Here is an 88,538-nt window from a genome sequence, read left to right as displayed (position 1 = left end):
CCACTCCCGCCCCGCCCCAGCCCGGCCCACTCCCAGCACCCCGCCTCGGGCACCCCGCCCATCCCGCCTCCCGCGCTCTCGCCCACTCCCGCCTCCCGCGCTCTCGCCCACTCCCGCCCCGGCCCAGCACCCCGCCCGCCCACTCCGAGCACCCTCGCCCACTCCCGCCCCGGGCCCCGCGCCGCCCGGCCCTTGTACTCCGTCTACTCCGTGCACCCCGTGTACTCCTCGCGCGGAGCACGCCGCTCCATTCGCCGAGTCGTGGATCTCACGTCGGGAAAGCGACCACGGAGAACCCGAATCCGCCGCTCGGCAGCGGCGCCCACCTCCGATGCGACCAGCCGGCCCGCCCGTGCCGGGGGACCGGCTGCGCGCGGAATCCCCGCGCGCTTCGTTCGCCGAGTCGTGGATTTCGGCGCAGGATAGCGGTTGCCGAGAACCCGGATCCACGACTCGACCGCGGCGCCCACCCGCCGGCGCGACCAGCGGCCCGCCCGTGCCGGACGACCCGGCTGCGCGTGCAATACCCCCGCTTCGTTCGCCCGAGTCGTGGATTTCGGGGCGGGAAGGCGGTTGCCGAGATCCCGGATCCACGACTCGGCCGCGGCGCCCACCCGCCGGCGCGACCAGTCGTCCCCCCCGTGCAGGGCGACCCGGCTGCGCGCGGAATCCCCGCGCGCTTCGTTCGCCGAGTCGTGGATTCCGGGGCAGGATAGCGGTTGCCGAGAACCCGGATCCACGACTCGACCGCGGCGCCCACCCGCCGGCGCGACCAGTCATCCCGCCCGTGCAGGGCGACCCGGCTGCGCGCGGAATCCCCGCGCGCTTCGTTCGCCGAGTCGTGGATTCCGGGGCAGGATAGCGGTTGCCGAGAACCCGGATCCACGACTGAGTGGCGGCTCAGTCTCTTGGCGTCCCGCCGGTTGGTACGCCGGCGGGCGGGCTGCCGGGGGTCGGGAGTCAGGGGGCTAGGGCGAGAGGTAGCAGGGTGGTGGGGAGGAGTATTCGTGGCCGCGTGCGACCGGGACTCGCTGTTAGTCGATGGTGGCGCCGAGGGGGTCGCCGGTGGTGGCGACGAGTCGCGGTGTGCCGAGTGACGGGTAGTACCCCGGGATCGGGCTGGCTGTGAGCTGATGCCGCGCTCGGCTCGGTCGCGTGTGGGGAGTACTGCCTGTCGGTCGGTACGCCGTCTGGCCGCCGGGTGGTTGAGCAAGGTCGGCCGCCAGCCGCTGCAGGTAACCCGCTGGCCTGGTTGTTGCAGGTCCACCACCCCAAGCCCGGCGACCACGGTCGGCATCTGCGTCCGCCCCACCAGCCCTGCACTCCACCGCTGTCACCTGCTCCAGCCAGCTAGCCGGCCAGTCCGGCCCGCTCGCTGGCACCTACCTCGCACCCACCAGTCCCGGCGCTCATCAACTGCACCAGACCGGCGCGCAGCCCGCGCGACCACGGTCGCAGGTGGTGGAGGGCGACCTCGATGATGGCGGAGGGGGGCGCCCGTGATGGCGACGAGTCGCGGTGTGCCGAGTGACAGGTAGTACCCCGCGATCAGCCTGGTTGTGAGTTGTTGCCGCGCTCGGGTCGGTAGCGGGGCCGGAGTACTGCCTGTCGGTCGGTACGCCGTTGGGCCGTTGGGGTGGGTGAGTGGCGTTGGGGCAGCCGCTGTCAGGTGGTTAGGGCGAGGGTTAGGAGGGTGGTGGGGAGGGCTAGTTCGATGGTGGCGCCGAGGGTGTCGCCGGTTATGCCGCCGAAGGTTTTTTGGGATTTGTGGGTGGCGGCCAGGGCGACCGCGGTGGCTAGTAGGACGGCTGCGGCGGCGGCTGGTACTGCGGGGAGGTGGTTGCTGGTGGCGGTCAGCCAGAAGAGGAGGGGGGCTAGGAGGGTGGCGGCGAGGGTTAGGAGGGCGGCGGTGGTGGGGCGGACGGTGGAGGCGACCATCGCGCCTAGGCCGTCGGGGCGGGCTGAGGGGATGGTGGTTCGGCAGGACCAGGGGAGGGTGAGGCGGCTGGCGACGGCTCCGACGAGGAGGGACTGCCAGCCGTAGCCGGATTGGATGCACGCGGTGAGGGCGGCTATGTCGATCAGCAGTACGGCGGCGATCGCGGTGACGCCGAACGGGCCGATGTCGCTCTGCTTCATGATCCGCAGCATCGTCTCGCGATCCCGCCGGCTTCCGAGGCCGTCCGCGGTATCGGCCAACCCGTCCAGATGCAACGCGCCTGACAAACCCACCAGCACCACAACGCCGAGCACCGCTGCCAGCAGCGGCGCATCCGGGCGCAATGCCTCAACCCCGGCGACCACCGCGCCTGCGATTCCGCCCAGCAGCACTCCGACCGCAGGCGCCAACACCATCGCCTGTCCAGCAACCACTCGATCGACCTTGCCAGGCGCCCTCACCGGCAATACCGACAGGGTCCCCACGGCCAACCTCACCGCGTCGCTCACTGCACACCCCCGCAGCAGTTGCCGGCAGGGTTCATCCGGCCGAAGACCAGCGGACCGCCACCACTCACCAGAGGGCGCGGCCGGGCCTGGGGCGCGGAGTGGCGCCGCGCGATGACTGCGGTGGCGGGGGCGACGGTGACGGCGTCACGCTTACCCGGCCCGCGTCCCGGCGTGGCGACGGAGGTGGCTTCACGCTTACCCGGCCCGCGTCCCGGCGTGGCGACGGAGGCGGTGGTGGTGGTGGCTTCATGCTTACCCGGCCCGCGTCGCGGCGTGGCGACGGAGGCGGTGGTGGCAGTCGCGGGGACCTTGTCGGTATTGCCGGTGAGGGCGCCGGCGAAGGTCGATCGAGTGGTGACTGCGGTGCTCACTGCGGGGGCGGAGGCGGTGGTGACTGCGGTGGTGACTGCGGTGGCTGGGTGGTGAGTTGTGTGGCTGCGCGTCCCGGTCATAGCGGGATTGTTCTGCCGGCGAGGGTCCAGAGGACGGTGGTGGAGTGGTGGGCGATGGTGGTGTTGAGGCGGCCCATCAGGTCGCGGAAGAGGCGGGTGCCTGGGTCTGCGGGGACTACGCCGGCGCCTATGTCGTTGCTTACGGCAACCACGGTGCGGGACGTCGAGGACCAGGCTGCGGCGAGGTCTGCGATCTGGGCCTCGACTTCAGCCGCGCGGGTGAGGTCCGACCAGACCTCGTAGGCGTCCATCGTGCGGGAGAGCCAGAGAGTCAGGCAGTCGATCAGCAGCGGCGGTCCGGAAGACGAAAGCAGGGGGACGAGGTCGATGGTCTCCGCCAGACCCCAGCCGGCGGGACGACGCGCGCGGTGCAGCGCGATCCGCGAGGCCCACTCCGGATCGTCGGACCCGTCGCCGCCCGTCGCGACGTACAAGGTGTCCGCATTGTCGGCGAGGAGGCGTTCGGCCTCGGTGGACTTGCCGGAGCGGGCACCGCCGAGGATCAGCGTCCGCTGTGACGAGGTGGGCGCCGTCCAGGACAGCTGCTCCCCGTCTGGCGTCAGTACGTCGTACCGGAGCCCTCGCGCAGTCCGCGTGGTCGTGACCTCGTAGCCGGCGACGGTGATCCCGTCAGCGCCGAGCCGCAGTACGCCGTCCACCACAGCCCCGTCGGGCCCGGTCACCAGTTCAGCCATGGGTACCTCTCTCGAAGGTCACCGGTACGTCGAATGCGGCCTTGCGCGCAGTACGCCGGAACGCCACCAGGATCGGCCGTCCCAGCACCAGCACCAGTACTGCGCACAGGATCCCGCGCGGGATGTCCCACCCGAGCGACGTGGCCGCCACGAACAGGAGGTACCGGTGCAGGTTCTCCGCCAGCGAGTCGCCCGGGATGAACGAGAAGTTGCTGCCGAAGGTCGCGTACGGCCAGAACCACAGGTTCATCACGAGCCCGTAGAGCACCCCGGCGAAGAGGGAGTAGGCGGCAAGCAGCAGGATCTCCAGCCGTCCGCCCACGCGCGGCAGTAGCCCGGCAAGGCAGCCCACCCAGGCGCACGCGAACATCTGGAACGGCATCCACGGCCCGACCCCGCCACTGACGAGTGCACCGGCCAGCAGCGACACCGCGCCCAGCACGAACCCGAACCCGGCCCCGAACGCGCGCCCCGCCAGGATCAGCAGGAAGAACCCGGGCTCGAGTCCCGCAGTACCAGGGCCAAGTGCGCGCAGCGCGGCGCCGACAGCGGCGAGCATGCCGAGCAGCGAGATCACCTTGGCGTCGATCCCGGACTCGGCCAGCTCGGCCAGTACTACGGCGACCAGGAGCGGCAGGAGGAGAACGAACAGCCAGGGGGCGTCGGTGGTGTGCCCGATGGCCGATTCGCCCACCTGCGAGGTCGCCCAGAGTAGGGGCCAGCCGAAGGCCAGCAGCCCGACTACAGACGACAGCAGCAACGTCGCAGTACTGCGCGGCCTCAGCTGAACGAGCCGCGGAGTGCTGCGCGGCTTGAGCCTCATGAGGCCTGCTCCAGGGCGTTGGCGACTTCCCCGACGGTCAGGAAGGGCAGCGGCGCGAGGATCTTGGCTACCTGCGGCGCGAAGGCAGGGGAGCCCGCGATGACGGTCGCTGTCTCGCCGTCACTCACCAACTCGCCCTCGGCCAGCACCAACACCCGGGAGGCGACCTCGGCGACCATCTCCACGTCGTGGGTCGACAGCACGACCGCATGCCCGGCCGCGGCCAACTCTCGCAGGATCGCCACCAGCCGACGCTTCGCGCCGTAGTCCAGACCACGCGTGGGCTCGTCCAGCAGCAGCAGCGGAGGTGCGCCGCACAGTACGACGGCCAGCGCCAGGCAGAGCCGCTGTCCCTCGGACAAGTCGCGTGGGTGCATCTGTACGTCGATGCCAGGCGCCAGCCGATCCAGCAGCGCTCGGCAGCTCCCTGCAGGCACCCGGAAGTCGCTGTCGGCCCCGGCGCACTCGTCCGCCACAGTGGCGGCGTACAGCAGGTCGGCAGGCTCCTGCGGTACCAGTCCGACGGCCTTGACCAACTGGGACGGCTTGGTACGCCGGGGGTCGGCGCCGGCGGCCGTGGCACGACCAGAGCGCGGCTGGACGAGTCCGACGAGCGCATTGAGCAAGGTGGACTTGCCTGCGCCGTTCCGGCCCATCAGGGCGACCACCTCGCCGGCCCTGATGCTGACCGAGACACCACGCAGCGCCGGGACGTTGCCATAAGCAACCACTAGGTCCTCGCAGTGCGCCAGCTCGGGGCCTTCCACGGCAACCAGCCGTCGCGGGGCATGGTCGGTCAGCCGGCTCCGCAGGGCGACCGCGGCGCGTCGGGCGTCCCGGACGGACAGCGGTAGCGGTGACCACCCGGCAAGCCGCCCGAGCTCGACCACGGGAGGAGCTACCGGCGCAGTGACCATCAGGTCGACCGGGAGCCCGGTGGAGACGGCCGCGGAGCCACCGGGTACCTCGATCACTCGGTCGGCGTACTGGATGACTCGCTCGAGCCGGTGCTCGGCCATCACCACAGTGACGCCGAGATCGTGCACCAGCCGCTGGAGCGCAGCAAGGACCTCTTCGGCAGCCTGGGGATCCAGTGCCGAGGTCGGCTCGTCCAGGACCAGTACTGCAGGGTGCGACGTGAGCGCCGAACCGATGGCGGTCCGCTGCCGCTGGCCGCCCGACAGGGAGGTCAGAGCACGATCCCGTACGTCGGCCAGGCCGAGCAGGTCGAGCGTCTCCTCGACCCGGCGGCGCATCACGTCCGGTGCGATCCCGAGGGACTCCATGCTGTAGGCGAGTTCCTCCTCGACCGTGTCGGTGACGAAACCGGCCATCGGGTCCTGCCCGACGATGCCGACCACGTCCGCCAGGTCGCGGGGACGGTAGTCGCGGGTATCGCGGCCGTTCACCAGCACCCGGCCGGCCAGCGTGCCACCGGTGAAGTGCGGAACGAGGCCGTTGATGGATCGCAGCAGGGTGGACTTGCCGGACCCGGTCCGGCCGATCACCAGCGCCAGCTCACCCTCAGGAACGGTGAAGCTGACTTCCCGCAGCGCGGGCTCGGAAGCACCGTCATACGTGACTGTCACCCGGTCGAACTCGATCATGCGGGCACCAGCTCACGTCGTCGGGTCAGTGGTGGTGCGACGACGGCAGGGGCCAGCCCGACCAGCAGACCGAGCACCGGCCCAAGCGGGACCGGCGGAACCACCATAGGCCCGGCCAGCACGAGGCCCTCCACTCCACGGGCGGCGGCGAGAACCATTGTCCCGGCGGCGACGGCACCCGACAGGGTGACGAGCCACTCGGGCAGAGCCCACGGATCCGGCCGGTACTGCGTCCGCGCGACCCGCTGGTGTCCCAGAGCCATCGCGCCGACCGCCAGCAAGAGACCGACCGCCAGGGCACCTGCGGCGACAGGGAAGGCCATGGCATCAGTCAGCAGCGAGTACACCCCAAGAGCAATGCCAAGCAGGCCCAGGAGCACAGAGGCGCCGGTGATCCGCCGCTGGCTGCGGGGCACCTGGGCGGTTCTGCCGTAGCCTCTGGAGTCCATCGCGGCGGCCAGCTCGACGGACCTGTCGAGAGCACCTTCGAGGACGGGCATCGCGGTCGTGCGGAACGACCCGCGCGTGCGTCCGCGCAGCCGCCGGGCCCCACGGATCCGCCGGGCATCGGTGACCAGTTGCGGGGCGAAGGTCAACGCGACCACGCACGCGACCCCCATCTCGTAGAGAGCCCCGGGCAACGACTTGAGCAACCTCCGCGGGCTGGCCAGCGCATTGGCCGCGCCGATGCAGCACAGCATCACCGCGAGCTGGAGCCCGTCGTACAGGGCAGTCAGGAGGGCTTCGGCGGTCACCTCGCCGCCGAGCTTCACTCCGGTGGCCCACGCGGGCAGCGGGATCAGCGGCAGGGTGAAGAGGATCGTGTTGCCTTGCGACCTGGTCGACAGGAGAGCCTGCAGGACCACCCGGACCGCGATGACGACCAGGCCGAGCTTGAGGAAGGCGACGTAGCTGTTGGCCCAGGGGGCGTCACTGCGGCGCGCGGCGACCACGAAGCCGGCTATCACCAGGATCAGGATCAGCAGTACCGGGTTGCGCGTCCTGCTGGCGGCCACTGCGAGACCCAGCGCCCATAACCACCAGGCCCCCGGGTGGAGTGCCCGGGGGAGCGTGAGGTGGTCGGCGGCGCGCACTAGGCGCGCTGACCCGCGCGTCGGCGGCTGAGAGCGAACCCGCCGCCGGCAAGGAGCAGTACGACCACAGCGGCGATGATGATGCCGGTCCAGGGCGCTCCACCGTCGTCACTCTGCTCTGTGGATGCCTGCGCCGGCGCCGCGGACGGAGTGGTCGCCGCACCGACGGCCGCACCGATCTCCAGCTGCACCGGCTCGTCAGTGGCGGGCACCTTGATGTTCTTGACCGGGTCGCCACAGCCTGTGGCCGGGTAGCCACCGATGCCGCAGGTGAGGCCCTTCTCGATCCGGACCTGCTTCACCGCGGACAGGATCTTCGCGCCGGTCGCCTTCACATCGGTGACCACACAGGTCCCGCTGGCCGGGGGAGAGGCCTCGCCTGTGCTGGAGTCCGCCGCAGTACCCGGGTCGATCACCAGGGCGACCCGCTTCTTGCCGGACTCGGCAGGCGTCTTGCCGCAGACAGCCTCGAAGTCACCCGCCGCACGAGGCACCCGCGGCTTCGCGCCACCCACGGCGTACCGCCAGCCCTCGACACTGCCGTCCGCCGGGACCACCGCGTCGGAACCCTTCTGGGCGAAGGCCCACTGACCGTTCGTCCACTGGTAGTAGCCCCAGAATCGGTAGCCGTCCTCGGCGCTCGCGGTGGTCGTGACGGTACCGGCGAGCAGCAGCCCGGCCAGCAGGCTGAGAACCACCCGTGCGGTCCTGTGTGCAGTCATCTCGTGTCCTCGATCGGGCCGGACCCGGTGGAGGAGGGCTGTCCGCGCGCAGGCGGGAGCCGGGCTCCACCCGCGGACCTCGGCGGGTAGGTGAGCCTGTCTGCCTGAGGCGCAGTGGTCCGGCTCGCCGCGGCGGTACGCGGCCTACGGTTGCGGGTCAGCGCCGGCTTCGGACCGGCTTCCCTGTGCCACAGGAGTTGGTTCTCGCCGCAGCTTACCGCCGAGCATCCGGACACAGTTGAGCCCGTACTGCGAACGTGCGGCAGGCCACAGTCGCAGTACGGGCTCTCAGCGGTGCAGGGCCGGTGCTTACTCCGGCGCGGCGAGGCTCATCGGGCCGTAGACCTCGCGGCCGTCCTCGAGCAGGAAGACCTGGCCGACGCCCTTCTCGGACAGCTCGCGCCAGATCTCGCCCAGCCAGCTCTCCGCGTCACCCTGGGCGGAGAACTCCGCGCCGGTCAGCTCACCCGGGTCGGCCGGCTCGCCCGCGGCGGTCTCGAACCGCCAGGTCCAGCTCACGAGCCTGGCCGGGTCTGCGGCGAGTTGCGCGCGGTCATCGCCGCGTCGCGCACCACGATCGTGCCGAGCGCCTCGTCGATCTGCTTCAGCAGTCCGTCCTCGAGCTTCACGCCCGCGGCCTTCACGTTCTCGGTGACCTGCTCGGGCCGGGAGGCGCCGGTGATCGCCGAGGAGACGTTCGGGTTCTGCAGCACCCAGGCGATCGCCAGCTGGGACAGGCTCAGCCCGACCTCGTCCGCGATCGGCTTCAGCTCCTGCACCCGGCTCAGCACGTCGTCGGTGAGGAAGCGCTTCACCATGTCCGCGCCGCCCTTGTCGTCGGTGGCCCGCGACCCGGCCGGCGGCTGCTCGCCCGGCTTGTATTTGCCCGTCAGCACGCCCTGCGCGATCGGCGAGAAGACCACCTGCCCGATCCCGAGCTCCTCCGACGCCGGCACCACCTCGGCCTCGATCACCCGCCAGAGCATGCTGTACTGCGGCTGGTTGGAGACCAGCGGGATCCGGAGCTCCCGGGCCAGCCGGTGGCCCTCCTGCAGCTGCTCGGCCGTCCACTCCGAGGTCCCGATGTAGAGCGCCTTTCCGGCCCGGACGACGTCGGCGAAGGCCTCCATCGTCTCCTCCAGCGGCGTCTCCGTGTCGAACCGGTGCGCCTGGTAGACGTCCACGTAGTCGGTCTTCAGCCGCCTCAGCGACCCGTTGATCGACTCGTGGATGTGCTTGCGCGACAGCCCGACGTCGTTGGGGCCACCCGGCCCGGTCGGCCAGTACACCTTGGTGAGGATCTCCAGCGACTCCCGCCGCACGCCCTCGAGCGCCTCACCCAGCACCGTCTCCGCCTTGGTGTTGGCGTAGACGTCCGCGGTGTCGAACGTGGTGATCCCGGCCTCCAGGGCCGCCTTCACACAGGCCTTCGCCTGCTCGTTCTCCACCTGCGAGCCATGGGTGAGCCAGTTCCCGTAGGAGATCTCGCTGACCTTCAATCCACTGTTGCCGAGATACCGAAAGTCCATGACCCCGACCCTACTTCCCCGGCCCCGCCCACACCCGCCCGCCCGCGTCGCCCGCCTTCCGCGGTACTGCGGAACGCCGGGCGCCGGTGAGCCGGAGGTGCGGGAAACTTCGGGTGGGTGTCGATCCGGGGCGTGCGTGTTCGTGTTGGTGGTGAGAAGCGGCCCGCGGTGTGGGCCGGACGATTACTGACCAGGGAGTGGCGAGATGAAGCAGTATCTGTTGGCAGTGCAGTTGGTCGAGGGCGCCGAGGTGCCGGAAGGTCCGGGCGAGGACGGCGACGTGGACGCCTTGAACCGCGAGATGGTGGCGAAGGGTGTCTGGGTGTTCGGTGGCGGGCTGGAGCCGCGGTCGACGGCCTCGGTGGTGCGGGCCGACGGCGGCGAGGTGCTCATCACCGACGGGCCGTTCGCGGAGAGCAAGGAGTACATGGCCGGGTTCTGGGTGATCAAGGCGCCCGACCTGGACGCCGCGCTCGAGTGGGCGACCAAGGCCACCAAGGCCTGCCGCCAGCCGGTCGAGGTCACCCCCTTCGACGACGAGGCGGACTGACCGACGCCTGCTGACCGCGACAGCCGTCAGGGGTTGCGGGCGATGAGTTCGACGAGCTTCGCGTGGGTGGCGGGATCGGCGGCCGCGAGCAGACCCGGGCCGGTGTGCAGGGGTTGCCCGCGGAGGTCGGTGACGACGCAGCCGGCCGCGAGACAGAGGGCGATGCCGGCGGTGAAGTGGACGCTGTCGCGCAACTGGCCGTTGGTCAGATACGCCGCGCGCCGCCCGGCCGCCACCCACGCGAGCGACAGCGACGTCGACGAGACCCGCGGCGCGTAGGTGTCCCGGAACTCCGGGTCGAGCAGGAGCTTCGCCGGCATGTACTCCGCGTCCGGCGGCGCATCGACGTCGAGGTCCACGATCCGTGAACCGGCCGAAGGCTCGAGCGGCGCGTCGGAACCACCACGCCGTACTGCGGCTGTGGTCCCGTCGGTCCAGAACACCTCGTCAGCGAGTGGATCGGCCACCGCGGCCACGAGGCGCTGACCAGTCGCCCGGAGCGCGACATTCGTGCAGAACAGCGGAGTCCGCGCCGCGAAGTTGAGTGTCCCGCACAGCGGATCCACCAGCCAGGTCCGGTTCTGCCCGTCATCAGAGCCACCCTCGGCGCCGTACTCCTCACCCACCACGGCATCGTCCGGCCGGGCCCGCCGGATCAGGTCCACGATCGCTCGCTCCGCCTCGAGATCGGCATCGGTCGCGAAGTCAGTCGCCGACTTGTCATACCGCCCCACCGGCCTCCCGTACTTCCCCCGAACCACCACAGCCCCGGCCAGCGCCGCCTCAACCGCTACCTCGACATCCACCCCACCATCCAACAGCACGCCGGCCTCAGGTGACGTGGAAGCTGGCCTACGAGCGTGGTGCTAGCAGTCCTCGGGAAGGTGCCAGCGGTAGGGGGCGGTGATCTGCCCGACGGTGGAGGGCCCCCATGATCCGGGCAGGTAAGGCTCGATTGGAGGCTGGTGCTCCAGCAACGGAGCGGAGATCTCCCACAGCCGCTCTACCCCGGCGGCCGTGGTGAAGAGCGACTGGTCCCCCTGCATGGCGTTGAGGATCAGGCGCTCGTACGCCTCGAGCGCATTGGCGGCGCCAGCGGAGTCGGCGTACCGGAAGGTCATCTCGGCCTCGCCCAACAGCATCTCAGGACCGGGCTGTTTGGCCAGGAAGCGCGTCGAGATCGAGCCCGGATCGGCGAAGTCGATGACGATCTCGTTCCGTCGAGCTGATGGAGTCGAGCAACCGTCTACCGAGAACATGCGCAAGACCGGCTCCCGGAAGCCGATGGTCACCACCTGCCGACCGGCCTCCATGCCTTGCCGGTGCGCAAGAAGAAGGGGACGCCGGCCCACCGCCAGTTCTCGACGTTCGCTCGCAGTGCCACGAAGGTCTCGGTCTGGGAATCGGGTGCGACGCCCGGCTCGGTCCGGTACCCGTCGTACTGCCCCCGCAGTACGTGCTTGGGGTCGAGGGGCAGCAAGGAGTCGAACACCTTCTGCTTCCCGTCCCGCAGAGCGGTGGCCGAGAGGCTGGTCGGAGGCTCCATGGCGACGAAGCCGAGAACCTGGAGAAGGTGGGTGACGACCATGTCGCGGAAGGCGCCGGTGCCCTCGTAGAAGTCGGCCCGCCCTTCGATGGTCAGCGTCTCGGGTACGTCGATCTGCACGTACTCGATGTGTTCGCGGTTCCAGACCGGCTCGTACAGGCCGTTGGCGAAGCGGAACGCCAGGATGTTGTCGACCGACTCCTTGCCGAGGAAGTGGTCGATGCGGAAGATCCGGGACTCGTCGAACACCCGGTGGACCGTGTCGTTCAGGGCCTTGGCCGAAGCCAGGTCGGTGCCGAACGGCTTTTCGATGATCACGCGAGCGCCCTCGGCCAGGCCGGAGGCGGCCAGCATTTCGATGGTCGATCCGAAGCCTGTCGGCGGGATGGCCAAGTGAAAGAGGCGCTGCGGGTGAGCGCCGATCTCCTTCTCGGCAGCCTGCACGGCCGCAACCAGCGGCGAGGGGTCGTTGTGGTCGGCGGTGGCGAAGGACAATGCGTCCTCGAACGCACGCCAGGTCTCGCCCGTCGGCTTGGTGGAGCCGAACTCTTCGACGGCAGCGTGGGCGAGTTGCTTGAAGCCGGCATCCGAGAGGCCCCTGGAGCGAGCCGTACCCACGATGCGATAGCGCTGGGGAAGCAGGCCGGCCGTGGCCAGGTGGAACAGCCCTGGAAGCAGCTTCCTCTTGGCAAGGTCGCCGGTGGCGCCGAAGAGCACAATCACGTGGTCGCCCGGGCGGCTTGCGGTCCCGGTGGTAACCGAGGACGACGTGGCGGGGCTCGTCGCGGCCGCTTCCAGCTGTTCGGTCATTGGCCGCCTCCCCTTGCCGTGCCTTGCGCGTCTGGTGAGAAGGCGATGGTCGCTCCCGTCGCCCGGGGGACAGTGGCGCCGCGGAGCAGAGACAGTGGCCGGGCTATGGCTTCCAGCGATCTACGCTCGGCGGGGATTCCGAGCAGGAGTTCGACGACTCCGCCCAGCATCATCACCCCGGCGCCGATGAGATAGCCCAGGAACAGCGATACAGGAGGCTCAGGTCTACGCATGCTCGCGATCCGTCCGTCGTGAGGGTGGTCCACCTCTACACAGCGTCGCCCCACGCCCACCCACCGGCATCACCGCCAGCGCCCTTCGTCTCGTGCCACTGGCTGCACCCTGGGACTACCCGCTACCCGGAACCGCAGCCCAACCGGCCGGCCCCTCGACCACTTGCCAAGGGCAACAAAAGGCGGATAGGTCGGTGCCGTACCCGCTGGCTGGCAGGGCAGATGGCCGCTGGCTGGGATGACCCACGCCCGCCGGGGCGCAACTCTGATAGGGGACGGCTCGCCAGGCGCCGCAGCGCCAGACGGGAACCGCCCCCGGAGAGGACCCTTCATGAATGCTGTCGTCGTCATTGTCGTGATCGTCGTCTTGGCGGTGATCGGCCTGTCGCTGTCGGCTCGCATCGTCAAGCAGTACGAACAGGGCGTGCTGTTCCGACTAGGACGTGTCGTCGGTGTGCGAGAGCCGGGCTTGAGGTTCATCATCCCGTTCGTCGACATGCTCCGCAGGGTCAACCTGCGCATCATCACGATGCCCATCCAATCGCAGGGCATCATCACCCGCGACAACGTCAGCGTGGACGTCTCCGCCGTCGCCTACTATCGAGTGGTCGACGCCGTCAAGTCGGTAGTAGACATCGAGGACGTCGCGGTGGCCATCAACCAGATCGCGCAGACCACCCTGCGCAAAGTGGTCGGCCAGCACACCCTCGACGAGACGCTGTCCGAGACGGACCGCATCAACGTCAGCATCCGCGAGTTCCTCGACGTCCAGACCGCCGAATGGGGCGTCGTCGTCACTCTGGTCGAGCTCAAGGACATCCAGTTGCCCGAGAGCATGAAGCGGGCCATGGCCCGGCAGGCCGAAGCCGAGCGGGAGAAGCGCGCGAAGATCATCGCGGCCGAAGGCGAGTCACTCGCCGCCGACGCCCTCGGCGCCGCCTCCGACATCATGATGGCCCACCCCTTGGCTCTGCAGTTACGCAACCTGCAGAGCTTGGTCGAGATCGGGGTCGACAAGAACACCACAGTGGTCTTCCCCGCACCGCTGATGAGCACCATCGGGGAAGTGGGAGCCTTCCTCGCCCGGGAGACCGCCTCGTCCACCGCGGCGCCCCCGACGACACCGGCGCCCAACCCGGCCGGCAACGGAACCCCTGTAAACGCCGCCCGACGATGACACAACGACCACCCTCGCCGTTGCCCGGCCCGGAGCCGGTCCGACCGCTGAGTACTACGTCTGCTTGGGGGTCACGGTGACGAGTTGGGCTTGCATGCCGTCGAGGATCGCCTCGAGGCCGAAGTCGAAGCTGCTGTCGGGCGCGGCCCCGTAGCCGGCGCCGGCTGTCTCGAGGCGGGCGCGGAGCCGGGGGAACTGTGCCGCGACCTCCTTCGCCTCCGTCATCCCGGCGTCCATGAGCTTCTCGCTGTCGCCGCCGTCGCGGCTGAGCTCCCTCCTGAGCGATGCCGCGGCCGCCGGACCGATGGCGTTGCCGAGGACGAAGGTGAAGACCGCGGCCGCCGCCTGGTCGGCCTGGGCGGCGGTGAACCCGGCGGTCTCGTAGATGGCCAGGTTGTGGTCGTCGTGGCGAGCCTTGCGAGGGCCGAACATCAGGTACGCGCCGAAGGCCTGCACCAGCCAGGTGTGGCGCGCGAGCATCGCCCGCAGGTCGGTGGCCATCGTCGTCGCGGCCGAACGCCAGTCGCTCGTCGTCAGGTCGGGCAGGCTGATCTCGTCCCACACCCGGTCGCCGGCCAGCCCGATCAGGTTGCTCTTGCTGCCCACGTGCCAGTAGACGGCGGTGGCCGCCGAGCCGAGCCGCTTCCCGAGCGCCCGCATGTTCAGGCCCTCGAGCCCTTCGTCGTCGAGCAGGCCGACGGCAGCGTCGACGATCTGGTCGCGGGTCAGCGTGTCACGCGGCATACGCCCACGGTAGAGCAACCGGCCCGAACTTGCACACAGTTCAAGATCCCACTTGCACGTAGTTCAGGTTCGGCCGCCGCCGAGTGCGCCGGCTCGCGGCCAGCCGGCGCGCGACGTACTACGCGGGCTTCTCGCCGCGGGCGACCATCGGCTTGGGGAGCCGCCAGCGGCGCATCTGCATGGTGCGGCGGACCGCGTAGAAGCCGATGCCCTTGGTGGACTCGTTCGGGAACTTCTTCGCGATCGCGCGCTTGAGACCGGCCGAGAGCAGGAACCAGTCGGCCGCGATCCCCAGGATCATCACCAGGAACAGGATGTTCACCAGGCCGGGCAGCCAGCGGAAGGTGGCCGAGAAGACGACGCCGAGCAGCGAGATCACCAGCAGCACCGGCAGGGCGAACTCCATCACCGACCAGCGGGCGTCGACGTAGTCGCGGGCAAAACGGCGGACCGGGCCCTTGTCGGCGGCCGGCAGGTAGCGGTCGTCGCCGGTCTTCATCGCCTCCTGCATCTTGGCGCGCTCGATCCGGACCTTCTCGCGCCGGTACGCGGAGGCCTCCTTGCGGTTGCGCGGCTTCTTCAGGGCGGACTTGCGGGCCGCCTCGGCCTCCCGGCGGGTCGGGGTCGGACGTCCCTTGCCGCCCGGCTTCGGCTGGGGGGCCGTGGTCGCGGTTTGCTGCGGTGTCTCAGACTTGGTACGACGGAACACGGGGACTGAACCTCATTCGGGAAACTTGCTGCGCTGGTCACCGGGAACGCCAGGGATCGCGGCGCCTCCGGACTCGGGGTGGTCCCCGGACCATTGCACCACTTTATCGGGGCCGGTCCTGATGGTGTGGTGACCCGTAGGGACATAGGGTGGTTGACACGCACGCCGGGTCCACTCTCCGGCTCAGAAGGGGTACGGATATCGATGAGCATCTTCAAGAGGATGTCGACGATCTTCAAGGCCAAGGCCAACACGGCGCTCGACAAGGCAGAAGATCCTCGCGAAACCCTTGACTACTCGTATCAGAAGCAGCTCGAACTGCTGCAGAAGGTGCGGCGTGGTGTGGCCGACGTTGCCACCAGCCGGAAGCGGGTGGAGCTGCAGGCCTCGCAGCTGCAGTCCCAGTCGCAGAAGCTGCAGGACCAGGCCCAGAAGGCGCTCTCGATGGGCCGTGAGGACCTCGCTCGCGAGGCCCTGACCCGCAGGTCCGGGCTGCAGGGTCAGATCGACGACCTGACTGCCCAGCACGCCCAGCTGCAGGGCGAGGAGGAGAAGCTCACCCTCGCGTCGCAGCGGCTGCAGGCGAAGGTGGAGTCCTTCCGTACCCGCAAGGAGACGATCAAGGCGACCTACACGGCCGCCGAGGCGCAGACCCGGATCAACGAGGCCTTCTCCGGCATCTCCGAGGAGATGAGCGACGTCGGCCTGGCGGTCCAGCGTGCCGAGGACAAGACCCAGCAGATGCAGGCCCGGGCCGGCGCGATCGACGAGCTGCTAGCCTCCGGCGCGCTCGACGACGCCACCGGTACGAGCAAGGACAGCATCACCCTCGAGCTCGAGCGGATGTCGTCGAACTCCGACGTCGAGGACGAGCTGGCCGCGATGAAGGCACAGCTGGCCCCGGCCGAGGCGCCGAAGCAGCTGTCCCAGGACGCGCCCGGTGCGGCCCAGCCCCAGCAACCAGCCCAGCAGCCCGTGCAGCAGCCGGCTCGACCGCAGGACGGAGATGCGTGATGATCGTCCGGATCATGGGTGAAGGCCAGTACCGGCTGCCCGACGAGAAGCTCGACCAGCTGAACTCGATCGACTCCGACCTCGAGAAGGCCGTCTCGGCCGGCGACGACGGGGCTTTCGGTCCGGCGTTCGCCGCGCTGCTGGAGTTCGTCCGCGGCGGCGAGCGGGTCCCCGACGACGAGCTGCACGACTCCGACGCGATCCTGCCGCCGGGTGACAGCACCCTCGCCGAGATGCGTGAGCTGATCAGTGGCGACGGGCTGATCGCCGGCTGATCGCACTCCGTGATCATTTCAAGACCCCCGAGTCCGAACGGACCCGGGGGTCTTGGCGTTCTCAGGCCCGGTCGATTGCGCGCCGGTAAACAGTGGGATTCGCTACTGTCCTAACGCTTCCAGGCGTAGTACTCTCTGGGTCATTGCCGTTGTGGGGGCGGCATTACATCGAGGTCTGTGACGGGGTGTGGGGTTGTCGCAGATATCGATTCGCCTGTGGGGGGTGACTTTCTGTGACAGATTTTGTCGTGTCCGAAGGTTTGGCCGATTCGGCTGATCGAAGGCCGGTAGCGGTAGGGGACCGTCGCCGGCCGTTGTGGGTGGTGCCGGACGAAGTTCCGGCGATTGTGCCGCGCTCCGCCCGGTTCACCGAGGCGCGCTGGGTCGCGAAGTACCGGTGGGCCGCGCTGAGTGGCGATCTGATCGCCGCGCTGGTGGGTGTCTCGCTGGCCCTGGTGGCCCGGTTCGGGGCCCAGATCAACGTGGGGTACTTCGTGCTGGGGGCGGTGCTGCCGGTCGCCTGGCTGGCCTGTGTGGCCCTGGAGCGCGGGTATGAGACGCGCTACTTCGGCACCGGGCCGGAGGAGTTCCGGTCCATCCTGCGAGCCGCGGTCGCCTTGACCGCTCTCATCGCGGTCACGTCGTACGCGACCAAGAGCAACGTGGCTCGTGGTTTCGTCGTGCTCGCCGTGCCGATGACGTGTCTCGCGGCGCTGCTCGTCCGCTGGCTGCTGCATCGCAGCCTGGCCAGCCGGCGATTCGTCGGCCGCTGTATGCGCCGGGTGCTGATCGTGGGGCGCAACGAGCAGGTGACCACCTTGATGCGGCACCTGCAGGAGCGGCCGGCGGACGGCTACACCGTCGTCGCGACCTGCCTGCCGCGCGGAAGTGTGGGGGAGGAGCCCGACGCGGGCTCCGACAAGCTGGGGCGGACCGAGGTGGACATCCTCGCCGCGGTCGACATGTACGCCGTCGACGTGGTCGCGGTGGCCGCCGACCCGGAGCTCGGGGGGCAGTCCCTGCGGAGGCTCTCCTGGGCCCTCGAGCAGCGCGGCATCGACCTGGTCGTGTCGCCCGGCATCGTCGAGGTCGCCGGGCCGCGGATCTCGATCCGGCCGGTCGCGGGACTCTCGCTGCTGCACCTCGAGCGGCCGTCGGTCAGTGGTGGACCGCACCTGCTGAAGAACATCTTCGACCGGGTGGTCGGCTTCTTCCTGCTGCTGCTCGCCGCGCCGATCCTGCTCGTCGCCGCGGTACTGGTGAAAGTCACCAGCCGTGGGCCGGTGCTGTTCCGGCAGACCCGCGTGGGGCGGGCCGGTGACGAGTTCTCGATGCTGAAGTTCCGCAGCATGGTGGTGGACGCCGAGGAACGCAAGGCGGAACTGCACGAGCTGAGCGACGGCAACGACGTGCTCTTCAAGCTGCGCGACGATCCGCGGGTCACCCGGGTCGGCCGGTACCTGCGGCGCTTCTCGGTGGACGAGTTGCCGCAACTGGTGAACGTGCTGCGCGGTGAGATGTCGCTGGTCGGGCCTCGGCCGCCGCTCGCGACCGAGGTCGCGACGTACGCCATCGACGACGCCCGCCGGATGCTCGTCAAACCCGGCCTGACCGGCCTGTGGCAGGTGAGTGGCCGAAGCGACCTGACCTGGGAGGAGTCAGTCCGCCTCGACCTGCGCTACGTGGACAACTGGTCCATCGCGCTCGACCTGCTCATCTTGTGGAAGACCGCCCGGGCCGTGTTCGGCCGCGACGGCGCTTACTGATTCCACTTTCTGTTTCCACAGCCCGGCGGGGGGTCGCCCGGCTGTGCGCAAGTCGCACCACATCTCCGAGCACCACCACATACGAGCATCAAAGACAGATGTGTGTTCCCGAGGGGGGAATCCATGCCGAATCTCACTGTCGGCGGCGTTACCGATAAGGAAATGCAGGCCCGTTCCGAGGCCGCGAGCCTGGTCATCCTGGCTGCGGCCGGGGACCAGGCGGCCTGGAGCAAACTGGTCGACCACTATGCCCGGCTCGTCTGGGCCGTCACCCGGAGCTTCCGGCTCACCGACAGCGACGCGTCCGACGTCTCGCAGATGGTGTGGTTGCGGCTGCTGGAGCACATCGACCGGGTCGACCCGGTCCGGGTCGGCGCCTGGCTGGTCGTCACCACGCGGCGCGAATGCCTGCGGGTGCTGGCTTTCCGCAAGCGGGTGCTGCTCACCTACGAGTCGGACGCCTTCGAGGTCGTCGCCGGCGACCAGCCGGAGCTGGACGCGGAACTGCTGGCCGACGAGCGGGCGGTCGACGTACGGCGTGCGCTGGAAAGCCTGCCGGATCGCTGGCAGCAGCTGCTCGGCATGCTGATGGCGGACCCACCCGCCCCGTACGCCGAGATCTCCGAGAAGCTGGACATCCCGATCGGCAGCATCGGCCCGATCCGCGGCCGTTGCCTGGACAAACTCAGAGTGCTGCTCGCCTCTTGATCCCCCCGGGGCGCCCGGCCGCCGGCTCCTCCCGAGCCGACGGCCGGGTTGCTCTGCGTGCCGACCGCCGAGAGTGGCGGGGACGGCGGGTGGATCAGAGCAGCCTCAGGGCAGTCTCAGAGCAGGATCCAGGCTGTGCGGACCGGGCGCTGGGCGCCACCCGGCCAGCGGAGCAGGAAGCTCACCAGCCGGGGCGCCAGCGGCCCGTCCACGTCCGTTCCCCGCGCTTCGACCAGCACGGGACCGGCGGGGGAGACCCTGAGCTCCACCGTCAGATGCGCCTGCCCGCGGACCGCGACGTCGAGCGAGTGACCGTGCCCGGCGAACCGCAGCCGCCGTACCTCGTCGCCGCTGCTGCCCGGGCTGTCCACCAGGCTGTCGAACACCAGGTCCAGTACGTCGAGGTCCCGCTCGTGCCGCCCGAACGCGGCGTAGCCGACGGAGCGCAGCAGCTCGAGCTGCTCGCTTGCCACCTGCTCCGGGGGGCCCGCCATGGTCCTCAGCGCTGCCCTTGGACCTTGATCACGCTGTCGCGGTCCTGGTCGTACGGCGCGCCCTGCCAGGCGGACCAGTTCACCCGGGTGCCCTGACCGTGCACGACGAAGTTCCACGGACCGCCGTAGGTGTTGCTGTAGAAGCGGTTGCTCTGGTCGAACGTGATCGCGTCCTGGATCGTCTTCTCCTTGTACGGCGACCAGGCGGGGAAGGTGCCCCAGTTGGAGAACAGCCCGTTGTAGCCGCAGCCGCTGCGCGAGGCGCAGGACTTGCCGATCTTGTCCGGGTCGAGCGAGAAGACGTTGTCGTGCACGCGCACGTTCTGGGTCTTCCACCGGCAGTCGCCGATGTACGGCTGCTTGCTGATGGTGGTCGCGTTGCAGGTCTTCACGGTGACCGTCTTCGGGTTCACCAGGGTGCCCGAGCCGGTACTGGTGTTGGCCGGCGAGCCGGCGAACCGGTCCGCGTTCTCCCACAGGATCACGCCGGCCCAGTTGTCGGTGAACAGGTTCCCGGTGATCTCGAACGTCTCGTTGAACTCGGACGCCACCCGCTTGTCGCTGCCAGACTCCGAGATGTACACGGCCGAGGTCGGGAAGCCGCCGTTCCCCGGGCCCTTGCCGAGTCCGTTGCGGGCGAAGGTGTTGGCGCGGATGCTCGCGTTGTAGCTGGTCTCGTAGACGATGGCCTCCGAGGTGTTCTCGGAGAAGTAGTTGCCCTCGATCGCGAACCCGGCGTTGTTGGTGTCGGCCCAGATCCCGGCGCTGTTGTTGTTGTGCACCCAGTTGCTCCGGAACACCGCGCCGGTCGTCTCCCAGAACTTCCCGCCGCCGGTACAGCCACAGCCCGGCTTCAGGGTCTCCCAGTCGTCCTTGTTGTTGCCGGCGATCTCGTTGTTCTCGATCACGATGCTGGTGACCTTGTTCGGGCTGTAGGCGTTGAAGCCGTACTGGCCGTTGTCCTCCAGGCAGTTGCCGCGGATGAGGTTGCGGCTGCCGACCATCACGCCGGCGCCGGCGTTCTCGCGGATCGTGTTGCCCTCGACCTTCCAGCCGGTGGCGGCGTTGTGGTTGACCACGCCCTCGTCGCTGTTCGTCTTCGGGGCGCCGAAGTTCTGGATGGTCAGGTTCTTCACGGTCACGTTCGCCACGTAGCCGGTGAAGGCGTAGCGGTTGTTCTTCTGGCCGTCGAGGATCGCGCCGGGCGCGCCCAGGTAGACGTTGCCCTCCTTCGGGATCACCTGCGCGAACGGGCCGACGCCGAGCTTGTGCGTGCCCGCGACCAGCCAGAAGGTGGTGCCGGCCGGACTGGCCTCGGTGATCTCGTTCAGGTTCTGCGTCGTGGCGACGGTGACCGCTCCAGCCGGTGCGGTGCTCGGGCCGGACAGCGCGGCCTTGTTGCCGCAGATCTTGGCGGGCGGTGCGGTCGGGGCGGTGACGGGTTGCGCCGATCCCGTCCCGGTCGGGCCGGTCTGCGCCGTGTCCTTCGTCGGATCACCGTCGCCGGCGACGTACGTGTACCCGCCCACCAGCAGGCCGGCGACCAGGACCAGTCCCGCGGTGATCAGGACGCCTCGGCGCCGGTACCACGCGGGGCCCGGGCCGGTCGGCCGGGACGAATCGCGTTGTTCCATGACACTTCCTTCGGGGGGCGAGCGGCTCGCTGGCTAGTGGTGAATCGACACCGACTGGCGGATGGCGAACCGGTAGATGTCGAGCAGTTGCTCGATGTTGCGATGGGGGTCGTGCTGTTCCTCGTACGTCGCCCGGGCGTGGCGGCCGTACTCCTCGTACCTTTCGGGTGACGTGTCGACGTCGAGCAGCAGCTTCCCCAGCGCGTCCGGCTGCCCTGGTTCGAAGAGTGCGCCGTCGACACCGTCGCTGATCAGGTCGGGGAACGATCCGTGGCCGGAGGCGAGCAGCGGTACGCCGACCGCCATCGCCTCGACCACCACGAGCCCGAAGGTCTCCTCCCACTCCGACGGGAGGAGCACCGCCCGGGACCGGCCGATCAGCTCGAAGCACTGCTCCTTGGTGAGATGCCCGGCGAGCTCGACAGACGGGCGGTCCGCGGCCCAGGCCGTCACCTCGTCCAGGAGCGGACCGCCACCGGCGATGACGAGCCGGAGGGCGTCGTCACCGGCCAGCGCGCGGTACGCGTCCCAGCTCTTCATCAGCAGCGGCGCACCCTTGGGCGCGTCCAGCCGGCCGATGTAGGCCACCTGCCGTTGCCGCCGTCCGCCGACCGGTCCGTCGTACGGGACCAGGTTGTGCTTGACGAAGGTCCTTTCCGGCTCGAACCCCATCGCGCCCAGCAGTTGGCGCTGCGAGTCGGAGATGAAGATGTACGCCGAGACGAGGTCGCGCCAGCTCCGGCGATGTGTGCGTGCGGCCAGCACGGTCGGGCCGGTGGCGAGCACCGAGCCGCGGTAGCACCGATGGACCAGCGCGGACGTCGGGTTGCCGCCGGCACAGTCGTGGCAGACCTCGCCGTCGCGGAAGAAGTCACCGCTGGCGCAGAGCAGCTTGTAGTTGTGCAGGGTCGCGACGACGGGGACACCCGCGTCGCGGCACGCGTAGAGCACGGACGGGCTGAGCAGCGGGAAGGTGTTGTGGACGTGCACGACGTCGGGCCGGTACTCCGCCAGGGTCTGCGCCAGATCCCGTTTGGTGGCGGGGTTCCAGATCACCCGGGCGGGCAACGTCGCCTTCTGCCAGGCCGACCAGCGCTCGATCTCGTCGCTGAGCCGTCCGAAGGTCTCGACCTCGTGGCCGAGGGCGGCCAGGGCGGCACCCTCCTGCTCGACCACGCGGTTCTCGCCGCTCGGTGCGGTGGATCGGTAGGTGTTGTGCACCAGCAGGATCTTCATCGCACTCCTTCACGGGAGGTACCCGAGTACACCAGGCACGCGGCCAGCGTGAGCTCGAGCAGGTACGGCGACGCGTCGCTGAGGCCGCTCTCGGTGAAGGAGGCGACCACGCAGTAGGCGACGAGGAAGAGCGCCAGGGCCCGGCGCGGACCCTGCGGCTGGAACCACGCGGCGGTCAGGAGGAACAGCAGCATCGTCACGTTGATGGCGATGCCGACCAGACCGATGTCGTAGTACGTGCCCAGCCAGTTGCTGTCGATCGGCAGGCCGTTGAAGGACTTGTTGGACAGCCCGAAGCCGAACAGCGTCTCCCAGGTCGAGCGCGGTGCGGCCAGGATCGACTCCCAGACCATGCGGCGGCCGGTCAGCGCGGCCAGGTCCTCCGTGTCCTGGCCACGGGCGAGCCAGGTGGTCACCACAGACCCCACCGTCAGCGCTCCGACGGTGAAGAAGGCGAGACCGATCGCGAACGACTTGCGCACCCGCGCCCGCGACATGAACAGGCTCAGCCCGCCGACCACGACGCCGGCCAGGAGAGCGACCAGCGCGGTACGAGTGTGGGTCAGCAGCAGGACCGGCACGGCCAGCAGGACACTGATCAGCGCCAGGTTGCGCCGGAGCAGTCCGGACAGCCACAGCATCGTGGTCAGACCGGTGGCCACCGCCGCGTAGTGACCGACCTGGGTCGGCGGGATCGGCCAGAGGATACCTCCGAGCCGGTCATCGGTGAGTGCCACTCCCGGTGCGACCAGCAGGCCGACCAGAACCGAGCCGAGCACGATCCACAGGAACATCAGGTGCGTTCGCAGCAGCAACAGGTCGCGGCGGGTCCACCACGGAGTGAGCAACCACAGCACCGCGACGAACAGGATCAGCCGGACCGCGCGGTAGAGCGCGCCGAACAGGAACTCGGCGCCGATACTCGCCACCAGTGACTCCGACGCCAGCAGCCCCAGCAGGAAGATCCAGACGCTCGGCCGGATCCGCGCGGGCCGGTTCACGGTGAGCGCCAGCAGCAGGGCGGCCGGCAGGGACGCCTGGGCGATCAGTTTGCCCACCATGCCCGGGATCGGCAGCAGGTGCGGCGAGCCGGGGAAGAACGTCAGCACGTTCAGCACCAGCAGGCCCCAGACCGCCTGGACCCGGCGGCGGCGCCGGCGTTCCGGTCTGACGACCCGCCGCCCGCCCGCGTCGCCGGCGAGCCGCGCGCCGATCGTGGCGAGGGCGCTCATCGGCCGAACATCTCGATGTCCCCGGTCCTGGTCGACCCGGCCTCGGCCTCCGCGACGCCGACCCCCTCGTCGGTGTGGTCGGCGCGCAGTACCACGGTGGTGTCGATCTGGAGGCCGGCCAGCCGCAGCATCTCACCGGTGGCGTGGATCTTCGTCGCCGTCGAGCGGCCGGACGTCACCACGACAGCGGCCCGGGAGGCCCAGGTACCGAGGTGGTCGGCGCCGAGCGCCGGGGTCAGAGTGGCAAGCGTGAGCACCAGGTCTGCGACATCCCAGGCCGCGTCGAGCGCGATGTCCCCGGTGTCCAGCGGGCGGTTGTTGTCGCCCAGCCGCAGGTAGCAGCCCTCGGTGGGGCCGCTGTCGCGCTCCGGCAGAAAGACGTCGAGGCGGGTGCCCGCCTCGCTGAACCGCGACTCGTGCGTGCCGACGGTCTTGACGCCGAGCAGGTCCGCGAGCTGTCCGGTTCCGGACAGGTCGGCCACCAGGACGTGCCTGCCCTCCTGGGCCACCGAAAGGGCCAGGGAGGCAACGGCCAGGGCACAGGCCGGGACGTCGTCGACACTGACCACGGCCAGCGCCGGGGTCGGGACCTTGCCCCAGTAGATCCGCTGGTCGAGGTGCTGCACCATCAGCCGGACCTCGGGGTGCTGCTGCTGGGACTTGCGCAGGTAGCTCGGGAACGGCCACCAGCGCAGCCGCGGCGGCCGGCCCACGCTGAGCCGGACCCGGGACCCCAGCGACTGGGCGATGTCCTGCCGCTTCCACAGCTTGTCGGACAGCAGCGCCCGGACGACCACGAAGCCGAGCCCGATGAAGAGCCCGCCGATCAACCCGGTGCCGGCGCTGATCACCAGCGTCCGCTTGGCCGAGGTCGGCACCGGAGCGGCCTCGTCGAGCATCCGGCTGCTGTTCATCCGGGAGGCCGCGACCTCCTGGTCGATGATCTGCTGCTGGATGTACGTCAGCCGGTCCCTGGCGATGTTGAGCTTGGACATCTCAGGGCTGTTGGGGTCCTTCGGATCCTTCAGATTCTCGCCGGCGACCCGGGCGGCCGCTTCGGCCTCGGCGACCAAGGTGGTGGCTACGACCTGGTCACGGCGCAGCGGGACCTCCTGCTGCGCGACCTGCTCCCTGCGGAAGGTCAGGTAGGTCTGCGCCAGTACGGTGGCCAGCCGGGTCGCCTCGTCGCTGGTCTCGGCCCCCACCGAGATCTCGAGCACTCGGTCGGTCAGGGCGGTGACGGTGTAGGCCTTGAGCAGGTCGTCCGGCGTCTCGGGCAGCTTGAGCCGGTCGATCACCCGCTGCGCGACGGTGTGCGTGGTCACCAGGCTCACGTCCGTGGCCATCGCGCGAGCCGGGTCGTCGCCGTCGCGGTGGGTCAGCAGGATCCGCGCCGACGAGACGCTGGCCGCGGGCAGCAGGGTGGGCATCGCCAGTCCGGCGGCCAGGCCGACGATCGCGAGCACGATCCAGACCCGCGCATGCCGGCGGATCGCGTCCCGCAGGAACCGAAAGGTGACCAGGCTGTCCGGCGGGAAGGCGGTCGTCCGCTCATCGGCGAACAGGTCGTCGTCATCGTCCCAGACCGGGTCGGCGCGGAAGGGCTCGGAGGACGGCTGGTTGCTCATCTGTTCGTCCTCCTCGCCGTACCGGTGAGGATGGTGGGCAGCCGGGAACCGGAGCGGCGGGTGGATTGCGAGACCCGGCCGATGGTCCGGTCGGACGGATCCGGATCGGTCACCACCAGACCGTCGATAGTGCGGTCGTCGGCCGCGGCCGCGACGGCCAGCCGGGCGAGCTCCTCGGCTGTCACCGACCCGGCGGACAGGGCGACGATCGTGCTGGTGGTGCGGGCGGCACCGGTCAGGTGCGGCGTGTCCCGGTCGACCACCACCAGGTGGATGCCGAGGGCAACCTTGCCGGCGGGTTCGTGGTGGCTGTCCACCACGATCGAGGTGGAGATGCCGATCGAGTTCGCGAAGGCCGCGAGCTGCGGGCCGAGCGTGCGCGACTTGTCGTCCTCGGCGAACGAGATGACGGTCAGCGAGACCGGCGAGCCGCCCTTCACGTCCAGGCCGAGGTGGTGCAGCGTCTTGCGCAGGCTCCACGCCTCGACGGCTGTCGGTGAGTAGTGCTCCAGCAGGTACGCCCAGTCCGACACGTCCTGGGCCCGGTACGAGGAGACCGACGCGAGCACGGGCATCCCGACCGCGTCCGAGATCTCGTCTCGCAGTCGCAGCCGGCGATCGCCGCGCACCCTGGCCAGCACGCCGATCGAGCCGGCGACGGCCCCCAGCAATGCCCCCAGCAGGCCGAAGATCCCCAGATGGACCGCCATGTTGCCGCCTCTTGCGGTCGTAGCTTCCTCCAGCACGCGAGCCCCCGTTTTCTTCCCCAGGTCGCCGGGGAGCTTCTGGTCCGTGGTGACGAAGACCAGATAGACCTCGGCGACGGCGTTGGCCAACCGCGTCGCCTGTGCAGCCGAGGTTCCCCGTGCGTCGATCTTGATGACGTCCTGCGTCACAGCGGCGACCTTCACCCGGTCACGGACCACCTTGGTGGCCAGCGGCGGGGTGAGGTTCTGGCCGGCGCTCTTGAGCACCGGCTCGCTGTCGGCGATGAACACCTGCGTCTCGATGGCCTGCGTGCCGGCCGCCTTCTCCGCGTCGGTCGCGGGCGGCGGTGGCAGTACCACCAGGGACGTCGCGGTGTGCAGTGGTGGCTCCACCAGGGCGTAGACGATCCCGCCGAGCAGACCCACCGCGGCCGCCAGTGCGACCCAGCGGCGGTGCCGCCGGATCGCTCGCCAGGACTTCTTGACGTCCAGCTCCTGTGTGCTCACAGGCCCCTCCAGTCGAACGCCGTCGGTTGGTTCCTGTAATAGAGGGCGCTGAACGGAGGCTGATACAGCAAAAGGCCGGTCAGTGACGGAATCGGAACTTGCTGATCAGCGGAGTCCCCGCTTCGGCGTGCCCGGAACCGACCAGAGTTGTGCTCGCGATCTTGTGCCCGAAGCGCGGCGAGTACCAGCCGAGGATCGGGTTGGTTTCCCCGTGGTGGGTGCTCCAGACCAGACCCGCCGGCAGCTCCACGGTCGCAGTACCGGTCGGCCACTGGAGTCGGCCGACGGAGCCGTCCAGTTCGATGCTCACCTCCGGCCCGAGATGCCAAGCCAGCCGTACAGGCGCCGCCGCATCGATCCGGTCCTCGACCCGCAGTACTCCGTTGTCCAGGGTGACCGCTCGCTGATGCGTGACGGGCGGCTCGGCAGCCTGGTACCCGTCGTGCGCGGCGCTCCAGGTGGCGACGTCGCCGTCGGCCGAGAAGTGCTCGGTTCGACCGGTCGCGCCGCGGAGCCAGAGGAACGCCCCGCCCTGCACGGATTGCTCGGCCCCCGCGACCTCGAGGGTGTTGTGGCCGATCGTCGAGCGAAAGTAGTTCCGCCAGTCCTCTTCGCCGTGGTAGCAGTACGTCCCGGGGTCGGCCAGGACGTCCACCCCGCCGACCCGGACCTCGAGCGAGAGCGCGTCGGAGTGGGCGTGCGCCGCGATGGACAGGAAGCCGTGCGGCCCCACGTCCCCGCGGCACCAGATCTCCGGGCCCTCGTCGCGGCTGTGCAGGATCGTGACGCCCGCGTCCGTCAAATGCTCGGGCCGCTTGTCCGGCCGATCGGCCTGAACACGCTGCTTCACCAGGGATCCAGCCAGTACTGCGGCCGTCGTGACGGGCGTCTGCGGCCACCAGGAGGCACGCCCCACCAGGGCTGCACCCAGGGAGAGGAAGGCCGACCAGTTGGTCAGATCGGGTGGATCGAGCACCAGCACCTGGCCCTCGTCGTCGTCACCCTGACGCGGTGGGCGCAGGGTCTCGTCGACGATCGCCGCGGCCACGTCGACCGTCCGCGTCAGCAGGGACCAGGTCCGGTCCGACAGTGGATGACCCGACGCGTCGGCCTCGACAGCGGCGTACAGGCCGAGCTCGGAGACGAAGCGGTGGTAGTCGGTGGCCAGCTCGCGGTTGACCCCGGACGGGAACGTGTTCGCGTCCAGCTCGCGTTCCAGCAGGGTTGCCGCGTCCCGCCGCCAGCGGCCGCTCTCGGCGTACCAGGGGAAGGCGCAGGCGGCCGCGAGTTGTCCCGCGGCCTCGGCGATCACGTGGTTGTTCGCCGACGACCCGCGGCTGCGGAAGGCGGCCAGATAGCGCTGGTGCCAGTGGATCTGCCGGACCGCGAGCTCGTTGTGCTCGAACAGGTCGCCGACCTCGGGCCAGTCGTCCAGCAGGCGCCGGATCCAGGTCCAGCTGATCAGCCGGGTGCCGACCTCGATCCCGCTGGTCCAGTGGATCCCGGACAGGAACGGGTTCGTCCGCCACCAGTCGTTCAGCTGCTCCGCCACGCGGTCGGCGTAGGCGTCGTCGTGGGTCAGGAACCAGGCCGCGGCGAGCTGGGTCAGGTGGTGGTGCCGGGACAACTCCCAGACCTGCTTGACGTTCCCGACGAGTTCCTCGGAGCGATGGTTCAGCCGGAACGCGTACTGCGCGGGGTCGGACCGCCGCCCGGTGACCGGGTCGCGGAACCAGTCCGGCGACCGCAGATCGGTGCGATCGACGCCGAGCACCTCGAGTTCGCCGGCCATGATCGCGTCCGCTGTGGCGAGCACCGCCTTGCAGGCTTCCTCCGGTACGGCGGTCACCGTGGCGGGCGGCAGCGTCGAGGCGAAGGGCCTCTCGTACCGCCCGGGCGGGTGCCCGTTGACGTCCTCGCCGGGTCGCACCTGTTGGTACGCCCAGGTCGTCCGGCGCGCGTGGTCCCGGGTACGCCAGACCAGCTCGGTGGGCGACATCCTCCGCAGGCGGCGGACGTACCAACCCACTGACTGGCGGCTCACACTGGCTCCGGACGGCCGCTGGCCAGGCTCCGATCCACGGCGATGGTGGCACGTGTGGTGGCGATCAGCGAGTCGAAGGAGATCGGCATCGGCCCACCCGAGCGCACCGCGGCCACGAAGCGCTCGAGCTCGTGCCGCTGGCCCTTGTCCGTGCCACCGCGAGCCTTGCGGGTGGCCGGGCGCCGGCCGGTCCACAGTGACGCCTTCTGGAAGTTGTCGAACCGGGCGTTCCGGCCGCCGCCGGTGATGTCGATCGTCTCCTTCGGGAACCGCGCGTTGCCGCCGCTGACGTAGCTGATGGTGCCGGTCGACCCGTTCTCGTACCGCAGGTTCACCGTCACGTCCCCGGCGTCCGGGCCGGGCATCGCGTAGACCTCGGTCGGCAGGCTGTCCAGCCACCACGACAGCGTGTCGATGAAGTGGCCGCCCTCGCCGGCGAACCGGGTGCCCTCGCGGTCCTGGTCGAGATACCAGCTGCTGGAGTCCAGCCGGCCGGCGTTCACCAGGTAGCGCAGCGACGAGCCGCCGCCGGGATCGCCGTACCGCGACCGCAGGTCGGTGAGCAGCGGGGCGAACCGGCGGTTGAAGCCGACCATCAGCCGGTCGTTGCCGGTGGCATCGACCACGGCGACGATCCGGTCCACGTCGGCCGCGGTCAGCGCGAGCGGCTTCTCGACGAAGACCGCCTTGCCCTGTTCGAGTGCGCGACACGTCAGGTCGGCGTGGCTGCTGTGCCTGGTGACCACGAACACCGCGTCGAGCGAGTCGTCGGTCAGAACCGCGTCCGCGTCGGTGGAGATGTTCTCGAAGCCGAATCGCCGCTGGGCGTTGGCCGCGGAAAGCGACTTGTTCGTGGCGACATGGGCCAGGGCGGCGTCCTCGTTCTTCGCCAGGTGCGGCAGCAGCATCGAGGACGCGTAGTTGCCCGCGCCGACGAACCCGAGCCGCACCTTGCCCGCGGTACCGGTGGTCGTCCGTTCCGGCCGCACCGGCTGCTGGGCAGGTTGCGGTATGGCCTGGGGGAGCGGCCCGGAGTCCGGGTATTCGAAGAGGAAGCCGACGCCGGGCAGCGCGCCCGTGCTCAGCTGCTGGTAGACCTCGGTCGCGTCCGCGATCGGGAAGATCCTTGCGACCAGAGACGACACGTCGATCTGCTCGCGGGCGATCAGGTCGATGAAGCACTCCAGGTTCCGGCGCTCGGTCCACCGGACGTACCCGGCCGGGTAGTCGATGCCCTCGAGCTCGTACCGGTCGTCGTACCGGCCGGGTCCGTACGACCGGGAGAACCGGACGTCCAGTTCCTTGTCGTAGTAGGCGTTCCACGGCAGGTCGAGCTTGGTCTTGCCGATGTCGACGATGCGCGCCCGGTCGCGAGCCAGCCGTGCCGCCGTCTCGACCGGTCCGTTGGAGTTGCCCCCGGCGGCCAGCAGGACGTGATCGGCGCCGAGCCCGTTGCTCGCGCCGAGCAGGGCCCGCTCCAGTGTCGCGATCCCCGCCTCGTCGGCGGAGGAGCAGGCGATCGCCCCGGCCTTCTCCGCCATCCGGCAGCGGTCGTCGACCGTGTCGATGCCGAACACCCGCACTCCGGCCGCGACCAGCAGCCGTACCACGAGCTGGCCGACCAGACCGAGCCCGATCACCACGGCCGTGTCGCCGAGCTGGACCTCCGACTGCCGGACGCCGTGCATCGCGATCGCGCCGACCGTCGAGAAGGCGGCCTGTTCGGCCGGCACTCCGTCGGGCACCGGCACGCACAGGTTGACCGGGATCCAGTTGTACTCCGCGTGCAGGGCGAACTCGTTGCCCGCGGCAGCCACCAGCTGGCCGACGCTGAACTCCTCGGCGCCCTTGCCGACCTCGACGACGACACCGCACAGCGAGTAGCCCAGCGGCGTGTACGAGTCGAGCTTGTTCATCACCTTCTTGTAGGTGTTCACCGCGCCCTGCTGGACGACGGAGTCCAGCACCTTCTTCACCTGGTCCGGACGGGCCCGCGCCTTGCCGACCATCGACAACCGCGCCTCGCCGACCTTCATCAGCTCGGTACCGGTGGAGATCAGCGAGTATAGGGACCGGACCAGCACGCCACCGGGCGCGCAGGAGGGCGGTGGCACGTCGAGAACCGCGAGCTCACCGGACTTGTAGTTCTGCGCTACCTGCTTCATGGTCGTCTCTCGCTCGGGTAGGAGTGTCATGTGCTGGCAGTCCTTTTTGTAGCTATCGCACGTTTCTTCATGTGCTGACGCCTTGTTCCTTCAGATGCCTGCACCAGGTCTCCAAGGTCAGCAGCTGCCAGATCTGCTTGGAGTAGTCCTGGCGGCCGGCCCGTTCGTCCTCGACGAGGCGGGCGACGGCCTGTCGCTGGAGGAAGCCGCTGCCGACCAGCTCGCCGTTCAGCAGCACGTCGTCGACGAGCTCGCGCAGGTCGTTGCGGACCCAGGCGCGCAGCGGCGCGCTGAACGACGCCTTCGGCCGGTAGATGATCTCCTTCGGCAACCAGGCCTCGGCCGCCCGCTTCAGCGCGAGCTTGCCCTGCCGCCCCTGGATCTTGTCCTTGCCCGGGATCGAGAACGCCGCGCGGAACACCTCCGGGTCCACGAACGGGGTCCGCACCTCGGTGGACGCCGCCATGCTGGACCGGTCGGTGTACGCCAGGTTCAGGCCGGGCAGGAACATCCGCGAGTCCGCCAGGCACATACGGCTCACGTGGTCGTCGAGCGTGGTGTCGTGGTACAGGTCGCTGTGCTCGGCGAGCAGCTTGCCGACGTACGGCTCGAGGTCCGGGTTCAGCAGCCCGGCCAGCTCGTCGGCGTCGTACATCGTGTAGCTGCGCCGGAACGCGGCCTCCTCGGGGAGGTCCGCGAAGGTGAGGAACCGCTTCGCCCAGCGCGCGTACCGCAGCCCGCGGCCGTTCGCCGTGACGGGCAGTCGCCGGACCGCGGGACCGATCATGCCGTTGCGTACTACGCCGGGCAGTTGCTGGTAGCGGGCGCCCATCACACAGGCGAGGTGCTTGCGGTAGCCGCCGAAGAGTTCGTCGGCGCCCATCCCGGACAACAGCACCTTGACCCCGGCGTCGCGGGCCGCGTCGCACATCAGCAGCGTGTTGATCGCGGCCGGGTCGCCGATCGGCTCGTCCAGGATGTCGACGATCCGGGGGAGCAGCTCGACCACGTCCGGCGCGATCTCGATCTCGTGCAGGTCGACCCCGAACTGCGCCGCCACCTTGCGGGCGTAGATCGCGTCGTCGGGCATCGCCTCGAGTTTCTGGTCCTGCGCCCGGAAGGTGATCGTGTACGCGTCGATGTTCGGATCGCTGCGCTTCGCCAGCACGGTGACCAGGCTGGAGTCGAGGCCGCCACTGAGGAAGGTCGACACCGGTACGTCGGCCACGAGGTGCGCGGCGACCGACTCCTCGATCACCTGGCGCAGGTCGGCCGGCGGCCCGGCGGCTGCCTCGGCCGCGACGTCCGCCACCCGCCAGTACGTCTCGTGCCGGCTGGTGCCGTCGGGGCGGAACTCGGCCCACGAGCCGGCCGGGAGCTTCTCCACACCCTCGATCGCACACCGCTGCTCGGGCAGCCAGTAGTACAGCATCGATGCGATCAGCGCGCCGGGATCGGTCCGTAGCTCCGGGCCGATCGCCGAGACGAGGGCCTTCAGCTCGGACGCGAAGATGACTCCGCCGTGCCGGCGGAGGAAGTAGAGCGGCTTGATGCCGAGTGGGTCGCGGGCGAGGTACAGGCTGCCGCTCTGCTCATCCAGTATCGCGAAGGCGTACATGCCCCGGAACCGGGGCAGCGCCGCCGGACCCCAGCGCCGCCAGGCCTCCAGCACCACCTCGGTGTCCGAGCTGGTGACGAAGGTTGAGCCGGACGCGGCCAGTTCGGCCCGCAGCTCCTTGTAGTTGTAGAGCTCGCCGTTGTAGCTGATCGTCAGGCCCTGCTTCGACAGCGGCTGGTCGGCCGCGCCGGACAGGTCGATGATCGAGAGCCGGCGATGCGCGAGGTAGGCGTTGATGCGGCCGTCCTCGACGATGTGGACCCCGGTCGCGTCCGGGCCGCGGTGCGCGATCCGCTCGCTCATCGTCTCGGTCAGGACGAGCCCGTCGTGCTGCTGGTAGCAGCCGGCGATTCCGCACACGTCAGGACCCCGCAGCCCGGGCAGAGACGTCGCCGACCTCGATGTCGCGACCGGTCAGCCGGTCGTAGACCGCCAGGTAGGCCTTCTGCTGGTGCTCCCAGGCGAGCACCTGCTCGACCCGTTCGCGCCCGAACTTGGCCATCCGGCGGCGGCGGACCTCGTCGTCCAGCAGTTCGACGATCGCGTGACCGTACTTCTCCACGTCGTTCGGCTCGACGTACACGGCGGCGTCGTCGGCGGAGACCCGGGTCTCGACCAGGTCGAAGGCGACCACCGGGAGCTCGTAGGCCATGTACTCCATCGTCTTGTTCATCGTGGACACGTCGTTCAGCGGATTCTTCGGGTCCGGTGACAGGCCCAGGTCGGCGGTGGACATCACCCGCTGGACGGTCTCGTCCGGCACCCGCCCGGTGAACTCGACGTGGTCGGCCAGGCCGAGCTCGTCGCGCAGCGCCACCACCTCGTCGAAGGAGTCACCGCTGCCCATCAGGGTGAACGCCACGTCCTTGCGGCCGAGCTTGTTGACCACCTCGTTCGCGGCCCGGACGACGATGTCGACGCCGTCCTGCGGGCCCATCACGCCGATGTAGGAGACCAGGTACCGGTGGCCGCGCAGGCAGGACTCGTCGGCCTGGCCGCGCCGCAGCTTGTCGGGGTCCGGACCGGTCCGGACGACGGTGACGTCGTCGGTCGCCTTGCCACTGCGGGTGATCGCGATCTTGCGGTACGAGTCGTTCGTCGAGATGACGTGGTCCGCCTTGCGGTGCGTCATCCGCTCCAGGAACCGCAGGCCCTTGTACGGCAGGCCCGCCGCGTCCGGGAAGCGCGACTGGTAGAGCTCGGGGCACAGGTCGTGGTGGTCGAAGACGAACCTGGTGCCGTCGATCCGGCGCAGCAGCATCGCGATCGGCCAGAAGATGTCCGGCGGGTTGCACGCCTGCATCACCTGGAACTTCCCCGCGCGCCGGGCCCGCAGTACGAGCCGGAGCGTCTGCAGGAAGGAGTAGACGTACTCCGCGATGTAGCCGAACTTGCTGCCACCCGGCGAGTAGCCGCGGTACTGGTGCGCGACGACACCGTCGATCACCTGGTACGCCGGGTCGCCCGGCCCCTTCGGGCAGACCACCGTCACGTTGTACCCGGCCCCGACCAGCGCCTGGCACTCCAGCCAGACGCGGCGGTCGAACGGGATGTGCAGGTTCTGGATGATGATCAGTACGCGTGGCCTCTTCACCAGCCGACTCCCTCGTACCCGGCCAGCGCCTCGACCTGTGCGCCGAGCCGGCCGCTGAGGTCGATGGTCCGGGCCGGCGGGTGGCTGAGCAGCGCCTCGACCGCCTCGGCGTCCGTGGTGGACACCAGAGCCAGGTCGGCACCGCGCAGCGCCTCGACCGGGTCGCCGGTCAGCACCCGTTGCAGGTGCGGCAGCTTCGACTCGACGTGCCGCTTGTTCGCGCCGACCAGCCGGCTCGGGTTCACGATCGAGTCGTAGATCCGCAGGTTGTAGCCCTTACCGATCAACCGCTCGGCGAGCTCCACGCTCGGGCTCTCGCGCAGGTCGTCGGTCGCGGTCTTGAAGCTCAGCCCGAGCAGGGCGACCTCGCGCCCGGGGCTGGCCAGGACGCGGTCGACGACGTCGCGCACGATCAGCTCGTTGGTGGCCAGCGTGCCGGCCAGCAGCGGGAGATCGGTGTCGTTCGTCCGGGCCAGGTGCAGCACCGAGCGAAGGTCCTTCGGCAGGCACGAACCGCCGAACGCGAACCCCGGCCGCAGGTAGTACGGCGAGATGTTCAGGCTGGTGTCCTGGCAGAAGATCTCCATCACCTGGCGCGAGTCGACGCCGTAGAAGCGGAAGATCCGGCCCATCTCGTTGGCGAACGACACCTTCGTCGCGTGGAACGCGTTGCAGGCGTACTTGAGCGCTTCGGCGGTGCGCACGTCGACCACCTGGACCGGCGTCGGCAGGAAGCCGAACAGCTCGGTCAGCGCGTCGCCCACCCGGGCGTCGGCGGTGCCGACGACGACGAACGGCGGCGCGAAGAAGTCCGCCAGGCCGGAGCCCTCGCGGAGGAACTCCGGGCACATGGCGGTGCCGAAGGTGAAGCCGCCGGTCGACAGCTCGCCGGCCAGGGCGGGACCGACGACGTCGTCGACGGTACCGGGAGGCACGGTGCTGCGGATGACGATGCTGTGGAAGCCGGAGTCCGGCGGCGCGACGTCCTTCGCGGCCGCGGCGATGTCCTGCACCGCCCGGCGGATGTAGGTGAGATCGGTACTGCCGCTGGCGGTCGACGGCGTCCCCACGCAGATCAGGGAGACGTCCGCCCCTTCCAAGGCCAGGCGTGGATCCGTGGTCGCGTGCAACCTGCCCGCGGCGACCCCGCTCGCCATCAACTCGTCGAGACCGGGCTCGACGACCGGGCTGCGACCCTCGGTGATCGGATCGACCTTCGCGGTGTCGACGTCCACTCCCCAGACGTCGTGGCCGTTGGCGGCGAGGCAGGCGGCGGTCACCGACCCCACGTAACCCAAGCCGAATACGGCAACCTTCATAACGCCCCCAATGTGTGCGGTCAGGCAGTGCTGAAGAGAGCAGCGGCATACCGGGCCTGATACAGAAACTTTTCGATGTATCAGACGCCCCTGTCGCGGATCTCTTCTAGTCGGAAGCCGGAAGTGGTCCGGCCAGTGGGAGTGCGGCGAGGAGATGTCGATGAGAGTTCTGGTCACCGGGGATCGCGGTTACATCGGCGCGGTGCTCGTTCCGTTCCTGCGCGACGCGGGCCACCAGGTCGACGGCCTCGATCTCGGGCTGTACGAGGGCTGCGACCTGCTCGGCGGTCCGGACCCGATCGGCAGCCGCCCGCCGGTGGACATGCGCGACGTCCGGCCGGAGCACGTGGAGGGCTACGACGCCGTGGTCTGCCTGGCCGCGCTGTCGAACGACCCGCTCGGCCACCTGAACCGCGACACCACGTTCTCAGTGAACCTGGACGGGACGCTGCGGGTCGCCGAGGCCGCCAAGGCCGCCGGCATCGAGCGCTTCCTGTTCGCCTCCTCCTGCAGCCTGTACGGCGCGGCCGGGTCCGAGGCGGTCGGCGAGGACGCCGACATGTTCCCCGTCACCCCGTACGGCGAGACGAAGGCGCTGGCGGAGAAGGAGCTGTCCAAGCTCGCCGACGACAACTTCAGCCCGACCTACCTGCGCAACGCCACCGCGTACGGCGCGTCCAGCCGGCTGCGGCTCGACATCGTGGTGAACAACCTGACCGCGATCGCGATGACGAGCGGCCAGATCCGGATGGAGAGCGACGGGTCGCCGTGGCGGCCGCTGGTCCACATCGAGGACATCAGCCGCGCCTTCCTGACCGCGCTCGAGGCACCCCGCGAGGTGATCCACGACGAGGCGTTCAACGTCGGCCGGCCCGAAGACGTCGTCCAGGTGCGCGACATCGCCGAGATGGTCGGCGAGGCGGTGCCCGGCTCGACCGTGTCGTTCGCCGACGGCGCCGGACCGGACCTGCGCAACTACAAGGTCGACTTCTCCAAGCTCGGTGACACCTTCCCCGAGCTGAAGCTGCAGTGGACGGTTCGCGCCGGGGTCGAGGAGCTCGCCGCGGCGTACCGGCTGCACGGGCTGACCCTCGAGGACTTCAACTCCGCGCAGTTCGTCCGGCTGCGCAGGATCAACCAGCTGCTGAAGCTCGGACTGGTCGACGACCAGCTCCGCAGAACCACCGACGACCAGTTCCCGGCACCCGGGTCACCTGTTTTCGAGGAGATGCACTGATGGGGGAATCTCTCGGCTGCCGCCTGTGCGGCGAGCCCTTGACGCGTACGTTCGTGGACATCGGCATGTCGCCGCCGTGCGAGAGCTACCTGCGCGCCGACCAGCTCGAGGACGGGGAGACGTTCTACCCGTTGCACGTGCGGATCTGTGACAACTGCCTGCTCGTCCAGCTGCCGGCCTACGTCGCGGCCGACGACGTGTTCAGCGACTACCTGTACTTCTCGTCGTACTCGACCAGCTGGGTGGAGCACGCCCGCCGGTTCGTCGTCGACATGCAGGAGCGGCTCGGCCTCGGCGCCGACAGCCTGGTGACCGAGGCGGCCAGCAACGACGGCTACCTGCTCCAGCACGCGGTGGCGCTCGGTATCCCGGTGCTCGGCATCGAGCCGGCCGCGAACATCGCCAAGGTGGCCAACGAGAAGGGCATCCGGACCGAGAGCTACTTCCTCGGCGAGGAGACCGGACAGGACGCCGCGGCCCGGCACGGCAAGGCCGACCTGGTGGTGGGCAACAACGTCTTCGCGCACGTGCCGGACATCGTCGACTTCGCGAAGGGCCTGCGGGCGCTGGTGAAGGACGACGGTCTGGTGTCGCTGGAGTTCCCGCACCTGCTCCGCCTGATCGAGGGCCGGCAGTACGACACGATCTACCACGAGCACTACTCGTACCTGACCTTGAAGACCGCCTCGGCGGCGCTGGAGAAGGCCGGCCTGAAGGTGGTCGACGTCCAGGAGCTGGTCAGCCACGGCGGTTCGCTGCGGGTCATGTCGACACCGGTGGAGACGGCGGGGGAGCCGTCCGACCTGGTGCTCAAGGTGCTGAAGAACGAGGAGGACGCCGGGCTGCACACGGTCGAGGGCCACGCGGGCTTCGCCAAGGACGTGTTCGCGATCAAGGCCGACCTGGTCGAGTTCCTGGTCGGTGCCGCCCGCGAGGGCAAGTCGGTGGCCGGCTACGGCGCACCCGGTAAGGGGAACACGCTGCTGAACCACTGCGGGATCCGCGAGGACCTGCTGGCGTTCACCGTCGACCGCAGCCCGCACAAGCACGGCATGTACCTGCCTGGGACGCACATCCCGATCCATCCGCCGGAGCGGCTCGCCGAGGTCCGCCCTGACTACATCGTGATCCTGCCGTGGAACCTGCGGGAGGAGATCGTGCACCAACTCGGCTATGCACGGGAGTGGGGCGCCAAGTTCGTCGTCCCGATCCCGCGCCTCGAAGTGATCTGACCAGCCGGCGTTGACCGGCGAACGACCAGGGAGGGGTTCCATGAAGGTCGTTATCTTCTGCGGGGGGCTCGGACTGCGGATGCGCAGCGGAGTCGATTCCGCACCCAAACCGATGATGACGATCGGCGACCGGCCGGTCCTGTGGCACGTGATGCGGTACTACGCGCACTTCGGCCACACCGAGTTCATCCTCTGTCTGGGGTTCGGCGGAGCCGCGGTGAAGGAGTACTTCCTGCGGTACGAGGAGACCCACTCGAACGACTTCGTGATGACCAAGGGCGGGCAGCAGATCGAGCTGCTCGACTCCGACATCAGCGAGTGGAAGATCACCTTCGTCGACACCGGCATCGACACCAGCATCGGCGAACGGCTTCGCCGGGTCCGCCCGTACCTGGAGGACGACGACGTCTTCCTGGCCAACTACGGCGACGTGCTGACCGATGCCCCGATGGACAAGATCGTCGACCAGGTGCTGGCCAGCGACGTCACCGCGAGCCTGCTCGCCGTCCCGCCGCAGGCGTCGTTCCACATCGTCGAGTTCGGCAACGACGCCCGGATCAACGGGCTGCGCTCGGTCACCGAGCTGCCGCTGTGGATCAACGGCGGGTACTTCGTGCTGCGCAAGGAGGTCTTCGACGTCCTGCATCCGGGCGAGGACCTGGTCGGCGACGCGTTCCCGCGGCTGGCCGCGATGAACAAGCTGCAGGCCATCCCGCACCACGGCTTCTGGGCACCGATGGACACGCTCAAGGAGCGCAGCCAGCTCGAGGAGCTGTACCGGTCCGGCACGAAGCCGTGGGCGGTGTGGACCCGCGAGGCGAGTAACCACCAGGGCAACGGCTTCCACATGAGCGCCCAGAACGGCAACGGGCACAGCGCCAACGGGCACAGCGCGTCCGTGCCTGCGGCGCCGCCCGCTGCGGACAACGGCGTCGAGCTGCCGGCGCCGGCGGTGGTGGCGATCTGATGCTGCCGTTCCAGCTCGGCCTCAGCGGCCGCCAGAGTCACCTGGTCGCACTGGGCGCGCATCCGGACGACATCGAGATCGGCTGCGGGGGCACGCTGCTCCAGCTCGCCGAGACGGTGCCGGACCTGACCGCCGAGTTCGTGATCGCCACCGGTAGTCCGCTCCGGCTGGAGGAGGCCCGCCGCAGCGCGGAGCTCTTCCTGCCCGGGTGCGAGGTGACGATCACGTCGGCCGAGCTGCCGGACGGCCGCCTCCCGACGTACTGGGAGGACGTCAAGGAGCTGCTCGAGACGACGGCGCGGGGGCGCCGGCCGGATCTCGTGCTGGCGCCGAGCCGGACCGACGCGCACCAGGACCACCGCGCCATCGCCGAGCTGGCGCCCACGGTCTGGCGCAACCACCTGGTGCTGAACTACGAGATTCCCAAGTGGGACGGGGACTTCAGCCGCCCGTGGCTGTACGTCCCTCTGACCGAGGAGCAGCTGCGCGAGAAGGTCGCGCGGCTGCACAAGGCCTTCCCGTCGCAGGTCGAGCACGACTGGTTCGACGAGGAAGTGTTCGCCGGCCTGGCCCGGCTCCGCGGCATGGAGTGCCGCGCGCAGTACGCCGAGGCGTTCACGACGGCCAAGGCGACCTTGACATGGTGACCGGAGGGGGAGAAGTGCAGAGCTTCAGCTGTCGTGGATGCGCCGGCGACGATGTCGTACCGGTGGTGGATCTCGGCGCTCAGCCGTGTGCGGACCACTTCCCACCGGTCGACACACCGGGCGAGGACCCGCGCTGGCCGCTGGAGCTCTGGCTCTGCCGTGACTGCAAGCTGGTCCAGCTGGGACCGGTCGAGCCGCAACTGCCCGAACCGCCGCTGGCGGTCGAGTCGGCCACGAGCCTGGCCCACGCCGAGGCGTCGGTGAAGGAACTGCTGGCCGAGCACCCCGACCTGACCGGCAAGGCCGTGTTCGAGTTCGCCAGTCACCACGGCGGATCCTGGCTCGACCACCTGCAGGCCGCGGGCTGCCGGATCGCGACCGGATCCGAGCTCGCCGACCTGGTCGTGGACGTGCACGGTATCGCCCACGAACCGGCTGTCGGCGAGATGATGAAGCTCCGCGCGGACCGGTTGGCCCCGGGTGGCCTGCTGGTGCTCGAGTTCCACCACCTGCTGCCGCTCTTCATCGGCAACCAGTTCGACACCATCCGGCACGGCCACTGGTCGTACCTCTCGCTGGGTGCGGTGATCCGCCTAGGCACTCTGTACGGCCTGGCGGTCGAGTCGGTCCAGCGGATCGACATGTTCGGGGGCAGCCTCCGGGTGATGCTCCGGCACGAGGCCGAGGCCCGGCCGGACGACTCGGTCACCGAGACCCTGCAGGACGAGGCCGCTGCCGGAATCTCCGACGAGATCCAGCTGGCCAGCCTGCAGGAGGCTGCCTGGCATGCGGCCGGTGCGCTGCACGACGAACTGGCCCGGCACAAGGCGGCCGGTCGTACCGTCCTCGGCTACGGCGCACCTTCGAAGGCGCCGGTGCTGCTGGACCTCAGCAAGGTCGGCACGGACCTGCTCGCCTTCACGGTCGACGCCGCGCCCGGCAAACACGGCCGGCGGATCCCGGGTTCCGGGGTACCGATCCGTTCGATCGACGAACTGCGGGCGGCCCGGCCGGAGATCGTCCTGGTGCTCACCTGGGACATCGCCGACGAGGTGATCTCGCAGCTCGAGGCCGACGGCGGCGGCTGGGGTGCCACCTACCTGGTCCCGCTCCCCGAGCCGCACGAAGTCGTGGGCTGACCATGAGGGGGGTCCTGCGCCGGCTCAGTTGGGGACTTGCCGACCAGGCCGTGACGAGCATGGTCAGCTTCGTGGTCGGCATCGTCGTCGCCAGGTCGCTGGGCGCCCTGGAGTTCGGCGCCTTCAGCCTCGCCTGGGTGACGTACGGCGTCGTGGTCAACATCTCCCGCGGTCTGGCCACGGACCCGCTCGCGGTCCGCTTCAGCGGTGTACCGCGGGCGTTGTGGCGGCCGGCGGTGGCGAGCGCGTCCGGGATGGCGATCGCCGTCGGCCTCGGCACCGGCGCGATCTGCGTCGCCGCGGGTCTCGCCCTCGGCGGCAAACCCGGCGCGGCCTTCGTCGCGCTGGGCGTCGTGCTGCCGGCCTTGACGCTGCAGGACAGCTGGCGGTTCGCCTTCTTCACGTCCGGCCAGGGCGGCAAGGCATTCATCAGCGACATCACCTGGGCCATCGCCTTGGTACCACTGCTCTACCTGGCCTCACATCGCGCCAGCGTGACCATGTTCGTGCTGGCCTGGGGTGCCGCCGGCGCGTTCGCCGCGGTGGTGAGCGGTCTGCAGGCCGGTATCCTGCCGAGGCTGTTCCAGGCGCGTCTGTGGTTCACCCAGCATCGCGATCTCAGCCTGCGCTACCTGGCCGAGAACCTGACGATCAGCTGTGCGTACCAGTTGCGCATGTACGGCCTGGGGGCCTTCGCCGGCATCGCCGCGGTCGGTACCGTCCGCGGCGCCGAGATTCTGCTGGGCCCCTTCTTCATCGTGCTGTCCGGTGTCGGTCTGGTGGCGGTCCCGGAAGCGGCGCGGGTGTTGCGGCGATCTGTGAAGAAGCTGCGGACCTTCTGCCTGATGCTCGGTGGCGCTCAGGCCGCCGCGGCACTGATCTGGGGTCTGGCTCTCATCATCTTCCTGCCGCACGACTGGGGCCACAAGCTGCTCGGCGAGGTCTGGTCCTCGGCCCAGGCCTTGTTGCTCCCAGCAACGTTGTCGGTGATGAACGCCAGCTTCTACACCGGGGCGGCAGCGGGGCTGCGCGCACTCGGGGTGGCCCGGCGGAGTCTGCGGGCGCAGCTGTGGGCGTCCGCGGCCTACCTGGTCGGTGGTGTGACCGGAGGCGCCCTGGGCGGCGCCGAAGGATCAGCCTGGGGATCGGCGTGCGCGACCCTGGTCGGCGCGATCGTCTGGTGGGTGTACCTCCGTGCCGGGATCCGGGAACGTCTGCAGGCCGAAGCCGAAGCTGGAGCCGTGCCTGACGTCGCCGAGGTCGGTACGGACCGAGAAGAGATGCCAGAAATGAGGAGCACATGAACGCGGCACCGCGGTTGACCGTCGGACTCCCCGTCTACAACGGCGAGAAGTACCTGACGGAGTCCCTGGACGCGCTGCTGGGGCAGAGCTACGGCGAGTTCCGGCTGATCATCTCGGACAACGCCTCGACCGACGCGACGGAGGAGATCTGCCGGGACTACCTGGCGAAGGACCCGCGGATCAGCTACTTCCGGCAGCCGGTCAACATCGGCGCCACGCCGAACCACAACTACTGCTTCGAGCAGTCCGGCAGCGAGCTGTTCAAGTGGGCGTCGTACGACGATCTCTACGGCCGGGACCTGCTGGCGCGCTGTGTCGAGGCGCTGGACGACGACCCGTACCTGGTGCTCGCGCACGCCTACCAGGCCATCATCGACGGCGCCGGCGACATCGTGCTGAAGGTCGACTACCCGCTCACCACCGACAACCCGCACGCACCGGAGCGGTTCCGCAGCATGCTGTTCACCGTCGGCGGCGACGACTTCTACGGCGTGATGCGCTCGGACATCCTGCGCCGTACACCGCTGAACGGCAGCTATCACCACTCCGACCGGACGATCATGGCCGAGCTGGCACTGTACGGACGGTTCCACCAGGTGCCCGAGTTGCTGTTCTTCCGGCGGGACCACGCCGATCGGGCCGAGCGGGCCAAGCCGACCATCCGCTCCCGTTCGGCGAACATGGAGCCGCGGCGGGCGAGCCGGCTGGTGCATCCCACCGCCCGGCTGATCACCGAGTACGTCAGCGGTTTCGTCGGCGGGATCCGGCGTGCGCCGCTGTCGTCAGCCGACCGGCGCGAGTGCTACGGCCACCTGACGCGCTGGATGGCCAGCCGCGCGGTGCGCCGATCGTCGGGGCGGATCGAGGACAGCAAGCCGGCGACTGCGCCGACGGCGATCCCCGACAGCTCGGCGGTCGTCGGACACCGGGAGGGGGAGGACTCGTAGGCATGGACGGCGCAGGGAGCTCGCCGCGGGTCGCCTTCTTCGGCCTGCTCGGATCCGGCAACCTCGGCAACCACGGCTCGCTCGACGCGATGCTGGCCTTCGTCCGCGCCCGGCACCCGGACGCGGAGATCAGCTGCGTCTGCGCCGGACCCGAGGAGCTGGAGCGGCAGTACGGTATTCCATCGGTCGCCATCACCTGGTACCAGGCGCACGGCCCCGGCCGTTCGAGGCTGGACTCCGTTGCCCGCAAGGCGTTCGGCAAGGTGGCGGACGTGGTCCGGATGCCGCGCCTGCTCAGCCGGTACGACGTGGTGATCGTGCCCGGCATGGGAGTGTTCGAGACCACGCTCGAGCTGCGGCCGTGGGGCTGGCCGTACGCGCTGTTCCTGATGTCGCTGTCGGCACGGCTGACCGGCGCGAAGTCCGCGTTCGTGAACGTGGGCGCGAACGTCGCCCGCGAACGGTCGCTCCGCTGGTTGTTCACCGGGGCGGCGCGGCTGGCGTCGTACCGCTCCTACCGAGATGAGTATTCCCGGAACGCGATGCGGCAGATGGGTCTCGACACGAGCCGGGACGAGGTCTATCCCGACCTCGCCTTCGCGTTGCCGGAACCCGCGCCCGTCTCGTCCGGCCGGCCGCAGCGCACCGTAGGCCTGGGGGTGATGGCCTACCACGGCACCAACGCCGATCGGGCCCGGGCGGACGAGATCTACGCCGCGTACACCGCGAAGATCGTCGAGTTCGCCCGCTGGCTGGTCGACGCGGGCTACCGGATCCGCCTGGTCACCGGCGACCCGTCCGACCAGTCCGTGGTCGAGGCCGTGTTCGACGACCTGCGGCGCACCCGGCCGGACCTGGTGGAGGAGCGGCTGATCGGCGAGCAGGCCGAGTCGCTCGGCGAGCTGATGGAACAGCTGGCCGGGGTCGACGTTGTCGTCGCCTCGCGGTACCACAATGTGCTGTCCGCGCTGAAGCTGTCGAAGCCGACCATCTCGATCAGCTACGGGACCAAGAGCGACATTGTGATGGAGCAGATGCGGCTGGCCGAGTTCCGGCAGCCGATCCAGAGCCTCGACGTGGCTCGGCTGATCCAACAGTTCCGCGCACTCGAGGCCCGGGCGGCCACGGTCGTGCCGGCCATGCGCGCCAAGAATGCCGAGTACGCCGAGTCGCTCGAGCGGCAGTACGACGTACTGTCCGCGGCGCTTTTCGGCGCCGGTACCGGGTCCCACGTCGCGGTCGACATCGAGCAGGGGGAGTAACGATGGACGTCATCCAGGTACCGCGGATCGCAGGGGCGCTGATGTTCCTGCCGACACCGCACGTGGACGAGCGCGGCTTCTTCTGCCGCACGTTCGACCGCGAGATCGTCCGGACGGCGGGCCTCGATCCCGACGCGTTCCAGCAGGACAGCGTCTCCCGCTCGCGGAGGGGTGTCGTCCGCGGCATGCACGTCCGCTCGGGCGACGGCGAGGCGAAGCTGGTGCGCTGCTCGTACGGCGCGGTCTTCGACGTGGTCGTCGACCTGCGGCCCGACTCCCCGACGTACCGCAATCGCGAGTACTTCGATCTCACCGGCGAGAACCAGGTCACGGTCTACGTGCCGGCCGGGTGCGCGCACGGGTTCCAGGCGCTGACCGACCCGGCGGACGTGTCGTACCGGATCGACCGGGCGCACGATCCGAGCGAGGACGTGTCGATCGTGTTCGACGACCCCGACCTGGACATCGCCTGGCCGCTCCCGGTCTCGCTGATGTCGGACCGGGACAAGGCGGCGCCCTCGCTGGCCGAGGCGACCAGGAGGCTCTCATGACCACGCGCGCCAAGTCCTTCAAGCGGTCCGGTGACCTGAACTCGCGGTTGCACGCGGCCATCCCCGGTGGAGCGCACACCTACGCCAAGGGTGAGGACCAGTACCCCGCGGGCATGGCGCCGGTGATCTCGCACGGGCTCGGGGCGCACGTCTGGGATGCCGACGGCAACGAGTACGTCGAGTACGGGTCCGGCCTGCGCGCGGTCAGCCTAGGGCACGCGCATCCGCGCATCGTCGAGGCGGTCCAGCGCGAGCTCGGCCGGGGCAGCAACTTCGTCCGGCCGAGCATGATCGAGCTCGACGCGGCGGAGCGGTTCCTCAGCACGGTCCGGACCGCGGAGATGGTGAAGTTCGCCAAGAGCGGGTCCGACGTGACCACGGCCGCGGTCAAGCTCGCCCGCGCTGTCACCGGCCGGCCGCTGGTGGCGATCTGTGGCGACCAGCCGTTCTTCTCCACCGATGACTGGTTCATCGCGACCACCGCGATGTCGGCCGGCATCCCGGAGGCGGTGGCCGACCTGACCGTCCGCTTCCCGTACGGCGATCTCGCGGCGACCGAGCAGGTGCTGCAGGAGAACGACGGGCGGATCAGCTGCCTGATTCTCGAGGCGGCGACGCAGCACGACCCGCCGGAGGGTTACCTCGCCGGCCTGCGCGACCTCGCCCACCGGTACGGCGCGCTGCTGATCTTCGACGAGATGATCACCGGCTTCCGCTGGTCGGAGAAAGGGGCCCAGGGCATCTACGGAGTGACGCCCGACCTCTCCACCTTCGGCAAGGCCCTGGGCAACGGTTTCGCGGTGTCAGCCCTGGCCGGGCGGCGCGAGCTGATGGAGCGCGGCGGACTGCACGACGGCCGGGAACGGGTCTTCCTGCTGTCCACCACACACGGTGCCGAGACGCACTCGCTGGCCGCGGCGATAGCGGTGATGGACACCTATGAGCAGGAGGGCATCGCCCAACGCCTGCACGACATCGGGGACCGCCTCGCGACCGGAGTACGAGAGGTGGCGGCCTCAGCGGGCGTCGCGGACCACGTGGTCGTGCGCGGCCGGTCGAGCAACCTGGTCTTCGCGACGCTGGACGAGGACCTGCAGCCTTCGCAGCAGTATCGCACGCTCTTCCTCCGGGAACTGATCCTCGGCGGAGTGATCGGGCCGTCCTTCGTGGTCAGCGCTGCCTTGACGGATGACGACATCGGCCGCACCGTGGAGGCAGTCGCACGAGCCTGCGCCGTCTACCGCAAGGCCTTGGACGCTGGGGATCCGAGCGGGTGGACAGGAGGACGACCGGTCAAGCCGGTGTTCCGCCGGTTCGCGTGACCAAAGGCTTGGCAGGACGGCCGCCCCGCCGGACCTGACAGGGGGGAACGGCCCGGGCACGATCTGTTGCCCTGGGCTATGACTGAGCGCTTGAGCTCGTGACAGAGGGGGTTTCACCATGCATGCGATCTACATCGACGCGGACATCACCGACGATGAGCGCAGGGAGAAGTTGTACGACGGCGACCTGTTCGTCTACTCGCCGCGTCCGTCGACGCGGGCGTTGACGGAGTTCGCCGCGGAGCTGGCCCGGCAGGCCTTCGCTCCACTCGATCCGGAGACCGCGCAGTACGACATGGCGGTCGAGGAGTACGCCGCGCTGCTCGCCGAGCTGAAGCCGCGGTTCATCCACCACCCGGAGTCGAAGCGATTGATCCAGGACATGCTGGTCGATCTCGGCTGCGACCCGGAGCAGGTGTACTTCGACGTACCGCGGATGCGGAGCTCGACGTCGAACGACTACCTGACCACCGGGATCGCGTTCGCGTTCCACCCGCACCGCGACACCTGGTACTCGGCGCCCCACTGCCAGCTGAACTGGTGGTTGCCGATCTTCCCGATCAGCGCGGACAACGGCCTGGCCTTCCATCCGCGGTACTGGCAGACACCGGTGAAGAACAGCTCGCGGGTCTACAACTACGCGGAGTGGAACGCGACCAGCCGGCTGATCGCGGCGACCCAGATCGGTACCGACACCCGGGTGCAGCCGGTGCCGGAGGAGGAGGTCGAGCTGGTGCCGCAGATCCGGCCGATCTGCCAGCCGGGCGGGATCATCCTGTTCTCCGGGGCGCAGTTGCACTCCAGCGTGCCGAACACCTCGGGACGGACGCGGTTCAGCATCGACCTGCGCACCGTGCACGTCGGTGACGCGGCGGCGCACCGGGCGGCGCCGAACATCGACTCGGAGTCGACCGGGACGACGATGGGCGACTACCTGCGGACCAGCGACCTCGAGCACCTGCCCGAGGGGCTGATCGCGGCGTACGACATCCCCAAGCCCACCCCGGCCGGCCCGAACGGCTCGCAACCCGGAACGGACGCCCCCAGGCCCGCGACGGTGTGAGTCCTCCGGCCGGCGCAACCCTCGGCGCCGGCCGGGCCCAGGGCGTGCCTTCCTTGTCCCGTGCGTATTCCGGGACCGGGAGGCACGCCCTTGCGGTGTGTGAGGTCTAGCGGCGGGTGGTCACTTGCTGCTTCCCGGCGAACCGGTCGATCAGCAATGCTGTGGCCGGGATCATCAGCAGGGCGGAGCCGAAGCCGCCGATGGTGTCGGTGGGGTAGTGAGCGGTCAGGTCGATCTGGGACCAGGCCATCAGCCCACCACAGATGACCGCGAGCCCCAGCACCAGCGCAGTACCGATGAGGCGGCCCGCCTTCAGCAGGTCGGCGACCAGGAGGCCCAGCACCAGCCCGATCGCTGTCGCGGCAGCCGTGTGCCCACTGGGGTAGGACAGGAAGTCTCCGTGGATCCGCCGGTCCACGAGATGCTTGAGCACCAGTGCGAGCACAGTGGTCAGGAAGGTGCCCACCACCGCGGTGACCGCCAGTCGCTGGCGCCCGGTGAGCAGGCATAACGCTGCCACGATCAAGACCGTCACCACCCGGCCGGCCGGCTCACCCGTCCAGTCCACGATGAGCGCGGTCCGCCAGAGCCCGGCAGGGGTGTTGACGGCCGGCTGGATCCACCGATCGATCCGGTTCGGCCCACTGTCGCCGGCGTAGAGGAGGGCCGGTATGACGAGAAGCAGCGCCCCCACGACCATCAGCACCACGGCCGGTCCCCGCAACGCGGGTATGACCGCTGGTTTCCGTCCACGCTCGACCGGACGCGCGGGACCTGCGTTGTCTGTCGTCATGTCCCCCCACCCGATGCAAATTCTATCCCCAGGTTTTGGCGAGGCCGGTCGCAGACGACCGGGACCCGTAGTACCCTGCGGTGACTTGCCGCCGACGGGTTGGTGAATTCTGGGGATGTGGAGTCGCGGACACATGGTGGTGCGGACTGGTTCACCGGGGGGTGGCCTGAGAGAAACGGTCGGTGGGGAAGTGTGCTGTGTCTGAGTCCGGTGCGATGACTCCGCCACGGATCGGGAGTGGGAACAGGTACGTCACGCAGGCGTGGCTCCCACCGATTGACAGTGCTGACGGGCAGACTGCAGACTGCCCCGGGCAGTGGCGTAGAGTGCCCGGGCGACAGCAGCGTGAGACGAGGGGCCGGTGTGAGCGGAGTTAGACGCGTGCCCGCGACGCCCGGCGAGGTCACGGCTCCGGAGCATTCCCCTGCCTTGAACGGCAGGTGGGTGGTGCCGCACGAGGTGCCGGCGATCGTGCCGCGCTCGTCGCGGTGGACCGAGCCGCGCTGGGTGGGCGTCTATCGCTGGGCCGCGGTCGGTGGCGACCTGCTGGCCGCGATGATCGGTATCTCGATCGCCCTGCTGACCCGCTTCGGGTACCACGTCGGCAGCAGCTACCTGCTGATCAGCAGCCTGCTCCCGCTCGCATGGGTCGGTGTGGTCGCCCTGTCCAAGGGCTACGACTCCCGGTACTTCGGCGCCGGGCCGGACGAGTTCCGCTCGCTGCTGCGCTCGGGGGTCGGGCTCACCGCCGCGGTCGCCCTGGCGTCTTACGCGACCAAGACAGAGATCGCCCGCGGCTTCGTCGTGCTCGCCATCCCGGTGATCGTGGGAACCGCGCTGGTACTGCGGTACGGGCTGCGCAAGGACCTGCACCGGCACCGTCTCCGAGGCCGCTGCATGCACCGCGTCCTCGTGGTCGGCCGAACAGGGCCGGCCGCGACTTTGTGTGAGCACCTGGAGAGCCGCCCGACGGACGGGTTCCGGGTGGTGGCGACCTGCCGGCCGCGCGGTGATTCCCGCTCGAGCGGCCCGTTGCAGCCTGACGAGCTCGACGAGGCCGACATTTTGGCCGCGGTCGACCGGCACGCAGTGGACGTGGTCGCGGTGGCCACCGATCCCGAGCTGGCCGGCCAGTCGCTGCGCCGGTTGTCCTGGGCGCTGGAGCAGCGCGGCGTCGAGCTGATCGTGTCACCCGGCATCATCGAGGTGGCCGGCCCGCGGATCTCGATCCGCCCGGTGGCAGGTCTGTCGCTGCTGCACCTGGAGCGGCCGTCCGTGAGTGGTGGGCCGCACCTGATGAAGGCGGTCTTCGACCGGACGCTCGCTCTCGGCATGCTGATCCTGCTAGCACCGCTGATGATCGGCGTGACCATCGCGGTGAAGCTGTCCAGCCCAGGACCCGTGCTGTTCCACCAGCGCCGGGTCGGCAAGGGCGGCGCCGAGTTCACCATGCTCAAGTTCCGCAGCATGTACGCCGACGCCGAGGCGCGCCTCGGCGACCTGTACGCGCTCAGCGACGGCAACGGCGTGATCTTCAAGATGCGGGACGACCCGCGGATGACGCCGCTGGGCCGGCTGATCCGCCGGTTCTCGCTCGACGAACTGCCCCAGCTGTTCAACGTATTGCGGGGCGACATGTCCCTGGTCGGGCCACGCCCCCCGCTGTCGGAGGAGGTCGCCCTGTACGCTGCGGACGACTCCCGGCGGATGCTGGTCAAGCCCGGCATCACCGGCCTGTGGCAGGTGAGCGGCCGCAGCGATCTCTCCTGGGACGAGTCGGTCCGCCTGGACCTCCGCTATGTCGACAACTGGTCGATGACGCTGGACCTGCTCATCCTCTGGAAGACCGCGCGAGCGGTGATCTACGGAGCGGGAGCCTATTGATGGTCATCGACCGACGGTCACCGGTGTACGTCGCAGGCCACCGGGGACTGGTCGGGTCGGCGATCTGGCGCCGGCTCGAACATGACGGTTTCACCCACCTGATCGGCGCGACGTCCGCCGAGCTCGACCTGCGCGACCGCGCCGCGACGTTCGCCTTCCTGGCCGAGCACCGGCCGGCCGTGGTGATCGACGCGGCCGCCCGGGTCGGCGGCATCCTGGCCAACCGGGACCACCCGACCGAGTTCCTCAGCGACAACCTGCGGATCCAGGTCAACCTGATGGATGCCGCGCTGGAGGTCCGGACGCCGCGGCTGCTTTTCCTCGGCTCGTCCTGCATCTACCCGAAGTTCGCCGCCCAGCCGATCCACGAGTCGAGCCTGCTGACCGGCGAGCTGGAGCCGACCAACGACGCGTACGCGATCGCCAAGATCGCCGGCATCACGCAGGTCCAGGCCGTCCGCCGGCAGTACGGGCTGCCCTGGATCTCCGCGATGCCGACCAACCTCTACGGGCCGAACGACAACTTCGACCTGACCAGCTCGCACGTGCTGCCGGCGCTGATCCGGCGGTTCCATGACGCGAAGCAGGCGGATGCCCCCGAGGTGGTGCTGTGGGGGACCGGGACGCCGCGGCGGGAGTTCCTGCACGTCGACGACCTAGCCGACGCGTGCCTGTTCCTGCTGGAGAACTACGACGACCCGCAGACCATCAACGTCGGGGTCGGTGAGGACGTGACGATCCGCGAGCTCGCCGAACTGGTGGCCCGCGTCGTCGGCTACACCGGTGCGATCGGCAACGACCTGTCCAAGCCTGACGGCACCCCGCGCAAGCTGCTCGACGTGAGCCGGCTGCGGGCCCTGGGCTGGAAGCCCTCGACCGACCTCGAGCGGGGCGTCGCGAGCACGTATGCCTGGTACCTCGAGCACCTGAGGGGCGAGGCATGAGAAAGGCCCTGATCACGGGGATCACCGGTCAGGACGGTTCGTACCTGGCCGAGCTGCTGTTGAGCAAGGGGTACGAGGTGCACGGCCTCATCCGTCGTGCCAGCACGTTCAACACGCACCGGATCGACCACCTGTACACGGATCCGCACGAGCAGGACAAGCGGCTGTTCCTGCACTACGGCGACCTCACCGACGGGTCGCGACTCGTCACGTTGCTCGCGTCGATCCAGCCGCACGAGGTCTACCACCTGGCCGCGCAGAGCCACGTCCGGGTCAGCTTCGACGAGCCCGAGTACACCGGCGACACCACCGGGATGGGGACCACCCGGCTGCTCGAGGCGATCCGGATGATCGGGCTGGACTGCCGGTTCTACCAGGCCAGCAGCTCGGAGATGTTCGGCGCCACCCCGCCGCCGCAGAACGAGGACACCCCGTTCTCCCCACGCTCGCCGTACGGCGCCGCCAAGCTCTACAGCTACTGGATGACGCGGAACTACCGCGAGGCCTACGACATGTTCGCGGTGAACGGGATCCTGTTCAACCACGAGAGCCCGCGCCGCGGCGAGACCTTCGTGACCCGCAAGATCACCCGGGCGGTGGCCCGGATCAAGCTGGGCCGGGAGAAGCGGCTGTACCTCGGCAACCTGCAGGCCTGCCGCGACTGGGGCTACGCACCGGAGTACGTCGAGGGCATGTGGCGGATGCTCCAGCACGACACCCCGGCGGACTTCGTGATCGCCACCGGTACGTCGTACTCGGTGCGGGAGTTCGTCTCGCTGGCCTTCGAGCACGCCGGGATGGACTGGAAGGACTTCGTCGACTACGACGCGCGGTACGAGCGGCCGACCGAGGTGGACTCGCTGATCGGTGACGCCTCGAAGGCACTGGAGGAGCTGGGCTGGAAGGCCCAGGTCCACGTGCCGGAACTCGTCCGCATCATGGTGGATGCCGATCTCGACATCCTGACCCGCGAGGACTGAGCAATGACTGCCGAGCTGACCGACCAGCACTTCACACCGGGATCGGAGCGTCCCACCGACCGGCCGCACCCCCGGGTCGACGTGCTCGGGATCCATGTCAGTGTCACCGACATGGACGACACCGTCGAGACGTTCGCGCGCTGGATCGCCTGGGGCGAGCGCCACCTGGTCTGCGTCTCGGACATGAACTCCGTGCTGCACGCCCGTGCCGACGAGCACCTCACCGAGGTCTACAACAACTCCGGACTCACCGTCGCGGACGGGATGCCGCTGGTCTGGGCGGGCAAGCGGGCCGGCTTCGACCGGATGGCCCGGGTCTGCGGGCCGGACCTGCTCGAGCGGGTGATGGCCGAGGCGGCCGAGCGCGGCTGGTCGCAGTACTTCTACGGCGGGGCCGACGGGGTCGCCGATCAGTTGCGGGAGAACTTCGTCGGGCGGCACCCGGGGCTGCAGGTGGCCGGCGCGTACTCACCGCCGTACCGGGCGCTGACCGAGGCCGAGGACGCCGAGATCGTGGACCGGCTGAACGAGGCGAAGCCGGACATCATCTGGGTCGGGCTCGGCGCGCCCAAGCAGGAGCGCTGGATGGCCGAGCACCGGGACCGGCTGGACGCCGCGATCCTGATCGGCGTCGGTGCCGCGTTCGACTTCCACACCGGCCGGCTCGACCGGGCGCCGGGCTGGATGCAGCGGTCCGGGCTGGAGTGGAGCTACCGGCTCTACAAGGAGCCACGCCGGCTCTGGCGCCGGTACGTGCTGGGCATTCCGCGCTTCGGGGTCGGCATCCTGCGCCGGCCGCCGCGGCCGGTTTCTTGAAGTTTCGGAAACTGGCCGGACCGGCCGGCCGGGCGGGTTGGGGACTGGCCGATCAGGGCCTGTCCAGCCTGAGCAACCTGGCCGTCGGGGTCTTCGTCGCCCGCAGCGGCAGCGTCGCCGACTTCGGCGTCTACGCGCTCGCGTTCGGCGGCTACACGATCGCCCTGAACGTCTCGCGGGCCGTCGCGACCGAGCCGCTGGCGGTGCGCTACACCGGCAGCCGCAGCCCGGACTGGGAACGAGCCGTCAGGGCCAGTACTGCGACCGCGGTGCTCGTCGGCCTGCTCTCCATGCTCGTCGCGCTGGCGATCGCGGCGGTCCCCGCGGTCCCGTCGAAGGGCGTGCTGATCGCGTTCGCGGTCACGATGCCGGGCCTGCTGCTGCAGGATGCCTGGCGCTGGGCCTTCTTCGTCGTCGGTGAAGGCGGCCGGGCGTTCCTGAACGACCTGATCTGGTTGCTCGCGATGGGAGTCTTCTTCGCGGCGCTCTACCTGGCCGACGCGGCGACGGCGTTCTCGCTGACGCTGGCGTGGGGCCTGGGCGCGGTGGTGGCCGCCATCGCAGGTCGGTTCCAGACCAGGTTGGCGCCGCGCCGGCAACTCATCCAGGAGTGGGTGAAGACCCACTGGGACCTCACCCCCAAGTACGTAGGGGAGATGCTCGCGGTGAGCGGCACGATCCAGGTGTACATGCTCGGGATCACCGCCGCCGCGGGAATCGCGGCCACGGCCGGTATCCGCGGCGCGCAGGTCCTCCTGGGCCCGGTGAACGTGCTGAACCAGGGGATCCGGGTGGTCGCAGTACCGGAGGCGGCTCGGGCCCTCAGGCACTCCTACCGGCGGCTGTGGCTCGTGGGCCTGGCGATCTCGCTGGGCGTCGGTGCGGGTGCCTTGGCCTGGGGAGCGGTCTTCCTGCTGCTGCCCGACGACGTGGGGGAATGGCTGCTGGGCCAGGGCGTCTGGGCCCAGGCGAGCGCCGTGATGGTGCCGGTGATCCTGCTGCAGGCGTTCGGAGCTTCCAACGCCGGCGCGTTCGCGATCATCCGGGCACTGGCGGCCGCTACCAGGGGATTGCGCGTCCGACTGGTGTCCTCGGTGATCCTGATCGTCGCGGGCATCGGAGGGGCGTTCCTGGGCGGCGCCAAGGGCGCTGCCTGGGGACTCGCCACCGCTTCCTTCTGCACTCTGCTCCTGTGGTGGCACGAAGCCCACCGGGCCATCGCCGTCCACAGGACCGCTGCCAGCAGACGGTGACGCTTGGGGCCTGCCCGTTGCAGGCAGACCCCAAGCGCTCCTTCTAGCGTGCGTCGAAGTGGGTCTGGACCTGGTCCGCGCTGAGTGCGGCCGGGTAGATCGCCACTTCGTCGATGGTGCCTGCCAGCCCGCTGCTCGCCGGCTGGTTCGGCCAGGCGTTCAGGTTGTCGTTGCCGATCCGCCAGTAGCCGGTGTAGCCCTCGGCGTTGTTCACACTCTGGGTGCCCTGCAGGACCCCGTCGAGGTAGAACTTCATAGAGCCCGGTGCGAACGTGCCGACCACGTGGTGCCAGTCGCCGTCGTTGGTGCCCGGCGCCGAACTGATCGTCCGGGTGGACCCGTCGTAGATCCCGAAGGTGACGGAGCCGTCGTTCTGCAGGTAGAGGTGCCGGTCGTACTGGCCGCTCGTCCCGTTCGAACTGTTGCCGAAGCCGACGAGCTTGCCGCCCTGTGTCGACGTCGTCCGGTACCACGCCTCCACGCTGAAGGTCTGCGGCTGGCTGATCGCGGTCTGCCCGATCATCCGGCCGTTCCCGGTGAAGTCACCCGCGGTGTTGCCGCTCGTCAGCGCACCGGCGACGCCCAGGCTGACCCCGGAGTACGGGCCGGTGTTGTTCTGACCGGACGAGTCGGTCGCTGTGGCCGTCCCGTTCGGCTCCCCGAGCCGCCAGTACGCCGTAGGCCCGTCCGCCAGCACCTGCTGGTCATACGGCGCGTCGACAGCGGCCACGGTGACCGGGAGGGAGTAGTCGCCTCGCAGGGTGCTGTTCCCGTCGGTGACCTCGATCCGGTAGACCTGGGACGAGCCCGGGGTCAGGCCGGTGTCTGTGAAGGACAGCCACGGCCGGCTCCAGAACCTCGAGTCCGCCGTGTAGGTGGCGACCGTGGCGTTGCTGAAGCTGCGCAGTACTCGGTAGGTCAGGGTGATGTCGTCGTTGTCGACGACGGTCTGGAAGTTGACCTTGACCTGGCCCGCCTTGTAGCTGACCGGAACCACCTTGGCGGGCTTGGCCGGAGCCGCCCCCGGTCCTGTGTTGGTGAAGCGGACCAACCCCTGCTGGGTGGCACCGTTCACCGTGGTGAAGTCGCCGCCGACCCAGAGATCGCTGCCACCGGTCGCCGACACGAGCGGGCCCACCTGGGTCGGTGCACCGGTGTTCGTGTTCGGGAACCACGGGCCGAGCTCGCCGGTGTCGAGGTTCTGCGTCAACAGGAAGCGGCCCGCGCCTTGCGGGAACCCGTTGCCGCCGAGATAGCTGCAGTCATGTGCGTGGGAACCCTTGTAGAGCCAGCCGTTCACGACCGTGATGGCCTCGGTCGCGCCCAGGCAGTTGTTCTTCCACAGCAGGTTTCCCGAGCCGACGTCCGCCGCCCAGGTGCCGTCGAAGCAGCCGCCACCGTCACCGGCGTTGGCGAAGTACACCCGGTCGCCGCTGAGAAGTTGCCACCCGCAAAGACCCTGGAGCCGTCGTCGGCCACATCGATGGCGTAGACGTCGTTGTCCATCTGCGGCGCCCAGGGGAGCAGCGTCGCGGTACTGGTCGTCACCGCGGCCAGCCGCGGCCGGGCGATGTTGTTGACCAGGCCGAACGAGCCGCCCAGGTAGACCGCGCTGCCGGAGACCGCGAGGGCCTTGACCCGGTAGGAGACGGACGGCTTCCAGTTGGTGACCAGGGCGCCCGTCGCGGTGTCGAAGGCCGCGATCCGGTTGCGGGTCTGGCCGTCGACCTTGGTGAAGTCACCGCCGACGAAGACCCGGGAACCGTCGGCCGAGGCCGCGATCGCCCAGACCATGCCGTTCAGGACGTGGTCGAACCCGGTGTCGAGCGAACCGGTGCTCTGGTCGAACGCGGCCAGATAGGTCCGCGCCTGTTCGTTGGTACCGGCCGTGGCGCCCGGTGGCCGCACCGTGGTGAAACGTCCCCCGACGTACGCCTTGCCGTTCGCCACCGCGAGTCCTTGCACGCTGGCGTTGGTCTGCCACGCCGGACTCGTCAGAGCCGACAGCGAAGCACCGATGCTCTGAGCGGGCGCTGGTGCCAGCAAAGCTGCCACCAGCGCCCCACCCAGCGCGAGTATCCCCACCTTCTTCAAAACATCCCCCCTCAAGGATGTACCCCTTTGCGCCGCCTGGTGCGGCGTAGGGTCACACGGCCCGGATCACCGGACCTTCACCGACGCCGCCGGCCCCTTCCGGATGTTGCGTCCGTCGTGGACCTCGACGTGGTAGCTCACTGTCTGGCCGCTCTTCACACCGGTGTCGACGAAGGTCGTGGTCGCCCGTGCCCGCCAGTAGTACGTGTAGTACTTGTAGGTCTTGATCAGGGTCGAGCCCCGGAAGACGTTGTAGGTCAGCAGGATGTTGTCCAGGTCGTAGCCGTCGGTGAACTTCACCGTGACCTGGTTGGCCACCGTGCTGGCCAACGTCGGTGCCTTGGGCGTCAACGGGAACGCGCCCCCCGGCACGTTCGTGAACCGGGTCAGGCCCTGCTGGACGGTGTTGTTGACCTTGCCGAAGTCGCCGCCGACCCACAGGTCGTTGCCGCCGGACGCCATCGCCAACGGGCCGACCTTGGTAGTGCCGCCCGCGTCGGTGTTCGGGAACCACGGGCCGAGCTGGCCGTTGACGGCGCTCTCGACCAGCAGGTAGTGGGTGCCGGTGCCGTCGCCGAAAGCGCCGCTGGAGCTGCAGTTGTGCGCGTGCGAGCCCTTGTAGACCCAGTTGCCGATGGCCTTGATCGCCTCGGTCGCGCCCAGGCAGGTGTTCTTCCACAGCAGTTTGCCGGTGGTCACGTCGGCGGCGAGCACGCCGTCGTAGCAGCCCGAGCCGTCACCGCCGTTGGAGACGAAGACCTTGTTGCCGAGGGTGTCGATGTCCTTCACCCGGGTGGTGCACGTCGCCGTCGGCTTCGGGATGGCCGCGGCGGCGGGCATCGTGTAGGCCGCGCCGGTCGTGGTGTTCAGCATCGCCAGCGAGTAGTGGTCGAGACCGCGCAGCGTCTTGAACGGGCCGCCGACGAACACCTTGTTGCCGTCGTCGGACACGTCGATCGCGTACACGTCGTCGTCGGCGTTCGGGTTCCACGCCAGCAGGTCGCCCTGGATCAGCCGGAGCGCGGCCAGCCGGTTGCGCACCTGGCCGTCGACCAGGCCGAACGAGCCGCCCAGGAAGACCCTGTTGTACTGGTTGATCGCCAGGGCCTTGACGCGGTAGCTGACCACCGGGTCCCAGGCGGACACGATCCGGCCGGTGACCACGCTGAACATCGCGATGTGCTTGCGGGGCAGGCCGTTGACGGTGGTGAAGTCGCCGCCGATCACGACCCAGTTGCCGTCCGGGCTGGTCGCGATGCTCCAGACGGCGCCGTTGAGTTTCGGTGCGAATGTCGTCGGCGCGCCGGTGGTGCGGTTGAACGCGGCGATGTAGGTCCGGACGGCCTCACCCTGTCCGGCCGGTTTGCCTGGCTGGCGGATCCGGGTGAACAGACCGCCCGCGAAGACGGTGTTCCCGGAGACCGCGAGCGCGTTCACGCTGGCGTTGGTCTGCCATGACAGCTGCTTGATCGTCGAGACCGCGGAGGCGAAGCCCGGCTGGGCGGCCTCCACCGGTGCTCCGGACGGGATCAGCGCAGCGGCTAGTACGGCGGCAGCCGTCACGACTGCCAGAACAAGCTTTTTCATCAAAGTCCTTCGGACTGGGGCTGGGCGGGGCCAATAGCACGCGAATCTAACCCCGGTGGGAGGTCGTCAGGAAGACGACTTCCCACCGGCGTTATGACTTTGTGCTATAGGAGGCTAGCCGTCCGCTCAGCGGGCACTGAAGTGGGCCTGCACCTGCGCCGCGGTCAGTGCGTAGGGATAGACCGCGGCCTCGTCGATGGCCATGTTCGTCTGGGTCGCGCCACCGCCGGACCAACTGTTGATGTTGTCGTACCCGACCCGCCACCAGCCGTAGTACACAGATGCCTGGCCGGTGGTCAGGCTGCCGGCCGACACGCCGTCGACGTACAGCTGCATCGCGCCGTTGTCGAAGGTGCCGACGACGTGGTGCCACTGGCCGTCGTTCTTGTTCGACGCGCTGTTGATCGTCTGCCTGACCCCGTCGTTGACGCCGAACGTGAGCTGGCCGTTCGAGCGCATGTACAGCATCCGGTCGGTGGAACTGCTGTTGCCGGTCTTGGAGTTGCCGAAGCCGATGATCCGTCCGCCGCGGGTGACGGACTGCTTGACCCAGGCCTCCACCGTGAATTGCTGCGGCATGCTGTACGCCTTCTCGCCGACCATCCGGCCGGTGGTGGTGCTGATCGTCGCCGCGGTGTTCCCGGCGACGGCGCCGGCGCTGCCGAGCGTCATCCCGGTGAAGGTGCCGTTGTTGCTCTGGCCGGAGGCGTCCACCGAGGTGGTCGTGCCGACCGGCTCACCGAGCCGCCAGTACGCCTGCGGACCGTCGGAGGCAATGATCTGGTCGTACGCCGTGCTCGCGGTGGTCGCCACCGTGAGCGGGTCCGAGTAGTTGCCCCGGAGCGTCGTGCTGCCGTCGGTCACCTCGACCCGGTAGTTCGTCACCTCACCGGGCGTCACGTCGGCGTCGGTGTAGTGCAGCCACGGGCGGTCCCAGAAGGTCGACTTCGCCGTCCAGGTCGCGATCGTGGTGTTGCTGAAACCCTTCAGCAGCCGGTAGGTCAGCGTGGTGTCGTCGTTGTCCACCACGGTCTGGAAGTGCACCTGTACTACGCCCGGCTGGACGCTGTAGGGCAGGAGCTTCGCCGGCTTGGCCGGAGCGGCGCCCGGGCCCGCGTTGGTGAAGCGGGTCAGACCCTGCTGGCCGAGGCCGTTGGTCTGGGTGAAGTCGCCGCCGACCCACAGATCCGAGCCGCCGGTCGCGAAGGCCAGCGGACCGACCTCGGTGGGCGGACCGGCGTTGGTGTTCGGGTACCACGGGCCGAGCGTGCCGTCCTCGAGGGACTCGGTCAGCAGGAACCGGTAGCCGGCGCCCTGCGGGAAACCGCCCGCGCCGGCGTTGGCGCAGTCGTGCGCGTGCGAACCCTTGTAGAGCCAGCCGTTGACGACCTTGAGGGCCTCGGTCGCGCCCAGGCACTGGTTCTTCCACTTCAGCGCGCCGGTGGCGATGTCCGCCGCCCAGGTGCCGTCGAAGCAACCGCCGCCGTCGCCGCCGTTGCCGAAGTACACCGTGTCGCCGCTGGCGTCGATCGCCTTGACCCGGGTGGTGCAGGAGCCGTTCGGCGGCGGGACCGCCGAGGCAGCGGGGAACGGGAGCACCGCGCCCGTGGTCGGGTCGAGGCTGGAGACCGTGTTCTGGTTCGTGCCGTTGACGATGCTGAACTGGCCGCCCGCGTAGACCTTGGAGGCGTCGTCGGCCACGTCCACGGCGTACACGTCGCCGTTGACGGCCGGTGCCCACGGCAACAGCGTGCCGACGTCGCCGGTGACCGCTGCCAGCCGGAGCCGCTCCACGTTGTTGACCAGGCCGAACGAGCCGCCGAAGTACACGGTGTCGCCGGACACGGAGATGGTCTTGACCCGGTACGAGACCGAGGGCTTCCAGTTCGTCACCAGCGCGCCGGTGGCGGTGTCGAAGGCCGCGATCCGGTTGCGGGTCACGCCGTTCACGGTGGTGAAGTCACCGCCGACGTAGAGCCGGGAGCCGTCGGCCGACGCGGCCACGGCGTACACCTGGCCGTTGAGGACCGGGTTGAACGCGGCGACCAGGTCGCCGGTGCCCGCGTCGAAGGCGGCCAGGTAGGCCTGCCCGACCTCGTTGGTGCCCAGCGCCGAGCCCGGCGGGCGGACGCTGGTGAAACGACCGCCGACATAGGCCTTCCCGGCCGCGACGGCGATGCCCTGGACACTTGCGTTGGTCTGCCAGACCGGGCTGTCCTGCGCCGAGAGCGAGGCGCTGATGCTCTGGGCGGGCGTCGGTGCCAGCGTGGTCGCCAGCAGGATGCCCACGACCCCCAGGCGCGCGAGCAGCCATCTCTTCTTCATACCGCGGTGTCCCCCCTCGGACAGGCGCCATCCCGGCGCCGCACATGGTTCGTGAATCCCCCGACAGGAGAGTAGGCCACACAAAGTGAGGGTTTGACCAGTGGCCCGGTCCGGGGCCGGTAACGACGGCCTCCTGATGCCTATATCCTGGGCCGTCGAACTCGAATGGGGGGCCGGATGGAACCGGGCACCGTGGTCTGGCGGGACACCGCCCAGGCGCTGCTCAGGCACAAGTGGCTGATCATCGGCTGCATCCTGCTTGGCACCGTCGGAGCCGCTGTCTTCTCGCTGTCGCAGACCGAGCGGTGGACCGCGTCCAGCCAGGTGGTGATCGGTCCGGCCGTGCCGCCGGCCCTGGTCGGCAACCTGCCGACCGGCGCGGACAAGACCGGCCCACTGGGCCTGGACCTGCCGGCCGAGACGCAGGCCCGGGTGATGGCGAGCCCGACGATCCTGCGTGAGGTCGCCAAATCCCTCGAACTTCCGACCACCGACGACTCGGTGCAGGCGCTCGCCGGGGTGACCCGGGTGAAGGCGGTCACCGACAACGCCTACCTGATCACCATCGACGGCCCGACCGCCGACGAGGCGGTCCGCCGGGCGAACGCGATCGCGCGGATCTACCTTGCCCAGCGCAGTACCGAGGCCAAGCAGTTGCTGGTCACGCTGGCCAGCCAGGCGTCGGACCGGGCGAAGACCGCGACGGCCCAGTCGAAGACGCTGGTCAGCCAGATCTCCGAGGCCGTGGAACGGGGCGACACCCAGACCGCCGCGGCGTTGCGGGACCAGCGGGTCGGCCTGGCCACCGAGGCCCGGCAGGCCGCCGACGACGCCGCCGCGATGAACAAGGCGCTGTCCGGCGTCGGCGCGAGCAGCCAACTGGTCACCCCGGCCACCAAGGACACCGCGACCTCGTCGCCGCTGGTGATGCGCGACATCACCGTCGGCGCGATCCTCGGGCTCGTGCTCGGTTTCGGCGTCGCACTGCTCTTCACGCACCTGAGCCCGTTCGTGCTGACCCGCGACCAGGCCGCCCGCGCCGCCGGCTCGCCGGTCATCACCGCCTCCATCGGGCGCCGCCGGTTCTGGCGCCGCGCCGCGCCGCAACTGCCACCCTCAGAAGTCACCTCGCTGGGCACCGAGGCGAGTGGTGCGCTGGCGCGTCGCGAGCTGAACCCCCGCGGGATCGGTGCCAGTGGCGCCGGCGCGCTGCTCGTCGTGTCGGCCTCGCCGACACCGAACTCGGCCGGTATCGCGCTCGCGATGGCAGAGGCGAGTGCCCGCGACGGCCGGGAAACCCTGCTGGTGCTGGCCGATCTGCGCGGCACGCCGCTGCTCTCGCACGTCACCGATCACGAGGGCCTGACCGATCTCGTCACCGAGCCGGCCGCGACCCGCGCGGTCCGGGCGCGCAAGTTGTTCCGCCCGGGCACGGTGGCCGACCTCTACGTGCTGCCGCCCGGTCTGAGCCAGGAGGAGTCGGCGCTCGCCGTCGGCCCGTCCCTGGTGCCGGGCATCGTGGCGGACCTGCCCCCTGGGTACTCCGTCGTCATCCACGGCCCGGCCTCCGTCGGCCGGCACGGGATCTCTCCGTTGGCCGCCGCCGTCGACGCCTCGGTGCTGGTGGTTCAGGTCGGCCACGACAAGGAGACCGACCTGACCCGGCTCACCGCCGCCCTGAAGTTCGCGGGCGCGCCGGTGCTGGGCGTCGTACTGATCGGTGCTTCGCGGCACGACGAGACCTTGGGGATCCCGCTGAACTTCAGCCCGGCCGAGCCTGCCGCGCCGCCGATCCGCTGACGGTGCGCCGATGACCCTGACGGCACCGCCGGTGCCGGGGACCACCCCCCAGGCCGAGCCCGACAAGTCGAGCTGGCTATGGATGGTCATGTGGTGCCTGCTGGTGCTCGGCGTGCAGCCGTGGTCCTCCAGGGCCGTTGCTCCGCAAGGCACGACAGGGTCGACGAACAGCCTGATGAAGGGCGTCCTGCTCGGGGTGATCTTCCTGGTGACCCTGGCGGCGACCAAGCCGGGCTTCCGGACCCGGCTCAGCCCGACCACGAGCATCTACGTCGGCTATGTGCTGTTCGCGAGCGCCACCGCCTTCCTGCTGGCCGATCCAGGCGGTCCGCTGCTGCGGTTGGCGCGGTTGATGATCGGGTTGTTCCTGCTGTTCATGCTGTGGCGGCCGCTGATCCGGGAGCCGGAGCGGTTGATCCGGGCCCACCTGCTGGCTCATCTGCTGCTGGCGCTGACGGTCGTGCTGAGCCTGATCTGGCGACCGGAGGTGGCCTGGCGGCCGCTGAGCGCGTTCGGCACCGGCTACCGCCTGCAGGGCGTCCTCATCCCGATGCTGCCACCGCGCGTCGGCGAGGTCGGCGCGATCCTGCTGGGCCTGGCGATCATCGCGTTCGTGTCCCGCAAGCTGACCTTCTTCCCGGCGAGCGCCTGCGTCGGCCTCGGCCTGGTGCTGGTCGCGCTGAGCCGCACCCGTACCGCGGCCGCGGCCGTCGCCTTCGGGTTGGTGCTCGCGCTGCTGCTGACCCGGAAGACCTGGTGGGGACGAATCGCGTCGATCTCCGTGCCGGGGTTGATGGGGCTGGCGTTCCTGATCATCCCGTCGCTGCACACCTGGCTGTTGCGCGGCCAGGGCACCAAGCAGATCAGCTCGCTGAGCGGCCGGACCACCAGCTGGCAGTACGTGCTCGACGAAGAGGTGTCGGTGCAGACCGCGATCATCGGGCACGGGCTCGGCAACAAACGGGTCCTGCTGCGGCGCGGCGAGGGCGACATCGACGTGATGGCGATCGACAACAGCTGGCTGAGTCTCTATTGGGAGACAGGTCTGCTCGCGGTCACGATCGTCGGCATCGCGATGATCGTCGCCTGGGTCTCGGTACTCCGCGCGCCGACGCCGTTCGTGAAGGCGAGCGGCGCGCTGCTGCTCGGCTACGTCTCGGCGGCCTCGCTGAACGAGAGCGGCCTGTCCGACCTGAGCTCGATGACCCTGCACCTGCTGGTCGCGGCCGCGGTCTGCGACTCCGACCGATTACGCGCCAGAGCCAGGGCGCTGGCCGAGAAACCAGCGCCGCCCAAGCGCCAATGGCGATGACCACACCACAGGCTACCGCCTAGCTGCTGACGCTGTCCTCGTCGAAGCCGGCGGCCTGCCACTGGGACCAGGTCATCGTCCGTCCCCGGTAGGCAAAGCGCTCGGCCTGCTTGTCGCCGATCAGGTAGCTGTTCCGGCTGAACCTGATCGCGCCGTCCCCAGCGGGCGACTCCTTGTTCTCGACCACTCCGGTGCTGGCCGTCTTCGCGTCCATCACCACCTGGTTGGCCTCGATCAGGATGTCCTTCAGCACGTACTTCCCGCGCGGTCCGTCGCCGCGGGTGCGGGACTGGATCGCGATGCCGTTGCGGTTGTCCTTGATCAGGTTGCCGGCCACGGTGACACCGGACGAGGTGTTCACGTTGATGCCGCCGCCGTCCCACAGACTCGGCCCGGAGCCGCGGCCGGTGCCGAATCCGTTGCCCTCGACAACGTTCTGCTCGATCGTGGCCTGGTAGCTGATCTCGTACCGGATGCCGTCCGCGGCGTTGTCGCGGATCCGGTTCCCGGTGATCCGGCGGTCGAACTCGGCGATGTCGCTCCACATCCCGATCCCGCGGTTCGCCACGATGTCGTTGCCGGACACCTCGCCGGACGACCGGGTCGACTTGATCCCGCCGGACTCCCAGTCGGCGATCCAGAAGCCGTCGGTGTTGTTCCGGGTGACCAGGTTGCCGGTCAGCTTCACGCTTTCGGAGCTGTACTGCCCGATGCCGAGCTGCCCGTTGTCGGCGACGGTATTGCCGCTCACCACGGCCTGGTCGCCGTCGATCAGCATGATGCCGACCGCGTGGTTCCAGCGGACCTCGTTCGCGGTGACCTTCCAACCCGGACCGACCTGCAGCGCGCCACCCTGCGGCTTGCTGGCGAAGTGCTCGATGGTCAGCCCCGCGATGGTGACGTCCGGCGCGGCGGCCTCGATCGCGGTCTGCGTCCGCGACATCTCGACGTCCTTTCCGGTCGGGTCGTCCGCGAGGTACACAGCGTTCGCCTTGTAGTCCCCGAAGAACGTGCCCGGCTCGAGCTGATCGAGCGCCATCACTCGCGTGAGGTGCTTGCCGGCCAGGAAGACCTGCTCACCAGGCTGACAGGGGTTGGTCTTCTCGTCCTCGCACTTGCCCTTGAGCTTGTACGCCGCGGGCAGCGCGCCTCGCATCACCCAGTGCTGCTGATCCTGTTGCCAGCCGGTGAGCTCGACCGATCCGCTGAGCACCGCGCCCTGGCTGCTCGCGAGGGTGGTCCCGGCCTCGGGGCGGAGCGCGTGGGTGATCCGGTGCAGTCCCTTGGCGAAGCAGAAGGTCTTGGCCGTCGGGTTGGCGCCGATCACCTGCTGGGGATCGGTACCGACCGGGATCGGCACGCCGTCGCACTTCGGCGCTGTGGACGGACCGGTCGGGCCGAGCTTGATGTTCGCGGCCGGGGGAGCGGCGGTCGGGATCGCAGCCGTCGACGTCGGTGTCGGTGGGGTCTGGTTCGACGCCGGCGTGGCCGGGTCGTCGGTGCATCCGGCTACTACGAAGACAGCGAGCAGAGCTGCGCCCGCCGACATGATCCCGCGTCTCATCGATTCCCCCACGTAGCCGGCCCCAAGAGTCGCCCAAACTATAGGTCCTCGCCCGGTCGTCGACTTCAGGGCTTGCATTCGGTACCCAGCTACGGCCTTACGGTCGGACCATGAGCACTTTCGAGAACCTCTGGATCCCGTCAGCCTGCACCCTGCCGACGGTCGAGCAACCCCTCCGGGTCGCCGAGTTCGATCAGCTCTTCGCCCGCGCTGTGCAAGACGTCCGGCGCATCGATCCGACCACGCTCGAGCTGACGATCGCCTCCACCGCGGAAGCCGAGGCCCGCGATCTCGCCCGTCGCGAGATCGCCTGCTGCTCCTTCTTCAGCTTCGACTTCCTCCCCGCCGACGACGCCCTGGTACTGCGGATCGGCGTACCGGTGAGCACCACCCATGCCGCAGTACTCGATGCCGTGCAGGCTCGGGCTCTTACGGCACAGTCAGGTGGTGTGCAGGCGGGCGATCAGCGGATGTAGGTGGTTCGGGCGAGGTTGTAGGCGAGGTCCTGGGCGACCTGGAAGGCGTCGTCCTCTTCCAGGCGGTGTTCGACGACGAGGTTGGCCAGGTAGCCGGCGTCGATCCGGCGGGCCAGGTCGTGCCGGGCGGGGATGGAGAGGAAGGCGCGGGTGTCGTCGACGAAGCCCGAGGTGTTGTAGAAGCCGGCCGTCTCGGTGACGAGCTCGCGGAACCGCCGCATCCCGTCCGGGCTGTCGAGGAACCACCACGGCGCACCCAGTCGCACGGTCGGGTAGACCCCGGCGATCGGGGCCAGCTCGCGCGAGTAGGTCGTCTCGTCCACGGTGAACAGCACCATCCGGAACCCGTCGGCGTGCCCGAATCGCTCGAGCACCGGCCGCAGCGAGCGGGTGAACTCGGTCGCCACCGGGATGTCGTGCCCCTGATCCGGCCCGTACGCCGCGTAGATGTCCGGGTGGTGATCGCGGAGCACGCCCGGGTGGAGTTGCATGACCAGCCCGTCCTCGGCCGACATCGCCGCCATCTGGAACAGCATGTGCCCGGCGAAGGCGCTCGCGTCCTCGGCGGAAACCTCGCCCCGCAAGGCGCTCTCGTAGATCCGCGCGGCCGCTGAGTCGTCGAGCGGAGTCGCGGCCGCGCTCAGGTGCCCGTGATCCGTGGCCAGTGCCCCCGCGGCGAGGAACGCCTGACGACGCTGCCGCAACGCCTCCAGATACCCCGCGTACGTCGACGTGTCGGCGCCGGCGAGCTCCCCGAGTTGGCGGGTCAGGTCGCTCCAGCCGGGCCGGTCCAGATGGACGAGCGCGTCAGGGCGGAACGTCGGGATCACCCGGCCGGGCAGATCGGCGGCGAGCTTCGCGTGATGCGCGAGGTCGTCCGTCGCGGCATCCGTGGTGGAGATGACCTCGATGTTGAAGCGGTCGAGCAACGCGCGCGGGCGGAACTCCGGCTCGGCCAGCCGCGCGGAGATCTGGTCGAACAAGGTGTCGGCCGTCTCCGCGGAGGGCGCCACCTCGACGCCGAGCACCTCGGCGAACTCGTGCTCCAGCCAGTACCGGCTCGGCGTCCCGAGCAGGAGGTTCCAGTGGGAGCAGAACTCGCGCCAGATGTCGCGGGGCTCGGCAGTCCTGGTGCCGTCGCGGCGGGGGAGTCCGAGGCGGTCGGGGGCGACGCCCTGCGAGATCAGCATCCGGGTGACGTAGTGGTCCGGGACCACGAGTAGGTCGGCCGGGTTGCCGAACGCCTCGTCGGTGGCGAACAGCGCGACGTCGACGTGCCCGTGGAAGCAGAGCAGCGGGAGGTCACGGGTGGACTCGTGGATCCGGCGGGCCACCTCGCGTGCTTCGCCGGCGGGCAGGGCACGGTCCGGATGCGGGCGCAGAGCCTTCGGCATGAGTCCTCCGTGAGGGATCGGCTGCAACGGCTGATGCAAAGGATTGCAGGCATCTGATCCTCACACAAGTCCATGAAACAAGGGAAATCCAGCGGTTGTCCACATCCGGTCATCGAGCTATTGACACAACACTGCAAGCGATTGCAGACTCAGCGGACGACCAGCACTGGAGGTGAAGATGCCCGCAACGCTTCGTGACGTCGCCCGCCTGGCCGGGGTGTCGCCGTCCACGGTGTCCAGGGCCTTGTCGACGCCCGCGGTCGTCAACGCTGCCACCCGAGCCCGAGTGCAGGCCGCCGCCGAGCGCTTGGGATATGAGCCGAACCGGGCGGCGCGTGGGCTGATCACCGGCCGGACCGGCAACATCGGCCTCGTCGTGCCGGATCTCGCGAACCCGTTCTTCCCGAGCGTGGTGAAGGGTGTCCAGGCCCGCGCCCGGCAGTCCGACGTGGCGGTCTTCCTGGCCGATACCGACGAGGACGCGGTCGAGGAGGTCGTGCTGATCCGCGCACTGGCGAAGCAGGTCGACGGCCTGATCCTGTGCTCGCCCCGCGCGAGCGAGGAGGACCTGGTCGCCGTCGCGCAGGAGACGAACGTCGTGCTCGTCAACCGCCTGGTCGAAGGAGTCCCCGCGGTCACCTTCGACAACGAGGGAGGCATGCGCCAGGCGATCGCCCACCTGGTCGCGCTCGGCCATCGCCGGATCGCCTGGGTCGGCGGGCCCAAGACCTCCTGGTCCAGCGCGCACCGCATCATCGGCCTCTACGCGGCCGCCAACGACAACGGCGTGGCGCTGCTGGAGGTCGGCCACTTCGCACCGACGTACGACGGCGGCATGGCCGCCGCGGACCAGGCCGTCGCCACCGGAGCGACCGCGGTGGTGACCTACAACGACCTGGTCGCGATCGGGCTGCTGGCCCGGTTGCACGCCCGGGGAATCTCGGTGCCCGACGACCTCAGCGTGGTCGGCATCGACGACATCGCCATGTCCCGGATGACCCGCCCCGCCCTCACCACCGTGCGGCTGCCGAAGCAGAAGGCCGGCCAGATCGCGGTGGAGTTGCTGCTCGCCGTCCTCGACGACCCGGATCCCGACACCATCATCGGGACCCGCGGCACGTTGCACGGCGAGCTGATCGTGCGGGACTCCACAGGAGTGGCCTCAGACCCTGCACGACCCTGACAGAGGAGAAGTCCGATGCGCCCCTACCGGATGGTCGGTGCGATATGACCGAACGACTGAACCTGGCCAGCCTCCCTGCCGCCCACGCGCCCGCGGTGGACCCGCGCGAGCTGACGGTCGGCATCGTGCACCTCGGCCTGGGCGCCTTCCACCGCGCTCACCAGGCCGTCTTCACCGAGCAGGCCGCCCTGCTCACCGGGGGCACCCGCTGGGGCATCTGCGGCGTCAGCCAGCGCTCCGCGACCGTCCGCGACCAGCTAGCCCCCCAGGACGGCCTGTACTCCGTACTGACCCGTGGCGCGGGTGACCCGACGATCCAGGTGATCGGGAGCATCCGCGACGTCCTCACGGCTCCGGAGGACCCGGCTGCCGTGGTGGCGCGCATCGCCGATCCCGACGTCGCGGTGGTGACGCTGACCGTGACGGAGAAGGGATACCGGGCCGCGTCCGGCGGTGGGCTCGACCTGACCGATCCGGAGATCCAGGCGGACCTGACCGGCCGACCACCGAGAACCGTGGTGGGACAGCTGGCGGCAGGTCTGGCACGGCGCGCGGAGGTCGGCGCCGGGCCCCTGACTGTGGTGTCCTGCGACAACTTGGTGGCCAACGGCCCCTTCCTCCGCCGCCTGATGGAGGACTACGCCGCCGCCGGCTCAACCACCGGCTTGGCGGAGCAGCTCGAGGTCGTCAGGTTCCCCGCGAGCATGGTGGACCGGATTGTGCCGGCGACCACCGAGGCCGATCGGGACGAGGCCGCGCGGCTCCTCGGCGTACGGGATGAGGCGGTGGTCGTTGCCGAGCCGTTCCTGCAGTGGGTGATCGAGAACGACTTCGCCGGGGCCAGGCCGGCCTGGGACAAGGCGGGCGCAGTACTGACCGCGGACGTGGCGCCGTGGGAGCAGGCCAAGCTCAGGATGCTGAACGCGACGCACTCGATGCTGGCCTACCTGGGCGGCTTGCGTGGTTACGAGACGATCGCCGAGGCGGTGCGGGATGACGAGCTCGCCGGGTACGCCACCGAGCTGATGACGGCCGACGTGGTTCCCACGCTGACACCGCCGGACGGGCTCGACCTGGCGGCGTACGGGGAGAGTGTGCTGGAGAGGTTCGCGAATCCCGCGCTGAAGCACCGCACGGCCCAGGTCGCGATGGACGGCTCGGTGAAGCTGCCGGTCCGCCTGCTCGGCACCGTGCGGGATCGCCTGGCCGCCAACGCCGAGCCGCGGCTGGCCTCGCTCGCGGTGGCCGCCTGGATGGTCTACGTCAGCAGGGGAGTGGATGACAAGGGCAACGAGTTGCCCCTGGACGACCCCCAGGCCGGGAAGCTGCGAGCCGCTCTCGATGGAGCCGGCTCACAACCTCCCGCTGTGGTTGACGCGCTGCTCGGGGTTCGCTCGGTCTTCGGCGACGACCTGCCCGACAACAAAGTCTTCCGCGCGCTGCTCACCGATCACGTCGCTCGGCTGACCAGCTAGCTACCTGGCGGTGAACGTGCTGCCGGCGTCCAGACCGGCCTGCTGCCACTCACCGGCGCTGAACCACTGGCCGAACTTCTGGAACCGCTCGGCGCTCAGGCTGTCGAGCACGTAGGTGTTGTCCTTCAGGACGACCTCGCCGCTCGGGACCACGGCGCCGGAGTTCTGCACCATGCCGGTCGCGGTGGTGCCGCCCTTCATCGTCACCTTGTTGCCGGTGACAATGACGTCGCGGAGCACGTTCAGGCCCCACGGTCCGCTGCCGCGGGTGCGGGACTGGATCGAGATGCCGTTCACGTTGTCCTCGACCGTGTTGTTGCGGATCTGGACATTCGAGGAGGTGTTCACGTTGATGCCGCCGCCGTCCCACAGCGACCGGCCCGAGCCGCGTCCGGTGCCCAGCCCGTTGCCGGTGATGACGTTGTTCTCGATCACGCCGTTGCGGCCGATCTCGTAGCGGATCCCGTCGGCGGCGTTGTCGATGATCTGGTTGCCGCTGAACACCCGGCCGTCGTCGTACGCGTCGCTCCACAGCCCGACGCCGGTGTTGTTCTTGATCAGGTTGCCCGCCACCGAGCCGTTGGTGGACCAGGTCGTCTTGATGCCGCCTGACTCCCAGTCGGCGATCCAGAACCCGTCGGTGTTGTTGTTGCTGACCTGGTTGTCCTTGATGGTGCCGTTCAGCGTGCTGTACTGCCCGACGCCGAGTTGGCCGTTGTACTGGATCAGGTTCTTCTCCAGGGTGGCGCCGTCGGCGTTGACGAGCATCGCGCCGACCGCGTGGTTCCAGCGGATGTCGTTGGCGATGACCTTCCAGCCCGAGGCGAGCACGACCGCGCCGGACTGCGGAGCGGTGGCGAAGTGTTCCACGGTCAGGCCGCGCACCGTCACGCCACCCGCGCCGGACTCGATCGCGATCGGCGTCTTCGACATCTCCACGGCCTGGCCCTGTGGGTTGTCGCCCAGGTAGACCGCGTTCCCGGCGTAGTCGGCGTAGAAGGTGCCCGGAGCAACCTTGTCCATGCTGCCGACCCGCTTTAGGTGCTTGCCGTTGAAGAAGACCTGCTCACGCAGGTGGCAGACGTTCGCCACGTTGTCCTCGCACTGGCCGGTCTGCCCGTAGGCGGCCGGCAGCACACCCTCGATCACCCAGTCGCCGTTGCTCGCGGTCCACCCCGTCAGCGGCACGGACCCGGTCAGTACGGCGCCCTGGTCGCTCCCGAGCGTCGAGTTCGTCTTCGGGTGGATGGTGCGGCTGATCCGGTGCACGCCCGCGGCGAAGCAGTACGTCGTACCGGCCTGGCCCTTGTCCACCACGTCGGCGGCGTCCTCGTCCGGCGTGATCGTCACCCCGGTACAGGCGGGCGCCTGGGACGGACCGGCGGGGAAGCTGCCGGGGGCCGGCGTGGTCGGCTTCGGCGTGCTCGCCGGGGGTTCGGTGGGCGTCGGAGACTCCGTGGTGGGCTGCGCCGTCGGCGTGGTCGGCGGCCGGGTCGGCACCGGCGGCACACTCGGCACGCTGATGGTCGGCGTGGTCCGCGGGCGCGGCTTGTGCGGCCGGTCGCCGGGCAGCACGCCGGAGCCGGCCACCTTGTCCTCAGGCCCGAAGGCCGAGGCCATGTTCGACCGCGTGCCGGCGACGATCCCGGTGATGGCAACCGCACCGGCTGCCGCGACAGAGATGATGGTCACTGATTTCTTCACGTAGGACCCTTCGGGGGTTCGGGTACTCCTCTGTGCACCCCCCTGGTGCGGCCTTCCCCCGAAGACTACTACTTGACGTAGTCGTGACAATGCGCAAAGTCGTTGCGCTTGTCCCCCAAATGCCGATCAAGCCTCCCTGCTGAAGGGAAATCGGCATTCTCCGAGTCGTTGCCCCAGGCGTGCATTGCACACGTTCGTCGGTGCGTTCAGCTCGTCTGGAAGCTCCCCGCGGTATCGAGGCCGGCGCGTTGCCAGCCGGTCGCGTTGAGCTTGGTGCCGAACTTGGCGAACCGCTGCGCGGACGCCTGATCCAGCAGGTACCGGTTGCCGCTGAAGGTGAGCTGCCCGGCGGGCACCTCGGCCCCGCTGTTCTGCACCATGCCGGTGGACTGGGTGCCGCCCGTCATCCCGATCGTGTTGCCGGTGACACGCACGTTGCGGAGCAGGTAGCGGCCCCACGGTCCGTCGCCGCGGGTCCGGGACTGGATCGAGACGCCGTTCACGTTGCCGGTCACGGTGTTGTTCCGGACCTGCACGTTCGAGGAGGTGTTCACGTTGATGCCACCGCCGTCCCACAGCGAGGTGCCGGACCCACGTCCGGTGCCGAAGCCGTTGCCGGTGATGGTGTTGTGCTCGATCACGCCGTTGCGGCTGATCTCGAAGCGGATCCCGTCGGCGGCGTTGTTCGCGATCTTGTTCGAGCTGATCACCCGGCCGTCGTCGGCCACGTCCGCCCACATCCCGACGCCCTTGTTGGCCCGGATCACGTTGCTGCTGACGGTGCCGGAGGAGCGCGTCGACTTGATCCCGCCGGACTCCCAGTCGGCGATCCAGAAGCCGTCGGTGTTGTTGTAGGTGATCACGTTGCGGGTCAGGTCGGCCTTGAGCGAGTTGTACTGCCCGAGGCCGAGCTGGCCGTTGTGGTGCACCAGGTTGCGGTCGATCCGGGCGTTGTTCGCCTTGACCAGCATCAGGCCGACCGACTTGTTCCAGCGCACCTCGTTGGCCTTGACGGTCCAGCCCGGACCGGAGACCAGGGCGCCGGCCTGGGCCGGGCTGGCGAAGTGCTCGATGGTCAGGCCGCGGACCGTGACGCCCGGCGCGTTCGACTCGATCGCGGTCGGCGTCTTCGACATCTCGACCGCGTGCCCGGCCGGGTTGCTGGCGACGTAGATCGCGTCGGCGGCGTAGTCGGCGTAGAAGGTGCCGGCCTTGACCGCGGCGAGGGAGGCGACCCGGGTGAGATGGGTGCCGTCCACGAACACCTGCTCCCGCAGGCTGCAGATGTTCGCCTTGTCGTCCTCGCACTGGCCGCTCTTCCCGTACGCCGCCGGCAGCGCGCCGCGGGCGACCCAACGGGTGCCGGTCTTGCTCCAGCCGGTGAGGGGGACCGAGCCGGACAGGACCGCGCGGGAGGCGCTGGCGATCGTCATACCGGCCTTGGGCCGGATCGTCTGGCCGATCCGGTGCAGGCCGGCCGCGAAGCAGAAGGTGGTGCCGGCCGGGCGTGCGTTGATCACCGACTGCGCGTCCTGGCCGGGCTTGATCACCACACCGCTGCAGGAGCCCGCGACAGCCGGGCCCGCGTTGCTCTCACCGACGACCGATTGGGCCGGACCGGCAGGAGTGGCGGTCTGCTTCGGCTTGGGGGTTTTGGCCTTGACGGACGGGACCGGCTTCTTCGACGGGCCGGCCGTCGGTGGCTTGCTCGAGGCGGCGGCCGGAGGCTTCGTGGTCGGCTTTGTGAGGGGAATCCCTGAGCCGGCAGCAGAGTTCTGCTCGATGCCGCGTGACTTACTTGTGGATGCCGCGTTCTTCAGGTGGGAGATGACTGGATAAGCCGCTGTAACGCCGACCACCGCCATCGCGATAACCGCTGCGAACCACAACTTCCTCAAATCACCCTCCGGGTGTGGCGGCGCGCATGTCCGCGCCGCAGGGGCGGTCCCACGAACCAGGTGTCACCACCGCGAGACTTAAGGTAGTGCCATGCGGGTCGCCATGTTGCACAACCGTTACCGTTCGGGTCAACCCAGTGGCGAGAACACGGTCGTCGATCAAACGGCTGATTTTTTGCGTACCTCAGGACATGTCGTTGACCTCTACGCACAGAACAGCGACGAAATCGCGCAAATGGGCCGCAAGGATCGCGCGCTGTTACCGCTTCGCTCCGTATGGTCATTCTCCGCCGAACGCGATTTAACATTCCGATTGCAGGAGCGACGTCCTGACGTCGTGCATGTGCACAACACCTTCCCGCTGTTCAGCCCCTCGGTACTGCGGGCCGCGCACCGGCTGGATCTCCCGGTGGTGGCCACGCTCCACAACTTCCGGCTGATGTGCGCCAACGCCGTCCTGCAGCGCGACGGTGGTCCGTGCGAGGACTGCGTCGGCCGGATCGCCTGGCGGGGCGTCCTGCACGGGTGCTACCGGGAGTCGAAGGTGCAGAGCCTGCCGCTCGCGACCGGCATCAGCGTGCACAACTCCCTGCACACCTGGCGGCGCTACGTCACCACCTTGGTGGCGCCGTCGGAGTTCGTCCGCTCCCGGTACGTCGCGGGCGGCTTCGACCCAGAGCAGATCGTGGTCAAGCCGCACGCGGTCCCGCAGGCGGGCGCAGTACGGGAGGGTGCGGGTGACTCCGTGGTGTTCCTCGGGCGGCTACAGGAGGACAAGGGGTTCGCCGACCTCCTGCAGGCGTGGGACTCGTCGCTGGGGGAGTTGGTGGTGATCGGCGACGGCCCGCTCCGCGGCGAGGCCGAGGCGCTGGCCCAGCGGAACCCGTCGGTCCGCGTGCTCGGACAACTCCCCTGGGTCGAGTGCATGGAGGTGCTCCGCTCCGCGCGCGTCGTCGTCGTACCGGCTCGTTCCTATGAGACGTTCGGTCTCGTGGTGGTCGAGGCGTTCGCGCACGGAGTACCGGTGGTCGCGTCCAGGATCGGAGCACTGGCGGAACTGGTGGACGACGGGGAGACCGGCGCGCTGACCGAGCCGGGGGATCCGGAAGGGCTGCGGAAGGCCCTCGGGTGGCTGGTAGACCCCACCACTTCGATAGCCTGCGGGCAGCGAGCTCGACAGGTCTATCTCGACCGCTTCACCCCGGAGCGAGACCTCGAGGCCACGGAGAGGATCTACACCGATGCGATCGCCCGCCGAGCGGCCCACGGCCGGTCGCGCTAGGCGGGCTGTGAGCGCGCGGTATAAGGTCAGCGCTGACGTGGGGGGTCACGTCGGTCGTTGGTGGGAGCCGGTTGTCCGGGGGTTCACCGGCAGTTCGTCACGCAGAGAGTCGCCCAGGGGGCGCCGAAGGGTCCGCGAGGACTCACAGGGGGAGCAGAAGGTGCCGCAACGCATCGGATACCTGACCGGGGTCTTCGATCTGTTCCATGTCGGTCATCTCGACGTGCTGGAACGGGCCAAGGAGAAGTGCGACCGGCTGGTGGTGGGTGTGCTGACCGACGATTGGGCGATGGACGCCTGGGGAACCCGGCCGTTCGTGCCGCTGGTCGAGCGGGCCCAGATCGTCGAGCAGTTGCGCTGTGTCGACGAGATGGTTGTGGTGGAAGGCGTCGAGCCCGAGTGGCTGATCGGCGTACTGGGGGTACGGACCGTGTTCGCTGCCAGTGGTACCGACGGCGTGCTGGGCGTCGACGAGCTCGACGGGATTCCCGCCGGGCTGGTCAGCACCCTGCCGGCCGGCCGGGGTTCCAGCAGCCAGATCCTGCGCGCTGCGATCGACCAGCGACAGTCGCGCAGCTCCGTCGCATGACGCGCCGCTCCCTCGGCGACGTCGTCGCCGAGTTGGCCCGAGCCCAGAAGTCCTCTGCCGGCACGCCGGTGTACTCACGGTTCGTCAACCGGCGGATCGGCCGGTACCTGGCCGCCGCCGCGTTCCTGGCCGGCCGCACGCCGAACCAGGTCAGCTTGGCCAGCGGGTTCTGCTCGCTGATCGGCATCGTGGCGATCGCGCTGGTCGAGCCCAGCCTGCCGCTCGCGCTGGTGGTGACCGCCCTGCTGGTGCTGGGCTATGCCCTGGACTCCGCCGACGGCCAGCTGGCCCGGCTGCGCGGCGGCGGGTCGCCGCTGGGGGAGTGGCTCGACCACATGATCGACTGCGTGAAGGTCGCGTTGCTGCACAGCGCGGTGCTGATCTCGCTCTACCGCTTCGATGCCTTGAGCAACGAGCTGGTGCTGCTCATCCCGCTGGCCTACCTGTGCGTGTCGACGGTGATGTTCTTCGGGCTGATCCTGATCGACCAGCTCCGCCGCCGCCACGGTGGCGAGAAACCCAACGTGCGGGGCGATTCCGTCGTCAAGTCGTTGCTGATCGCACCGACCGACTACGGCATCCTCTGCCTGGTCTTCCTCGCCTTCGGCCGGCCCTCGTTGTTCATCGTCCTGTACGCCGCGATGCTGGTGGCGAACCTGGTCTTCCTGCTGGCCGCGGTCGCCAAGTGGTACCGCGAGATGGCCGCGCTCCAGCCCGCCGCCCGCGTCGAGGTACAGGGCTGATGGGCGTCGTCGGCTACGCCCCCGGGGTCTACGACATGTTCCACATCGGCCACCTGAACATCCTGCGCCGGGCGAGCGAGCACTGCGACTTCCTGATCGCCGGCGTGGTCGAGGACGACGTGGTGACCCGGATCAAGGGCCGGCCGCCGGTGGTGCCGCACCACGAGCGGATGGAGGTCGTCCAGGCGATCGGTCTGGTCGACCAGGTGGTCAGCGACTGGTCCAGCGACAAGTTCGAGATGTGGAAGCAGTTGCGCTACGACGTCCTCTTCAAGGGTGACGACTGGAAGGGCACAGAGAAGGGGACCCGGCTGGAGAAGCTGCTCGGCGAGGTCGGTGCCGGCGTGCACTACTTCCCGTACACGGCCTCCACCTCGAGCACCGATCTGCGCAGGCTGCTGGAGGGAACATGACGGTGACCCGGCCGAAGATCCTGCTCAGCGCCTACGCGTGCCGACCCAAGGGTGGGTCCGAGCCGGGTGCCGGCTGGGCCTGGGCGAAGGCCGCCGCGCGCGACCACGACGTCTGGCTGCTGACCCGCGGCAAGTTCGCGCACGAGATCGCCGAGGAACTCGCGATCCGCCCGGTGCCGTCGTTGACGGTGGTGCCGCTCGAACTGCCGAAGTGGGTGCTGAAGCTGCGGCGTCGACCCGCCGACGTGTACTGGTACTACCCGCTGTGGCAGCGACTCGCCGGGCGCACGGCCCGGCGGCTGCACGCGCAGTACTCGTTCGACGTGATCCACCACCTGACCTTCGCGGTCGACTGGATGTCCGCGGGCGTCGTCCGGCCGTCCTCGGCGAAGGTGATCTGGGGCCCGGTCGGGGGATCGACCTCGGCGCCGCTCTCGATGGCGCACTGGCTCGGCCCGCGCGGTGTGTCGGCAGAGCTGGTACGGCGGGGCTACACCGGGATGCTCCGCAAGGTGATCGGCCGGAAGCTCGCCCAGAGCGCCGATCTGGTGGTTGCCCAGAACAAGGATGTCGCCGAGGAGTTCAAGGACTCCGCGGCCGAGGTGGTCGTCGAGCCGAACGTCGCGATCAGCCGCTTCGCCACGGCCAGCGGGCCGCGTGAACCTTATGGTGCCGCGGGCATCAAGACCGCGCTGTTCGTCGGCCGGCTGATCCCGTGGAAAGGGCTGCTGATGGCGATCAGCGCCCTGGCCCGCCCGGAAGCCGCGGGCTGGGAGCTTCGGGTGATCGGCGACGGTCCCGACTGGCGCCGCGCCGAACGCCTCGCCGAGAACCTCGGCATCCGCGACCGCGTCGAGTTCGTCGGCCAACTCCCGCGCGAAGAGGTCCTGGACGCTCTCCTGCGCGCGGACGCTCTCCTGGCACCCGCCATGCGCGAAGCGGCCGGCTGGGCCGTGGCCGAGGCCCTGGCGAGCGGCTGCCCGGTGGTCTGCCTCGACCGAGGCGGCCCCTCGGTGATCGTCGGCCCCCAGGACGGAGCCGTCGTCTCCTGGCGCGGTGACGTAGTCGGCGAACTGGCCAAGGGCCTAGCCGGTCTCCACGGCCGCATAGAACCCGTGAACCGCTGGTCCCCGGACCGCCTCCCCGAGGTCCTGGCGACCTTCTACGCCCCCACCCGCGTCGCCAACTAAAAGGTCCGGCTAGTCGCGGGCTGTTTTGCCCGGGAGCGCGAGCATCCGGTCCAAGGCGATCTTGGCGTACTTCTCGGTGTCGGCGTCGACGGTGATCGGGTTGACGACCGTGCCGGCGACCAGGTTCTCCAGGGTCCAGACGAAGTGGGGGAGGTCGATGCGGTTCATCGTGGCGCAGTAGCAGACCGTCTTGTCGAGGAACACGATGTTCTTGTCGGCGTGCTGCTTGGCGAGTCGCTGCACCAGGTTGAGCTCGGTGCCGACCGCCCACGACGTACCGGGCTCGGCCTTCGCCAGGGTGTCGATGATGTACTCCGTGGAGCCGACCAGGTCCGCCTTGGTGACGACCTCGTGCTGGCACTCGGGGTGCACGATCACGTTGACGCCGGGAACCCGCGAGCGCACGTCGTCCACCGACGCGGCGGTGAACCGGCCGTGGACCGAGCAGTGCCCGCGCCAGAGGATCATCTTCGCCGCGGCCAGTTGCTCGCGGGTGAGACCGCCGCCCGGCTTGTGCGGGTCGTACACCACGCACTCGTCGAGGCTGAGGCCCATCTTCAGCACGGCGGTGTTACGGCCGAGGTGCTGGTCGGGCAGGAAGAGCACCTTCTCGCCCTGCTGGAAGGCCCAGTCGAGCGCGACGTCGGCGTTGCTCGAAGTACAGACCGCGCCGCCGTTGCGGCCGCAGAACGCCTTGATGTCGGCGCTGGAGTTCATGTACGTGACGGGCACGGTCACGTCGGCGACACCCGCGTCGGCGAGCGCGTCCCAGGCCGCCTCGACCTGCTGGATGCGAGCCATGTCGGCCATCGAGCACCCGGCTGCGAGGTCGGGCAGGATCACGGTCTGGTTGTCGTTGGTCAGGATGTCCGCGGACTCGGCCATGAAGTGCACACCGCAGAACACGATGTACGGCGAGTCGGGGCGGGCCGCCGCGTCCCGGGCGAGCTTGAACGAGTCACCAGTGACGTCGGCGAACTGGATCACCTCGTCGCGCTGGTAGTGGTGGCCCAGCACGAACACCTGGTCCCCGAGCGCGGCCTTGGCCTTGAGTGCCCGCTCGACCAGATTCGGGTCAGAGGCGGGCGGCAGCGCGCCAGGGCACTCCACCCCGCGCTCCGAGTGGGGGTCGGTGTCCCGGCCCAGGAACAACAACGGGAGAGACTTCGAACCCTCTACGGTGGTCGTCACGTCAACCATCGTGCCATGACGGCGGCCTGGGACCTCGTGGTGCACGTCACTGCCCACGATGCGAAATTCCCGGCCACGGCCGGATCCTTGGCAACGGCACCGAACCGGGGTGATTCTGAACAGATGAACGTCGTCGGCTCCGCGGCAGAGCTCGCCGAGCGATTGCGCGGAACCGGGTACCTCGCCGATGACGGCCTGGCCACCGTCGGCTACCTGGCGCTCGTGCTGGACCGGCCACTGCTGCTGGAGGGCGAGCCGGGCACCGGCAAGACGTCCCTCGCCGAGGCCATCGCCCTCGCGCTCGGGCTGCCGTTGATCCGGCTCCAGTGCTACGAGGGCATCGATGCCTCGCAGGCGCTGTACGACTGGGACTTCCCGCGGCAGATCCTGCACCTGCGCACAGTCGAGGCGACCGGGAAGGGCGCGAAGGTCGAGGACGTCGAGAAGTCCCTCTTCGACGAGCGCTTCCTGCTCGCCCGGCCCGTACTGCGCGCCCTCCGCGAAAGCCCGGCCGTCCTCCTGGTGGACGAGATCGACCGCTCCGACGACGAGTTCGAGGCGTTCCTGCTGGAGGTCCTCTCGACCCACGAAGTGACGATCCCCGAACTCGGCACGGTCGCCGCGAAGGTGCCGCCGATCGTCGTGCTCACCTCCAACCGGACCCGCGAGGTGCACGACGCGCTGAAGCGCCGCTGCCTCTACCACTGGATCGACCACCCCGGTCTGGAGCGCGAGGTCGAGATCGTCCGGACCAGGCTGCCGGAGGTGTCCGCACGGCTGGCCGAGCAGGTCGCGCGGTCGGTCCAGCGGATGCGCGAACTGGACCTGCTCAAGCCGCCCGGCGTCGCGGAGACGCTCGACTGGGCCCGGGCGCTCGACGCGCTCGGCACGGACACCCTCGACGTCCAGGCCGCGGCGGCGACGCTCGGGGCGGTGCTCAAGTACCGGGAGGACACCGACCGGGTCCGGGAATCACTGGACCGGCTGCTGGCGAGCTGACTGCCATGACGATCCGCGGCCCGGACCCATCTCCCGACCACCTGCTGGTCGGCTTCGGTTCCGCGCTGCGGCACGCGGGCCTGGCGGTGACGGCCGATCGGGTGCAGGTCTTCCTGCGTGCGGTGGCCGCACTCGATGCGGGCGTCGCCGCCGACGTCTACTGGGCCGGCCGGGCCGCCCTGTGCAGTGGTCCGGACGACACCGCGCGGTACGACGAGGTGTTCGCCGCCTGGTTCTCCGGCGATCTCCCGCGCACGGCGCACCGGCAGCGCCCGGCCGCGACCACCTTGCAGGCCGGGCTCGAGTCACCGGATACCGATGCCGATGGCAACGACCGGTCGATCGCGGTGGCCGCGAGCCAGACCGAGATCCTCCGGCACCGCGACGTCGCCGAGCTCTCCGCCGCCGACCGTGCCGAACTCGTCCGGCAGTTCGCGACCCTGAGACCGCGAGCCCCGGTACGGCGTGGAGCCCGGCGGCGGCCGTCCAACCGGGGCGAGATCGACCCTCGGCGCACCCTGCGGGCCCAGCTGCGCCAGGTCGGCGAACCTGCTCGCGTGCTCCACCGGCGCCGTGGCACCAGACCTCGCCGGGTCGTCCTGCTCATCGACGTGTCCGGCTCGATGCGTCCGTACGCCGACAGCCTGCTCCGGTTGGCTCACTCGCTGGTCCGGGTGGCCCCGCGCCAGGTGGAGGTGTTCACCGTCGGCACCCGGCTCACCCGGGTGACGCCCGCGCTGCGGCACCGCGACCCGGAGTACGCGCTGCGGCTGGCAGGCGACGTCGTACCGGACTGGTCGGGTGGCACTCGGCTCGGTGAGGTGCTGAAGGTGTTCCTGGACCGCTGGGGTCAGCGTGGAACCGCGCGCCGGGCCGTCGTGGTGGTGTGCAGCGACGGGTGGGAACGCGGCGACACCACGTTGCTGGGGGAGCAGCTGCGCAGACTGGCGGGATTGGCGCACCGGGTGGTCTGGCTCAACCCTCATCGCGGCAAGCCCGGCTATCTGCCTGTCCAGGCGGGGATCGTGGCCGTGCTGCCCTATCTGGACGACCTGATCGCGGGGCACAGCCTGGCCAGCTTCGCGGATCTTCTGGAGGTGGTGGCCGATGCGTGACGTTCTGGAGCAGCTGGCGAGGTGGTGGAGCGCCGGCCATCCGGTTGCCGTCGGCACCGTTGTCGCGACGTTCGAGTCCGCGCCGCGGCCACCGGGCGCGATGATGCTGGTCGGCCCCGGTGGCGAGGCCGTCGGCAGCGTGTCGGGCGGCTGCGTCGAGGGCGCGGTCTACCAGCTCGGCGAGGAGATCCTGGAGTCGGGCGAGCCGGTGCTGCAGCGGTACGGCGTGAGCGACGAGTCGGCCTTCGCGGTCGGGCTCACCTGCGGTGGGATCCTGGACATCTTCGTCGAGCGGGTCGACCAGGCGTCGTACCCGGAACTGGGCGAGGTGGCGGCCGACATCTCCGCCGGCCGCCCGGTCGCGGTGGCGACCGTGGTCGCACACCCCGACGCGTCCCGGGTCGGTCGCCGTTTGGTGGTGCGACCCCACGGGCAGCCGACAGCCGGCAGCCTCGGGTCCGACCGGTCCGACGCCGCGGTGGTCGACGACGGGCGCGGGCTGCTCGCGACCGGCCGGACGGAGACGCTGGAGTACGGGCCGGACGGGCAGCGCCGGGGTGAGGGGATGCAGGTCTTCGTCGCGTCGTACGCCCCGGTGCCGCGGCTGCTGGTCTTCGGGGCGATCGACTTCGCGGCGGCGGTCGCGAAGCTCGGCTCGTTCCTCGGCTACCGGGTGACCGTCTGCGACGCGCGCGGTGTTTTCGCGACGGCGTCGAGATTCCCGTCGGCCGACGAGGTGGTGGTCGACTGGCCGCACCGGTACCTGACCGCCGAGGTGGCCGCCGGGCGGGTCGATTCCCGGACCGTTGTCTGCGTGCTCACCCACGACCCGAAGTTCGACGTACCGCTGCTGGAGGTGGCGCTCCGGCTGCCCGATCTCGCGTACGTCGGGGCGATGGGCTCGCGCAGAACCCACGACGACCGGCTGAAACGGCTCCGCGAGGCCGGGCTGACCGAGCCCGAACTGGCCCGGCTCGCCAGCCCGATCGGGCTGGACCTGGGCGCCCGGACCCCGGAGGAGACGGCGGTCAGCATCGCGGCCGAGATCATCGCGCTGCGCTGGGGTGGGGCCGGCGACCGGTTGTCGGCGCAGGCCGGGTCCATCCACCACTGATCTCCCTCCCTTGTGGTGCGCGTCACACCAGGCGCACGATCGGAGGACATCGGCACTGCTCATTGTCATTGTCTGGAGGCTGGGATGTCTCGGATCACAGTGAAGGTCGACGGAGGCGGCTACACGGACGACGTGGAGCCTCGCACGCTGCTCGTACATTATCTGCGCGAACAGCTGGGAAAGACCGGCACCGTGGTCGGCTGTGACACCGGCAACTGCGGCGCCTGCACGGTGCTTCTCGACGGGCGGAGCGTGAAGTCCTGCTCGATGTTCGCGGTCCAGGCCGACGGGCACGAGATCACCACGATCGAGGGGCTCGCGACCGACGGGCAGTTGCATCCGATGCAGCAGGCCTTCCACGAGAACCACGCGCTGCAGTGCGGCTACTGCACGCCCGGCATGATCATGCAGTCGATCGACCTGCTGGCCGACAATCCAGACCCGACCGAGGACGAGGTCCGGCTCGGGCTGGAGGGCAACCTCTGCCGGTGTACGGGCTACCAGAACATCGTCCGGGCCGTCCGCGCGGCCGCGGCCGCGGGAGGTGCGCAATGACCACCACGCAGGAGCGCCCGGCGGCCGAGGTCGGCAATCCGCGCCGGCGCAAGGAGGACGCCCGCCTGATCACCGGCCGGACCCGCTGGACCGACAACGTGGTCCTGCCCGGCATGTTGCACCTGGCAATGGTCCGCAGCCCGTTCGCGCACGCCCGGATCACCGGGATCGACACCGAGGCGGCGAAGGCGTCGTCCGGAGTCGTCGCGGTACTGACCGGGGCCGACCTGGCCGAGGAGCAGGGCGGGTTGCCGTTCGCCTGGACGGCCACACCGGAGCAGAAGGCGCCGGCCCACCCGTCCATCGCGGTCGACACGGTGAACTTCGCCGCCGAGATCGTTGCCGTCGTGGTGGCCCGGTCGGCCGCCGAGGCGAACGACGCGGCAGATCTCGTCGACGTCGACTACGAGGAACTCCCGGCGGCGCTGGAGTTGAAGGCGGCGGCCGCCGACGAGGTGCTCGCGCATCCCGATCTGGGCACCAACGTGTCGGCCCGGTTCAACTTCGACTCCGCCGAGGCGGGCACCGGCGGGGATGTCGACGCCGCGATCGCGGCGGCCCGGGACGGCGGCATCGTGATCGAGCGCGAGTACCGCCAGCAGCGGCTGATCCCGGCGTTCATGGAGCCGCGGTCGATCGTGGCCGACCCGACCGGTGAGCAGTTGACGGTGTGGTCCTCGACCCAGGTGCCGCACTTCGTCAAGATCTTCATCGCGCTGGTGCTCGGCATCCCCGAGCACAAGATCCGGGTGATCGCCCCCGACGTCGGCGGCGGCTTCGGCGGCAAGCTGCAGTTCACCCCCGAAGAGGTGCTGACCGTGATCGCGGCCCGGCGTACCGGCAAGCCCTGCAAGTACTCCGAGACCCGGTCGGAGTCGCTGCAGGCCGCCCACCACGGCCGGGACCAGTGGCAGAAACTCACCCTCGCGGCGGACCGCGACGGCACCGTCAGGGGACTCAAGGTCGAGCTGCTCGCGAACATGGGGGCCTACCTCGGCCTGGTGTCGGCGGGCATCCCGATCCTCGGCGCGTTCATGTACAACGGCATCTACAAGTTCCCGGCCTACCGGCTGACCTGCACCAACGTCTTCACCAACAAGACCTGGACCGACGCGTACCGCGGCGCCGGCCGGCCGGAGGCGACCTTCGCGGTCGAGCGGCTGATGGACGAGCTCGCGGCCGAGGTCGGGATCGACCCGCTGGAGATCCGCGAGCGGAACTGGATCAAGCACGAGGAGTTCCCGTTCGCGACCGTGTCGGGCATGCACTACGACTCGGGCAACTACGAGGCGGCGACCGCGAAAGCCAAGGACCTGTTCGGGTACGACGACCTGCGCGCCGAGCAGCAGAAACGCCGCGAGTCGGGGGACCCGGTCCAGCTCGGGATCGGCATCTCGACGTACACGGAGATGTGTGGGCTGGCCCCGTCGCGCTGGCTCGGCTCGATGGGCTACGTCGCTGGCGGCTGGGAGCACGCGTCGATCCGGATGCTGCCGACCGGCAAGGTCGAGGTGATCACCGGCACCAGCCCGCACGGTCAGGGACACGAGACCGCGTGGAGCCAGATCGTGGCCGACCGGCTGGGCGTTCCCTTCGAGGACGTCGAAGTGCTGCACGGGGACACGCAGGTCTCGGCCCGGGGCCTGGACACCTACGGGTCGAGATCGCTGGCCATCGGCGGGATGGCGGTGCTCGCGGCGGCCGACAAGGTGATCGAGAAGGCCAAACCGATCGCGGCCCAGTTGCTCGAGGCCAACGCCGACGACCTCGAGTACAGCAGCGGGCGGTTCGGGGTCCGGGGTACCGCAGCGGGGATGAGCCTTGCCGAACTCGCTTTCGCGGTGTTCCAGGGACACAAGCTGGACGGCGGCGCGGAGCGCTCGCTCGACGCCGACGCCACCCTCGAACCGGACGACTTCTCCTTCCCGCACGGCACCCATCTGTGCGCGGCGGAGGTCGACACCGAGACGGGAGCGGTGACGATCCGCTCGTACGTGAGCGTCGACGACGTGGGCAACGTGATCAACCCGGTGATCGTCGAAGGGCAGGTGCACGGCGGTGTCGCGCAGGGCATCGGGCAGGCGCTGTTCGAGGAAGCGGTGCACGACGAGTCCGGCACCTTGGTGACCGGCTCGTTCGACTCGTATCTGGTGGCGGCGGCACCGGATCTGCCGTCGTTCGTGACGGCGCGCACCGAGACCCCGGCGACGACGAACCAGCTCGGCGTGAAGGGAGTCGGCGAGGCCGGCACGATCGCCTCCACCCCGGCCGTGGTCAACGCGGTCGTCGACGCGGTCCGCCATCTCGGGGTGTCCGACGTCGAGATGCCCTGTACGCCGTACCGGGTCTGGAAAGCCTTGCAGGAAGGGGCGAAATCATGATTCCGGCAGCGTTCGACTACTACGCGCCGACGTCGGTGGACGAGGCGCTGGCCCTGCTGCGCGAGCACGACGACGCCAAGGTGCTGGCCGGCGGCCAGAGCCTGATGCCGGTACTGCGGTTGCGCCTGGCGGCGCCCGAGGTGATCGTCGACCTCGGGCGGATCGCGGAGCTGCGTGGGATCCGCGACGACGGCGACGCACTGGTGATCGGCGCGATGACGCCGCACAGCGTGGTCCAGGCCGACCCTTCGATCGCCGAGCACGCGAAGCTGATCTCGCTCGCGGCCGCCGCGATCGGCGATCCGCAGGTGCGTCACCGCGGGACCTTCGGGGGATCGCTGGCGCATGCCGATCCGGCCGCCGACCTGCCGGCGGTGGTGGTGGCGCTCGACGCGGAGATGGTGATCCAGGGTCCGGACGGTCGCCGTACGGTCGGTGCCGCGGACTTCTTCGAGGGCGTGTTCACCACGACCCTCAGCGAGGACGAGTTGCTGGTCGAGATCCGCGTTCCGAAGTACACCGGCTGGGGCGCGCACTACGAGAAGTTCAGCCGGGTCGCGCAGCAGTGGCCGATCGTGGCGGTCGCGGCCGCCGTACGGCTGGACGGCGGCACGATCGCGGAGGCGCGGGTAGGGCTGTCCAACATGGCGTCGATCCCGGTCCGGGCGACGGCGGTCGAGCAGGCACTGGTCGGTCAGCCGGCTACGGCCGAGGCGGTCCGGGCGGCCGCGGCCCGCGCCGCCGACGGGACCTCGCCGCCGACGGATCTCAACGGCGATGCGGAGTACCGCAGGCACCTCGCCTCGGTGCTCACCCGGAGGGCGGTACTGAGCGCGGCAGGCGCTGGATGAAGCTCGAGCACCGCTTCGTCGTACCGGTGCCGGTCGAGCAGGCCTGGGCCGCGTTCAACGACCTCGAACGGGTGGTGCCGTGTTTCCCCGGCGCCACCCTGACGTCGTGCGACGATGACGCGTTCGCCGGGTCGTGCAAGGTGAAGCTCGGCCCGGTGGCGTTGCAGTACACCGGGACCGGCACCTTCGTCGAGCGCGACCCGGCGAACCACAGCGCCGTACTCGAGGCCAAGGGCAAGGATCGGCGCGGCAACGGCACCGCGACCGCCCGGGTGACCGCGCAACTGACGCCGACCGGTGACGCGGCCACCGAGGTGACGGTCGACACCGACCTGATCATCACCGGCCGCCCGGCCCAGTTCGGCCGCGGCCTGATCCAGGAGGTTTCCGACAAACTCCTGGACCAGTTCGTCGACTACCTGACCGTCCAGCTGGCAACTCCGATCGAGCCGGCGAGCCCGGCCGAACCAGCGAGCCCGGCCGAATCAGCGAGCCCTGCCGAACCGGTGAGTCCGGCCGCGCCCACGCCACCCAGGCCGCCGACGCCCCCGCCTGGTCCGGCGCCTTCTTCCGAGGCTTCCCTGAACCTCGCCTCCACCCTGCTCCCGGCCGTGGCCAAACGCGTCGCCCCCTACTTGATCGGCGCCGCCGTGGCTCTCCTTCTCCGTCGGCTCCTGCGCCGCTGACCGCGCCCGGCAACTGTCCGGGGGATGGCCGCGGTGCAGCGCGAGGGAGTGGGCGTAGGAGAGGATGTCGGCTATGCGCGTGCTGATTGCTCCGGACAAGTTCGCTGGGACGTTGACTGCTGTCGAGGCCGCGGCTGCGATCGAGGAAGGGTGGCGGCGGCGGGATCCGCAGGCTGAAGTGCTGGTGGCGCCGATGGCGGACGGCGGGCCCGGGTTCATCGACGTACTGACTGCTGTTGTCGACGGCACCTTGTTGTCGGTGACCGTGCGTGGCCCGCTCGGCGAGGAGGTCCCGGCGACGGTGCTGGTCGCGGGGGAGACCGCGTACGTCGAGACCGCGCAGGCATGCGGGTTGCACCTGGTCGAGCCGAAGGATCGCCGGCCGGAGGATGCGACGACGTACGGCGTGGGCCAGTTGATCGCGGCGGCGGTCGACGCCGGAGCGAAGCGGATCATCCTCGGTCTCGGCGGGTCCGGCACGAACGACGCCGGCGCCGGGCTGCTCGCGGCCCTGGGTGCCACCGCGGCCGGCGGCACCCTCGACGCGGGGGCGACCGGGCTGGCGACGCTCACCGAGGTGGACCTCGAGCCGGCCCGGAGGAAGATGGCCGGGGTCGAGTTCGTGGCGGCGAGCGACGTCGAGAACCCGATGCTCGGTCTGCGCGGCGCGACCAACGTGTTCGGCAGCCAGAAGGGCATCACCGACGACCGGAAGCCGGAGGTGGACCTCTGGCTGACCAAGTTCGCCGAGCTGGCCGGGCGGAAGACGGCCGATGCCAAAGGCGCGGGTGCCGCCGGCGGGCTCGGGTACGCGCTGCTGCTGCTCGGCGCCGAACGCGTCTCCGGGATCGACCTGGTGGCGGAGCTGACCGGGCTGCAGGTGAAGGCCGCGCAGGTGGACATCGTGCTCACCGGCGAAGGTGCCTTCGACTTCCAGTCGCGCGACGGCAAGGTGATCTCCGGCGTCGCGAAGGTGGCGAACGACGCGATGCGGCCCTGCGTGGTGCTCGCCGGCAAGGTGCAGATCGGCGCCCGCGAGATGCGCACGATGGGTGTCGAGTCCGCCTACTCCCTGGTCGACGCGGTCGGCGAGGAGCGCGCCTTCGCCGACCCCCACGGCTCGCTGGCTGCCGTCGCCGAGCGAGTAGCCCGCACCTGGGCCCGGTGAACCACCTCCTGCGTACGCCGTACGCGGTGTCCGGCGGCGTCTGGGCGCCGCGCCGCGACCACCCCGCGGTACGCCGTACCGGGATCAGCCAGTGAGCCGACTGCTTGATCGGGGAAATTGGTGTGCGACCATGGGAATGGTTCGGGATCGGCGTGTGTTGGCCCGAATGACAGCGGACTTTCCGCGCGTGGCCGCCTGCCCAAAGCGGCCGGGCGCTCAAGAGATGACTGGAGTCAGGAATGACTGAAGCGCAGACCGAGCAGGCCGCAACCACGGCCAGTGGCATCCTGTTGAGCGACGGGGCTGCTGCCAAGGTGAAGGCGCTGCTGGACCAGGAAGGTCGCGACGACCTCGCCCTGCGGGTCGCCGTGCAGCCGGGCGGTTGCTCCGGCCTGCGGTACCAGCTGTTCTTCGACGAGCGTCAGCTCGACGGCGACGTGGTGGCCGACTTCGGCGGTGTGAGCGTGGTCACGGACCGGATGAGCGCGCCGTACCTCAAGGGTGCGTCGATCGACTTCGTGGACACGATCGAGAAGCAGGGCTTCACGATCGACAACCCGAACGCCACTGGCTCCTGCGCCTGCGGCGACTCGTTCAACTGATCCAACCCAAGGCCCCGCTCCCCCCAACCAGGGCGAGCGGGGCTTTGTCATGCCCACCCCCAAAGCGGCACTTTGTGCATCACCTGAGCAGATCCCGGCGCAAGAAACGCTCAAGCCGTGCACAAAGTCCGCCTTCGGCCCCCACATCGGGACCTCGGCCACCGCCTCGGGCCTCAGACATCAGGCCGGGCCGATGGCTGGTTGTTCGCCGGCTGGCGCCCTCTAAGCCGCCAGTCGGCGAACAGACCGCCAGCCGTGCCCTGGAATCGGTGAAAGCCAGCGCCAGGCTGTGGGTCGCTCGGGTGTGGAGGTTCAGTGCGCTGAAGCGCCCTCGCGGGCTCGCTTCGGGAGTAGGTAGGTGACGAGGAGGCTGACGGCGAAGAGGGCGACGGCTACGAGGGTGGCTGTCTTGGTGGCGCCCAGGAAGGCCTGGTCGGGGAGGAGCTGGAAGAAGATGGTCCCGATGACGGCTACTCCGATCGCGCCGCCGAACTGCTGCATCGCGGTCAGTACTCCGGACGCCGAGCCCGCGGCCTGGTCGTCGATCGAGGCCAGGATGATGTCGAAGAGCGGGGCGAACACCATGCCCGCGCCGATCCCACTCGCCAGGGTGGCCGGCACCAGGTTCCAGATCGTGGTCTGGTCGCCATAGACGTGCAGCGTGAACCACACGTCCACCATCGAGACCGCCATCACCAGGATCCCGAGCTGCAGCGCCTTCCGGCCGAGCTTCGGCGCGAGCAGCCCGCCGGACAGCGGCGCGCCGATCGCGATGCCGAGCGAGAACGGCACCATCGCGAGTCCGGCCTTCAAGGGGCTGTAGTGCAGACCGAGCTGGGTGAACAGGTTGAAGACCAGCATGAATCCCGACATGGCCAGGAAGAACGTGGTGATCACGCCGAGCCCCGCGACGTACCCGCGGCTACGGAACAGCGACGGGTCGATCACCGGGTTGCCCGACCGGCGCTCCCGCCAGCCGAACAGCGCGAACACCGGTACGGCGGCGACCATCATCGCGATCGACCACACCGGCCAGCCGAGTTCGCGACCCTGCACCAGCGGGTAGATCAGCAGACCGCACGCCAGGCTGACCAGGATCACGCCGGCGGTGTCGAGCCGGGACGCGCCGGGCGTCTTCACCTCGGGCATGTACCGCAGCGCGCCGAGGAGAGCGAGCGCGCCGATCGGCACGTTGATCCAGAAGATCATCCGCCAGCCGGCGTCGAACCAGTTCGCGTCGATCAATGCCCCGGCGATGATCGGCCCGGCCACCGCCGACAGGCCCATCACCGGGCCGAACAGCGCGAATGCCTTGCCGATCTCCGCGGGTGGGAAGACCGCCTTCAGGATGGCGAAACCCGGCTCTTCACAGTTGAGGGTGTAGAGCTGATCGGCGCGTCGGTGGCCGGGTAGGGGTCGAGGTCTT

At 69.5% G+C, this 88,538-nt stretch carries 76 protein-coding genes and 2 pseudogenes; 42 read left to right on the top strand and 36 right to left on the bottom strand.

Going from position 1 to position 88,538, the window contains the following annotated elements:
* Positions 1 to 1,665: 1,665 nt before the first annotated feature.
* The 9 genes from ACFPJ1_RS16100 to ACFPJ1_RS16060 form a co-directional block, all read right to left on the bottom strand.
* Positions 1,666 to 2,424, bottom strand: coding sequence for an adenosylcobinamide-GDP ribazoletransferase (locus tag ACFPJ1_RS16100; protein ID WP_380104554.1), 759 nt, complete (start codon positions 2,422 to 2,424; stop codon positions 1,666 to 1,668).
* Between the two features lie 20 nt (positions 2,425 to 2,444).
* The gene (locus ACFPJ1_RS16095) at positions 2,445 to 2,900 is read right to left on the bottom strand and encodes a hypothetical protein (protein ID WP_380104552.1); all 456 of its coding nucleotides are present in this window, start codon (positions 2,898 to 2,900) and stop codon (positions 2,445 to 2,447) included.
* Positions 2,897 to 3,595, bottom strand: coding sequence for a bifunctional adenosylcobinamide kinase/adenosylcobinamide-phosphate guanylyltransferase (locus ACFPJ1_RS16090; RefSeq protein ID WP_380104550.1), 699 nt, complete (start codon positions 3,593 to 3,595; stop codon positions 2,897 to 2,899). The genes ACFPJ1_RS16095 and ACFPJ1_RS16090 overlap by 4 nt, the downstream gene beginning before the upstream one ends.
* Positions 3,588 to 4,418 carry an ECF transporter S component gene (locus ACFPJ1_RS16085; RefSeq protein WP_380104548.1) on the bottom strand — a complete coding sequence of 277 codons (831 nt, stop codon included), beginning with the start codon at positions 4,416 to 4,418 and terminating at the stop codon, positions 3,588 to 3,590. The genes ACFPJ1_RS16090 and ACFPJ1_RS16085 overlap by 8 nt, the downstream gene beginning before the upstream one ends.
* The gene (locus ACFPJ1_RS16080; RefSeq protein ID WP_380104546.1) at positions 4,415 to 6,025 is read right to left on the bottom strand and encodes an ABC transporter ATP-binding protein; all 1,611 of its coding nucleotides are present in this window, start codon (positions 6,023 to 6,025) and stop codon (positions 4,415 to 4,417) included. Before ACFPJ1_RS16080 ends, ACFPJ1_RS16085 begins: the two co-directional genes overlap by 4 nt.
* On the bottom strand, positions 6,022 to 7,119 hold the full coding sequence (locus ACFPJ1_RS16075; RefSeq protein ID WP_380104544.1) for an energy-coupling factor transporter transmembrane component T: 1,098 nt from the start codon (positions 7,117 to 7,119) through the stop codon (positions 6,022 to 6,024). Before ACFPJ1_RS16075 ends, ACFPJ1_RS16080 begins: the two co-directional genes overlap by 4 nt.
* Positions 7,119 to 7,841 carry an SCO2322 family protein gene (locus ACFPJ1_RS16070; protein ID WP_380104542.1) on the bottom strand — a complete coding sequence of 241 codons (723 nt, stop codon included), beginning with the start codon at positions 7,839 to 7,841 and terminating at the stop codon, positions 7,119 to 7,121. The genes ACFPJ1_RS16075 and ACFPJ1_RS16070 overlap by 1 nt, the downstream gene beginning before the upstream one ends.
* A 309-nt stretch (positions 7,842 to 8,150) precedes the next feature.
* Entirely contained in the window at positions 8,151 to 8,360 is a 210-nt protein-coding gene (locus tag ACFPJ1_RS16065; protein ID WP_380104540.1) for a hypothetical protein, read from the bottom strand.
* Positions 8,357 to 9,370, bottom strand: coding sequence for an aldo/keto reductase family protein (locus ACFPJ1_RS16060; RefSeq protein WP_380104538.1), 1,014 nt, complete (start codon positions 9,368 to 9,370; stop codon positions 8,357 to 8,359). Before ACFPJ1_RS16060 ends, ACFPJ1_RS16065 begins: the two co-directional genes overlap by 4 nt.
* Before the next feature lie 205 nt (positions 9,371 to 9,575).
* Here ACFPJ1_RS16060 and ACFPJ1_RS16055 point away from each other — a divergent pair, with 205 nt between their 5' ends.
* Entirely contained in the window at positions 9,576 to 9,920 is a 345-nt protein-coding gene (locus tag ACFPJ1_RS16055) for a YciI family protein (protein WP_380104536.1), read from the top strand.
* A gap of 26 nt (positions 9,921 to 9,946) precedes the next feature.
* Here ACFPJ1_RS16055 and ACFPJ1_RS16050 read toward each other — a convergent pair whose 3' ends face one another.
* From ACFPJ1_RS16050 to ACFPJ1_RS16040, 3 genes and pseudogenes are all read right to left on the bottom strand, one after another.
* Positions 9,947 to 10,726, bottom strand: a complete 780-nt coding sequence (locus ACFPJ1_RS16050; protein ID WP_380104534.1) for an inositol monophosphatase family protein — start codon at positions 10,724 to 10,726, stop codon at positions 9,947 to 9,949.
* 60 nt (positions 10,727 to 10,786) lie between these two features.
* Positions 10,787 to 12,276 (bottom strand): annotated as a pseudogene (gene zwf / locus ACFPJ1_RS16045) (glucose-6-phosphate dehydrogenase).
* On the bottom strand, positions 12,273 to 12,509 hold the full coding sequence (locus tag ACFPJ1_RS16040; protein ID WP_380104532.1) for a hypothetical protein: 237 nt from the start codon (positions 12,507 to 12,509) through the stop codon (positions 12,273 to 12,275). The pseudogene zwf and the gene ACFPJ1_RS16040 overlap by 4 nt, the downstream one beginning before the upstream one ends.
* Positions 12,510 to 12,840: 331 nt before the next feature.
* Between ACFPJ1_RS16040 and ACFPJ1_RS16035 the strand changes: the two genes are divergently transcribed.
* Positions 12,841 to 13,686 carry a slipin family protein gene (locus ACFPJ1_RS16035; protein ID WP_380104530.1) on the top strand — a complete coding sequence of 282 codons (846 nt, stop codon included), beginning with the start codon at positions 12,841 to 12,843 and terminating at the stop codon, positions 13,684 to 13,686.
* Between the two features lie 54 nt (positions 13,687 to 13,740).
* On the opposite strand, the gene ACFPJ1_RS16030 is transcribed toward ACFPJ1_RS16035, so the two are convergent.
* The gene (locus ACFPJ1_RS16030; RefSeq protein ID WP_380104527.1) at positions 13,741 to 14,430 is read right to left on the bottom strand and encodes a TetR/AcrR family transcriptional regulator; all 690 of its coding nucleotides are present in this window, start codon (positions 14,428 to 14,430) and stop codon (positions 13,741 to 13,743) included.
* A 118-nt stretch (positions 14,431 to 14,548) separates the two neighbouring features.
* A complete protein-coding gene (locus ACFPJ1_RS16025) occupies positions 14,549 to 15,139 on the bottom strand; it encodes a DUF3043 domain-containing protein (protein WP_380104525.1) in 591 nt (196 codons plus the stop codon).
* 204 nt (positions 15,140 to 15,343) lie between these two features.
* Here ACFPJ1_RS16025 and ACFPJ1_RS16020 point away from each other — a divergent pair, with 204 nt between their 5' ends.
* The 4 genes from ACFPJ1_RS16020 to ACFPJ1_RS16005 all read left to right on the top strand — a co-directional run bounded on the left by ACFPJ1_RS16020 (position 15,344) and on the right by ACFPJ1_RS16005 (position 18,902).
* The gene (locus ACFPJ1_RS16020; RefSeq protein ID WP_380104523.1) at positions 15,344 to 16,153 is read left to right on the top strand and encodes a PspA/IM30 family protein; all 810 of its coding nucleotides are present in this window, start codon (positions 15,344 to 15,346) and stop codon (positions 16,151 to 16,153) included.
* A complete protein-coding gene (gene pspAA, locus ACFPJ1_RS16015; RefSeq protein WP_380104521.1) occupies positions 16,153 to 16,428 on the top strand; it encodes a PspA-associated protein PspAA in 276 nt (91 codons plus the stop codon). Before ACFPJ1_RS16020 ends, pspAA begins: the two co-directional genes overlap by 1 nt.
* A gap of 323 nt (positions 16,429 to 16,751) precedes the next feature.
* On the top strand, positions 16,752 to 18,194 hold the full coding sequence (locus tag ACFPJ1_RS16010; protein WP_380104519.1) for a sugar transferase: 1,443 nt from the start codon (positions 16,752 to 16,754) through the stop codon (positions 18,192 to 18,194).
* A gap of 123 nt (positions 18,195 to 18,317) precedes the next feature.
* Positions 18,318 to 18,902, top strand: a complete 585-nt coding sequence (locus ACFPJ1_RS16005; RefSeq protein ID WP_380104517.1) for an RNA polymerase sigma factor — start codon at positions 18,318 to 18,320, stop codon at positions 18,900 to 18,902.
* A 116-nt stretch (positions 18,903 to 19,018) separates the two neighbouring features.
* Here ACFPJ1_RS16005 and ACFPJ1_RS16000 read toward each other — a convergent pair whose 3' ends face one another.
* The 11 genes from ACFPJ1_RS16000 to ACFPJ1_RS15950 form a co-directional block, all read right to left on the bottom strand.
* Positions 19,019 to 19,396, bottom strand: coding sequence for a hypothetical protein (locus ACFPJ1_RS16000; RefSeq protein WP_380104515.1), 378 nt, complete (start codon positions 19,394 to 19,396; stop codon positions 19,019 to 19,021).
* Between the two features lie 5 nt (positions 19,397 to 19,401).
* Positions 19,402 to 21,030, bottom strand: a complete 1,629-nt coding sequence (locus ACFPJ1_RS15995; protein WP_380104513.1) for a right-handed parallel beta-helix repeat-containing protein — start codon at positions 21,028 to 21,030, stop codon at positions 19,402 to 19,404.
* 33 nt (positions 21,031 to 21,063) lie between these two features.
* The gene (locus tag ACFPJ1_RS15990) at positions 21,064 to 22,266 is read right to left on the bottom strand and encodes a glycosyltransferase (protein WP_380104511.1); all 1,203 of its coding nucleotides are present in this window, start codon (positions 22,264 to 22,266) and stop codon (positions 21,064 to 21,066) included.
* Complete coding sequence (locus tag ACFPJ1_RS15985; protein WP_380104509.1) at positions 22,263 to 23,498, bottom strand: hypothetical protein; 1,236 nt, start codon at positions 23,496 to 23,498, stop codon at positions 22,263 to 22,265. The genes ACFPJ1_RS15990 and ACFPJ1_RS15985 overlap by 4 nt, the downstream gene beginning before the upstream one ends.
* Positions 23,495 to 25,126, bottom strand: coding sequence for a YveK family protein (locus ACFPJ1_RS15980; RefSeq protein WP_380104507.1), 1,632 nt, complete (start codon positions 25,124 to 25,126; stop codon positions 23,495 to 23,497). The genes ACFPJ1_RS15985 and ACFPJ1_RS15980 overlap by 4 nt, the downstream gene beginning before the upstream one ends.
* Entirely contained in the window at positions 25,123 to 26,340 is a 1,218-nt protein-coding gene (locus tag ACFPJ1_RS15975) for a Wzz/FepE/Etk N-terminal domain-containing protein (protein ID WP_380104505.1), read from the bottom strand. Before ACFPJ1_RS15975 ends, ACFPJ1_RS15980 begins: the two co-directional genes overlap by 4 nt.
* A gap of 79 nt (positions 26,341 to 26,419) precedes the next feature.
* On the bottom strand, positions 26,420 to 28,339 hold the full coding sequence (locus ACFPJ1_RS15970) for an alginate lyase family protein (protein ID WP_380104503.1): 1,920 nt from the start codon (positions 28,337 to 28,339) through the stop codon (positions 26,420 to 26,422).
* Positions 28,340 to 28,380: 41 nt separating this feature from the next.
* Positions 28,381 to 30,579 (bottom strand): bi-domain-containing oxidoreductase, encoded by a 2,199-nt coding sequence (locus tag ACFPJ1_RS15965; protein ID WP_380104501.1) that lies wholly within the window; start codon positions 30,577 to 30,579, stop codon positions 28,381 to 28,383.
* 37 nt (positions 30,580 to 30,616) lie between these two features.
* A complete protein-coding gene (gene asnB / locus ACFPJ1_RS15960) occupies positions 30,617 to 32,527 on the bottom strand; it encodes an asparagine synthase (glutamine-hydrolyzing) (RefSeq protein WP_380104499.1) in 1,911 nt (636 codons plus the stop codon).
* 1 nt (position 32,528) lies between these two features.
* Complete coding sequence (locus ACFPJ1_RS15955; RefSeq protein WP_380104497.1) at positions 32,529 to 33,761, bottom strand: glycosyltransferase family 4 protein; 1,233 nt, start codon at positions 33,759 to 33,761, stop codon at positions 32,529 to 32,531.
* Positions 33,758 to 35,080 (bottom strand): nucleotide sugar dehydrogenase, encoded by a 1,323-nt coding sequence (locus tag ACFPJ1_RS15950; protein WP_380104495.1) that lies wholly within the window; start codon positions 35,078 to 35,080, stop codon positions 33,758 to 33,760. The genes ACFPJ1_RS15955 and ACFPJ1_RS15950 overlap by 4 nt, the downstream gene beginning before the upstream one ends.
* Positions 35,081 to 35,240: 160 nt before the next feature.
* Here ACFPJ1_RS15950 and ACFPJ1_RS15945 point away from each other — a divergent pair, with 160 nt between their 5' ends.
* The 11 genes from ACFPJ1_RS15945 to ACFPJ1_RS15895 all read left to right on the top strand — a co-directional run bounded on the left by ACFPJ1_RS15945 (position 35,241) and on the right by ACFPJ1_RS15895 (position 46,751).
* Complete coding sequence (locus tag ACFPJ1_RS15945; protein ID WP_380104493.1) at positions 35,241 to 36,317, top strand: NAD-dependent epimerase/dehydratase family protein; 1,077 nt, start codon at positions 35,241 to 35,243, stop codon at positions 36,315 to 36,317.
* On the top strand, positions 36,317 to 37,549 hold the full coding sequence (locus ACFPJ1_RS15940) for a class I SAM-dependent methyltransferase (protein ID WP_380104491.1): 1,233 nt from the start codon (positions 36,317 to 36,319) through the stop codon (positions 37,547 to 37,549). The genes ACFPJ1_RS15945 and ACFPJ1_RS15940 overlap by 1 nt, the downstream gene beginning before the upstream one ends.
* 40 nt (positions 37,550 to 37,589) lie before the next feature.
* Positions 37,590 to 38,516, top strand: coding sequence for a glycosyltransferase family protein (locus ACFPJ1_RS15935; RefSeq protein WP_380104490.1), 927 nt, complete (start codon positions 37,590 to 37,592; stop codon positions 38,514 to 38,516).
* A complete protein-coding gene (locus ACFPJ1_RS15930) occupies positions 38,516 to 39,163 on the top strand; it encodes a PIG-L deacetylase family protein (protein ID WP_380104488.1) in 648 nt (215 codons plus the stop codon). The genes ACFPJ1_RS15935 and ACFPJ1_RS15930 overlap by 1 nt, the downstream gene beginning before the upstream one ends.
* 14 nt (positions 39,164 to 39,177) lie before the next feature.
* Complete coding sequence (locus ACFPJ1_RS15925; protein WP_380104486.1) at positions 39,178 to 40,302, top strand: class I SAM-dependent methyltransferase; 1,125 nt, start codon at positions 39,178 to 39,180, stop codon at positions 40,300 to 40,302.
* A 2-nt stretch (positions 40,303 to 40,304) separates the two neighbouring features.
* Positions 40,305 to 41,606 (top strand): MATE family efflux transporter, encoded by a 1,302-nt coding sequence (locus ACFPJ1_RS15920; RefSeq protein ID WP_380104484.1) that lies wholly within the window; start codon positions 40,305 to 40,307, stop codon positions 41,604 to 41,606.
* Positions 41,603 to 42,553, top strand: a complete 951-nt coding sequence (locus ACFPJ1_RS15915; protein WP_380104482.1) for a glycosyltransferase family 2 protein — start codon at positions 41,603 to 41,605, stop codon at positions 42,551 to 42,553. The genes ACFPJ1_RS15920 and ACFPJ1_RS15915 overlap by 4 nt, the downstream gene beginning before the upstream one ends.
* Before the next feature lie 2 nt (positions 42,554 to 42,555).
* Entirely contained in the window at positions 42,556 to 43,815 is a 1,260-nt protein-coding gene (locus tag ACFPJ1_RS15910; RefSeq protein ID WP_380104480.1) for a polysaccharide pyruvyl transferase family protein, read from the top strand.
* A gap of 2 nt (positions 43,816 to 43,817) precedes the next feature.
* On the top strand, positions 43,818 to 44,366 hold the full coding sequence (locus tag ACFPJ1_RS15905) for a dTDP-4-dehydrorhamnose 3,5-epimerase family protein (RefSeq protein ID WP_380104478.1): 549 nt from the start codon (positions 43,818 to 43,820) through the stop codon (positions 44,364 to 44,366).
* A complete protein-coding gene (locus tag ACFPJ1_RS15900) occupies positions 44,363 to 45,688 on the top strand; it encodes a glutamate-1-semialdehyde 2,1-aminomutase (RefSeq protein ID WP_380104476.1) in 1,326 nt (441 codons plus the stop codon). The genes ACFPJ1_RS15905 and ACFPJ1_RS15900 overlap by 4 nt, the downstream gene beginning before the upstream one ends.
* Positions 45,689 to 45,806: 118 nt before the next feature.
* A complete protein-coding gene (locus ACFPJ1_RS15895) occupies positions 45,807 to 46,751 on the top strand; it encodes a phytanoyl-CoA dioxygenase family protein (RefSeq protein WP_380104475.1) in 945 nt (314 codons plus the stop codon).
* Positions 46,752 to 46,857: 106 nt separating this feature from the next.
* Here ACFPJ1_RS15895 and ACFPJ1_RS15890 read toward each other — a convergent pair whose 3' ends face one another.
* A complete protein-coding gene (locus ACFPJ1_RS15890) occupies positions 46,858 to 47,544 on the bottom strand; it encodes a phosphatase PAP2 family protein (protein ID WP_380104473.1) in 687 nt (228 codons plus the stop codon).
* Positions 47,545 to 47,925: 381 nt separating this feature from the next.
* Between ACFPJ1_RS15890 and ACFPJ1_RS15885 the strand changes: the two genes are divergently transcribed.
* Genes ACFPJ1_RS15885 through ACFPJ1_RS15865 form a run of 5 tightly spaced genes read left to right on the top strand, consistent with a single transcriptional unit; the run spans position 47,926 to position 53,421 of the window.
* A complete protein-coding gene (locus ACFPJ1_RS15885; protein WP_380104471.1) occupies positions 47,926 to 49,428 on the top strand; it encodes a sugar transferase in 1,503 nt (500 codons plus the stop codon).
* The gene (locus ACFPJ1_RS15880) at positions 49,428 to 50,372 is read left to right on the top strand and encodes a GDP-L-fucose synthase family protein (RefSeq protein ID WP_380104469.1); all 945 of its coding nucleotides are present in this window, start codon (positions 49,428 to 49,430) and stop codon (positions 50,370 to 50,372) included. The genes ACFPJ1_RS15885 and ACFPJ1_RS15880 overlap by 1 nt, the downstream gene beginning before the upstream one ends.
* Positions 50,369 to 51,352 carry a GDP-mannose 4,6-dehydratase gene (gmd, locus tag ACFPJ1_RS15875; RefSeq protein WP_380104467.1) on the top strand — a complete coding sequence of 328 codons (984 nt, stop codon included), beginning with the start codon at positions 50,369 to 50,371 and terminating at the stop codon, positions 51,350 to 51,352. The genes ACFPJ1_RS15880 and gmd overlap by 4 nt, the downstream gene beginning before the upstream one ends.
* Before the next feature lie 3 nt (positions 51,353 to 51,355).
* Entirely contained in the window at positions 51,356 to 52,168 is an 813-nt protein-coding gene (locus tag ACFPJ1_RS15870; RefSeq protein ID WP_380104465.1) for a WecB/TagA/CpsF family glycosyltransferase, read from the top strand.
* On the top strand, positions 52,165 to 53,421 hold the full coding sequence (locus tag ACFPJ1_RS15865; RefSeq protein ID WP_380104463.1) for an MATE family efflux transporter: 1,257 nt from the start codon (positions 52,165 to 52,167) through the stop codon (positions 53,419 to 53,421). Before ACFPJ1_RS15870 ends, ACFPJ1_RS15865 begins: the two co-directional genes overlap by 4 nt.
* A gap of 43 nt (positions 53,422 to 53,464) precedes the next feature.
* On the opposite strand, the gene ACFPJ1_RS15860 is transcribed toward ACFPJ1_RS15865, so the two are convergent.
* From ACFPJ1_RS15860 to ACFPJ1_RS15845, 4 genes are all read right to left on the bottom strand, one after another.
* The gene (locus ACFPJ1_RS15860; RefSeq protein WP_380104558.1) at positions 53,465 to 53,944 is read right to left on the bottom strand and encodes a LamG domain-containing protein; all 480 of its coding nucleotides are present in this window, start codon (positions 53,942 to 53,944) and stop codon (positions 53,465 to 53,467) included.
* Between the two features lie 773 nt (positions 53,945 to 54,717).
* Entirely contained in the window at positions 54,718 to 55,530 is an 813-nt protein-coding gene (locus ACFPJ1_RS15855; RefSeq protein WP_380104461.1) for a hypothetical protein, read from the bottom strand.
* Positions 55,531 to 55,581: 51 nt separating this feature from the next.
* Entirely contained in the window at positions 55,582 to 57,102 is a 1,521-nt protein-coding gene (locus ACFPJ1_RS15850) for a WD40 repeat domain-containing protein (protein ID WP_380104459.1), read from the bottom strand.
* A 126-nt stretch (positions 57,103 to 57,228) separates the two neighbouring features.
* The gene (locus ACFPJ1_RS15845; RefSeq protein WP_380104457.1) at positions 57,229 to 59,427 is read right to left on the bottom strand and encodes a LamG-like jellyroll fold domain-containing protein; all 2,199 of its coding nucleotides are present in this window, start codon (positions 59,425 to 59,427) and stop codon (positions 57,229 to 57,231) included.
* Between the two features lie 177 nt (positions 59,428 to 59,604).
* On the opposite strand from ACFPJ1_RS15845, the gene ACFPJ1_RS15840 reads away from it, so the two are divergent.
* A complete protein-coding gene (locus tag ACFPJ1_RS15840) occupies positions 59,605 to 61,227 on the top strand; it encodes a Wzz/FepE/Etk N-terminal domain-containing protein (RefSeq protein ID WP_380104455.1) in 1,623 nt (540 codons plus the stop codon).
* A 10-nt stretch (positions 61,228 to 61,237) separates the two neighbouring features.
* Positions 61,238 to 62,539, top strand: coding sequence for an O-antigen ligase family protein (locus ACFPJ1_RS15835; protein WP_380104453.1), 1,302 nt, complete (start codon positions 61,238 to 61,240; stop codon positions 62,537 to 62,539).
* A gap of 19 nt (positions 62,540 to 62,558) precedes the next feature.
* On the opposite strand, the gene ACFPJ1_RS15830 is transcribed toward ACFPJ1_RS15835, so the two are convergent.
* Positions 62,559 to 64,103, bottom strand: a complete 1,545-nt coding sequence (locus tag ACFPJ1_RS15830) for a right-handed parallel beta-helix repeat-containing protein (protein WP_380104451.1) — start codon at positions 64,101 to 64,103, stop codon at positions 62,559 to 62,561.
* 110 nt (positions 64,104 to 64,213) lie between these two features.
* Here ACFPJ1_RS15830 and ACFPJ1_RS15825 point away from each other — a divergent pair, with 110 nt between their 5' ends.
* Positions 64,214 to 64,579, top strand: a complete 366-nt coding sequence (locus ACFPJ1_RS15825; protein ID WP_380104449.1) for a hypothetical protein — start codon at positions 64,214 to 64,216, stop codon at positions 64,577 to 64,579.
* On the opposite strand, the gene uxaC is transcribed toward ACFPJ1_RS15825, so the two are convergent.
* Complete coding sequence (gene uxaC, locus ACFPJ1_RS15820) at positions 64,567 to 65,973, bottom strand: glucuronate isomerase (protein WP_380104446.1); 1,407 nt, start codon at positions 65,971 to 65,973, stop codon at positions 64,567 to 64,569. The genes ACFPJ1_RS15825 and uxaC overlap by 13 nt on opposite strands.
* A 178-nt stretch (positions 65,974 to 66,151) precedes the next feature.
* On the opposite strand from uxaC, the gene ACFPJ1_RS15815 reads away from it, so the two are divergent.
* Positions 66,152 to 67,156, top strand: a complete 1,005-nt coding sequence (locus tag ACFPJ1_RS15815) for a LacI family DNA-binding transcriptional regulator (RefSeq protein ID WP_380104444.1) — start codon at positions 66,152 to 66,154, stop codon at positions 67,154 to 67,156.
* 44 nt (positions 67,157 to 67,200) lie between these two features.
* On the top strand, positions 67,201 to 68,631 hold the full coding sequence (locus ACFPJ1_RS15810) for a mannitol dehydrogenase family protein (protein WP_380104442.1): 1,431 nt from the start codon (positions 67,201 to 67,203) through the stop codon (positions 68,629 to 68,631).
* Here ACFPJ1_RS15810 and ACFPJ1_RS15805 read toward each other — a convergent pair whose 3' ends face one another.
* Both ACFPJ1_RS15805 and ACFPJ1_RS15800 read right to left on the bottom strand, forming a co-directional pair.
* Positions 68,632 to 70,335, bottom strand: coding sequence for a right-handed parallel beta-helix repeat-containing protein (locus tag ACFPJ1_RS15805; protein ID WP_380104441.1), 1,704 nt, complete (start codon positions 70,333 to 70,335; stop codon positions 68,632 to 68,634). It lies immediately after the preceding gene.
* A gap of 206 nt (positions 70,336 to 70,541) precedes the next feature.
* A complete protein-coding gene (locus ACFPJ1_RS15800; RefSeq protein ID WP_380104439.1) occupies positions 70,542 to 72,233 on the bottom strand; it encodes a right-handed parallel beta-helix repeat-containing protein in 1,692 nt (563 codons plus the stop codon).
* 91 nt (positions 72,234 to 72,324) lie between these two features.
* On the opposite strand from ACFPJ1_RS15800, the gene ACFPJ1_RS15795 reads away from it, so the two are divergent.
* The 5 genes from ACFPJ1_RS15795 (at position 72,325) to ACFPJ1_RS15775 (ending at position 76,450) form a co-directional block, all read left to right on the top strand.
* Positions 72,325 to 73,515 carry a glycosyltransferase gene (locus ACFPJ1_RS15795; protein ID WP_380104438.1) on the top strand — a complete coding sequence of 397 codons (1,191 nt, stop codon included), beginning with the start codon at positions 72,325 to 72,327 and terminating at the stop codon, positions 73,513 to 73,515.
* A 160-nt stretch (positions 73,516 to 73,675) separates the two neighbouring features.
* Complete coding sequence (locus ACFPJ1_RS15790; protein ID WP_380104436.1) at positions 73,676 to 74,104, top strand: adenylyltransferase/cytidyltransferase family protein; 429 nt, start codon at positions 73,676 to 73,678, stop codon at positions 74,102 to 74,104.
* The gene (locus tag ACFPJ1_RS15785; protein ID WP_380104435.1) at positions 74,101 to 74,847 is read left to right on the top strand and encodes a CDP-alcohol phosphatidyltransferase family protein; all 747 of its coding nucleotides are present in this window, start codon (positions 74,101 to 74,103) and stop codon (positions 74,845 to 74,847) included. Before ACFPJ1_RS15790 ends, ACFPJ1_RS15785 begins: the two co-directional genes overlap by 4 nt.
* Positions 74,847 to 75,260 carry an FAD synthase family protein gene (locus tag ACFPJ1_RS15780; protein WP_132295888.1) on the top strand — a complete coding sequence of 138 codons (414 nt, stop codon included), beginning with the start codon at positions 74,847 to 74,849 and terminating at the stop codon, positions 75,258 to 75,260. The genes ACFPJ1_RS15785 and ACFPJ1_RS15780 overlap by 1 nt, the downstream gene beginning before the upstream one ends.
* Positions 75,257 to 76,450: a glycosyltransferase gene (locus ACFPJ1_RS15775; protein ID WP_380104433.1), complete on the top strand. Its 1,194-nt coding sequence runs from the start codon at positions 75,257 to 75,259 to the stop codon at positions 76,448 to 76,450. Before ACFPJ1_RS15780 ends, ACFPJ1_RS15775 begins: the two co-directional genes overlap by 4 nt.
* Positions 76,451 to 76,459: 9 nt before the next feature.
* Here the strand turns inward: ACFPJ1_RS15775 and nadA are convergent, their stop codons facing one another.
* Complete coding sequence (gene nadA, locus ACFPJ1_RS15770; RefSeq protein WP_380104431.1) at positions 76,460 to 77,650, bottom strand: quinolinate synthase NadA; 1,191 nt, start codon at positions 77,648 to 77,650, stop codon at positions 76,460 to 76,462.
* A gap of 114 nt (positions 77,651 to 77,764) precedes the next feature.
* Between nadA and ACFPJ1_RS15765 the strand changes: the two genes are divergently transcribed.
* The 10 genes and pseudogenes from ACFPJ1_RS15765 (at position 77,765) to ACFPJ1_RS15720 (ending at position 87,112) form a co-directional block, all read left to right on the top strand.
* Complete coding sequence (locus ACFPJ1_RS15765) at positions 77,765 to 78,640, top strand: AAA family ATPase (protein ID WP_132187856.1); 876 nt, start codon at positions 77,765 to 77,767, stop codon at positions 78,638 to 78,640.
* A gap of 5 nt (positions 78,641 to 78,645) precedes the next feature.
* Positions 78,646 to 79,755: a vWA domain-containing protein gene (locus tag ACFPJ1_RS15760; RefSeq protein WP_380104428.1), complete on the top strand. Its 1,110-nt coding sequence runs from the start codon at positions 78,646 to 78,648 to the stop codon at positions 79,753 to 79,755.
* Positions 79,748 to 79,921, top strand: a pseudogene (locus ACFPJ1_RS15755) (XdhC family protein); the annotation flags it as partial. The gene ACFPJ1_RS15760 and the pseudogene ACFPJ1_RS15755, both read left to right, overlap by 8 nt.
* Before the next feature lie 42 nt (positions 79,922 to 79,963).
* Positions 79,964 to 80,869, top strand: coding sequence for an XdhC family protein (locus ACFPJ1_RS15750; protein WP_380104556.1), 906 nt, complete (start codon positions 79,964 to 79,966; stop codon positions 80,867 to 80,869).
* 84 nt (positions 80,870 to 80,953) lie between these two features.
* Positions 80,954 to 81,424: a (2Fe-2S)-binding protein gene (locus ACFPJ1_RS15745; protein WP_380104427.1), complete on the top strand. Its 471-nt coding sequence runs from the start codon at positions 80,954 to 80,956 to the stop codon at positions 81,422 to 81,424.
* Complete coding sequence (locus tag ACFPJ1_RS15740) at positions 81,421 to 83,805, top strand: xanthine dehydrogenase family protein molybdopterin-binding subunit (protein ID WP_380104425.1); 2,385 nt, start codon at positions 81,421 to 81,423, stop codon at positions 83,803 to 83,805. The genes ACFPJ1_RS15745 and ACFPJ1_RS15740 overlap by 4 nt, the downstream gene beginning before the upstream one ends.
* Positions 83,802 to 84,656: an FAD binding domain-containing protein gene (locus tag ACFPJ1_RS15735; protein ID WP_380104424.1), complete on the top strand. Its 855-nt coding sequence runs from the start codon at positions 83,802 to 83,804 to the stop codon at positions 84,654 to 84,656. The genes ACFPJ1_RS15740 and ACFPJ1_RS15735 overlap by 4 nt, the downstream gene beginning before the upstream one ends.
* Positions 84,653 to 85,342: an SRPBCC family protein gene (locus tag ACFPJ1_RS15730; protein ID WP_380104422.1), complete on the top strand. Its 690-nt coding sequence runs from the start codon at positions 84,653 to 84,655 to the stop codon at positions 85,340 to 85,342. The genes ACFPJ1_RS15735 and ACFPJ1_RS15730 overlap by 4 nt, the downstream gene beginning before the upstream one ends.
* A gap of 73 nt (positions 85,343 to 85,415) precedes the next feature.
* Positions 85,416 to 86,510, top strand: a complete 1,095-nt coding sequence (locus ACFPJ1_RS15725) for a glycerate kinase family protein (RefSeq protein WP_380104420.1) — start codon at positions 85,416 to 85,418, stop codon at positions 86,508 to 86,510.
* Between the two features lie 239 nt (positions 86,511 to 86,749).
* Positions 86,750 to 87,112 carry a HesB/IscA family protein gene (locus tag ACFPJ1_RS15720; RefSeq protein WP_380104419.1) on the top strand — a complete coding sequence of 121 codons (363 nt, stop codon included), beginning with the start codon at positions 86,750 to 86,752 and terminating at the stop codon, positions 87,110 to 87,112.
* Positions 87,113 to 87,424: 312 nt separating this feature from the next.
* On the opposite strand, the gene ACFPJ1_RS15715 is transcribed toward ACFPJ1_RS15720, so the two are convergent.
* A partial coding sequence (locus ACFPJ1_RS15715) for an MFS transporter (RefSeq protein WP_380104418.1) occupies positions 87,425 to 88,538 on the bottom strand: 1,114 nt, incomplete at its 5' end.

Source organism: Kribbella qitaiheensis, from assembly GCF_042657745.1.
Classification (GTDB): Bacteria; Actinomycetota; Actinomycetes; order Propionibacteriales; family Kribbellaceae; genus Kribbella; species Kribbella qitaiheensis.
Note: the sequence above shows the minus strand (reverse complement) of the source record. Positions and strands in the feature narration are given on the sequence as shown.

What these genes read in the sequence shown, in the direction of transcription:
- ACFPJ1_RS16005 (WP_380104517.1), top strand. Translation starts at nt 18,318, where the DNA reads ATGCCGAATCTCACTGTCGGCGGCGTTACCGATAAGGAAATGCAGGCC.
- ACFPJ1_RS16070 (WP_380104542.1), bottom strand. Translation starts at nt 7,841, where the DNA reads ATGACTGCACACAGGACCGCACGGGTGGTTCTCAGCCTGCTGGCCGGG.
- ACFPJ1_RS15940 (WP_380104491.1), top strand. Translation starts at nt 36,317, where the DNA reads ATGGGGGAATCTCTCGGCTGCCGCCTGTGCGGCGAGCCCTTGACGCGT.
- ACFPJ1_RS15900 (WP_380104476.1), top strand. Translation starts at nt 44,363, where the DNA reads ATGACCACGCGCGCCAAGTCCTTCAAGCGGTCCGGTGACCTGAACTCG.
- ACFPJ1_RS15970 (WP_380104503.1), bottom strand. Translation starts at nt 28,339, where the DNA reads ATGTCGCCCACCGAGCTGGTCTGGCGTACCCGGGACCACGCGCGCCGG.
- ACFPJ1_RS15775 (WP_380104433.1), top strand. Translation starts at nt 75,257, where the DNA reads ATGACGGTGACCCGGCCGAAGATCCTGCTCAGCGCCTACGCGTGCCGA.
- ACFPJ1_RS15990 (WP_380104511.1), bottom strand. Translation starts at nt 22,266, where the DNA reads ATGAAGATCCTGCTGGTGCACAACACCTACCGATCCACCGCACCGAGC.
- ACFPJ1_RS15945 (WP_380104493.1), top strand. Translation starts at nt 35,241, where the DNA reads ATGAGAGTTCTGGTCACCGGGGATCGCGGTTACATCGGCGCGGTGCTC.
- ACFPJ1_RS15880 (WP_380104469.1), top strand. Translation starts at nt 49,428, where the DNA reads ATGGTCATCGACCGACGGTCACCGGTGTACGTCGCAGGCCACCGGGGA.
- ACFPJ1_RS15950 (WP_380104495.1), bottom strand. Translation starts at nt 35,080, where the DNA reads ATGAAGGTTGCCGTATTCGGCTTGGGTTACGTGGGGTCGGTGACCGCC.
- ACFPJ1_RS15890 (WP_380104473.1), bottom strand. Translation starts at nt 47,544, where the DNA reads ATGACGACAGACAACGCAGGTCCCGCGCGTCCGGTCGAGCGTGGACGG.
- ACFPJ1_RS15765 (WP_132187856.1), top strand. Translation starts at nt 77,765, where the DNA reads ATGAACGTCGTCGGCTCCGCGGCAGAGCTCGCCGAGCGATTGCGCGGA.
- ACFPJ1_RS15980 (WP_380104507.1), bottom strand. Translation starts at nt 25,126, where the DNA reads ATGAGCAACCAGCCGTCCTCCGAGCCCTTCCGCGCCGACCCGGTCTGG.
- ACFPJ1_RS16080 (WP_380104546.1), bottom strand. Translation starts at nt 6,025, where the DNA reads ATGATCGAGTTCGACCGGGTGACAGTCACGTATGACGGTGCTTCCGAG.
- uxaC (WP_380104446.1), bottom strand. Translation starts at nt 65,973, where the DNA reads ATGCCGAAGGCTCTGCGCCCGCATCCGGACCGTGCCCTGCCCGCCGGC.
- ACFPJ1_RS15740 (WP_380104425.1), top strand. Translation starts at nt 81,421, where the DNA reads ATGACCACCACGCAGGAGCGCCCGGCGGCCGAGGTCGGCAATCCGCGC.
- ACFPJ1_RS15835 (WP_380104453.1), top strand. Translation starts at nt 61,238, where the DNA reads ATGACCCTGACGGCACCGCCGGTGCCGGGGACCACCCCCCAGGCCGAG.
- ACFPJ1_RS16020 (WP_380104523.1), top strand. Translation starts at nt 15,344, where the DNA reads ATGAGCATCTTCAAGAGGATGTCGACGATCTTCAAGGCCAAGGCCAAC.
- ACFPJ1_RS15840 (WP_380104455.1), top strand. Translation starts at nt 59,605, where the DNA reads ATGGAACCGGGCACCGTGGTCTGGCGGGACACCGCCCAGGCGCTGCTC.
- ACFPJ1_RS16060 (WP_380104538.1), bottom strand. Translation starts at nt 9,370, where the DNA reads ATGGACTTTCGGTATCTCGGCAACAGTGGATTGAAGGTCAGCGAGATC.
- ACFPJ1_RS15860 (WP_380104558.1), bottom strand. Translation starts at nt 53,944, where the DNA reads ATGATCGGGCAGACCGCGATCAGCCAGCCGCAGACCTTCAGCGTGGAG.
- ACFPJ1_RS15785 (WP_380104435.1), top strand. Translation starts at nt 74,101, where the DNA reads ATGACGCGCCGCTCCCTCGGCGACGTCGTCGCCGAGTTGGCCCGAGCC.
- ACFPJ1_RS15905 (WP_380104478.1), top strand. Translation starts at nt 43,818, where the DNA reads ATGGACGTCATCCAGGTACCGCGGATCGCAGGGGCGCTGATGTTCCTG.
- ACFPJ1_RS15895 (WP_380104475.1), top strand. Translation starts at nt 45,807, where the DNA reads ATGCATGCGATCTACATCGACGCGGACATCACCGACGATGAGCGCAGG.
- nadA (WP_380104431.1), bottom strand. Translation starts at nt 77,650, where the DNA reads ATGGTTGACGTGACGACCACCGTAGAGGGTTCGAAGTCTCTCCCGTTG.
- ACFPJ1_RS15965 (WP_380104501.1), bottom strand. Translation starts at nt 30,579, where the DNA reads ATGACACTCCTACCCGAGCGAGAGACGACCATGAAGCAGGTAGCGCAG.
- ACFPJ1_RS15870 (WP_380104465.1), top strand. Translation starts at nt 51,356, where the DNA reads ATGACTGCCGAGCTGACCGACCAGCACTTCACACCGGGATCGGAGCGT.
- ACFPJ1_RS15985 (WP_380104509.1), bottom strand. Translation starts at nt 23,498, where the DNA reads ATGAGCGCCCTCGCCACGATCGGCGCGCGGCTCGCCGGCGACGCGGGC.
- gmd (WP_380104467.1), top strand. Translation starts at nt 50,369, where the DNA reads ATGAGAAAGGCCCTGATCACGGGGATCACCGGTCAGGACGGTTCGTAC.
- ACFPJ1_RS16000 (WP_380104515.1), bottom strand. Translation starts at nt 19,396, where the DNA reads ATGGCGGGCCCCCCGGAGCAGGTGGCAAGCGAGCAGCTCGAGCTGCTG.
- ACFPJ1_RS15815 (WP_380104444.1), top strand. Translation starts at nt 66,152, where the DNA reads ATGCCCGCAACGCTTCGTGACGTCGCCCGCCTGGCCGGGGTGTCGCCG.
- ACFPJ1_RS15930 (WP_380104488.1), top strand. Translation starts at nt 38,516, where the DNA reads ATGCTGCCGTTCCAGCTCGGCCTCAGCGGCCGCCAGAGTCACCTGGTC.
- ACFPJ1_RS15910 (WP_380104480.1), top strand. Translation starts at nt 42,556, where the DNA reads ATGGACGGCGCAGGGAGCTCGCCGCGGGTCGCCTTCTTCGGCCTGCTC.
- ACFPJ1_RS15935 (WP_380104490.1), top strand. Translation starts at nt 37,590, where the DNA reads ATGAAGGTCGTTATCTTCTGCGGGGGGCTCGGACTGCGGATGCGCAGC.
- ACFPJ1_RS15850 (WP_380104459.1), bottom strand. Translation starts at nt 57,102, where the DNA reads ATGAAAAAGCTTGTTCTGGCAGTCGTGACGGCTGCCGCCGTACTAGCC.
- ACFPJ1_RS15735 (WP_380104424.1), top strand. Translation starts at nt 83,802, where the DNA reads ATGATTCCGGCAGCGTTCGACTACTACGCGCCGACGTCGGTGGACGAG.
- ACFPJ1_RS15825 (WP_380104449.1), top strand. Translation starts at nt 64,214, where the DNA reads ATGAGCACTTTCGAGAACCTCTGGATCCCGTCAGCCTGCACCCTGCCG.
- ACFPJ1_RS15780 (WP_132295888.1), top strand. Translation starts at nt 74,847, where the DNA reads ATGGGCGTCGTCGGCTACGCCCCCGGGGTCTACGACATGTTCCACATC.
- ACFPJ1_RS15810 (WP_380104442.1), top strand. Translation starts at nt 67,201, where the DNA reads ATGACCGAACGACTGAACCTGGCCAGCCTCCCTGCCGCCCACGCGCCC.
- ACFPJ1_RS15725 (WP_380104420.1), top strand. Translation starts at nt 85,416, where the DNA reads ATGCGCGTGCTGATTGCTCCGGACAAGTTCGCTGGGACGTTGACTGCT.
- ACFPJ1_RS15915 (WP_380104482.1), top strand. Translation starts at nt 41,603, where the DNA reads ATGAACGCGGCACCGCGGTTGACCGTCGGACTCCCCGTCTACAACGGC.
- ACFPJ1_RS16090 (WP_380104550.1), bottom strand. Translation starts at nt 3,595, where the DNA reads ATGGCTGAACTGGTGACCGGGCCCGACGGGGCTGTGGTGGACGGCGTA.
- pspAA (WP_380104521.1), top strand. Translation starts at nt 16,153, where the DNA reads ATGATCGTCCGGATCATGGGTGAAGGCCAGTACCGGCTGCCCGACGAG.
- ACFPJ1_RS16055 (WP_380104536.1), top strand. Translation starts at nt 9,576, where the DNA reads ATGAAGCAGTATCTGTTGGCAGTGCAGTTGGTCGAGGGCGCCGAGGTG.
- ACFPJ1_RS15795 (WP_380104438.1), top strand. Translation starts at nt 72,325, where the DNA reads ATGCGGGTCGCCATGTTGCACAACCGTTACCGTTCGGGTCAACCCAGT.
- ACFPJ1_RS16030 (WP_380104527.1), bottom strand. Translation starts at nt 14,430, where the DNA reads ATGCCGCGTGACACGCTGACCCGCGACCAGATCGTCGACGCTGCCGTC.
- ACFPJ1_RS15920 (WP_380104484.1), top strand. Translation starts at nt 40,305, where the DNA reads ATGAGGGGGGTCCTGCGCCGGCTCAGTTGGGGACTTGCCGACCAGGCC.
- ACFPJ1_RS15730 (WP_380104422.1), top strand. Translation starts at nt 84,653, where the DNA reads ATGAAGCTCGAGCACCGCTTCGTCGTACCGGTGCCGGTCGAGCAGGCC.
- ACFPJ1_RS15720 (WP_380104419.1), top strand. Translation starts at nt 86,750, where the DNA reads ATGACTGAAGCGCAGACCGAGCAGGCCGCAACCACGGCCAGTGGCATC.
- ACFPJ1_RS15760 (WP_380104428.1), top strand. Translation starts at nt 78,646, where the DNA reads ATGACGATCCGCGGCCCGGACCCATCTCCCGACCACCTGCTGGTCGGC.
- ACFPJ1_RS16085 (WP_380104548.1), bottom strand. Translation starts at nt 4,418, where the DNA reads ATGAGGCTCAAGCCGCGCAGCACTCCGCGGCTCGTTCAGCTGAGGCCG.
- ACFPJ1_RS15745 (WP_380104427.1), top strand. Translation starts at nt 80,954, where the DNA reads ATGTCTCGGATCACAGTGAAGGTCGACGGAGGCGGCTACACGGACGAC.
- ACFPJ1_RS16095 (WP_380104552.1), bottom strand. Translation starts at nt 2,900, where the DNA reads ATGACCGGGACGCGCAGCCACACAACTCACCACCCAGCCACCGCAGTC.
- ACFPJ1_RS16040 (WP_380104532.1), bottom strand. Translation starts at nt 12,509, where the DNA reads ATGCGTAGACCTGAGCCTCCTGTATCGCTGTTCCTGGGCTATCTCATC.
- ACFPJ1_RS15845 (WP_380104457.1), bottom strand. Translation starts at nt 59,427, where the DNA reads ATGAAGAAGAGATGGCTGCTCGCGCGCCTGGGGGTCGTGGGCATCCTG.
- ACFPJ1_RS15830 (WP_380104451.1), bottom strand. Translation starts at nt 64,103, where the DNA reads ATGAGACGCGGGATCATGTCGGCGGGCGCAGCTCTGCTCGCTGTCTTC.
- ACFPJ1_RS15995 (WP_380104513.1), bottom strand. Translation starts at nt 21,030, where the DNA reads ATGGAACAACGCGATTCGTCCCGGCCGACCGGCCCGGGCCCCGCGTGG.
- ACFPJ1_RS16035 (WP_380104530.1), top strand. Translation starts at nt 12,841, where the DNA reads ATGAATGCTGTCGTCGTCATTGTCGTGATCGTCGTCTTGGCGGTGATC.